At 69.0% G+C, this 115,343-nt stretch carries 90 protein-coding genes, 1 tRNA gene and 1 pseudogene (1 of these 92 only partly in view); 39 read left to right on the forward strand and 53 right to left on the reverse strand.

What is annotated here, in order from left to right:
- Positions 1–464: 464 nt before the first annotated feature.
- From GGR71_RS02875 to GGR71_RS02945, 15 genes are all read right to left on the reverse strand, one after another.
- Positions 465–540, reverse strand: a tRNA-Lys gene (locus tag GGR71_RS02875).
- 64 nt (positions 541–604) lie between these two features.
- Complete coding sequence (gene queC / locus GGR71_RS02880; RefSeq protein ID WP_026143259.1) at positions 605–1,270, reverse strand: 7-cyano-7-deazaguanine synthase QueC; 666 nt, start codon at positions 1,268–1,270, stop codon at positions 605–607.
- Positions 1,271–1,456: 186 nt separating this feature from the next.
- A complete protein-coding gene (gene queE, locus GGR71_RS02885; RefSeq protein ID WP_043091803.1) occupies positions 1,457–2,134 on the reverse strand; it encodes a 7-carboxy-7-deazaguanine synthase QueE in 678 nt (225 codons plus the stop codon).
- Between the two features lie 46 nt (positions 2,135–2,180).
- A complete protein-coding gene (gene ybgF, locus GGR71_RS02890; protein WP_184451617.1) occupies positions 2,181–3,005 on the reverse strand; it encodes a tol-pal system protein YbgF in 825 nt (274 codons plus the stop codon).
- A 6-nt stretch (positions 3,006–3,011) separates the two neighbouring features.
- Positions 3,012–3,530 carry a peptidoglycan-associated lipoprotein Pal gene (pal, locus tag GGR71_RS02895; protein ID WP_048491898.1) on the reverse strand — a complete coding sequence of 173 codons (519 nt, stop codon included), beginning with the start codon at positions 3,528–3,530 and terminating at the stop codon, positions 3,012–3,014.
- Between the two features lie 68 nt (positions 3,531–3,598).
- The gene (gene tolB / locus GGR71_RS02900; RefSeq protein ID WP_148828954.1) at positions 3,599–4,918 is read right to left on the reverse strand and encodes a Tol-Pal system beta propeller repeat protein TolB; all 1,320 of its coding nucleotides are present in this window, start codon (positions 4,916–4,918) and stop codon (positions 3,599–3,601) included.
- A gap of 171 nt (positions 4,919–5,089) precedes the next feature.
- A complete protein-coding gene (gene tolA, locus GGR71_RS02905; RefSeq protein ID WP_160957361.1) occupies positions 5,090–6,091 on the reverse strand; it encodes a cell envelope integrity protein TolA in 1,002 nt (333 codons plus the stop codon).
- Positions 6,081–6,518 (reverse strand): protein TolR, encoded by a 438-nt coding sequence (gene tolR, locus GGR71_RS02910; RefSeq protein WP_160957360.1) that lies wholly within the window; start codon positions 6,516–6,518, stop codon positions 6,081–6,083. The genes tolA and tolR overlap by 11 nt, the downstream gene beginning before the upstream one ends.
- 37 nt (positions 6,519–6,555) lie before the next feature.
- On the reverse strand, positions 6,556–7,332 hold the full coding sequence (gene tolQ / locus GGR71_RS02915; protein ID WP_017907448.1) for a protein TolQ: 777 nt from the start codon (positions 7,330–7,332) through the stop codon (positions 6,556–6,558).
- Positions 7,329–7,832, reverse strand: coding sequence for a tol-pal system-associated acyl-CoA thioesterase (ybgC, locus tag GGR71_RS02920; RefSeq protein WP_456362570.1), 504 nt, complete (start codon positions 7,830–7,832; stop codon positions 7,329–7,331). The genes tolQ and ybgC overlap by 4 nt, the downstream gene beginning before the upstream one ends.
- Positions 7,829–8,863 carry a Holliday junction branch migration DNA helicase RuvB gene (ruvB, locus tag GGR71_RS02925; RefSeq protein ID WP_160957359.1) on the reverse strand — a complete coding sequence of 345 codons (1,035 nt, stop codon included), beginning with the start codon at positions 8,861–8,863 and terminating at the stop codon, positions 7,829–7,831. The genes ybgC and ruvB overlap by 4 nt, the downstream gene beginning before the upstream one ends.
- Before the next feature lie 131 nt (positions 8,864–8,994).
- The gene (locus GGR71_RS02930) at positions 8,995–10,908 is read right to left on the reverse strand and encodes a potassium transporter Kup (RefSeq protein WP_017907445.1); all 1,914 of its coding nucleotides are present in this window, start codon (positions 10,906–10,908) and stop codon (positions 8,995–8,997) included.
- A 57-nt stretch (positions 10,909–10,965) separates the two neighbouring features.
- Positions 10,966–11,550, reverse strand: coding sequence for a Holliday junction branch migration protein RuvA (gene ruvA / locus GGR71_RS02935; RefSeq protein WP_010344317.1), 585 nt, complete (start codon positions 11,548–11,550; stop codon positions 10,966–10,968).
- Positions 11,551–11,674: 124 nt separating this feature from the next.
- The gene (gene ruvC, locus GGR71_RS02940; RefSeq protein WP_160969122.1) at positions 11,675–12,187 is read right to left on the reverse strand and encodes a crossover junction endodeoxyribonuclease RuvC; all 513 of its coding nucleotides are present in this window, start codon (positions 12,185–12,187) and stop codon (positions 11,675–11,677) included.
- A 166-nt stretch (positions 12,188–12,353) separates the two neighbouring features.
- Positions 12,354–13,088: a YebC/PmpR family DNA-binding transcriptional regulator gene (locus tag GGR71_RS02945; protein ID WP_160957358.1), complete on the reverse strand. Its 735-nt coding sequence runs from the start codon at positions 13,086–13,088 to the stop codon at positions 12,354–12,356.
- 281 nt (positions 13,089–13,369) lie between these two features.
- On the opposite strand from GGR71_RS02945, the gene GGR71_RS02950 reads away from it, so the two are divergent.
- Positions 13,370–14,272, forward strand: a complete 903-nt coding sequence (locus GGR71_RS02950) for a hypothetical protein (protein WP_160957357.1) — start codon at positions 13,370–13,372, stop codon at positions 14,270–14,272.
- A 94-nt stretch (positions 14,273–14,366) separates the two neighbouring features.
- Here the strand turns inward: GGR71_RS02950 and GGR71_RS02955 are convergent, their stop codons facing one another.
- From GGR71_RS02955 to aspS, 5 genes are all read right to left on the reverse strand, one after another.
- Positions 14,367–15,038 carry an esterase/lipase family protein gene (locus GGR71_RS02955; protein WP_160957356.1) on the reverse strand — a complete coding sequence of 224 codons (672 nt, stop codon included), beginning with the start codon at positions 15,036–15,038 and terminating at the stop codon, positions 14,367–14,369.
- Positions 15,001–15,312 carry an I78 family peptidase inhibitor gene (locus GGR71_RS02960; protein ID WP_237474223.1) on the reverse strand — a complete coding sequence of 104 codons (312 nt, stop codon included), beginning with the start codon at positions 15,310–15,312 and terminating at the stop codon, positions 15,001–15,003. The genes GGR71_RS02955 and GGR71_RS02960 overlap by 38 nt, the downstream gene beginning before the upstream one ends.
- Positions 15,313–15,412: 100 nt before the next feature.
- Positions 15,413–15,931, reverse strand: a complete 519-nt coding sequence (locus GGR71_RS02965; RefSeq protein ID WP_048491889.1) for a GNAT family N-acetyltransferase — start codon at positions 15,929–15,931, stop codon at positions 15,413–15,415.
- A gap of 3 nt (positions 15,932–15,934) precedes the next feature.
- Positions 15,935–16,237, reverse strand: a complete 303-nt coding sequence (locus GGR71_RS02970; protein WP_048491888.1) for a hypothetical protein — start codon at positions 16,235–16,237, stop codon at positions 15,935–15,937.
- 35 nt (positions 16,238–16,272) lie between these two features.
- Positions 16,273–18,024 (reverse strand): aspartate--tRNA ligase, encoded by a 1,752-nt coding sequence (gene aspS / locus GGR71_RS02975; RefSeq protein WP_160957355.1) that lies wholly within the window; start codon positions 18,022–18,024, stop codon positions 16,273–16,275.
- A gap of 157 nt (positions 18,025–18,181) precedes the next feature.
- On the opposite strand from aspS, the gene GGR71_RS02980 reads away from it, so the two are divergent.
- Complete coding sequence (locus GGR71_RS02980; protein WP_160957354.1) at positions 18,182–19,138, forward strand: DUF3011 domain-containing protein; 957 nt, start codon at positions 18,182–18,184, stop codon at positions 19,136–19,138.
- 145 nt (positions 19,139–19,283) lie between these two features.
- On the opposite strand, the gene GGR71_RS02985 is transcribed toward GGR71_RS02980, so the two are convergent.
- Both GGR71_RS02985 and GGR71_RS02990 read right to left on the reverse strand, forming a co-directional pair.
- The gene (locus tag GGR71_RS02985) at positions 19,284–19,622 is read right to left on the reverse strand and encodes an FmdB family zinc ribbon protein (protein ID WP_160957353.1); all 339 of its coding nucleotides are present in this window, start codon (positions 19,620–19,622) and stop codon (positions 19,284–19,286) included.
- A 71-nt stretch (positions 19,623–19,693) separates the two neighbouring features.
- Positions 19,694–20,968: a cation:proton antiporter gene (locus tag GGR71_RS02990; RefSeq protein ID WP_160957352.1), complete on the reverse strand. Its 1,275-nt coding sequence runs from the start codon at positions 20,966–20,968 to the stop codon at positions 19,694–19,696.
- Positions 20,969–21,438: 470 nt separating this feature from the next.
- On the opposite strand from GGR71_RS02990, the gene GGR71_RS02995 reads away from it, so the two are divergent.
- Complete coding sequence (locus tag GGR71_RS02995) at positions 21,439–23,835, forward strand: TonB-dependent receptor domain-containing protein (RefSeq protein WP_160957350.1); 2,397 nt, start codon at positions 21,439–21,441, stop codon at positions 23,833–23,835.
- Positions 23,836–23,905: 70 nt separating this feature from the next.
- Positions 23,906–26,057 (forward strand): annotated as a pseudogene (locus GGR71_RS03000) (phosphocholine-specific phospholipase C); the annotation flags it as partial.
- A gap of 144 nt (positions 26,058–26,201) precedes the next feature.
- On the opposite strand, the gene GGR71_RS03005 reads toward GGR71_RS03000, so the two are convergent.
- On the reverse strand, positions 26,202–27,149 hold the full coding sequence (locus GGR71_RS03005; protein WP_456362583.1) for an alpha/beta hydrolase: 948 nt from the start codon (positions 27,147–27,149) through the stop codon (positions 26,202–26,204).
- A 290-nt stretch (positions 27,150–27,439) separates the two neighbouring features.
- Positions 27,440–28,348 (reverse strand): class A beta-lactamase, encoded by a 909-nt coding sequence (bla, locus tag GGR71_RS03010; protein WP_160957348.1) that lies wholly within the window; start codon positions 28,346–28,348, stop codon positions 27,440–27,442.
- Between the two features lie 98 nt (positions 28,349–28,446).
- Between bla and GGR71_RS03015 the strand changes: the two genes are divergently transcribed.
- Both GGR71_RS03015 and GGR71_RS03020 read left to right on the forward strand, forming a co-directional pair.
- Positions 28,447–29,325: a LysR substrate-binding domain-containing protein gene (locus tag GGR71_RS03015; protein WP_160957347.1), complete on the forward strand. Its 879-nt coding sequence runs from the start codon at positions 28,447–28,449 to the stop codon at positions 29,323–29,325.
- A gap of 218 nt (positions 29,326–29,543) precedes the next feature.
- The gene (locus GGR71_RS03020; protein WP_048491904.1) at positions 29,544–29,834 is read left to right on the forward strand and encodes a hypothetical protein; all 291 of its coding nucleotides are present in this window, start codon (positions 29,544–29,546) and stop codon (positions 29,832–29,834) included.
- A 743-nt stretch (positions 29,835–30,577) separates the two neighbouring features.
- Here GGR71_RS03020 and GGR71_RS03025 read toward each other — a convergent pair.
- Both GGR71_RS03025 and GGR71_RS03030 read right to left on the reverse strand, forming a co-directional pair.
- Positions 30,578–31,093, reverse strand: coding sequence for a YcxB family protein (locus GGR71_RS03025; RefSeq protein ID WP_160957346.1), 516 nt, complete (start codon positions 31,091–31,093; stop codon positions 30,578–30,580).
- Positions 31,094–31,295: 202 nt separating this feature from the next.
- Positions 31,296–33,155 (reverse strand): ABC-F family ATP-binding cassette domain-containing protein, encoded by a 1,860-nt coding sequence (locus GGR71_RS03030; RefSeq protein ID WP_184451619.1) that lies wholly within the window; start codon positions 33,153–33,155, stop codon positions 31,296–31,298.
- Positions 33,156–33,409: 254 nt separating this feature from the next.
- Between GGR71_RS03030 and GGR71_RS03035 the strand changes: the two genes are divergently transcribed.
- The 3 genes from GGR71_RS03035 (at position 33,410) to GGR71_RS03045 (ending at position 41,582) form a co-directional block, all read left to right on the forward strand.
- Positions 33,410–35,800, forward strand: coding sequence for a TonB-dependent receptor plug domain-containing protein (locus GGR71_RS03035; RefSeq protein ID WP_160957344.1), 2,391 nt, complete (start codon positions 33,410–33,412; stop codon positions 35,798–35,800).
- A gap of 313 nt (positions 35,801–36,113) precedes the next feature.
- Positions 36,114–38,504: a TonB-dependent receptor plug domain-containing protein gene (locus GGR71_RS03040; RefSeq protein WP_160957343.1), complete on the forward strand. Its 2,391-nt coding sequence runs from the start codon at positions 36,114–36,116 to the stop codon at positions 38,502–38,504.
- A gap of 693 nt (positions 38,505–39,197) precedes the next feature.
- On the forward strand, positions 39,198–41,582 hold the full coding sequence (locus GGR71_RS03045) for a TonB-dependent receptor plug domain-containing protein (protein ID WP_160957342.1): 2,385 nt from the start codon (positions 39,198–39,200) through the stop codon (positions 41,580–41,582).
- Here GGR71_RS03045 and GGR71_RS03050 read toward each other — a convergent pair.
- Positions 41,566–41,880, reverse strand: a complete 315-nt coding sequence (locus GGR71_RS03050; protein WP_160957341.1) for a hypothetical protein — start codon at positions 41,878–41,880, stop codon at positions 41,566–41,568. The two genes, GGR71_RS03045 and GGR71_RS03050, sit on opposite strands and share 17 nt — an antisense overlap.
- Before the next feature lie 480 nt (positions 41,881–42,360).
- Here GGR71_RS03050 and GGR71_RS03055 point away from each other — a divergent pair, with 480 nt between their 5' ends.
- Positions 42,361–42,792, forward strand: a complete 432-nt coding sequence (locus GGR71_RS03055) for a hypothetical protein (RefSeq protein ID WP_184451682.1) — start codon at positions 42,361–42,363, stop codon at positions 42,790–42,792.
- Here the strand turns inward: GGR71_RS03055 and GGR71_RS03060 are convergent.
- Positions 42,782–44,293, reverse strand: a complete 1,512-nt coding sequence (locus GGR71_RS03060; protein WP_160957388.1) for an MASE1 domain-containing protein — start codon at positions 44,291–44,293, stop codon at positions 42,782–42,784. The two genes, GGR71_RS03055 and GGR71_RS03060, sit on opposite strands and share 11 nt — an antisense overlap.
- A gap of 511 nt (positions 44,294–44,804) precedes the next feature.
- Between GGR71_RS03060 and ybaL the strand changes: the two genes are divergently transcribed.
- From ybaL to GGR71_RS03105, 9 genes are all read left to right on the forward strand, one after another.
- Positions 44,805–46,484 (forward strand): YbaL family putative K(+) efflux transporter, encoded by a 1,680-nt coding sequence (ybaL, locus tag GGR71_RS03065; RefSeq protein WP_184451621.1) that lies wholly within the window; start codon positions 44,805–44,807, stop codon positions 46,482–46,484.
- Between the two features lie 209 nt (positions 46,485–46,693).
- Positions 46,694–47,425 (forward strand): HpcH/HpaI aldolase family protein, encoded by a 732-nt coding sequence (locus GGR71_RS03070; protein WP_160957340.1) that lies wholly within the window; start codon positions 46,694–46,696, stop codon positions 47,423–47,425.
- Between the two features lie 28 nt (positions 47,426–47,453).
- The gene (locus GGR71_RS03075) at positions 47,454–49,583 is read left to right on the forward strand and encodes a TonB-dependent receptor family protein (RefSeq protein ID WP_160957339.1); all 2,130 of its coding nucleotides are present in this window, start codon (positions 47,454–47,456) and stop codon (positions 49,581–49,583) included.
- Positions 49,584–49,834: 251 nt separating this feature from the next.
- A complete protein-coding gene (locus tag GGR71_RS03080; protein ID WP_160957338.1) occupies positions 49,835–51,061 on the forward strand; it encodes an ATP-grasp domain-containing protein in 1,227 nt (408 codons plus the stop codon).
- Positions 51,058–52,860, forward strand: a complete 1,803-nt coding sequence (locus tag GGR71_RS03085; protein ID WP_160957337.1) for an IucA/IucC family protein — start codon at positions 51,058–51,060, stop codon at positions 52,858–52,860. Before GGR71_RS03080 ends, GGR71_RS03085 begins: the two co-directional genes overlap by 4 nt.
- Positions 52,857–54,029 carry an MFS transporter gene (locus GGR71_RS03090; RefSeq protein ID WP_160957336.1) on the forward strand — a complete coding sequence of 391 codons (1,173 nt, stop codon included), beginning with the start codon at positions 52,857–52,859 and terminating at the stop codon, positions 54,027–54,029. Before GGR71_RS03085 ends, GGR71_RS03090 begins: the two co-directional genes overlap by 4 nt.
- Positions 54,007–55,764 carry an IucA/IucC family protein gene (locus GGR71_RS03095; protein ID WP_160957335.1) on the forward strand — a complete coding sequence of 586 codons (1,758 nt, stop codon included), beginning with the start codon at positions 54,007–54,009 and terminating at the stop codon, positions 55,762–55,764. Before GGR71_RS03090 ends, GGR71_RS03095 begins: the two co-directional genes overlap by 23 nt.
- Positions 55,761–57,014 carry a type III PLP-dependent enzyme gene (locus tag GGR71_RS03100; RefSeq protein WP_160957334.1) on the forward strand — a complete coding sequence of 418 codons (1,254 nt, stop codon included), beginning with the start codon at positions 55,761–55,763 and terminating at the stop codon, positions 57,012–57,014. Before GGR71_RS03095 ends, GGR71_RS03100 begins: the two co-directional genes overlap by 4 nt.
- A 56-nt stretch (positions 57,015–57,070) precedes the next feature.
- Complete coding sequence (locus GGR71_RS03105) at positions 57,071–57,385, forward strand: PsiF family protein (protein ID WP_160957333.1); 315 nt, start codon at positions 57,071–57,073, stop codon at positions 57,383–57,385.
- A 233-nt stretch (positions 57,386–57,618) separates the two neighbouring features.
- Here GGR71_RS03105 and GGR71_RS03110 read toward each other — a convergent pair whose 3' ends face one another.
- Both GGR71_RS03110 and GGR71_RS03115 read right to left on the reverse strand, forming a co-directional pair.
- Positions 57,619–58,728 (reverse strand): sterol desaturase family protein, encoded by a 1,110-nt coding sequence (locus GGR71_RS03110; protein ID WP_160957332.1) that lies wholly within the window; start codon positions 58,726–58,728, stop codon positions 57,619–57,621.
- 97 nt (positions 58,729–58,825) lie between these two features.
- Positions 58,826–60,064: an MFS transporter gene (locus GGR71_RS03115; RefSeq protein WP_184451623.1), complete on the reverse strand. Its 1,239-nt coding sequence runs from the start codon at positions 60,062–60,064 to the stop codon at positions 58,826–58,828.
- 30 nt (positions 60,065–60,094) lie between these two features.
- Between GGR71_RS03115 and GGR71_RS03120 the strand changes: the two genes are divergently transcribed.
- Positions 60,095–60,925: an AraC family transcriptional regulator gene (locus GGR71_RS03120; RefSeq protein ID WP_237474221.1), complete on the forward strand. Its 831-nt coding sequence runs from the start codon at positions 60,095–60,097 to the stop codon at positions 60,923–60,925.
- A 156-nt stretch (positions 60,926–61,081) separates the two neighbouring features.
- Here the strand turns inward: GGR71_RS03120 and GGR71_RS03125 are convergent, their stop codons facing one another.
- On the reverse strand, positions 61,082–61,480 hold the full coding sequence (locus GGR71_RS03125; RefSeq protein WP_160957330.1) for a winged helix-turn-helix transcriptional regulator: 399 nt from the start codon (positions 61,478–61,480) through the stop codon (positions 61,082–61,084).
- Positions 61,481–61,579: 99 nt separating this feature from the next.
- Between GGR71_RS03125 and GGR71_RS03130 the strand changes: the two genes are divergently transcribed.
- Entirely contained in the window at positions 61,580–62,329 is a 750-nt protein-coding gene (locus GGR71_RS03130; protein WP_160957329.1) for an SDR family NAD(P)-dependent oxidoreductase, read from the forward strand.
- A 70-nt stretch (positions 62,330–62,399) separates the two neighbouring features.
- Here GGR71_RS03130 and GGR71_RS03135 read toward each other — a convergent pair whose 3' ends face one another.
- Positions 62,400–63,686 (reverse strand): O-acetylhomoserine aminocarboxypropyltransferase/cysteine synthase family protein, encoded by a 1,287-nt coding sequence (locus GGR71_RS03135; RefSeq protein ID WP_160957328.1) that lies wholly within the window; start codon positions 63,684–63,686, stop codon positions 62,400–62,402.
- A gap of 353 nt (positions 63,687–64,039) precedes the next feature.
- Entirely contained in the window at positions 64,040–66,625 is a 2,586-nt protein-coding gene (clpB, locus tag GGR71_RS03140; protein ID WP_160957327.1) for an ATP-dependent chaperone ClpB, read from the reverse strand.
- Between the two features lie 205 nt (positions 66,626–66,830).
- On the opposite strand from clpB, the gene GGR71_RS03145 reads away from it, so the two are divergent.
- Positions 66,831–67,535 carry a glutathione S-transferase gene (locus tag GGR71_RS03145; protein ID WP_160957326.1) on the forward strand — a complete coding sequence of 235 codons (705 nt, stop codon included), beginning with the start codon at positions 66,831–66,833 and terminating at the stop codon, positions 67,533–67,535.
- A gap of 155 nt (positions 67,536–67,690) precedes the next feature.
- Here the strand turns inward: GGR71_RS03145 and GGR71_RS03150 are convergent, their stop codons facing one another.
- The 4 genes from GGR71_RS03150 to GGR71_RS03165 form a co-directional block, all read right to left on the reverse strand.
- The gene (locus GGR71_RS03150) at positions 67,691–68,521 is read right to left on the reverse strand and encodes a DUF3014 domain-containing protein (protein WP_160957325.1); all 831 of its coding nucleotides are present in this window, start codon (positions 68,519–68,521) and stop codon (positions 67,691–67,693) included.
- Between the two features lie 337 nt (positions 68,522–68,858).
- Positions 68,859–70,457: a hypothetical protein gene (locus tag GGR71_RS03155; RefSeq protein ID WP_160957324.1), complete on the reverse strand. Its 1,599-nt coding sequence runs from the start codon at positions 70,455–70,457 to the stop codon at positions 68,859–68,861.
- A gap of 100 nt (positions 70,458–70,557) precedes the next feature.
- Positions 70,558–70,983, reverse strand: coding sequence for a GNAT family N-acetyltransferase (locus GGR71_RS03160; protein ID WP_160957323.1), 426 nt, complete (start codon positions 70,981–70,983; stop codon positions 70,558–70,560).
- Between the two features lie 103 nt (positions 70,984–71,086).
- A complete protein-coding gene (locus GGR71_RS03165) occupies positions 71,087–71,566 on the reverse strand; it encodes a DUF3574 domain-containing protein (RefSeq protein ID WP_160957322.1) in 480 nt (159 codons plus the stop codon).
- Positions 71,567–71,810: 244 nt separating this feature from the next.
- Between GGR71_RS03165 and GGR71_RS03170 the strand changes: the two genes are divergently transcribed.
- The 6 genes from GGR71_RS03170 to GGR71_RS03195 all read left to right on the forward strand — a co-directional run bounded on the left by GGR71_RS03170 (position 71,811) and on the right by GGR71_RS03195 (position 83,495).
- A complete protein-coding gene (locus GGR71_RS03170) occupies positions 71,811–74,249 on the forward strand; it encodes a TonB-dependent receptor plug domain-containing protein (RefSeq protein ID WP_160957321.1) in 2,439 nt (812 codons plus the stop codon).
- Between the two features lie 314 nt (positions 74,250–74,563).
- Positions 74,564–75,316 carry a trehalose-phosphatase gene (gene otsB, locus GGR71_RS03175; RefSeq protein ID WP_160957320.1) on the forward strand — a complete coding sequence of 251 codons (753 nt, stop codon included), beginning with the start codon at positions 74,564–74,566 and terminating at the stop codon, positions 75,314–75,316.
- Between the two features lie 76 nt (positions 75,317–75,392).
- Positions 75,393–77,174: a glycoside hydrolase family 15 protein gene (locus GGR71_RS03180; RefSeq protein ID WP_160957319.1), complete on the forward strand. Its 1,782-nt coding sequence runs from the start codon at positions 75,393–75,395 to the stop codon at positions 77,172–77,174.
- Positions 77,171–78,541 (forward strand): alpha,alpha-trehalose-phosphate synthase (UDP-forming), encoded by a 1,371-nt coding sequence (otsA, locus tag GGR71_RS03185; protein WP_160957318.1) that lies wholly within the window; start codon positions 77,171–77,173, stop codon positions 78,539–78,541. Before GGR71_RS03180 ends, otsA begins: the two co-directional genes overlap by 4 nt.
- A 312-nt stretch (positions 78,542–78,853) precedes the next feature.
- Positions 78,854–81,325, forward strand: a complete 2,472-nt coding sequence (locus GGR71_RS03190; protein ID WP_160957317.1) for a membrane-bound PQQ-dependent dehydrogenase, glucose/quinate/shikimate family — start codon at positions 78,854–78,856, stop codon at positions 81,323–81,325.
- A gap of 316 nt (positions 81,326–81,641) precedes the next feature.
- Entirely contained in the window at positions 81,642–83,495 is a 1,854-nt protein-coding gene (locus tag GGR71_RS03195; protein WP_160957316.1) for a methyl-accepting chemotaxis protein, read from the forward strand.
- Between the two features lie 201 nt (positions 83,496–83,696).
- Here the strand turns inward: GGR71_RS03195 and GGR71_RS03200 are convergent, their stop codons facing one another.
- The 5 genes from GGR71_RS03200 to rluD all read right to left on the reverse strand — a co-directional run bounded on the left by GGR71_RS03200 (position 83,697) and on the right by rluD (position 87,676).
- Positions 83,697–84,779 (reverse strand): hypothetical protein, encoded by a 1,083-nt coding sequence (locus GGR71_RS03200; RefSeq protein ID WP_184451625.1) that lies wholly within the window; start codon positions 84,777–84,779, stop codon positions 83,697–83,699.
- Positions 84,780–84,813: 34 nt separating this feature from the next.
- Positions 84,814–85,257 (reverse strand): thiol-disulfide oxidoreductase DCC family protein, encoded by a 444-nt coding sequence (locus tag GGR71_RS03205; protein WP_160957314.1) that lies wholly within the window; start codon positions 85,255–85,257, stop codon positions 84,814–84,816.
- Entirely contained in the window at positions 85,244–85,786 is a 543-nt protein-coding gene (locus GGR71_RS03210) for a DUF4166 domain-containing protein (protein WP_160957313.1), read from the reverse strand. Before GGR71_RS03210 ends, GGR71_RS03205 begins: the two co-directional genes overlap by 14 nt.
- Entirely contained in the window at positions 85,771–86,544 is a 774-nt protein-coding gene (gene pgeF / locus GGR71_RS03215) for a peptidoglycan editing factor PgeF (protein ID WP_160957312.1), read from the reverse strand. Before pgeF ends, GGR71_RS03210 begins: the two co-directional genes overlap by 16 nt.
- Positions 86,545–86,668: 124 nt before the next feature.
- Positions 86,669–87,676, reverse strand: coding sequence for a 23S rRNA pseudouridine(1911/1915/1917) synthase RluD (gene rluD, locus GGR71_RS03220; protein ID WP_160957311.1), 1,008 nt, complete (start codon positions 87,674–87,676; stop codon positions 86,669–86,671).
- Positions 87,677–87,792: 116 nt separating this feature from the next.
- Here rluD and GGR71_RS03225 point away from each other — a divergent pair, with 116 nt between their 5' ends.
- The 4 genes from GGR71_RS03225 (at position 87,793) to GGR71_RS03240 (ending at position 92,239) form a co-directional block, all read left to right on the forward strand.
- On the forward strand, positions 87,793–88,668 hold the full coding sequence (locus GGR71_RS03225; RefSeq protein ID WP_048490317.1) for an outer membrane protein assembly factor BamD: 876 nt from the start codon (positions 87,793–87,795) through the stop codon (positions 88,666–88,668).
- A gap of 328 nt (positions 88,669–88,996) precedes the next feature.
- Positions 88,997–89,947: a glycoside hydrolase family protein gene (locus tag GGR71_RS03230; protein WP_160957310.1), complete on the forward strand. Its 951-nt coding sequence runs from the start codon at positions 88,997–88,999 to the stop codon at positions 89,945–89,947.
- 55 nt (positions 89,948–90,002) lie between these two features.
- A complete protein-coding gene (locus GGR71_RS03235) occupies positions 90,003–90,740 on the forward strand; it encodes an ATP-binding cassette domain-containing protein (protein ID WP_160957309.1) in 738 nt (245 codons plus the stop codon).
- Positions 90,737–92,239: a glycine betaine ABC transporter substrate-binding protein gene (locus GGR71_RS03240; protein WP_160957308.1), complete on the forward strand. Its 1,503-nt coding sequence runs from the start codon at positions 90,737–90,739 to the stop codon at positions 92,237–92,239. Before GGR71_RS03235 ends, GGR71_RS03240 begins: the two co-directional genes overlap by 4 nt.
- Positions 92,240–92,485: 246 nt before the next feature.
- Here the strand turns inward: GGR71_RS03240 and GGR71_RS03245 are convergent, their stop codons facing one another.
- Positions 92,486–93,694 carry an aminotransferase class V-fold PLP-dependent enzyme gene (locus GGR71_RS03245; protein ID WP_160957307.1) on the reverse strand — a complete coding sequence of 403 codons (1,209 nt, stop codon included), beginning with the start codon at positions 93,692–93,694 and terminating at the stop codon, positions 92,486–92,488.
- Between the two features lie 70 nt (positions 93,695–93,764).
- Here GGR71_RS03245 and egtB point away from each other — a divergent pair, with 70 nt between their 5' ends.
- Together egtB and egtD are read left to right on the forward strand one after the other, a co-directional pair.
- Positions 93,765–95,054 carry an ergothioneine biosynthesis protein EgtB gene (gene egtB / locus GGR71_RS03250; protein WP_160957306.1) on the forward strand — a complete coding sequence of 430 codons (1,290 nt, stop codon included), beginning with the start codon at positions 93,765–93,767 and terminating at the stop codon, positions 95,052–95,054.
- Complete coding sequence (gene egtD / locus GGR71_RS03255; protein ID WP_160957305.1) at positions 95,051–96,070, forward strand: L-histidine N(alpha)-methyltransferase; 1,020 nt, start codon at positions 95,051–95,053, stop codon at positions 96,068–96,070. The genes egtB and egtD overlap by 4 nt, the downstream gene beginning before the upstream one ends.
- A gap of 204 nt (positions 96,071–96,274) precedes the next feature.
- Here egtD and GGR71_RS03260 read toward each other — a convergent pair whose 3' ends face one another.
- The 4 genes from GGR71_RS03260 to sucC all read right to left on the reverse strand — a co-directional run bounded on the left by GGR71_RS03260 (position 96,275) and on the right by sucC (position 103,185).
- Positions 96,275–97,912, reverse strand: a complete 1,638-nt coding sequence (locus GGR71_RS03260; RefSeq protein ID WP_160957304.1) for an NAD+ synthase — start codon at positions 97,910–97,912, stop codon at positions 96,275–96,277.
- 769 nt (positions 97,913–98,681) lie between these two features.
- A complete protein-coding gene (locus tag GGR71_RS03265) occupies positions 98,682–100,778 on the reverse strand; it encodes a pyrroloquinoline quinone-dependent dehydrogenase (RefSeq protein WP_456362571.1) in 2,097 nt (698 codons plus the stop codon).
- 337 nt (positions 100,779–101,115) lie between these two features.
- Entirely contained in the window at positions 101,116–101,991 is an 876-nt protein-coding gene (sucD, locus tag GGR71_RS03270) for a succinate--CoA ligase subunit alpha (RefSeq protein ID WP_026144653.1), read from the reverse strand.
- Between the two features lie 24 nt (positions 101,992–102,015).
- Positions 102,016–103,185: an ADP-forming succinate--CoA ligase subunit beta gene (gene sucC, locus GGR71_RS03275; RefSeq protein WP_010342227.1), complete on the reverse strand. Its 1,170-nt coding sequence runs from the start codon at positions 103,183–103,185 to the stop codon at positions 102,016–102,018.
- A 389-nt stretch (positions 103,186–103,574) separates the two neighbouring features.
- On the opposite strand from sucC, the gene GGR71_RS03280 reads away from it, so the two are divergent.
- Together GGR71_RS03280 and GGR71_RS03285 are read left to right on the forward strand one after the other, a co-directional pair.
- On the forward strand, positions 103,575–105,188 hold the full coding sequence (locus GGR71_RS03280; RefSeq protein ID WP_048490324.1) for a sensor histidine kinase: 1,614 nt from the start codon (positions 103,575–103,577) through the stop codon (positions 105,186–105,188).
- An 82-nt stretch (positions 105,189–105,270) separates the two neighbouring features.
- A complete protein-coding gene (locus GGR71_RS03285) occupies positions 105,271–106,659 on the forward strand; it encodes a sigma-54-dependent transcriptional regulator (RefSeq protein ID WP_160957302.1) in 1,389 nt (462 codons plus the stop codon).
- A 158-nt stretch (positions 106,660–106,817) separates the two neighbouring features.
- Here the strand turns inward: GGR71_RS03285 and pilB are convergent, their stop codons facing one another.
- Complete coding sequence (gene pilB, locus GGR71_RS03290) at positions 106,818–108,551, reverse strand: type IV-A pilus assembly ATPase PilB (RefSeq protein ID WP_160957301.1); 1,734 nt, start codon at positions 108,549–108,551, stop codon at positions 106,818–106,820.
- 95 nt (positions 108,552–108,646) lie between these two features.
- Positions 108,647–109,057, reverse strand: a complete 411-nt coding sequence (locus GGR71_RS03295) for a pilin (RefSeq protein WP_160957300.1) — start codon at positions 109,055–109,057, stop codon at positions 108,647–108,649.
- Between the two features lie 361 nt (positions 109,058–109,418).
- On the opposite strand from GGR71_RS03295, the gene GGR71_RS03300 reads away from it, so the two are divergent.
- From GGR71_RS03300 to coaE, 3 genes are read left to right on the forward strand one after another with little or no spacing between them, the layout of a single operon-like run.
- Positions 109,419–110,678: a type II secretion system F family protein gene (locus GGR71_RS03300; RefSeq protein ID WP_048490328.1), complete on the forward strand. Its 1,260-nt coding sequence runs from the start codon at positions 109,419–109,421 to the stop codon at positions 110,676–110,678.
- A 6-nt stretch (positions 110,679–110,684) separates the two neighbouring features.
- Positions 110,685–111,548, forward strand: coding sequence for a prepilin peptidase (locus GGR71_RS03305; RefSeq protein ID WP_010342233.1), 864 nt, complete (start codon positions 110,685–110,687; stop codon positions 111,546–111,548).
- A 13-nt stretch (positions 111,549–111,561) separates the two neighbouring features.
- The gene (gene coaE / locus GGR71_RS03310; protein WP_160957299.1) at positions 111,562–112,185 is read left to right on the forward strand and encodes a dephospho-CoA kinase; all 624 of its coding nucleotides are present in this window, start codon (positions 111,562–111,564) and stop codon (positions 112,183–112,185) included.
- A gap of 89 nt (positions 112,186–112,274) precedes the next feature.
- Here the strand turns inward: coaE and GGR71_RS03315 are convergent, their stop codons facing one another.
- From GGR71_RS03315 to rimK, 4 genes are all read right to left on the reverse strand, one after another.
- Entirely contained in the window at positions 112,275–113,609 is a 1,335-nt protein-coding gene (locus GGR71_RS03315; RefSeq protein WP_160957298.1) for a sensor histidine kinase, read from the reverse strand.
- Positions 113,602–114,279, reverse strand: a complete 678-nt coding sequence (locus tag GGR71_RS03320) for a response regulator transcription factor (protein WP_010340533.1) — start codon at positions 114,277–114,279, stop codon at positions 113,602–113,604. The genes GGR71_RS03315 and GGR71_RS03320 overlap by 8 nt, the downstream gene beginning before the upstream one ends.
- Positions 114,280–114,293: 14 nt before the next feature.
- Positions 114,294–114,740, reverse strand: coding sequence for a hypothetical protein (locus GGR71_RS03325; protein ID WP_456362572.1), 447 nt, complete (start codon positions 114,738–114,740; stop codon positions 114,294–114,296).
- 261 nt (positions 114,741–115,001) lie between these two features.
- Positions 115,002–115,343 carry the 3' portion of a 30S ribosomal protein S6--L-glutamate ligase gene (gene rimK, locus GGR71_RS03330; protein WP_160957297.1) on the reverse strand. Its footprint extends 552 nt past the window's final position, so only the last 342 of its 894 coding nucleotides appear in the window; the start codon falls outside the window, past its right edge; it ends in the stop codon at positions 115,002–115,004.

The raw sequence follows: 115,343 nt of genomic DNA on the forward strand, positions 1-115,343 counted from the left end.
CATAGCAATTCAACAGCGCGTTCAGATGCCCGATGCGCCCGGCTTCGGTTGGCTGCTCCGGGCATCTGCAGCTGACGTGGCCGGCGATCCGACACTGACAGACGCATGCAGCGGCGTCGCGATCGGTGCAGCCAGAAGATCGCACACGTGTTGCAAACGAAAGCCGCGACAGGCGTCCGAACCGCAGCTTCGAAAGCGAACGGCAGCACTCGACGAAGCGCACGATCGGAGAGCGTGATCGCCGCGGGCGACCGCGTTGCGCTGCACGGCACTGCATGAAGCACCTGGGCAGCTCACATGTGGATGAGAGAACCCGGGCTGCTCAAAGACAGAGGCGAGGTGGCAAGGCGACGACTGCGGTGCCAACCGACCGTGTGACCAGCGAAACTGCCGGAGTTTTCAGGAGGATTTTCAGGAGGTGGTGAAAAAACCACCAGAGGCGACGCCTAACTCATTGGGAAGATTGGTGGGCCGTGATGGATTCGAACCATCGACCAAAAGATTAAAAGTCTTCTGCTCTACCGACTGAGCTAACGGCCCAAAACAAGACCCCGGCGTTGCACCGGGGCGCGTAGTCTACCCCAGCACGGGGCGTTTCGCGAAATCAGGCGTAGCGGGTCGGGTCGGCGACGCCGGCATCGGCGAAGCCGGCCGCGCGCAGGCGGCAGGCGTCGCAGTGGCCGCAGGCGCGACCGGCGTCGTCGGCGCGGTAACAGGACACGGTCAGGCCGAAATCCACGCCAAGGCGCACGCCCTCGCGCACGATGTCGGCCTTGCTCATGTGCTGCAGCGGCGCGTGCACGCGCAGCCCGGCGCCCTCCACTCCGGCCTTGGTCGCCAGGTTGGCCAGGGTCTGGAACGCGTCGATGAACTCGGGGCGGCAATCGGGATAGCCCGAGTAGTCCACCGCGTTGACGCCGCAGAAGATGTCGGCCGCGCCCAGCACCTCGGCCCAGCCCAGCGCCACCGACAGCATGATGGTGTTGCGCGCCGGCACGTAGGTGACCGGGATGCCGTCGCCGCCGGCGTCCGGCACCTCGATGTCGTCGGTCAGCGCGGAGCCGCCGATGCTGCGCAGGTCGACGTTGACGGTCTTGTGCGCCACCGCGCCCAACGCCGAGGCAACGCGCGCGGCCGCATCCAGTTCGGAGGTGTGGCGCTGGCCGTAGCGCACGCTCAAGGCATGCACCGCGAAGCCCTGCGCACGGGCGATGGCGACGACGACGGCGGAGTCCATGCCACCGGAGAGAAGGACGACGGCGTTTTTCATGAGGGCGGGGAGTCGGGAGTGGGGATTGGGGATTGGCAAAAGCGGCGACACGTGGGCGGATGGGATCCACATAGTCCATTTGACCATGCAGCAGCGGCTTCAGCCGCGATGAAAGTTCGGACAATATCCGTCGCGGCTGAAGCCGCTCCTACGAATCCCCAATCCCGACTCCCCAATCCCGGCCGCTCAGCGGCCAGGCTCGTCGTTCCACAGCAGCTTGTGCAACTGCATCTGGAACCGCACCGGCAGGCGGTCGGCGACGATCCAGTCGGCCAGGTCGCGCGCGGTCAGTTCGCTCTTGCTCGGCGAGAACCAGACGGTGCAGCGCGTGTCCAGCCGGTGTTCGGCGACCACGGCGCGCGCCCACTCATAGTCGGCGCGGCCGCACAGCACGAACTTGATCTGGTCGCGCGCGGTCAGCAACGGCAGGTTCTCCCAGCGGTTGCGGTGCGCTTCCTGCGACGCCGGGGTCTTGATGTCGAGTACCCGCGACACGCGCGGGTCGACCTCGGCGATGTCCAGTGCGCCCGAAGTCTCCAGCGACACGTCGTAGCCGGCGTCGCACAGGCGTTGCAACAGCTGCAGGCAGCGCTTCTGCGCCAGCGGCTCGCCGCCGGTGACGCAGACATGGCGCACGCCGTGGCGCGCCACCTCTTCGAGGATCGCGTCGATGTCCCACCATTGCCCGCCATGGAAGGCATAGGCGGTGTCGCAGTAGCTGCAGCGCAGCGGGCAGCCGGTGAGGCGCACGAACACGGTGGGCCAGCCGGCGCTCTCGGCCTCGCCCTGCAGCGACAGGAAGATCTCCGTCAGCTTCAGGCGGGGCAGCGGGCTTTGGACGATATCGCTGGGAACGGCGGCCATGGCGGGAGAGGAATGCTCCCGCGACGGCGGCGGCAGCGTAAGGGGCTCAGCGCAACTGCTGGCCGAGACGGATCGACTGCAGGCGGTCCTGCGCGGTGCGCGCGGCATCGGACCCAGGATACTTCGCACCGACCTGTTGCAGGGTCTGTTCGGCGTCCTGGACACGACCTTCGCCGTACTGGGACAAGCCCAGCTTGAGCAGCGCGCCCGGCGCCTTGTCGTGGGTCGGGTAGCGGCCGATCAGGTCCTGGAACTGCGCCTCGGCCAACTGGAAGTTCTTGGTGGCGTAGTAGCTCTCACCCAGCCAGTACAGCGCGTTCGGCGCGTACACGCCGTTCGGGTAGGCCTGCAGGAAGTTCTGGAACAGGTTCGCCGAATCAGCGTACTTGCCCGCCTTCAGGGCATCGAAGGCGACGTTGTAGGCGGCGCGCTCATCGCCGGCGGCCGCGAGCGTGCCGGCATCGCCGTGCACCGACGGTGGCGGCTCGGCGACGGCGGACGGCTTGCCTGCGGGTGCGGCCGGCGCGGCAGCCGGTGCGGCACCATTGGCCGGCGGCAGCGGCGTTGCCCCTGCCCCTGCACCACTCTCGAGCCGGCCCACGCGGCCATCCAGGTCCAGGTACTGGTCCTTGATCTGCTGCTTGAGCTGGTCGTTGCTGTGCTGCAATTGTTCGATCGTGGCCTCCATCGACTGCATCTGAGTGCGCAGCTGGTTGAGCTGGTTCAGGATGTCGGTGTTGGCCTGGGAATTCATGGCCTGCTGCTCGAGCGCGGAAACGCGATCGGCCAGGCTTGCGCGCTGCGCATGAGCCGGCGCGGCGGCCACGAGGGCCGCCGCGACGATCATCGATGTAAGGACACCGATACGCATCTTTTCTTACTGCGCCGTGTAGACGATCTCGACGCGACGGTTCTGCGACCAGCAGGACTCGTTCGACTCGGTGCAGACCGGACGCTCTTCGCCGTAGCTGACCACGGTCAGCTGCGCAGCCGAACCACCGTTGGCCTGCAGCGCCGAGGACACGGCGTTGGCACGACGCTCGCCCAGGCCCATGTTGTACTCGCGCGAACCGCGCTCGTCGGTGTTGCCCTGCAGGGTGATGCGCGAGGACGGACGGTCACGCAGGTACTTGGCGTGGCAGGCCATGATCGCCTGGAACTCCGGCTTCACCGCGTCCTTGTCCAGGTCGAAGTAGACCACACGCTGACGCAGGCAGGAATCGGTTTCCAGGTCGCCCGGGCCATACAGACCGGAGGTCGACGGGCCGGTCGGCGCGGTGGTGCCGGTGGTGCCGGTGGTGTCGGTCTGGGGCTGTTCCTTGACCTTCTTGGCGCAGCCGGCCAGAGCTGCAACGGACAACAGCGAAACAAGCAGAACGCGGGTGGTCTTGTTCATGGGGATACCTTGTGGCTCCTGGGCCGATGAGGGGTTCAACAGCGAAATATTAACACCAAACTTACATGTCAACGTGCAGTGCGATACGGCGACCAGGACGGTTCGCGCACGTCGCCATCGGCGAGCACCAGACGCTGGCGCACGCGCGCATCGGCCGAGACCGCGTACAGCACGCCACGGCCACCTTCACGCGCCGCATACAGCACCATGCTGGCGTTGGGGGCGAAGCTCGGCGACTCGTCCAGCGAGCCGGTCGACAGCGTGCTCCAGCGCGGCGAACCCAGGCTGCGGTCCATCATCGCGATCTTGTAGGTGTTGCCGCTGCCCTGGGCCACGACCAGCTTGTTGCCGTCGAAGGACACGCTCGGGGTCGCGTTGTAGTTGCCCTGGAAGGTGATGCGGGTGGCGCTGCCGCCGGTCGCCGGCACCTGGTAGATCTGCGGGCGGCCGCCGCGGTCGGAGGTGAAATAGATGCTGTTGCCGTCCGGCGCCCAGGTCGGCTCGGTATCGATGCCGAAGTGGTTGGTCAGCTGGGTCAGCTGCTTGCTGCCCAGATCCATCACGTAGATCTCCGGGTTGCCGCTGCGCGACAGCGCCAGGGCCAGCTTCTTGCCGTCCGGCGAGAACGACGGGGCGCCGTTGATGCCACGGAAGCTGGACACCAGCTGGCGCGCACCGGTGGCGATGTCCTGGATGTAGATCGACGAGTTGCCGCGCTCAAAGCTCACGTAGGCCAGCTTCTTGCCGTCCGGGCTCCAGTTCGGCGACAGCAGCGGCTCGGCCGAGCGGACGATGGTCTGGGGGTTGTAGCCGTCGGAGTCGGCGACCATCAGCGCATAGCGCATCGCCCCGCCCTTGCCGCTGGCGGTGACGTAGGCGATGCGGGTCCAGAATGCGCCGCGCACGCCGGTGATCTTCTCGTAGATGGCGTCGGCCATCTGGTGGGCGACGTCGCGCATGGCGTTGGCGCGGGCGGTCATCGCCAGGCCAAGCATGCGCTCGCCCTTGCCCACGTCGAACAGCTCGTACTCGACGCGGTAGGCGCCTTCACCAGCGTCCATCACCCGGCCAACCACCAGGTAGCTCTGCTTGAGCGCGCGCCAGGTGGCGAACTGCACTTCGCTGCCTCGGGTCGGGCGTTCGACGATCTGCGACTCGGGCAGATTGCGGAACTGGCCGGAGCGATCCAGGTCGGCGCGGACCACCGCGGCGACGTCGGTGCTCGGCGGGGTCGCCGATCCCTGGTACGGCATCGGCACGACCGTGATCGGGGTCGCCGAGGCATTGCCGCCGACGATGTCGATTTCCAGGCCCTTGTCCTGCGCGGACGCGGCGAGAGGCAACAACAGGGCGGTGAGAACGGCAAGCCAGCGCGGCAGTTTCTTCATGGGTCGCTCAGCAGGATCGGAAAGGCGCAAGAGATAGCAATGCGCGGGTGAACGTATTCGCAATCATGAACCATCGCCATGTGAAGCCGATGGCAGGACGCGCTCCATTATCGCCCATCGCATGTCGGGTGGATGGCCCGCCGCGCGCAAACGCAGCGGCAGCGGCCGGATTCACTGGTCCTGTGCGGTGAAGTTGAAGGTCAGATTGCGCGCGAACACGGTCTCGAAGCCGCGATAGGGCAACGGCTGGGCACGCAGCACCGCGGCCTCGATCGAGCGGCGGCCGGCCTCGTCGTAGGGGCAGTCGGGGCTGACCTTGGCCTGCATGACCTGCCCACCGGGGATCTGCGTGATCGAGATCTTGCACTTCTGCCCCAGCGGCACCGAATCCGGACGCACCCACTGGCTCAGTACCGCCTGCTGGATCGCCGCGGCGTACTTGGCCTGCAGGTCGGTGTTGGTGCCGTTCTGGCCCGGCGCCTGCTGTGACGTGGTGGCCGCGGCCGCGGACGCCTTCTTGGCGTTCAAGTCGGCGATCTGCTGCAGCTTCTGCTGCGCCAGTTGGGCCTCGCGCTCCAGCTTCTCGCGCTGCTTGCGGATGTCGGCGATCTTCTTCTGCCGCTCTTCCTCCTGCTGCGCGGCCAGGCGCTGCTTCTGCTCGGCCTCCTGCTGGCGCTTCTGCTCGGTCAGGTCGATCTGTTCCTGGCGGCGCTTGGCCTCCTGCTCCTGCTTCTCCTTTTCCTGGGAGATCGCGGTGCGGGTCGCGCGGTCCTGGTCGACCTTGTCGGGCACCGGGACGAAGTCCTGCGCCTTCTGCTGCTGCGGGGTCGGCGCCTGCTGCGGCTTGGGCGTGGGCAGCGGCTGCGGTGGTGGCACCGTATCTTCCTCGGCGACGTCCTTGACCGGCTCCGGCAGCGGCTCGGGCAAGGGCTTGGGCGCGTCCTTCACCGCCTTCTGCGCCGAGCGCACGTCGGCGGCCGAGACCACCAGCGAGGCCTCGACCATCGGCGAACCGGCAGCCGGTTCGACCTGGCGCACCGGCGACCACCACCAGGCCAGGAAGAACAGCAGTGCGATCAGCACGTGCACGCCCACCGCCAGCGCGATGCCGTACATCAGGCCGTCGTTGTCGCCCCTGGCCAGCGGCGGTCGGTTTTCGGCGTCAGCGTGCATTGTTTCCGGGCTGACTCATCAGGCCGACCTTGGGCACGCCGGCCTGCTGCAGCAGGACCATGGTGTCCATGACCAGTTGATAGTTCGAGGTACCTGGCGCGGCGACGAACACCGGCACGTCCTTGTTCTGGCCGACGAAGGCTCGGATCTTTGCGTCAAGTTCTCCCTTCCCGATCTTCTCCGGCTTGCCGTCCTGCAGGGTCAGCGTGTAGCGGCCCTCGGCATCGACGGTGACGATCACCGGGTCCTTCTTGCTCTCCACCGAGCGCGCGGTGGAATCGGGCAGGTCCACGTCCACGCTCAGGCTGAGCAAGGGCGCGGTGACCATGAAGATGATCAGCAGCACCAGCATCACGTCGATGTACGGCACGACGTTGATCTCGGACTTGAGCTTGCGGCGCTTGCGGCGGGAAATGGCGGCAGTCATGCGGGAATCCTGGGAGTCGTGGGCAGGCGGGCGACGCTCAGTCGCCGCTGGCCTGGCGCTGCAGGATGGAACTGAACTCTTCGGAGAAGGTCTCGAAGCGCACCGCCAGCCGCTCGACGCGGGTGGTGAAGCGGTTGTAGGCCCACACCGCCGGGATCGCCACGAACAGGCCGATGGCGGTGGCGAACAGCGCCTCGGAGATGCCCGGCGCGACCGCGGCGATGCCCGCCTGCTGGCCGCTGTTGATCATGTCGTGCATGGTCACCATGATGCCGAACACGGTGCCGACCAGGCCCACGTAGGGTGCGGTCGAGCCGATGTTGGCGAGCAGTTCCAGGTTGCGTTCCAGGCGGTCCACTTCGCGCGCATAGGTGGCACGCATCGCCCGCTGCGCGCCTTCCAGCTGGATGCGCGCATCGAGCCGGCGCTTGTCGCGCAGGCGGGTGAATTCGCGGAACCCGGCCTCGAAGATCGCCTCCAGTCCGCCGACCACGCGGTTGCGGTCGGTGGCGCCGGCGTAGAGCTTGCTCAGGTCGGTGCCGGACCAGAAGCGGTTCTCGAAGTCGTCGGCCTCGCGGTTGGCGTCCTTGAACACCTTGCCCTTGCGGAAGATGATGACCCAACTGATCAGCGAGCCGAGCAGCAGCAGCAGCACGATCACCTTGACCGGCAGGCTGGCCTTGACCATCAGGTCCAGGTAATTGATGCCGCCATGGGCGGCGGTGCTGGCGACGGCCTGGGTGGCGGTCTGGGTCACGTCCTGCGGCAGCGCCTCCACCACCGTGTCCTGCAGGGCCAGGAGCAATGCGATCATCCGTCGTTCCTCAGTAATTCGGCTTCAGTGATTTCAAGAACTTTCAATGCGTCGTGCAGCGCGTCGTCCATGCCGCGCGGGCGGAAACTGCCGGCGCTGAGCGCCGCCACCCGCACCTGCGCGCGCAACAACAGCTCTCCGTCGTCGCGGCGGATCGACTGCGCGAACACCAGGCTGGCGCGCTTGCAGTGCGACAGCGCGACGCCGACCTGCAGGGAATCGTCCAGGAGTGCCGGGCGCAGGAAATCGAGCTGCATCGCACGCACCGCGAACACCAGATCGTGTTGCAGGCGCAGACGCTCCTGACCATACCCCAGCGCCCGCAACCACTCCGTGCGCGCCCGTTCCAGGAAGGCCACGTAGCGCGCGTGGTAGACCACGCCACCGGCGTCGGTATCTTCCCAGTAGACGCGTGTCGGCCAACTGAATAGACGCGGGGATTGGGGATTCGGGAGTGGGGATTCGCCGGGCAGAGGCGCCTCCTGGCGGTCAATAGTCAAAACAGGTCTCCCGAATTTCCAATCCCCATTCCCGAATCCCGCTTGGGCTGCAAGCCCAAGTGCAGATAGGCCTTGTTGGTGGCCATGCGGCCGCGGGCGGTGCGGATCAGGTAGCCCTGCTGGATCAGGTAGGGCTCGATCACGTCCTCCAGGGTCCCGCGCTCCTCCGACAGCGAGGCGGCCAGCGACTCGACGCCGACCGGGCCGCCGTCGAAGTACTCGATGATGGTGCGCAGCATGCGCCGGTCCAGTTCGTCGAAGCCCTCGGCGTCGACCTTGAGCATCTGCGTGGCGGCCTGCGCCACCGCCAGGTCGATCTGCCCGCCGGCGCGCACCTGGGCGAAGTCGCGGACCCGACGCAGCAGGCGGTTGGCGATACGCGGGGTGCCGCGCGCGCGCCGCGCGATCTCGGCGCAGCCGTCGGCGTTGCAGGCGATGCCGAGGATGCTGGCCGAACGACGCACGATCTGCGCCAGCTCGTCCGGGGTGTAGAAGGCCAGGCGCTGGACGATGCCGAAGCGGTCGCGCAAGGGCGCGGTCAGCAGGCCGGCGCGGGTGGTGGCGCCGATCAGGGTGAACGGCGGCAGGTCGATCTTGATCGAGCGCGCGGCCGGGCCCTCGCCGATCATGATGTCGATCTGGAAGTCTTCCATCGCCGGGTACAGCACTTCCTCGACCACCGGCGACAGCCGGTGGATCTCGTCGATGAACAGCACGTCGTGCGGCTGCAGGTTGGTCAGCAGCGCGGCCAGGTCGCCGGCCTTCTCGATCACTGGGCCGGAGGTGACCCGCAGGTTGACCCCGAGCTCGTTGGCGATGACGTGGCTGAGCGTGGTCTTGCCCAGGCCCGGCGGCCCGAAGATCAGCACATGGTCCATCGCCTCCCCGCGCGCCTTGGCCGCCTCGATGTAGATCGACAGCTGCTCGCGCACCGGCTGCTGGCCGAGGTAGTCGTCCAGCCGCTTGGGGCGGATGCTGGCCTCGGCGACCTCATCCTCGCGGGTGGCGCTACTGGCGATGATGCGGTCCATTTAGAGCCGGGATTGGGGAGTGGGGATTCGGGATTGGTAGCGCAATAGTATCGGCTGTGGGACGGTCTCGGCGCCATGGCCTTGACCAATCCCGAATCCCGACTCCCCAATCCCGGCCGCCGCAGGCGGCCTCAGATCTCCACCTGCGCGCCCAGTTCCACCAGACGGTTGCCGGGGATGCGGAAGAAGCCGGTGGCGGGGGCGGCGTTGCGGTGCATGACCGCGAACAGCTTGTCGCGCCAGATCGGCATGCCGCGGTTGGCGCTGGCCACGATGGTCTCGCGGCTGGCGAAATAGGTGGTGTCCATCGGGTCGAAGTAGATCCCGCCCTGGTCGCAGGAGCGCATGAGCGCCAGCGGCACGTCCGGGGTCTCCATGAAGCCGAAGCGCACGTAGACCCGGTAGAACTCGTCGCCGATGGCGTCGATCTTCAGCCGCTGCCCGGCCGCCGCGTACGGCACCTGCAGGGTCTCCACGGTCAGGAACACGTTGCGTTCGTGCAGCACCTTGTTGTGCTTGAGGTTGTGCATCAGCGCATGCGGCACCACCATCGGGTCGGCGGTGAGGAACACGGCGGTGCCGGGCACGCGCACCGGCGGCGCCAGCATCAGCCCGGGCAGGAAGGTGTCGAGCTTGATGCCGTCCTTGCGGATCTCGTCGTGCAGCAGCTTGCGGCCGCGGCGCCAGGTACGCATCAGGGTGAACAGGATCAGGCCCAACAGCAGCGGGAACCAGGCGCCGTCCAGGAACTTGATGATGTTGGCGTAGAAGAACGCGCAGTCCACGGCCAGGAACACCAGCGCGAACAGCCACAGCAGCGGCGCCGGCACGCGCGGGTTGGCGCGCGCATAGATGACCATCAGGACCGTGGTGATCAGCATGGTGCCGGTCACCGAGACGCCGTACGCGGTGGCCAGCGAGGTCGAGTCGCCGAAGCCGATCACCGCCACCACCACCAGCGCCAGCAGGCACCAGTTCACCGCCGGCACGTAGATCTGGCCGATGGTGGAGTGCGAGGTGTGGCGGATGTGCATGCGCGGGATGTAGCCCAGCTGCATGGCCTGGCTGGCCACCGAATAGGCGCCGGTGATCAGTGCCTGCGAGGCGATCACCGTGGCCGCGGTGGCCAGCACGATCATCGGGTACAGCGCCCACTCCGGCACCGCTTCGTAGAACGGGTTGCTGACCGCGGCCGGGTCGCGCAGCACCAGCGCACCCTGCCCCAGGTAGGTCAGGGTCAGCATCGGCAGCACCACGCACTGCCAGGAGCGGCGGATCGCCTTGGCGCCGAAGTGGCCCATGTCCGCATACAGCGCCTCGCCGCCGGTCACCGCCAGCACCACCGCACCGAGCACGAACACCGCGTGCCAGTTGTGTTCGGCGAAGAAGCGCACGCCCCACCAGGGGTTCAGCGCATGCAGCACTTCCGGCGCGCGCGTCATGTTGTAGACGCCGATCGCACCCAGCGCCACGAACCAGACCAGGGTGATCGGCCCGAACGCCTTGCCCACCCGCTCGGTGCCGTAGCGCTGGGCCATGAACAGCATCCCCAGCACCACCAGGGTGATCGGCACCACGAACGGCTCCAGCTTGGGTGCGGCCACCTCCAGGCCTTCCACCGCCGACAGCACCGAGATGGCCGGGGTGATCACGCCGTCGCCGAAGAACAGCGAGGCGCCGAAGATGCCGAGGATGCCGACCACGTACATCGAGCGCGAGCCGCCCGGCAGGGTGCGCTGGGCCAGCGCGGTCAGCGCCATGATGCCGCCCTCGCCATCGTTGTCGGCGCGCATGATCACGGTGACGTACTTGACCGTGACCACCAGCATCAGCGCCCAGAACACCAGCGACAGGATGCCCAGCACGGTGTCGTGGTCCGGGGTCAGCCCGTAGTGCGGCGAGAACGCCTCCTTGAGCGTGTACAGCGGACTGGTGCCGATGTCGCCGAAGACCACGCCGATGGCGGTCAGCATCACCCCAAAGCCCGTCTTGGCGTGCGGATCGTGGCTGCCCGGGCGGGCGGCGGAACTGGAGGAGCTGGACATGGTGGGAAGAGTAGCGCCAGAACGTGAAGAAGGAGGGGGAGCCGAGCCGACCCGAGGTCAGCGCAGCGCCGCCTGCAGGGCCTTGCGGATCACCGTGGCGACCTCGTCGCCGTCGGCGGCGGCGTCGCGCGCCATCTTCGCCGCCTCGGCCGGCTTGTAGCCGAGTTGCTGCAGCGCCACCGTGGCCTCGGACACCGCGTCGGTGCCCAGTTGCCCAGTCACAGGTGCGCCGCCACTGAAGTCGGCCGCGCGATCGCGCAGTTCCACCACCATGCGCTCGGCGGTCTTCTTGCCGATACCGGGGATGCGGGTCAGCGCGGTGACGTCGGCGGCGGTGATCAGCCGCGCGAACTCGTCGACGCTGACCCCGGACAGCACCGCCAGCGCGATCTTCGCGCCGATCCCGCTGACCCGCTGCACGTCGCGGAACAGCCGCCGCTCGCCCTCGCGCAGGAAGCCGTACAGCGACACGCTGTCCTCCTTCTGCGCATAGTGAGTGAACAGGATCACGTCGCGACCGACGTCGGGCAGGTCATAGAAGGTGCTCATCGGCGCCTCCAGCTCATACCCCACCCCGCCCACGTCGATCACCAGCCACGGCGGCTGCTTGTAGGCCAGGATCCCGCGCAGACGGCCGATCATGGGGCGCCTCCTTGGAGGCGCCGGGATTGGGGATTGGGGATTGGGGATTGGCAACAGCCGCGCGCGCAGGCGCCGGTCCCGCTTTGGCGAATCCCCAATCCCCAATCCCCAATCCCGGCTCCACTCATTTTCTGCTCCACGCCTGCTGCGTGCTGACGCCCAGGCGCTGCGCGGTGGCGCGCACGTGGGCATGGGTGATGGCGACGGCCAGCGCATCGGCGGCGTCGGCCTGAAGTTTGCCGGTCAGGCTCAGCATGAGACCGACCATGTGTTGCACCTGCTGCTTCTCCGCCGCGCCCTTGCCGACCACGGCGAGCTTGATTTCCTTGGCGGCGTACTCGTGCACCGGCAGTTCGCGCAGCACCGCCGCGCAGATCGCCGCGCCGCGGGCATGGCCGAGCTTCAGCGCCGCATCGGCGCTCTTGCCCATGAACACCCGCTCGATCGCCACTTCCTGCGGCCGGTACTCCTCGATCAGCGCATCCAGCCCGTACAGCAGGCGCTTGAGCCGCAGCGCGAAATCGCCCTCGCCCAACAGCAGCAGCGGGGCGTGGTGCACATGACGGGTGCGGCCGGCCGCGTCCACGTCGATGATGCCGACGCCAGTGCGCTGCGAGCCGGGGTCGATGCCGAGGATACGCGTCGTGCCGGGACCCGGGACCCGGGACCCGGGACCCGGGGAAGCGCCGGTCGCCCGAGCGGCACTACTCCGTGCAGCCACCGACGCCAGCAATGGCTCCGGTGCCGGCGAAGCGCTCTTACGGGTCCCGGGTCCCGGGCCCCGGGCCCCGGGTTTCATGGCTTCAGCCCCCGTCACTCAGCGCGGCCTGGTCGACGTTGGAATAGACGTTCTGTACGTCGTCCAGGTCTTCCAGCATGTCCAGCAGCTTGCGCACCTGCACCGCGGTGTCGCCGTCCACGGCGATGTCGTTGTCGGCGCGGAAGGTGATTTCGGCATGGTCGGCGGACAGGCCGGCCGCGTCCATGGCGTCCTTGACCGCCTGGAACGCCTCCGGCGCGGTCAGCACGTCGATCGCGCCGTCCTCGGGGTAGACCACGATATCGTCGGCACCGGCCTCGATCGCGACCTCGGTGATCTTTTCCTCGTCGGCGCCGGCGGCGAAGGTGAGCACGCCCAGGCGCTTGAACATGAAGGCCACCGAGCCATCGGTGCCCATGTTGCCGCCGCACTTGCTGAAGGCATGGCGCACGTCGGCCACGGTGCGCACGCGGTTGTCGGTCAGGCAGTCGACGATCACCGCCACCCCGCCCGGGGCGTAGCCCTCGTAGCGAACTTCCTCGTACTCCACGCCTTCCAGCTCGCCGGTGGCCTTCTTGATCGCGCGCTCGATGACGTCCTTGGACATGTTCGAGGCCAGCCCCTTGTCCATCGCCACGCGCAGCCGCGGGTTGTTGGACGGATCGCCGCCGCCGGCGCGCGCGGCGACGCCGATCTCGCGGATGATCTTGGTGAAAATCTTGCCGCGCTTCGCATCGGATGCGTTCTTGCGGGCTTCGATCGAGGGGCCTCTACCCATGGGGCGTTCCGGACAGTTGTAAGGACAAGGCGCGGATTTTACCTGATGCCGCGCACATCCCGCGGCCCGGCCGCGCCGACGACCGAACGCGCATGCGACCGGCGCATGCAGCCCGTTCCCCGGGCGGCGCCCGCTCCAGCGCGCGCCGGCCCGTGCTGCCGGTCAAACCTTGGCGGACTGTCTACCCATGCGCGCCACATCGCTGCCAGAACTGTCATGCCCCACCTGGAGGCTGAACGCGCAAGTCGCGCCCGCTTTCCATCGCACTAAAAGGAGATCCTATGTCACGCACCACCCCCGCCCCCGCCTCCTTCCTGTCGCTGGCCCTGCGCTGCCTGGGCCTGCTCGCCCTCGCCGTCCCGGGCCTGGCCAGCGCCCAGACCGATGCCTTCCGGGGCAGCTACCGGGCCGGCTTCACCACCTATTCGATCAGCGGCCAGGAACCCCGCGCAGCGGGCAAGTACCCGGTCTACGTGCATATCGGTGGGACCGGCGAGAACTACCAGAGCAATTGGGCGATGGCCGCAGTGAATGCCGCGGCGGCCAAGGGTTTCGTGGCGGCCTCGGTGGAGTACGACAACGCCAGTTTCGGCAGCTGCGGCGTCATCGGCAACCGCGCCAAGGCCATCTTCGACGCGCAGAATCTCAACAGCGCCATCGCCCAGATATGCGCCCGCGACAAGGCCGACTGCTCCAAGGGCGTGGTGACCGGCGGCCTCAGCCAGGGCTCGATCATCTCGGTGCTGGCGCACGATTACGATCCCCGGGTCGCCGCCTCGTTCGGCCAGGGCACCGGCACGACCTACACTGCCTACTACAACCTGGCATCCTGCGTCGCCGACGGCAACCACAGCCTGCCGTCCGATCGCCTGCGCATCATCAACGGTGAACGCGACATGTTCGTCGGCGGCACCGAGAACATCGCCCGCACGCAGGCGCAACTGGTCACCGGCCTGCGCTGCGACGGGCAGCAGTCGTGCTTCCGCAGCAACGGCAGCGGCTGGTACGTCGTCAAGGACCGGGAAGTGCAGGACCTCTACGCCGACCACTGCTTCATGGGCTTCGGCGGCTATCCCGGCACCCAGTGCACGGGCATTCTGGTCGACGGCAACTACCGCAGCGGCACCGCCGCCTGGGCGCTCAACCCCACGCTGGACTGGCTGAAGACCTTCGTGACGCCCTGAGCGACGGCATCGCACCGTACCGGCGCAGGGCCGTCGCGGCAGACACCGCGACGCGGCGCCGGCCGCCGCTGGACGCTCGATGTTGGCGACCGGCTCAGGCGGCGAAGCGGCCGTCGCGCAGGAAGGCGGCGGTCTGCCGCGCGGCCTCCGCCGAAAACAGCAGGCCGCTGTGGCTGGCGCGCACCCGGCAGTGATCGCCCAGGCCGGGCACCCGGGTCTCGGTCAGGGCCACGCTGCCGTCGGACTCGGGCCCCAGCGCGGCGAAGCGTGCGCCCAGCCCGCGCGCCACGGTGCCGGCGACCACGCCGACCTCGGCCGGGCCGTCCCAACGCGCCACGCCCTGTTGCAACAGCGCTGCGCTGCGGCCCAGCGCCACGCCCAGCCGTTGTTGCGCCAGGGCGCGCGCCGCCGCACTGCCCGTCAACGGGCTGCCCAGGCACACCACCCGGGCCACCGGCAGCGAGGGCGCCTGCTGCAAGGCCTGCAACGCGATCAGGCCGCCGAGGCTATGCCCGACCAGGGCCACCGGACCGGCAGCGGCCAGCCGCTCGATGCGCGCCTGCAGCCGCGGAAGCGCGGCCTCGGCGCCGCCGAAGGCGGTCGAGTAACCGAAGCTGGCGACACGCCAGCCTCCACGGCGCAGGCGCAACGCCAGCGGCAGCAGCCACGGCCGCGCATTCCAGATGCCGTGCAGCACCAGCACCCGCGGCGCAGCAGCCACAGGCGGCTCAGCCGCAGGTGGTGCGGACGATGTGATTGCTGCCATCCAGGAACACGTTGAGTCGGTCCAGACGCAGGTCGCGGGTCACCGCCTGGCCCGGCGCGATCGGCCGCACCACGCCGGCTCCGCTCTCCTTCCAGATCCGGCTCATGGTCGCCTGGGTGGCTTCCTGGCCGACAGCCCAGGCCACCGCGTCGACATTGCAGCGGCCGTCGCCTTGCACGGTCGGGCCGGCACTGGCCGGCTGCAACGATGCCGGCGGCGCGCACGCGGCCAGCAGCGGCAGCACGGCGGCGATTCCCATCCACGGTCGGAACATGACGCGTTCTCCTGCAGGCTGGACAGGCTTGCACTCTAACGCGCCGGCGTTGCCGCGATGTCGACGCAGCGGCGCCCGGGCCGTGCCCGGCCGCAGGGCGTCAGGCCGCGCGCGGCGGCCGGCGCAGGATGAATTCGAGATCGCGCACCTGCCCCACCGGGAACTCGTAGGTGCCGACCTTCTCGAAGCCGTAGCGCGCATAGAAACGCTGCGCACCGAGGTTCTCCGACCACACGCCGACCCACAGCGTGCGCGGGCCGTCGCGTTCCAGCCAGGCCAGGGCGGTGTCGAACAGGCGGGCGCCCCACCCGCCGTTCTGATGCGCGCGCAGCAGGTACAGGCGCTTCAGTTCGCCGTCGCCGGGTTGCACCTCGGCGTGCGGCAGACCGCAGGGGCCGGCCGCGGCGTGCCCGACCACGGCACCATCGTGCTCGACCAGCCAGATCGCGTAGTCCGGATGCGCCAGCACGACCTGGGCGCGCTCCAGCGAGTAGGCCTCGTCGAGGAAGGCCTGCAGATCCTGCGCCGGATACAGATGGCCGAAGGTTTCGCAGAAAGTGGCCGTGGCGATGCGGGTCACCGCCGCGGCATCGTCCGGCGTGGCGCGGCGAATCAACACGACTCAGCGCGCCGGGTGCGTGGCGTCGGCGTCGGCCTCTTCGCCGTCGTCCTCGTCCTCGTCGTCGCCTTCTTCCTCGTCCTCTTCTTCCTCGTCGTCTTCCTCGTACTCGTAATCGTCCTCGCCGAAGTCCTCGCCGTCCCAACGGCCCTCCGGATCCGGCACGAACGCCAGCGGTGCGTTGGCGCCGCTGCCGGCACGCACCAGCCAGCCGCCGAACACGCGCGCGCGCTGGGTGACGATGGCCTCCACTGCGCCCTCGTTGCCGAGGGTTTCCCACTCCAGATTGAATGCGGTCTCGCTCATATGTCGGCCTGCGCTACGGTTGGAAGAAAAAGGGATCACTGCGCCTGCGGGCGCACCTGCACGTGCACTTCGGCCAGCTGCGCGTCGGCGATCGGCGACGGCGCGTCGGTCATCAGGTCCTGCGCGCCGGTGGTCTTGGGGAACGGGATCACGTCGCGGATCGACTCGGTGCCGGCCATCAGCGCAGCGATGCGGTCGATGCCGAAGGCGATGCCGCCGTGCGGCGGCGCGCCGTAGTTCAGCGCATCCAGCAGGAAGCCGAACTTGGCGCGCGCTTCCTCGGCGCCGATGCCGAGCAACTCGAACACCGCGCTCTGCATGTCCGGGCGATGGATACGGATCGAACCGCCGCCGATCTCGTTGCCGTTGAGCACCATGTCGTAGCCGCGCGACACCGCGGTCTTGGCGTGCGTGCGCAGCTCGGCGATGTCGTCCACCGCCGGCGCGGTGAACGGGTGATGCAGGGCCACGTAGCGCTGCGCCTCCTCGTCCCACTCGAACATCGGGAAATCGGTGACCCACAGCGGCCGCCAGCCGTCGGCGACCAGGTTGAAGTCCTTGCCGGCCTTCAGACGCAGCGCGCCCATGAAGTCGGAGACCTTGCCGTAGGCGCCGGCACCGAAGAACACGATGTCGCCGTTGCCGGCGCCGACGTGGGCGAGCAGCGCGGCGAACGCGGCCTCGCCGAAGAACTTCTGGATCGGCGAGCTGATCTCGCCGCTGTCGGCGATCTTGATGTAGGCCAGGCCCTTGGCGCCGTACTTGGCGGCGTGCGCGGCGTATTCGTCGATCTGCTTGCGCGAGAGGCTGGCGCCGCCGGGAATGCGCAGCGCGGCGACGCGGCCGTCGGGATCGGCGGCCGCGGCGCTGAACACCGCGAAGTCGCTGTCCTTGACCAGCTCGGCCACGTCGGTCAGTTCCAGCGCGATGCGCAGGTCCGGCTTGTCCGAACCGTAGCGGCGCATGGCCTCGGCCCAGGTCATGCGCGGGAATTCGGCGGCCAGCTCGACGTCGACCACCTCCTTGAAGATGGCGCGCACCATCGCTTCGACGAAGTCCTGCACGTCGCGCTCGCGCACGAAGGCGAACTCCATGTCGAGCTGGGTGAACTCGAGCTGGCGGTCGGCGCGCAGTGCTTCGTCGCGGAAGCAGCGCGCGATCTGGTAGTAGCGGTCGAAGCCGGCCACCATCAGGATCTGCTTGAACAGCTGCGGCGACTGCGGCAGCGCGTAGAACTCGCCCGGGTGCATGCGCGCCGGCACCAGGAAGTCGCGCGCGCCTTCCGGGGTGGCCTTGGTCAGGATCGGAGTCTCGATGTCCTGGAAGCCGCGCTCGTCCAGGTAGCGGCGCAGCGCTTGCACCAGCTTGATGCGGGTGCGCTGCATGCGCTGCATCTCCGGACGGCGCAGATCCAGGTAGCGGTACTTCAGGCGGGTTTCCTCGCCCGGGTTCTCGTGCGCGTGGAACGGTAGCGGCGCGGCCTTGTTGAGTACGGTGATGGCCGTGGCGATCACTTCGACCTTGCCGCTGCGCAGCTTGTCGTTGACCGCATGCCGCGCGCGCACCACGCCCTCGACCTGCAGCACGTCCTCGTAGCCGAGGCTGGCGGCGACCTTGAACACCTCCGCGTTCTCGGGCTCCACCATCACCTGCACGATGCCTTCGTGGTCGCGCAGGTCGATGAAGCACACGCCGCCGAGGTTGCGGGCCACGTCGGTCCAGCCGGCCAGGGTGACGGTTTGGCCGATCAGGGTCTCGTCGACCAGGCCGCAGAAGTGGGTACGCATCGCTAGCTCCAAACAGGGGGCGCCCGGCGCAGAAGGCGCCGGCAAGCCCGGTATTCTGCGGCGGCGCGTCGGCCCGGGCAAATCGCGTGTGACTCATCCTGGCTTAAGTTGGCCTGCGGCTATAGTCCGCGCACCATTCACGGGGAGGAGAGAACCCATGTTGAAGCACCTTGTTGGCTGGCTGGTGATCGCCGCGCTGGCCCTGTCCAGCGCCCCGGCCGCGGCCCAGAGCGCCCGCGCCTACGCCCCGCAGGACCTGCGGCAACTGTCGATCCCCGGCCGGGTCCGGGTGATCGAGCGCGAATACGCCGACCAGTCGCGCGGCCGGCAGATCCCCGACGACCAGCTCGAGTTCTACCTGGACCAGATCGACCGCGGCTGGGGCTTCGGCAACATCCAGCAGGACATCGCCACCTCGCTGCGCGGCAGCGGCGGCGGCTGGCGGCAGGAGCCGGGCTTCGACGGCCGCACCGTCGCCTGCTCCAGCAACGACCGCCGCCGCCAGCAGTGCGCAACGCCATTCCGCGGGCCGGCCCGGCTGGTCGGCACCCTGTCCGATTCGCCCTGCATCGAAGGCCGCACCTGGGGCTCGGCGCCCGGCGTGGTGTGGGTGGACCAGGGCTGTCGCGGCCGCTTCGTCGAAGGGCGCGGCGGACCGGGCGGCAACTGGGGTGGCGGCGGCGGTGGCGGTGGCGGCGTGGCCGGCACCGTACGCTGCGAAAGCCAGGACCAGCGCCAGCGCGTGTGCCCGACCGGCTGGCGCAACGCCATGCTGGTGCGGCAGCTGTCGGACACCCGCTGCATCGAGGGCCGCACCTGGGGGGCACGCGATGGCGCGGTGTGGGTCGACGACGGTTGCCGCGGCGAGTTCGCGGAGGGCCGCGGCGGCGGTGGCTGGGGGCCGGGCCGGCCGCCGCTGGACAACGGCTACACAGTGACCTGCAGCAGCGACGACAAGCGCCTGCGCACCTGTGCCTGGGACCGCCGCCAGGGCCGCCCGGTGCTGATCGAACAGCTGTCCGGCACCACCTGCGCGGAAGGCCGCACCTGGGGCTACGAAGGCAATACGGTGTGGGTCAACGGCGGCTGCCGGGCACGCTTCGGGGCGCGCTGAGGCAGGGCGAAGGCCGGGCCGCGGGGCCCGGTCTTCCAGGTTTCTAGTGTGGATGCCTGCGTAGGAGCGGCTTCAGCCGCGACCGGGCGTTACCGAGAATGCCCGGTCGCGGCTGAAGCCGCTCCTACGTGGAGCAGCGCGGGGTTCAGGTCGCCGCAGGCTTGGCGGCGGCAGGCGCCGGTGCCGGGGTGGCGGCGGCTGCCGGCTTGGCCGGTGCGTCGGCCGCTGGCGCGGCGGCGGGTTTGCTGTCCCCACTGCCGCCGGTGCTGCCGGATTCGGCGAGGTTGCGCTTCTTGTCGCCGTCCTTCTTGAAGTCGGTCTCGTACCAGCCGCTGCCGGACAGGCGGAACGCCGGCGCGGTGAGCTGGCGCTTGACCGCGGGGGCGGCGCAGGACGGGCAGGTCTCCGGATCGGGATCGGACAGTTTCTGCAGGCGGTCGAAGCTGTGACCGCATGCGGCACATTGGAAAGCGTAGATCGGCATGGCGGCAAAAACGCGAGAGCAACGGAGGCGGCCAGTATGGGGGCCGCACGCCGGCTTTCAAGCATTCACGCTCATGCCGGCCCGGGCTGCGGGCGCGGCGGCGTCTCCGGCGCGCCCGCGGGCGGCGTCGGCGCATGCGTGTCCGGGACCTCAGCGACTGGCTCGGCAGGCGCCTGCGCAGACGCGGCATCCGCCGGCGCGGCCGGCGCCGCCTCCAACGGGCTGACGTCAAACGGCATGCGCAGCAGCAGCGCCGGCAGCAGCGTGGTCAGGGCCGCGTACAGCAGCAAGGCACCGAACAGCGCGTCGGCGATGGCGAAGCGGTCGCGCAGGATCCCGGCCAGGACCAAGGTGAAGATCAGCGTCGGCGACAGCGCCAGCGACACCCGCAGGCTGCTGCGCGCGCCCTCGCCGAACAGCACCCGCCGCTGCAGCCAGAGGATGCCGATGCGCAGCGGCAGCACGCAGGCGGTCAGGGCCAGGCCCAGGCCGAGCGCCTGCAGGCTCAGCGCCCCGCTCGGCACCTTGGTGCCGGCGTTGAAGAAGTAGAACGGCACGAAGAACGAGGCGAACAGGCGCACCGCCTGCAGGTTCTCGTCGGAGGCCAGCAGCGGCATGCGCTGGCGCAGCAGCCGCGCCACCAACCCGGCGATGAACGCGCCGACCAGGTAGTACACGCCCAGCGAATAGGTGATGTAGGCGGCGATCAGGCCGACCATCACCAGCAGCGAGAACTCCGAGCCCGGCGCCTGCGGCGCCACCCAGCGCCCCAGAGCCACGAACAGCAGCGGCAGGCCGACCAGCATCGCCAGCAGCGCCAGGCTGGACAGGCCCATCTGCCAGGGATCGCCGGCCTGCAGGATCACGAACAGCGCCGCCAGCGCCAGCAGTTCACCGGCGATGGCCTTGCTGGTGACCCAGAAGCGCTCTTCCTCGTCCAGCCCCAGCCGCCCCAGCGACTCGATGATGAAACCGGTGGAAGGCGTCAGCAGCGCCAGCGCCAGCAATCCGGCCGCCTGCCACGACAACCCGGCGTAGCGCCAGGCCAGCCAGCCGACGCCGAACAGGGTGGCGCTGCGCACCACCAGGTGCAGCAGCAGCGGCCACAGCCCGCGACGCAACGCCTTCGGATCCACTTCCAGGCCGGCGAACAGGAACAGCGAGGAGATGCCGAGCGTGGCCAGCAGGGTCACCACCGGGTCGTGCGCACGCGGCCCCATCGCCAGCATCGCGATGATGCCGAACAGCAGGCAGGTCAGCGGCGCCGGCATCTTGAAGCGCTGCAACGCGCGCGGGATCACCAGCAGGGCGAAGATCAGCAGCAGGTAGATCAGTTCGTGGCTCATCGGGCAGGAGATTCCGGTGGGGACCCGCCAGCGGCGGCAGCGGCGATGATGCCGGTTCGCCCGTGTGGTGCGCCATCACGGCGGGGCGCGTGCGGCGCCAGAGCGCAGCGACACGTCTATGCGAGGACCACCTGCCTCGCTACAAAGGAACCGTCGCGCATGGCGGCGGACATGGCTGACAAGGACACCCACGGCGGCGCACACGCCGCGATCTCGCTGGAGGACAGTTCCGGCGGCCAGCCGTCCAATCCCTGGGTGGCGCACGCCAACGCCCCCTCCCGGAACGCGGCTGAGACCGCCACGGCCACCTCAGCCGCCCGCCGCCACTGCCGCTGCGCGTGCCGCCGCATCGCGCCGGGCGCGTCTTTCATGCCGATTTGCGCATGATGCATGAATTCGCAAGATCGCGGTCACACGCACGAAATCGCTCGATCGGACCATAAGCGCCCCTCACGCAAGCCGCGCACCCGATGACCGTTTCGGCGTATTTCCGCACCCCTTCTCCAACCCTGCTGGCCCTGGCGCTGGCCACCAGCATCGCCTGCGCCCACGCCGCCGAAACTACCGACGGCGCCGACGGCACCGCCCCGGCCGACGGCAGCGACCGCGTCTCGACCCTGGACCAGGTGCAGGTGCTCGGCCAGGCCACCACCTACGCCAAGATCAACGTCAGCAAGGAGGCGCTGGACCGCCAGTTCGCGATGAGCAGCGTCAACGACGCGCTCAACGAGCTGCCCGGCGTGATCGCCACCGAGGCCGATGCGTTCGGCTCCTCCGACTGGGGCACGCAGATCAGCATGCGCGGCTTCGTCACCAACCGCGACGACCAGCAGATCGGCACCACCATCGACGGCGTGCCCAACGGCGGCTCGGCCTACGGCGGCGGCGCCAAGGCCAACCGCTTCATCGACACGCTGGACCTGGAGACGGTGGAAGTCAGCCAGGGCACCGCCGACATCGCCTCGCGCTCCAACGAAGCGCTGGGCGGCACCCTCAACTTCCTCACCAGTGATCCGCTGGAGCAGCAGCGCGTGCGCATGGCCTTCGGCATCGGCGACAACCAGGCGCGCAAGTACTACGCGCGCTACGACAGCGGCGACCTCGGCGGCACCCGCGCCTGGGTCAGCGGCTCGCACGCCAGCAACGACGACTGGATCGACGGCAGCGGCCACACCACCCGCGACCACCTGGCCGGCAAGTTCGTCAGCGACCTCGGCGCGTGGACGCTCAGCGGCTACCTGTCCTACGACGACGCCAACGAGTCGGAATACAGCAGCGTCACCCCGGCGCAGTTCGCCACCGATCCGGACCACGACCTGCTCACCGGCAAGCTCACCGGCATCCCCTACTACGACCAGAACTACCGCTCCGGCTCGCGCGCGCTGCGCAAGAACACCTTCGGCTACCTGCGCGGACAGTTCGACGGCGGCAACGGCTTCAAGGCCACCCTGACCGGCTACGGGCACCGCATGCAGGGCCGTGGCGACTGGATCCCGCCCTACCTGGTGGACGTCACCAACGACGGCGCCGGGCGTCCCGAGTCCGAATACACCGGCGGCCACACCGTGTACGGCGGCAGCGCCCTGGGCAAGCTCTACTTCGTCACCCCCAGCGGCGCGGCCGCGAGCATGCTGCCGGGCTGCGCCGACACCGCGACCCTGCCGGCCGAGTCCAACCCGGCCTGCTACCCGGCCGGCTCGCTGCCGGTGCAGTCCTACCGCCACAGCCACTACGACAACCAGCGCGGCGGCGTCACCGCCGACGTGGAGTGGGCGCAGGATTTCGGCGGGCTGCACAACACCGTGCGCGGCGGCCTGTGGCTGGAACGCTACGACCGCAGCGTCACCCGCGATTGGCACCGCCTGCTCAACGTCGGCACCAACATCGCCTTCGACCACGTGCCGTACTGGGTGCAGTTCAAGGACGACTACCGCACCGACGAGCAGATGTACTACGCCGAGGACGTGATGCGCTACGGCGACTTCGCCTGGCGCGTGGGCGTCAAGCAGTTCTTCGTCGACCAGACCCGCGACCGCCGCATCGGCGATGCCGCGCACATCGAGTCGGATTCGCACTCCGATCCGCTGTTCTCCGCCGGCCTGACCTGGACCACGCCGCTCAAGGGCGTGGAAGCCTTCGCCGGCTTCTCGCAGAACTTCGCCGCGATTCCCTCCGGCGTGCTCGGCGAGACCGATCCGCTGGTGCTGAGCAAGGTCAAGCCGGAAACCGCCGACAACGTCGAGGTGGGCCTGCGCATGAGCCGCTGGCCGCTGACTGGCAGCATCACCCTGTACGACATCCGCTTCGACAACCGCATCGTCTACGTGCCGGCCAACTTCGTCACCGGCATCGACTACCTGGGCGAGACCGATGGCGTCTACGAGAACTTCGGCGGCGTGCACGCACGCGGCGTGGAACTGGCGTTGGGCTACGCCTGGGACAACGGCTGGCGGCTCAACGGCGCCTACACCTACAACAAGGCGACCTATCTGGGCAGCGGCAACGCCGCGCGCGACCAGGCGTTGGAGATCGCACCGGGCTCGCAGGTGATCGGCCAGCCGCGGCAGACCCTGGTGCTGTCGGCCGACTGGCAGGGCCAGCGCTGGCACGGCGGCCTGTCCGGCCGCTACCTCGGCCGGCGCTACCTGGACGCGGCCAACAGCGCGGCGCTGGATGCGGTGACCACCTTCGACGCCAATCTCGGCATCGCCCTGGGCGCGCTGAGCCCGCAATTGCAGCAGGCCAAGCTGGACCTGGTGATCAGCAACCTCACCGACAAGCGCTACCTCAATGGCGTGGACGGCAGCGACAGCGCCTTCATCGCGCCGCCGCGCACCGTCGGCCTGACCTTCATGGTCGACCTGTAACCGGCGCCATGGCAGTCTCGCGGCGGCGGCCGATCCCGGCCGCCGCCGTATTGCACCTCCCCGGACCGCCATGACCGACCAGACCCGCCGCCGGCTGCTCCGCGCCGGCCTCACCGCCAGCGCCGCCGGATTGCTGCCGCCGAGCATCGCCCGCGCCGCGGCGATCGCCCCGGACGTGCGCAGCGGTACCCTCGACGATCTGCAGCACGTGGTGATCCTGATGCAGGAGAACCGCGCCTTCGACCATTACTTCGGCAGCCTGGCCGGCGTGCGCGGCTTCGGCGACCGCTTCCCGATCCCGGCGCCGACGCTGCCCGGCATCGCCCCGCGCACGGTGTGGCTGCAGCCCAGCGCCGACGGCAGCCGTCCACTCGCGCCGTTTCCGCTGCGCACCGCGCACAACTTCGCCACCATGCGCGTGCAAGGCACCCCGCATACCTGGCCGAACGCACAGCAAGCCTGGGACCACGGTCGCATGGGCCAGTGGCCGGCAGCCAAGCGCGACCACGCGCTGGCCCACTACGAACGCGACGACCTGCCGTTCCAGTTCGCCCTGGCCGAGACCTTCACCGTCTGCGACGCCTACCACTGCGCGATCCAGGCCGGCACCAATCCGAACCGCGTGTTCCTGTGGACCGGGCAGAACGATCCGCACGCGCGCGCCGGCGGCCCGGCGATCGCCAACTCGCACGACAACTTCCCGGAACTGGGCGGCGACCCGGACGACTACCGCTGGCCCAGCTACGTCGAGGCGCTGCAGCAGGCCGGCGTGTCGTGGCAGATCTACCAGGACATGGCCGACAACTTCACCGACAACCCGCTGGCCGGCTTCGCGCCGTTCCGCGCGGCCTGGCGCGGCGCGCCCGGGCACGATCCGCAGTTGCGCGCACGCGGCATCTCCAGCCGCAGCCTGGCGCAGTTGCGCGAGGACGTGCTGGCCGCGCGGCTGCCGTCGGTGAGCTTCATCATCGCCGACGCCGCCGGCAGCGAGCATCCGGATCCTTCCAGCCCGGCGCAGGGCGCGGCCTACACCGCGCGCGTACTCGACGCGCTGACCGCCGATCCGAAGGTGTGGGCGCGCACCGCGCTGCTGCTGATGTTCGACGAGAACGACGGCTTCTTCGACCACGTGCCACCGCCGGCACCGCCCTCGCCCGACCCGGCCGCCGCTGGCGGCTGGGCCGGCGCCTCCAGCGTCGCGACCGACGGCGAATACCACCTGCATCCGGCGCCGGGCGATGCCAAGGCAGACCCGCCGGAACTGCGCGGGCGTCCCTACGGCCTCGGCCCACGGGTGCCGCTGTACGTGATCTCGCCGTGGAGCAGCGGCGGCTGGGTCGATTCGCAGGTCTACGACCACACCTCGGTGCTGCGGCTGCTGGAGCGCCGCTTCGGTGTCGCCGCCAGCGGCCTGACCCCGTGGCGCCGCGCGGTCTGCGGCGACCTGCTCGATGCCTTCGATTTCCGCCAGGCCGACACGCGCCCGTTCATCGCCGACCTGCCGGATGTGCGCGAGGCGGCGGCGCGGGCCGCGGCGCTGCGCGAGCATGCGCTGCCGACGCTGCCGACGCAGTTGCAGGCGCCGCGGCAAGCGTTCGGCGTGCGCCGTTCGCGCGCGCTGCCGTATCGGCCGACGGTGCAGTTGCACTACGTCCTCGAGCGTGGCGAGGTGCAATTGCGCATGACCAACACCGGGTCCGCGGCGGTCCTGCACGTCTACGACCGCCACCTCCTCGACGCGATCCCGCGCCGCTACACGGTGGGCGCCGGTGCGTCGCTGGACGGCACCTGGACCACCTACGACGGCGACTACGACCTGTGGCTGCTCGGCCCCAACGGCTTCCACCGCCACTACCGCGGCGACCTGAGCGCACCGCTGCTGCAGGCCGAGATCGCCCAGGACCCGGACGATGCGCAGGCGCTGTGCCTGGTCTTGCGCAACGCCGGCACCGCCCCGCTCGACGTGTCCCTGGAACCGGCCGCCTACGCCCAGGCGCAACCGCACCAACGGCTGACGCTGGCGCCCGGCGCCGAGCAGCGCATGCGCTGGAGCGCCAAGCCGAGCGGCGGCTGGTACGACCTGTGGCTGGTCCAGGACAACGCGCGCCAGCGCCTGGCCGGCCGCGTGGAAACCGGCAAGCCCGGCATCAGCGACCCGGCGATGGGCGGACCGGCGCGGTTGTATCAGGAGCCCGCCGGAGGCGGGCGGGATTGGGGAGTCGGGAATGGGGATTCGTAACAACGTCCGGGATTTGGGATTTGGGGTTTGGGATTTGGGATTCGCGAAAGCGCAACCGCGCGCCGACACGCTTTTGCCAATCCCGAATCCCCAATCCCGGCTGTTACGAATCCCCAATTCCAAATTCCTAATCCCGGCTCTCAAGCACCCCGAGCGTCCGCAGCCAGGTTTCCACCAGCTGCGGCCACTGCGCGACTGGCAGGTTCTTCGCGCGCAAACCGAAAGCGTGGCCGCCATGGGCGTAGATGTGCATTTCCGTCGGCACGTCGGCATGGTTGAGCGCGACGTAGTACGCCAGTACCTGCGAGATGCCGTCCACATAGTCGTCCTGCGCCTGCAGCAGGAAGGTCGGCGGTGTGTCGGCGACGACGCGGATGTCCGGACGCAGCCCCAGATCGGTGAAATCGCGGGTGTCGGCGTCCTCGTCCTCGTGCACCCACAGATGGCCCGGATACACGGCGATGGCGAAGTCCGGGCGGCAGCTCACGCGATCGGCAGCGTCCACCAACGGATAGGTGCGCTGGGCGAAGTGCGTGCTGGTCGCGGCCACCAGGTGCCCACCGGCGGAAAAGCCCATCACACCGATCTTGTGCGGATCCACGCCCCAGGTCGCGGCCTGTTGCCGCACCAGGCCCAGCGTGCGCTGCGCGTCCTGCAGCGCAGTCTGCACCTTGGGGTAGTAACGACGGTCATCGACCCAGGTCGGCCCCGAGTTCGGCACGCGGTACTTCAGCAGCACGCAGGTGATGCCGCGCGAGACCAGCCAGTCGCAGATCTCCGTGCCCTCCAGGTCCATCGCCAGCATCTGGTAGCCGCCGCCGGGAAACACCACCACCGCCGCGCCGGTGTTGTGGCCCTGCGCCGGGTACACGGTCATGGTCGGCCGGCTGACGTTGTCGATCCGGGCCCCGGGACCGCCCGTTTCCGGCTTCGGATGCGGCAAGGCATCCGGCACCGCGCCGGGCCAGATCGGCACCTGCACGTGGCCGGGCGAGGGTTCCCAGACCCGCGCCTGCGCGGCGTGGGCAAACAGACCGATGGCGATGGCCAACGAACAGCATACGAATCGACGCATGGGATGCTCCGAACAGGATTGGGAATGGAAGAAACCGCACGAGGGCGCACGGCCGCGGCAGCTGTGGCCGTTGGGTGCAACGCAGGCGATCGCACGCGCATCGGCACGAGGGCACAGCCGATGATCACGAACAGCGTCTCGCAGGAACGGCTCTTGCCCCCTGTTGTGCGATCAACCGCGACGGACTTTCCCGGTAAAGCCCGTCGCGGCTGAAGCCGTTCCTATGAAAGAGCGACCTGCATCCGGCGCGATGCGGCGAACGCAGGCGATCAAACGCGCAAAGCTGCCGCCTAGCCGGCGCGCGTTGCCTGCGCAGGCAACGACGCGGCCACCGCCTGCGCCACCGCCTTCAGCGTCGCATCGCGCGCGGCGCTGTCGACGCTTGCGCCGTTGAGGTAGGCGGTGAGCAGCAGCGGCGTGGCTCGCCCCGGCGCCCAGATGATGGCAATGTCGTTGCGGGTGTCGGTGCCGTTGCTGCCGGTCTTGTCGCCGATCTGCCAGCCCGCCGGCAGGCCGGCGCGCAGGCAGTCCTTGCCGGTGCGGTTGTCGCGCATCCAGCCGATCAGGCGCTGCCGCGAGACGGGTTGCAGCGCCTCGCCGAGCAACAGGGTGCGCATCGTCGCGGCCATCGCCGCGGGCGTGGTGGTGTCGCGCGGATTGCCGGCGACGAAGTCGTTCATGCCTGGCTCGTTGCGGTCCAGCTGGGTCTGCGTATCGCCCAGCGCCCGCAGGAAGCGGGTCACCCCGGGCGGGTCGCCGACCAGCGGCAGCAGCAGGTTGGCCGCGGTGTTGTCGCTGTAGATCATCGCCGCACGGCACAGCTCGGCCACGCTGAGCGTGCCGCCGACATGGCGCTCGGACACCGGTGCATTCCCCAGCAGATCCGCCTTGCGCACCGGCACGCGCCGTTCCAGGGACAGTTCGCCGCGGTCGACCCGCTGCAGCACCGCTCCCGCCAATAGAAATTTGAAGGTACTGCACAGCGGGAAGCGCTCGTCCTGGTGCTGTCCGCCCAGCCTCGCGCCGCTGCCGTCGAGCAGGCTCACGCCCAACCGGCCACCACTGCGACGCTCGATGTCGGCCAAGCGCTGTTGCAGCGTGGGCGCAGGATGTTGCGCGGTTTTTGCCTGTACTGCAGCCACCGCCAGCAGGCTCGCGCCCATGCCCACGCCCTGCAGGAACCGTCGTCTCGTCAGCATCGTCCACCTCCGTCGGGAGCCAGGATGATGGCCGCATTGACCTGCCCCCACCAGCGAGGTTATTCAATCGCACCAATGAGAAAAATTGATATCTGGCGATGATCCGTCCGCACCTGCCGTTGAACGCCCTGCGTGCCTTCGAGGCCGCGGCGCGACACCAGAACCTGACCCGCGCCGCCGCCGAGCTGTGCGTGACCCAGGCCGCGCTGAGCCACCAGATCAAGCAGTTGGAGGTGCGCCTGGGCGTGGTGCTGTTCCAGCGCCTGCCGCGCGGCGTGGCCCTGACCGACGAGGGCCTGCGTCTGCATCCGGTGCTGACCGAGGCGTTCGACCGCATCGCCTCCACCCTGCAGCGCTTCGCCGGCGGCCGCTACCGCGAGACGCTGAGCGTGGGCGTGGTCGGCACGTTCGCAGTGGGCTGGCTGCTGCCGCGGCTGGATGCGTTCCACGCCGCGCATCCGGACATCGAACTGCGCGTGTACACCCACAACAACCGCGTCGACCTCGCCGGTGAAGGCCTGGACCTGGCGATCCGCTTCGGCGACGGCGACTGGCAGGGCGAGTACGCCACGCCGATCCTGGACGCCCCCTTCGCACCGGTGTGCGCGCCGGTGCTGGCGCCGCTGCTGCGCACGCCCGCAGACCTCGCCAGGACCACCCTGCTGCGCTCCTACCGGCTGGACGAATGGCCGCGCTGGCTGCAGGCCGCCGGCGCACCCGAGGTGCTGGCCGGCGGCCCGATCTGCGATGCCTCGCTGACCCTGGCCAGCATTGCCGCGGCCGGCCACGGCGTCGCCCTGCTGCCGCTGCGCCTGTTCGCCCAGGACCTGGATACCGGGCGCCTGCTGTGCCCGTTCCCGACCCGCATCGACCTGGGCCGCTACTGGCTGACCCGGCTGCGTTCGCGCGCGGAAAGCGACGCCGGCCGGCGCCTGCACCAATGGTTGCTGGCCGAGCAGGCGCTACGCCCGGATTGAGCGGTAGGTCGCGCTGCGGGCCCTTCTCCAGGTCACCTGGACCACGCACCTGGACGCATCCGGCACGCGCATTGCTTGGTCTATTAGCAGGGACTGACAGCAATGTGAAGAATTTGTGCACTGCCGCTTGGCGGCATGTCAGGCCCGAACTATGATCCTGGTCGCAGTCGGAATGTGCGCCTAGGGAAGGCGCCACCGCTTTCGGGGGAAACATGCTGATGAACCGTGTTGTCCTGACCGCCCGTCCGGGCCTGGTCTCGCGTGACGTCGTGCTGGCAGCCGTATTGGGATGCCTGTGTGTGCTGCATCTGGCCTACTTCCTGCGCGGCGGCGCCAGCGAATGGCATTGGGCGCTCAGCGCCACCGGCTTGGCGCTGATGGCGCTCAAGGCCAGCCTGCGACCGACGCCGACCGCCCGCCCCTCGCTGCAGAGCCTGCGCTCGCGCACGCCGCTGGACTGGGCGGCGATCGCCGGCGGCCTGCTGGTCGTGGCCAGCGCTGCCGCCTGAGCGGCGCGGGCCGGCGCGGCGCGCTGGCCGATTCGATCGTCCTTATCTGCCCCGCACGTCCGGCGCGACCGATCACGCCGGGCACGGCGTGCCACTGCCGCCAGCAGCGTCCTCGTGGGCCAGGCGCGCGCTCAGCCCTGGGCGCTGGCGCATGCAATGCAGGCGGGACTTGCCGTTGGCTGAGGCGATGCGGCGTCGGGGCTTAAGCCCCTCCCACACCGGGTGCGCCGGCTCGCGCTCCGGCCTCGCTTGGAGCGGCGTCAAGACGTGATTGAAGCCCCTCTCCCACCGGGAGAGGGGTTGGGGCGAGGGTACGCCAGCACGTGGGCCAGGCGCGCGCTCAGCCCTGGGCGCTGGCGCATGCAATGCAGGCGGGACTTGCCGTTGACTGAGGCGATGCGACGTCGGGGCTGAAGCCCCTCCCACACGGGGTGCGCCGGTTCGCGCTCCGGCCTCGCTTGGAGCGGCGTCAAGACGTGATTGAAGCCCCTCTCCCACCGGGAGAGGGGTTGGGGTGAGGGTAGGCCAGCACACACGGCCGGCTGCTCCGACTCCCCAGGCACACGCCCCCTCATCCGCCCCTTCGGGGCACCTTCTCCCGCAGGGAGACGGAACCGTTAGCTCGGCGGGAATCATCCATGCTCGGCGGCGACACCATCGCCGCGCCGCATCCGCGGGAACAGACCCGGCCCGGACATCCACATCTCACGTCTCTCCGGCGCACGCCCTGCCGGCGGCGCCCGCTACACGGCGCGCTTGCCGCCGTCGGTGCCTACCTGCGCCGCCGCCAGTTGCCGGAACGCATCGCGCTGCGCGGCATCGGCGAACCAGGACGTCGGCACCAGGTCGAACAGGACGTCATTCTGGTACAGCATCAGCACCTGCGCATTCTCGCGATAGCGCACGTCGTCGCGCCAGGAGCGTTGCACGCGCCCGTCCGCCCAGGTGATCTCCAGGCCGGCCGCGTCCCAGCGATAGGTGAGGCGATGCCGCAATGCCGCCTGTTGCGCGTGCAGGCGCCGCACCTTTCTTGGCATCGTCCATGCCGACTGGATGGTCTGGCCGATCAGGCCACCGCCACCGGCGACGGCCAGCATGACGCCGATGATGGCCATGCCGGAACCGTGCCTGGCGAACGCGAACACCGCCAGTCCGAGCAGCAGCGCCGCCATCACCAGCAGCACGCGTCGATGCCCACGCCGTTGATGCAGGCGTTGTGCGGCCAGGTAATCCTGCACCGTGATGCTGCCGCTGATCATCGTGCTCCTCCTCGCACTGTCGCCCAGGGCCGGGCACGGAGCGTGCCGCGCACCGCAGGATCGGTGCAAAGCGGCCAGTGCCGCACCCGCCGCCGGCGATGCCGAATGCCACGACGGCCCGCGTGGTGTTCCAGGATTGGCCGACGCAGGCGTGAGAGCCGCCCTCGCGGCCATGCACCGACGAGGGGACTTACGGCACGCCTCAGGCGCCGTCGATCAGTTCCATCCACGCCTGCTCGGCCTGCGCCAGGTCGCGCGCGGCCGTCTCGCGCTCGCGACCCAGCACCGCCATCTTCTCCGCATCGGCGTAGTGCTTCGGATCGGCCAGTTGGCGGTCGAGCTCGGCCAGGGTCGCTTCCAGTTCGCCCACGCGCTTCTCGGCGGCGGCCAGCTTGTGCGGGTTCGGCGGCTTCTTCGCCGGCAGCGGCTTGACCGGCGGCGGCGGGGTCGGCGCGGCCTCGGCCAGTTTCTGCTTGGTGCCCTGCGCGGCCGGTCGCGTACGCAGCCACGCGGCATAGGCGTCGAGGTCGCCGTCGAACGGCTCCACCACACCGTCGGCCACACGCCAGAAGGTGTCGCAGACCAGGCCGATCAGGTGGCGGTCGTGCGAGACCATCACGATCGCGCCTTCGAAATCGCTCAAGGCCTCAGCCAGCGCCTCGCGCATTTCCAGGTCGAGGTGGTTGGTCGGTTCGTCGAGCAGCAGCACGTTGGGCTGCTGCCAGGCGATCAGCGCCAGCGCCAGGCGCGCGCGCTCGCCGCCGGAGAACCCGTCGACCGGTTCGAACGCGCGGTCACCGGGGAAATTCCACTTGCCGAGGAAATCGCGGAACGCCTGGTTGCTGGCCTCCTTGTCGATCTCGCGCATGTGGTCCATCGGCGACTGGCCCTCGTGCAGCGACTCCACCGTGTGCTGGGCGAAGTAGCCGATGCGCAGGTCCGGGTGCGCCATGCGCTCGCCGGCGATGGGCGGCAGTTCGCCGACCAGGGTCTTGACCAGGGTGGTCTTGCCGGCGCCGTTGGGACCGAGCAGGCCGATGCGCTGGCCGGCCTCCAGGCCGAAGCCGACGTTGTGCAGGATCACCGCGTCCGCGCCGTAACCGGCCTCGGCGTGGTTGAGGCGGATCAGCGAGAACGGCAGCTTGGCCGGCGGCGCCAGCTCGATGCGGAACTCGCGCTCGGCGCGCACCGCCTCGGTGCCGGCCAGCTTCTCCAGGCGCTTCATCCGGCTCTGCGCCTGCGCCGCCTTGGAGGCCTTGGCCTTGAAGCGGTCGATGAAGCTCTGCAGGTGGGCGCGCTCGGCCTGTTCCTTCTCGTGCGCGATCTGCTGCTGGCGCAGCTGCTCGGCGCGCTGCCGCTCGAAATCGGTGTAGCCGCCGGTGTACAGCTTGGCGCCGCCGTTGTGCAGGTGCAGGGTGTGGGTGGCGACGTTGTCGAGGAACTCGCGATCGTGCGAGATCAGCAGCAGCGTGCCCGGGTACTTCAGCAGCCACTGTTCCAGCCAGTACACCGCGTCCAGGTCGAGGTGGTTGGTCGGTTCGTCGAGCAGCAGCAGGTCGCTGGGCATCATCAGCGCGCGCGCCAGGTTCAGGCGCACGCGCCAGCCGCCGGAGAACGAGGACACCGCGCGGTGATGGGTCTCGGCCGGGAAGCCCAGGCCGTGCAGCAGCTTGCCGGCACGCGCATCGGCGTCGTAGGCGCCCATCTCGGCCATCTTGGTGTGCGCGGCGGCGACCGCCTCCCAGTCCTCGCGCGCGGTCGCCTGGGCCTCTTCGGCCAGCACCGCGGCCACCGCGGTGTCGCCGCCGAGCACGAAGCTCAGCGCCGGGTCCGGCAGCGACGGGGTTTCCTGGGCGACGCTGGCGATGCGCACCTTGCCGGGCAGGTCGACGTCGCCCTTGTCGGCCTCCAGTTCGCCCTTCACCGCCGCGAACAGGCTGGACTTGCCGGCCCCGTTGCGGCCGACCACGCCCACCCGGTAGCCGGCGTGCAGGGTGAGGTCGACATTGGACAGCAACAGCCGCTCGCCGCGGCGCAAGGCGAAATTACGTAGGGAAATCAAGGCAGGGCACTCGGCTAGCGAGGCGGAAGTGTAGCCGCTTCGCCCGCCCCGGCCCACCCGGGGCGGCGACGCGGCGCGGTTCGGGCCGACGCGCGGGCTCCCGCGAAAACCCGACCCAGTGCCGTTTTTGTATACACGCCCGCGTGAAAAACGGATTTCAATCCGATGGCACACGCTGCATCGCACCATTTGCCCCCTCTAAACCGGAAATCGCCAGACCCACGCCAAGTCCCCCAGCCAGGAGTCTCCGCCCGATGACGCAACGCCGCCTCCCCCTCGTCAGTGCCGTCCTGCTCGCGCTCGCCTCCGGCAACAGCCTCGCCCAGTCCCAGCAGGCCCCGACCACGCTGGACAACATCATCGTCACCGGTACCCGCATCGCCGACCGCACCGTGGCCGAATCGCAATCGCCGATCGACATCATCGCGCCCGAAGCGCTGCAGGCCACCGGCGCCAGCGACCTCGCCAGCGCACTGGGCAAGCTGTTGCCGTCGCTGAACTTCCCGCGCCCGGCGATCAACGACGGCAACGACGCGCTGCGCCCGGCGACCCTGCGCGGCCTGTCGCCGGACGCGGTGCTGGTGTTGCTGGACGGCAAGCGCTACCACACCACCTCGCTGGTCAACTACAACCCGTCGGTCGGGCGCGGCTCGGCGCCGGCCGACCTCAACTCGATCCCGATGTCGGCAATCGCGCGCATCGAGGTGCTGCGCGACGGCGCCTCCGCGCAGTACGGCTCCGACGCCATCGCCGGCGTCATCAACATCGTGCTCAAGCACGGCGCCAAGGCCGGCAGCAACAGCGTGTCCGTCAGCGGCGGCATCATGGACAAGGGCGACGGCGCGCAGAACGGCATCGACGGCTCATACGGCCTGGCCTTCGGCGGCGCGCCGGGCGGCGAGGCGCCGGGCTGGGTGCGGGTGTCGTGGAACTACCTCAACGCGATGAACACCAACCGCGCCGAGAACACCGACAAGGCCACCACCCTGGCCGGGGCCGCCAACCCAAGCGGCGTTCCCTACGAGCGCTACGGCGACCCGGCGCTCAAGACCTATCAGGGGCTGGTCAATTTCGGCTACGCGCTCACCCCGCACGTCGACCTGTACGGCTACGCCAACGTCAGCCGCCGCGAGGTGCTGTCCAACGGCTACTACCGCGCCTGGGACAACAGCGACCGCAACGTGCAGGCGGTCTATCCCAACGGCTTCCTGCCGCAGATCTACAACCCGTCCAACGACCGCGCCGCGGTGCTCGGGGTCAAGGGCAGCACCGACAACGGCTGGACCTGGGACGTCTCCGCCGACTACGGCAAGAACGACGTCACCTTCGACCTGCGCAACACCATCAACACCAACCTGTACTGGAGTACCGGCGCCTCGCCGACCCGCTTCAACGCCGGCGGCTTCCGCAACGAGCAGAACGCGCTCAACGCCGATTTCAGCAAGTCGCTGGACTGGGGTCTGGCCTACCCGGTGAACCTCGCCTTCGGCGCCGAGTACCGGCAGGACAAGTACGCCGTGGTGGCCGGCTCGCCCACCTCGATCTACTTCGATCCGAACGCCATCAACCCCGAGACCGGCGCGCCCTACCCCGGTGGTTCGCAGGTGTTTCCCGGCCTGGCGCCCTCGGTGGCCGGGCAGTTCCAGCGCCACAGCAAGGCGGTGTACGCCGACCTGGAAGCGGACCTGAGCGAGCGCCTGTCCGGCGGGATCGCCGCACGCTACGAGGACTACAGCGATGCCGGCGCCACCCGCTCGGGCAAGCTGTCGGCGCGCTACCAGCTCAACGACGCCTTCGCCGTCCGCGGCACGCTCTCCAACGGCTTCCGCGCGCCCTCGCTGGCGCAACAGAACTACGCCTCGGTGGTGACCCTGCCAGTGGACGGCGTCCTCAGCCAGATTGGCACCTACCGCACCTCCGATCCGGTGGCCATCGCGCTCGGCGCCAAGCCACTGTCGCCGGAGAAATCCACCAACTACAGCGTCGGCGCCGTCTGGCAACCCGGCGGCGGCTTCAATGCCACCCTGGACCTGTACCAGATCCGCATCTGGGACCAGATCCTGTATTCGGACCAGATCTCGCTGGCCGTGCCGATCGGCCAGGTCAGCGCCGCGCAGTTCTTCGTCAACGGCGCCACCACCCGCACCCGCGGCGTGGACTGGGTAAGCAACTACCTGCTCGACCTCGACCGCGCCGGCACGCTCAACCTCAGCTTCAGCGCCAACTACAACAAGATCGAGATCCTGGAGATCTCCGACCCGAACTTCGGCCGCGCCAGCCAGGGCCTGCTGACCGACGCCACGCCACGCACCAAGTACGTGCTCAGCGGCGACTGGAGCCTGGCCGGCTGGACCCTGCACGGCGACGCCACCCGCTACGGCGCCATCACCCGCCGCGGCGACGAGGCCGACGGCAGCCAGGACCAGGGCTTCGCCGCACGCTGGCTGCTCAACCTGTCCACCAGCTACGCCTGGCACGACCTCACCTTTACCGTCGGCGCCGACAACGTCACCAACCAGTACCCGACCCGGACCGCGCTCAACAACATCTACGACGACCGCCCCAACGGCCTGCAGTACTCGCCGTTGTCGCCGTTCGGCTTCAACGGACGGTACTGGTACGGGCGGGTGAGCTACCGCTTCTGAGCGAACCTTGCGGGCGTCGCCGCGACAGGCGACGACGTCTCGCCACGCGTGACTCGCGCGGCCAATAGGCCTATGCCGCAATTGTCCCGGTGGACGCGGACGCTACCGGGACGTTGTTCGCGCCTTGCCATAGCGGACGGCGGCGCGGCGTTCTGCCGCCCCTTAGAACGTAATGGAATAAGAACATGCGCTTGCATCCTGCGACGCAGCACGCATGTTAAAAAATAATTAGACGTCCCTGAGGACGTGGCCTGTCGGCCTTGCCGGCCGCCGCGTGCCCCGCCTGCCGTTTTCGGCACCTGTTGGAGTTTCCATGAACCGTCCGTTGTCGCTGCTGGCGAGCGCCGTGCTCGCCGCCCTCGCCGCCCCCTCCTTCGCCCAGACCGCGTCCGACGCACCGAGCACGCCCAGCACGCTGGACACGGTGATCGTCACCGGTACCCGCGTCAGCGACCGCACCGTCGCCGAGTCGCAATCGCCGATCGACATCATCACCCCCGAGGCGCTGCAGGCCACCGGCACCTCGGAACTGGCGACCGCGCTGTCGCGCGCGCTGCCCTCGCTGAACTTCCCGCGCCCGGCGCTGACCGACGGCACCAGCGGCATCCGCCCGGCGCAGTTGCGCGGGCTCTCGCCCGACCAGGTGCTGGTGCTGGTCAACGGCAAGCGCCGCCACACCTCGGCGATGATCAACGTCAACGGCACCATCGGCCGCGGCGCCTCGGCGGTGGATCTCAACGCGATCCCGATCGCCGCGATCGAGCGGGTGGAAGTGCTGCGCGACGGCGCCTCGGCGCAGTACGGCTCCGACGCCATCGCCGGCGTGGTCAACATCGTGCTCAAGGGCGCCAGCGAAGGCGGCAGCCTGGCCGTGGAGCACGGGCAGTACTCGGCCGGCGACGGCGCCAAGTCGCAGCTCTCCGGCGATACCGGGGTCGGCTTCGGCGACGGCCGCGGCAGCCTGCACGTGGCCGGGCAGATCAGTCAGCAGGACGCCACCAACCGCGCCGGCCCCTACCAGGGCACCGCGCCGAACACCGGCAACTATCCCGGCATCGGCCAGACCACCTTCGTCTACGGCGATCCCAAGGTCGACGCCACCGCGGTCTCGGCCAACGGCGAGTTCCGCTTCGGCGACCACCTCACCGGCTACGCCACCGCGATCGCCAGCAACCGCGACATCACCTCGTTCGCGTTCTACCGCTCGCCCAACCACAACGGCCAGACCGCGCTGCTGGCGCAGGTCTACCCCGACGGCTACGTGCCGCAGATCGAGCAGTACTCCAAGGATCGCTCGCTGGTCGCCGGACTGAAGGGCAGCACCGCCGGCGGCTTCACCTGGGACGTCAGCTACAACTACGGCTACAACAAGGTCGACTTCCACACCGCCAACAGCATCAACTACAGCCTCGGCGCCGACAGCCCGAGTCGCTTCTACGACGGCGCGCTGGAGTACACCCAGAACGCGGTCAACGCCGACTTCACCCAGCCGCTGGAGTGGGGCCTGGCGTATCCGGTGACGCTGTCCTTCGGTGCCGAATACCGCCAGGAGAAGTGGAACCAGTCGCCGGGCGAGCCGGCCTCGTACACCGGCACCACCGGCGGCGCGCAGGGCTTCGCCGGCTTCGCGCCGCTCAACGCGGTGCATTCGGACCGCCACAACTACGCGGTGTACGCTGGCCTGGAAGCCGACCTCACCGACAAGTTCTCCGCCGGCCTCACCGGCCGCTACGAGGACTACTCCGATTTCGGCAGCAAGACCTCCGGCAAGCTGTCGGCGCGCTACGCGTTCACCGACAAGGTAGCGCTGCGCGGCACCGTCGCCAGCGGCTTCCGCGCGCCGTCGCTGGCGCAGCAGCAGTATCAGGCGGTGACCAGCAGCTACATCAACGGCAGCTTCTTCGAATCCGGCACTTTCCCGGTGAATAGCGCCGTGGCCCAGGCACTGGGCGCCGCGCCGCTGAAGGCCGAGACCTCGCTGTCCTACAGCCTGGGCCTGGTGCTGCAGCCGGTCGAGCGCCTGTACCTGACCGTGGACGCGTACCAGATCGAGATCGACGACCGCATTCTGCTGTCGTCCAACCTCAACGACGCGGCGGTGCTGGCCAAGCTGCGCCAGCTCGGCTACAGCAACGTCACCAGCGTGCGCTACTTCAGCAACGCCGCCGACACCCGAACCCGCGGCGTCGACGTGGTCGGCACCTACAGCATTCCGCTCGCGGCCAGCACGCTGGACCTCACCGCCAGCTACGGCTACAGCAAGACCGACATCACCCATGCGGTGACCCAGCCGCAGGCGCTGGCCGCCATCGGCTCGACCCAGACCACCCTGGGCCGCGACGAGATCGGCCGCCTGGAGGACAGCTACCCGAAGGACAAGCTGATCCTCAGCGGCACCTGGAAACTGCCGAAGTGGGACCTGAGCCTGGCCGCCACCCGCTACGGCGAATTCACCGTGCGCAATTCGGCCACCGCCGCACGCGACCAGACCTACGGCGCGGACTGGGTGGTCGACGCCTCGGCCAACTTCAAGCCGAGCACGAACTGGACGCTGACGCTGGGCGCGGACAACGTGTTCGACCAGTACCCGGACAAGACCGCCAACCTGATCAACTCCACCTACGGCATGCTGCCGTACAGCAACTACTCGCCGTACGGCTTCAACGGCGCCTATGTGTACGGGCGGATCAACTACCGCTGGTGATTGCAGGGCCGGGCGCTGATTGCTCCCGCGCAGAGCGACAGGATGACGGCCCGGGTTTCCGGGCCGTTGTTGTTGGGGCCGCGGATTTGGGATTTGGGATTGGAGATTCACCAGCCTGCGACGTTTTCGCCGACCTGAACTTCTTTGTAGGGGCGGCTTCAGCCGCGACCCGATGCTGTCTATGGGTCGCGGCTGAAGCCGCTCCTAAGGCGCATGGATCGGGCGTCCTTGTGGGAGGAACTTCAGTCCCGACGCATGAAGGTGCCAGGTGGCGTTGGGCTTCACTCGTCGCGGCTGAAGCGGCTCCCACATGCGCCATACACATTGCTCGCGAGATGCTGTGCTCGTGCCCCACGACGCGCCCGACACCGTGCTCTGCCCCGTGTCACGCAGCCAGCATCCTGCACATCGCGCTGCGAAAACGCCACGGCGGCCGCGCGCGGGCACGGCCGCGGGCACCGCGTGCGCGTGCTTCTCTGGCATTTTGTCTACGAGGCCGGAAAATCCGGGAATTCGCACTGCCGCAACGCCTGCAGCGGTGGTTGCAATTGCAACCTCGGCGCTCCCCCTTAACGGAACGTTGACTCCACTGACATCACCCGGTAATCCCTAGCGGGCGTCGCCGCATCCGCCAGGGGACAGGGGAGTGCGCATGCAGCGGCGCCTACCCCCACTTCTGGAGCCGCCTCCCCCATGACGCGCACGCTCACTCCGCTCGCCCACGCCGTCGCCCTGTGCCTGGCGACATCCGCCGTGTCGGTTCACGCGCAGAACACCGGCAACGCGCAGACGCTGGACACGGTCATCGTCACCGGTACCCGCGTGGCCGACCGCACCGTGGCCGAATCCGCCTCGCCGATCGACATCATCTCGCCGGAAACGCTGCAGTCCACCGGTACCACCGAACTGGCCACTGCGCTGTCGCGCGCGGTGCCCTCGCTGAACTTCCCGCGCCCGGCGATCACCGACGGTTCCGACGCGGTGCGTCCGGCGCAGCTGCGTGGGCTCTCGCCGGACCAGGTGCTGGTGCTGGTCAACGGCAAGCGCTACCACACCACCGCCCTGGTCAACCTCAACGGTGCGCAGGGCCGCGGCTCCTCGCCGGCCGATCTCAACACCATTCCCATCGCCGCGGTCGAGCGCATCGAAGTGCTCCGCGACGGCGCGTCCGCGCAATACGGCTCCGATGCCATCGCCGGTGTCATCAACATCGTGCTCAAGGGCAGCGGCACGGGCGGCAGCCTGGCCGGGCGCTACGGCAAGTACAGCGCCGGCGACGGCGAGCAGTACCAGCTCTCCGGCGATGCCGGCCTCACCTTCGCCGAGACCGGTAGCGTGCACTTCGCGGCGCAGGCCGGGCACCAGGACCAGACCGACCGCGCCACGCCTTACCAGGGCCAGGTGCAGCAGCGCTACGGCGATCCGGACGTGGACCAGGGCGCGGTTTCCTACAACGGCCAGTACAGCCCGGCCGACTACATCACCTTCTATTCCTACGCGATGCTCAGCCGCCGCGAAGTGCTGTCCAACGGCTACTTCCGCTGGTCCGGCGACAACCGCAACCGCCCGGAGATCTACCCCGACGGCTTCCTGCCGCAGATCTACAACGTCAGCAAGGACGTGTCCTGGGTCGGCGGGGTCAAGTCCAGCACCGCCGGCGGGCTGGCCATCGACCTCAGCTACAACTACGGCCGCAACGATCTGAGCTTCGACGTGCGCCACAGCCTCAACAACAGCCTGGGCCTGGCCAGTCCCACCGCGTTCTATGCCGGCGCGCTGCAGGTCACCCAGAACGTGCTCAATGCCGACTTCAGCAAGTCGCTGGAGGTCGGCCTGGCCTACCCGGTCACCCTGGCGTTCGGCGCCGAGTGGCGCGGCGAGAAGTTCAACGAATCGCCGGGCGCGCCGGCGTCCTACGTCAACGGTGGCATTCCCTCGGCCAATGGCACCCTGCTGCCGGGCGCGCAGGTGTTCGCCGGCTTCAAGCCCAGCGACTCCGGCCACTACGACCGCAACAGCTATTCGGCCTATCTCGACCTGGAAGGCGACATCACCGACAAGTTCTCCGCCGGCCTGGCCGGGCGCTACGAGAACTACAGCGACTTCGGCGACACCGCCACCGGCAAGCTGTCGCTGCGCTATGCCTTCAGCCCGAAGGTCGCGCTGCGCGCCACCGCGTCCACCGGCTTCCGCGCGCCCTCGCTGCAGCAGCAGTATTTCCAGTCGGTGGCCACCAACTTCATCAACGTCGCCCAGCCCGACGGCAGCATCGCCGCCACGCCGTTCGAGATCGGCACCTTCCGCACCGACAACCCGGCGGCGATCGCGCTCGGCGCCGAGCCACTGAAGGCCGAGAAGTCCAGGAACTACGGCCTGGGCCTGGTGTTGCAGCCGGTGGATGCGCTGTACATCACCCTCGACGCCTACCGCATCGACATCGACGACCGCATCGTGCTTTCGGAGAACCTCACCTCCACCGCCGTGCGCAACTACCTGCAGGGCAACGGCTACGCCGGTATCGGCGGCGGCCGCTACTTCACCAACGCCATCGACACCAAGACCCAGGGCGTGGACGCGATCGGCACCTACAAGCTCGCGCTGGCCGCCAGCAGCCTCGACCTCACCGCCGGCTACAACTACAACAAGACCGACATCGAGAAGATCGCCGGCAACCCGGCCGTGCTGGAAGCGATCGACCCGACCGCGGTGCGCATCGGCCGCGCCGAGATCGGCCGCATCACCCGCGGCTCGCCGCGCGACAAGTTCTTCCTGAGCAGCGTGTGGTCGCCCGGCGCCTGGGCCTTTACCGCCACCGCCACGCGCTGGGGCGAGTTCAACGACTTCGGCACCACGCCGGCCGCCGACCAGACCTACGCGGCCAAATGGACCCTGGACCTGTCGGCGGCGTACACGCTGGGTCGGTGGCGTGTGACCGTCGGCGGCGACAACGTGCTCAACGAATACCCCGACCGCTCGCGCGCCGGGGCCGGCACCCGCACCTATCTGCCGTACAGCACCTCCTCGCCGTTCGGCTTCAATGGCGCGTTCGCCTACGCCAACGTCAACTACAGTTGGTAACGCGCATGCGGCGGCGATGTCCCGGCATCGCTGCCGCTTTCGCCACCGGCGACGTCGCGACCGCATAGGCGCGACGGCTGGCATCCGGCACCACGGCGATGTCGCAGGTATCGGGCTGCGCACGAACGCCGTGGCGATAAGGATTCGGCGCGTCGCTTGCGCACCAGCCCGGCAGGCACCTTCGGCAGCGCATCACACCACCGTGGCCGTCGCGATTCCCATCCCGCTGCAGCGCCGCCTCGACCTGATCGCGGCGGCGACGCACTGCGTCAAGCATTCGTCGCGCGATGGAATGCATCGGGTTACTGCGTGGCAGCCATCTCGCCACAGCCCATGATCGCGATGCCCGACATAGGAACGCCATGCCGCGCTCGCCTCGTCTGCTTTACCGACGCGCACACGATCGGAAGCGGGACGGTGTACAGCCCATCGCCAATAGACTCGTACCTGTACATGTTCGCGGCGCCGCGACCGGCACCGCTGCGCCGCGTGGTATGGGCGTTGGCGTTGACTGTGTGGCATGGAAACTGCAATGAGCACGGCGCCCGACGCACCGGCGATGCCGGACCGGTTCACGCCATGGCGCGTGGCCTAGGGCCATACCTGAGCAAATCGATGCGAGCACTTTTCGGGAATCATCCCCGAATATATAAAAGTGATACGCATCACAAGTATGAATCGCTTGATTATTTGTCAACAGTGGCCTGTTGCGATTCGCGTAATGTGGAATCGCCTGAACGGCAGGCAAAAGAGACCCCAACAGGGGAAGGATCGTGTCATGTGGAAAACATCAAAAATCGCGGTGCTATCAGGCATCGTGGCGTGCTCGGCGCTTGCGTCGAGCGCCTATGCGCAAAGCTGTTGCCCGAGCGGCGGCAACGGCAGCCCGATCTCCATCCGCGGTCTGGGTGAAAGCGCGCCAGCGGCGACCAATCTGTCCACCAATGCGTCGGCACGTATCTACCAGTTCGAGCGCAACGGCGTGACCTACCTGCAAATCAATGATTCCACCGGCCAGGTGCGTGGCGCGGTCGGCCGTGTCGGCGACACCGCATGGGTGACGCCAATGGGCAAGGACGTGGATCGGGTGAGTACTGTCGACACCTTCGACAGCAGCCGTGGCGCCGTGGTCTACGACGCGCGTTACTTCACCGTGCAGTTGGCCAGCAGCGCCAACGGCGACGTCTGGACCGTGACCATCAAGAAGTAACGGTCCTTTCCAGCGGCTCGGAGATCAGGAAACTGATCTTTCGCTCATGACGGCGCCGACAGGTGCCGTCATGAGCCTTCAACCGACTAGCCAGTTCCCAGTCCATTTCGTCGGAGCTGTGCTGCTTGCGGCCGCCGCCCGGCATCGCCGCATCAGCTTCCACGGTCACCACCACGCCGCGCTTGCCACGGGCAGACCAGACCCGCGCCGTGATCGTGTGCCGGCCCGCATTGGGCAGGATTTCCATGGCATTGAGCACGCAGCGATACGCCGCCAGCTGCAGCCCGATCGACAGCCGCCGCGAATCCCCATGCAGGCGTGCCTCGACCTCGGTATCGCAGGCATTGGCGAAGGCAATGGAGTTCAGCGCGCCGTACAGGCCGTGCGTTTCGATATCCAGCGGATACAGCGCGGCGACATAATCGTCCAGCAACTGCGCCTGGATCACTCCGGTGCGGTTCATTTCCATCGCCGCCGCGTAGTGCCCGTGTTGCTTCAGCGTGGTGGCGATATCGCGGCGCAGCTTGTTGATGTGCACGTGGATATCGGTGTACTCGATCACCCGGTTGCGCAGGGTTCGTTCGGCCGACATGTAGCTGGCCTGCGCCACCTGCAGCGCCTCCTGTTCGGCGAAGCCCAGGCGCCGCGCCTGATCCATCACCCCGGCGATGCGAGTGCCGAGCACGAACAACGTGGTGGCAGCGAACGACACCAACATCTGTACGTAGAAGGTTTCCAGGTCGAATGCACCGGCGTGATGCGACTTGGCCAGAGCCATCGCCACCGCGATGTCGGCCATGACGATGCCGACGGCGGCACCCCGCCACTCGTGGCCAAGGGTCAGCCAAAAACCCGGCACGATCATCATCACCAGCAGGAACTGCCGTGCGACCCCGTCCGGCACGTTCATCGCGGCCGCGAACAGGGCACCCACCATCAGCGCAGCGCGCAGGCTGTCGTGCATCAGGCCACGCGACATCAACGCCGTGCCTTCGCGACGCACCCACAGCAAGGCCGGCAACACGAACACCAGGATGCCGAGATAGTTACCGACCCAGAACTTCAGCGCGTTCTCGACGTTGATGTCGGTCACCGGCCCATCCAGCAACCAGTTCAGGGCCTTGTTGATCAGCACGCCCCACAGCGCCATGCCCAGCACCACCGGCAGCAGACGCTGCTGCCAGACCATCACGTCGGGCACGCGACGGCGGAACCACAGCGGCACCAACGCCGACAACGGCATCAGCAGCAACGGACTCAGATACGCCCACGCCGCACTCTGGCCCTCGTCGATCAACGGCACACGCAACGCCAGCAGCGCCGCAGCATCGCCGAGCAACAGATAAGGCCACAGCCGTAACGGCATGAACAGCAACACGGCCGCACGCAGGCCGGCTGGCAGGAACCACTGGTCCAAGGACAACCGCCACGCCAACAGATAGCCGGCACAGTAAACGGTGCTGAGGAGCAGTCCCTTCGCGAAAGTATTCAGTCTAGCCATGCCACCCTGTCCTGGCAGGACACCAATGGCGCAAACATACACCAGGGAATGGGCCGAAACAGTAGACAGTTAACGTCCATCATGCCGTGTAATGTCTTTCCTGACAGGGAGTTGCGTGCGTCCCCCGATCGCTGCGACCTCCATCCCATTCAAGGTGTCGGGGAGCGCCCTTCACGACCCCGCTGCGGGTCCGCCGACGGGGCCGACTGCGCAACGACGGACGCTCGCCGCCCCGTCTCGACTCCTGATCGGACCGACCGGCCCGATGCGTGACGGTTCCAGTTCCGTCAGCCAGCCTCACCTGATCGATCAGGCAGTCGCAGGCTGAGATGGCTGGATGCAAGCCGCTGGCCGGCCCCTTCCTGCCGCATCACGCCGTCCTGCGCAGCGGCCGAGACACGCGAGCACCCAGCGTGCGCCGTCATTGTCGCCGCTCCACCCGCGCCACGCCGATTTGCCGACAAAAGCCCCGATCGGCGACACTCGGGGCTTCCTTGTTCTGCGATCCTGAATGCATCACGACACCAGTCTCATCGACATCATCGCGGTCGGGCTCGCGCTCGCCTTCCTCCTCGGCACGCTCGCCCACCGCCTCAAACTCTCGCCGCTGGTCGGCTACCTGGTGGCGGGCATCTGCGTGGGCCCGTTCACGCCCGGCTTCGTCGCCGACCAGGCCCTGGCCACCCAGTTGTCGGAACTGGGGGTGATGCTGCTGATGTTCGGGGTGGAGCTGCACTTCTCGCTCGAAGACCTGATGGAAGTGAAGTGGATCGCGATCCCCGGCGCGCTGGCGCAGATCGCGGTCGCCACCCTGCTCGGCTGGGGGCTGGCCTGGAGCATGGGCTGGCCGACCCTGCACGGCCTGGTGTTCGGCCTGGCGCTGTCGGTGGCCAGTACGGTGGTGCTGCTGCGGGCGATGGAGGAACGGCGCCTGCTGGAGACCCTGCGCGGGCGCATCGCGGTGGGCTGGCTGATCGTGGAGGACCTGGTGATGGTGCTGGCGCTGGTGCTGCTGCCGGCGCTGGCCGACGCGCTCGGCGGCAAGGGCGCCGACACCGGCGCGATCCTCGGCGCGCTCGGCATCACCCTCCTGAAGATGGCGGCGTTCGTGGCGGTGATCCTGGTGGTCGGCCGTCGCGCCATCCCGTGGGCGCTGGAGAAGGTGGCCGCGACCGGTTCGCGCGAGCTGTTCACGCTGTCGGTGCTGGCGATCGCGCTGGGCGTGGCGTTCGGCTCGGCCACCCTGTTCGGCGTGTCGTTCGCGCTGGGCGCGTTCTTCGCCGGCATGCTGCTGAAGGAGTCGGAGCTCAGCCACAAGGCCGCCAACGACTCGCTGCCGCTGCGCGACGCCTTCGCGGTGCTGTTCTTCGTCTCGGTGGGCATGCTGTTCGATCCGCACATCCTGCTCGAGCATCCCTGGCAGGTGCTGGCCACGTTCCTGACCATCACCGTCGGCAAGTCGCTGGCCGCCTTCGTGATCGTGCGCGCGTTCGGTCATCCCACCGGCATCGCCCTGACCATCTCCACCAGCCTGGCGCAGATCGGCGAGTTCTCCTTCATTCTCGCCGGCCTCGGCGTGAGCCTGGCGATCCTGCCCGAGACCGGCCGCGACCTGATCCTGGCCGGCGCGCTGCTGTCGATCATCGCCAACCCGCTGCTGTTCTCCTGGCTGGACCGCTGGCAGGCGCGGCAGGCGGTGGAGGCGCCGGTGACGGTGGAACCGGAATTGCCGCCGGGGCCGTCGCTGGACCTGGTCGACCACGCCATCGTGATCGGCTACGGCCGGGTCGGCAGCGCGCTGGCGGCGGTGCTGCGCGAGCGCGGCGTGCCGGTGCTGGTGATCGACGACAACCGCGACCACGTCGAACGCGCCCATGCCGACGGCATCCCCGGCATCCGCGGCAGCGCCGCCGCCGACCGTGTGCTGGCCGAGGCGCATCCGGAGAAGGCCAAGATCGCGATCCTGGCGATCCCGCAGCCGCTGGAAGCCGGCGAAGCCCTGGCCAAGCTGCGTGCGCTGAATCCGGCGCTGACCCTGCTGGCGCGCGCGCACAGCGATGCCGAGGTCAAGCATCTGCTCGACCACGGCGCCGACGGCACGGTGATGGCCGAGCGTGAGCTGGCCTACTCGCTGGCGGAAATGGTGATGGCGACGCCACCGTACCGGGGAATGCGCGCCGCCGCGCGCTGAGCGCCCGGCGGCAGGGATTGGGGAGTGGGGAGTAGGGATTCGCAAAGGCGACTCCTCCCTTTCTGAGGCAGAGTCGCCGCCGGGAAAGGCGCGGTAACGCACAGAAACCGTCTACAGCAACCGTGACGGTCTGCGGCGAATCTTCTTGATAAGCATTCTCGTTTACGGCAGGATTGCGCTCCCTTCCCCAGTTCCGCTCGCCCTCCCCCATGGCCTGCAAGATCGGGTTGCTCAACTCCGTGCCCAGTGCCCTGCTATGCGAGATGTTCGGGCATGTCGGCTACGACTTCGCGGTGCTCGACCTGGAACACGTGCTGCGCTCGCCGGCCGAGCTGGAACACGCCATCCGTGCCTGCGAACTGGGCGGCTGCGAACCCTGGGTGCGCGTGCCCGAGGTCGATGCCAAGCTGATCGGCCGGGTGCTCGACGCCGGCGCCCGCGGCGTGGTCCTGGCCGGACTGGACAGCGCCGAGCAGGCCGAGCGCGCGGTCGCCGCCGCGCACTTCCCGCCGCACGGCCGCCGCGGCATCACCGGCGGCCGGGTCACCGGCTTCGGCAGCGTGGGCCTGGCCGACTACATCGCCCGCAGCCACGAGCGCCTGCGGGTGATCCCGATGATCGAAAGCGCCGCCGGCGTGCGTGCCCTGCCGCAGATCCTGCAGGTGCCCGGCGTCTCGCTGGTGATGGAGGGCGCGCTGGACCTGGCGCTGGACCTGGGTCTCGGCCCGCAGCCCACCCATCCGCAGGTCTGGGACCAATTGCTGGCGATCGATGCGGCCTGCCGTGCCGCCGGCATTCCCTTCTGCCCCAATCCGCGCGACGCCGCGCAACGCGCGCACTGGCTGGCACGGCCGGACCTGCAGTGGCTGTTCGCCGGCGAAGACCGCGCGCTGCTGCAGGCCGCGTTGCGCCAGCGCGCGGCCGACCTGCGCAGCCACTGACCGTTTTCCTTCCTTTGGAGTCGTCGTCTTGATCGCTTCGCTTTCCCCTTCGCTGCTGGCCGTCGCCCTCGCCGCCGCCCTGCTCGCTCCCTCCAGCGCGCGCGCCGAGGACGCCCCGCCCGACGCCGATGCGCAGGCGCGGATCCGCCAGCTCGACGCGGTGCAGGTGCAGGGCAGCCTGCTCGGCCGCTCCACCGTCGAGGACGTGCAGCACTACGCCGGCAGCCGCCAGGTGATCGACAACGCGCAGCTGCGCACCGGCGCCAACCGCTCGCTGGACGACGCGCTGCAGAAAGTCCCGGGGATCAAGGTGTTCGACGAGACCGGCACCGGCGCGCTGCCGCAGATCATGCTGCGCGGCCTGTACGAGAGCCGCAGCGGCCGCGTGCAGGTGCTGGAGGACGGCATTCCGCTGGCGCTGGCGCCGTATGGGCAGACCAGCCTGTCGCTGTTCCCGGTCGGCCTGAACCAGGTCGACCGCATCGACATCGTGCGCGGCGGCGCGGCGGTGCAGTACGGCCCCAACAACGTGGGCGGCGTGATCAACCTGATCAGCCCGGACATTCCCACCACCTGGACCACCACGCTGGGCCAGAAGGTCACAGCCGGCGGTGCCGGACATTACCTGGGCGACACCGCGATCAGCACCGGCGGCTACGCCAGCGACACCTTCGGCGTGCAACTGGACGCCAACTGGACCAAGGGCGACTACTGGCGCGAGCACAGCGCCACCGACATCAAGAACCTGCGCCTGCGCGCGGAATGGTGGCTGGCGCCGGACAAGCTGCTCAAGGCCAGCGTGCAGCGCTATGTCGCCGACATGGACATGGCCGGCGCCTTGTCCACCGCCGACTACCTGCGCGATCCGCGCCAGTCGACGCGGCCGCTGGACGAATTCAACGGCCGCACCACCCGCGCCTCGCTGGTCTACCAGCAGGACTTCGGCGATGTGGGGCCGTTCCAGGACCTGCGCTTGGACTGGAGCAACTTCAGCGCGCGCAGCAGCCGCAACTTCATCGTCGGCATGCGCTCGGCCGCCAGCGAAACCTGGCGCCCCGACCTGCCGCCGCAACTGCGGCAGAGCGCGCCGCGCGACTTCCGCGTCTACGGCAGCGAGCCGCGGCTGAGCTGGACGATGGGCGACGGTGCGGTGCGCCAGCAATGGACGCTCGGCGCGCGCGCGATCAACGAGGACATCGACTTTTTGGTCGGCAACACCCGCCTCAGCGACGGCCTCTACACCCTGGTGCGCGACTGGCGCTTCAAGGACCGCGGCGCCGCCGCCTACGTCAGCAACGCGATCGCCTTCGCCGGCGGCCGCGTCACCGTCACCCCCGGCCTGCGCTACGAGCAGGTCGATTCGCGTTACTACAACCTGGCCAGCGGCGTGCGCACGCGCAACAAGACCGACGACGTGCTGCCCGGGCTGACCCTGGGCTTCCAGGCCAGCCCGACGTGGTATCTGTACGCCGACGGGCAGCGCTCGCTGCGCGCGCCGCAGGTCACCCAGATCATCTTCGGCGACAACCTCGACGCCGAACTGGCCTGGAACTACGAGGCCGGCGCGCGCTACCAGCCCAACGAGCGCACCCGCGTGCAGTTCGGCGGCTACCTGATCGACTTCGACCAGCAGATCCAGCTCGACAACACCACCCGCACCTACCGCAACCTCGGCAAGACCCGCCACCAGGGCGGCGAAGTGGAACTGCAGTGGAGCCCTGCGCAACTGCGCGCGCTGACCCTCAACGCCGGTTACGCCTATCTGGACGCACGGCAGAAATCGGGCGTGTACGACGGCCTGCGCGTGCCCTACACCTCGCGCAACCAGCTCACCCTCGGCGCGTCGTACCGGCCCGAATCCGGTCATACCACCGTCGCCGTTTCCAGCTATTACTTCAGCCACGCCTTCAGCGATGCGGCCAACACCGTGCAGGAGAACGCGATCGGCTCGGTCGGCGAACTGCCGGCCTACTGGGTGTGGAACGCGCAGCTGAGCCAGGTGCTCAGCGAAGGCGCCAGCGGCAAGCTCAGCGCGTCGCTGGCGGTCAACAACCTGTTCGATCGCAAGTATTGGTACCGCGGCATCGACACCAGCCCCTGGGGCCGGCAGCCGGCGCCGGGCCGCAGCGTCACCGTCGGCCTCGAGTACACGTTCTGATCCACGCCGGCGTCGGACGACGACGCCGGTCGCCGCACCACCGCGCGCCCTGACGGCGCGCCGCCGCCCGCGGGAGACGCGGGCCAGTGCAACGGACGCAGCCGCGTCCTTCCCCCCACCCAGCGCGCGCCCGATGCGATGCGCCAGGCAACCACGCGACCCTGCCGCAGCCGCGGCGCATGCCTCCCGTGTCCGCCGCCGCGCGGCCGCGCCGGCGGCGTGCGTGCGCCTGCGCCCGACGAGACCCGCACATGACCTCGCACGACGCTCCCCTGCTGATCCTCAGCCACGTCTGCCACCCGGCGGTGACCGATGGTTTCCTTCCCGCCGCGCAGCGCCTGGGCGTGCCGGTGTTGCTGCTGACCGACCACCGCCACGCCCACCTCGACCACTTCCGCCGCCATCCGCCGGCCGCACCGGTGCAGGTGCTGGAGTGCGACGTGTTCAATCCGCTAGGCGTACTCGACCTGCTCGGCAGCCTGCCGCAGCCGCCGCGCGCGGTGTTCAGCAACAGCGACCACCTGCAGACCAGCGCCGCCGTGGTCGCCGCCGCGCTCGGCGTGCCGGGCAAGGACTGGCAGGTCTGCTACGCGGCCAAGAACAAGGCGGCGATGCGCCAGCGCCTGCGCGCGCTCGGCCTGCCGGCGCCGTGGTTCTGCAGCCTGGCGCCTGGCGCACAGCCGCCGGCGCAGACGCCCTGGCCGCTGATCGCCAAGCCGCGCGAAGGCGTGGCCAGCCTGGACGTGCGCCACTGCGCCGACGCGGCGGCGCTGCAGGCCTACCTCGATGATTTCTGGCAGCGCCACCCGCAGCGCAGCGTGCTGCTGGAGAGCGTCCTCGACGGCCCGCTGTTCACCCTGGAAACGCTCGGCGACGGGCGCAGCCTGCAGCCGATCGGCGGCTTCGACGTGCAACTGTCATCGCCACCGCACTTCGTCGAGTGCGAGGCGCGCTGGCGCGGTGCCACCGATACGCCGGTGCTGCAACAGGCATTGGCGCAGCTGCAGGCGTTCGGCATCGGCTTCGGCGTGTGCCACAGCGAGTTCATCCTCACCGCCGACGGCCCGGTGCTGGTGGAGATCAACTACCGCAGCATCGGCGACGGCCGCGAGTTCCTGCTCGATCGCCTGTTCGGCGGGCACTGGTTCGACAGCGTGCTCGGCCTGCACCTGGGCCGGCCGCTGCCCACGCTGCAGGCGCGCCGCGCGCAGGCCTTGGTCCGCTACTACGTCGCCGAGCACGACGGCACGCTGGCGGTGGCCAGCGCCGACCATGGCAGCAGCGACGCGCATTGGGAGGCGCGCTACCGGCGCCTGCGGCAACCTGGCGACGCGATCCGCCTGAGCCACTCCAACAAGGATTACCTGGGCGTGCTGGACGTGCTCGCCGACACCGAGGCGGACCTGCAGCAGGCGCTGGCCAGCACCGAGGCGTCGCTGCACTGGCGCATCGACACCACCACCGGGGTGGCGGCATGAGCCAGGACGCAGACCGCCGTTACATCGATCTGCGCGTGATCGACGCCTGCCTGCGCGAAGACCTGCGCGGCATCGTCAGCCGCGGCGCCGCCGCCACGCCGCCGCCGGCAGTGCTCGCCGCCTGGGCGCAGGCGCCGCTGCCCGCGGACGCCACCTGGTGGCGCATCGCGCACCTGCCCGATGGCGAACTGTGGCTGCCGCTGCGCCGCGCCGGTTACCTGCAGACCGTGAGCGCCTGCAGCGAAGGCTGGGTCCTGCACACCGCGCAGCACAGCGCCTACGAATCCGGCACCGCGCAGTGGCTTGCGCGGCTGGGCGCCGGGCTCGACGCGGAAACCCAGGCGCTGCACCGCGCCTATGTCGAGGAAGCCGACTGTGCAGTTCGCCAGCGCGCGCTGGCGCGGCAGGCCTACGCCCAGCAACGGCCGCTGCTGGCCACCGCGCTGGACGCCGCCGACGCGCACGAACGCGCCTACCGCTGCGAACAGCTGGCAAGCCACCGCGACCATCCGTTCTATCCCAGCGCACGCGCCAAGCTCGGTCTGGACGACGCCGACCTGCCGCGCTACGCGCCGGAGTTCGGCCCCAGCTTCGCGTTGCGCTGGCTGGCGCTACCGGCCGCGCAGGTCACCCAGACCACGCCGCCGCCGGCGTTCTGGCCGCGCCCGAGCATGCTCGGCCTGGACCCGGCGCTGGACGCCGACCACGTCGCCTGGCCGCTGCACCCGCTGATCTTCGCGCGGCTGGGCGAGTACGGCTTCGCCCTGCCGGAGGGCGCCATCGCCGCGCCGCAGCCGTGGCTGCAGGTGCGCCCGTCGCTGTCGCTGCGCACGGTGATCCCGCTGGCGTTTCCCGATCATCATCTGAAGCTGCCGGTGCCGATGCGCACCCTCGGCGCGCTCAACCTGCGCCTGATCAAGCCGTCCACGCTGTACGACGGCCACTGGTTCGAACGCGTGCTGTGCGACCTCGCCGCGCACGATCCGGCGCTGGGCGAACGCTACCTGCACGTGGACGAGGCGCATGCCGGCCACGTCGGCGAGACACGGCACCTCTCCTACCTGCTGCGCCGCTATCCGGCGCTGCCGGACGCGACCCTGGTGCCGGTGGCCGGCCTGTGCGCGACGCTACCCGATGGCCGGCCACTAGCCGCGCACCTGGCCGAACGCTTCCATGGCGGCGACCTCACCGCCTGGTGGGACGGCTACCTGGCGCTGATGTGCGAGGTGCACCTGCGGCTGTGGCTGCGCTACGGCATCGCGCTGGAGGCCAACCAGCAGAACAGCGTGCTGATCTACGCCACCGGCCGCGCGCCGCGGCTGCTGCTCAAGGACAACGACGCGGCGCGCGTGCTGCTGTCGCGGCTGCACACGCAGCGGCCGGTGCTGGCCGCGTTGGGCACACCGCGCGACGCGCGCATCGTGGTGCAGGACGACGCCGCGCTGGCACGGATGTTCTGCACCATCATCCTGCAGCTGGACCTGCAGGCGGTGCTGGAAGGGCTGGCGGAATGGCAGCCAGGGCTGCGCACGCCGCTGTACGCACTGCTGCGCGCGCGCCTGCACGGCACCTTGCGCACGCTGCGCGACGAGGGCATCGACACCGCGCCGGCACAGGCGCTGCTGGACGCCCCCACGCTGCCGGTGAAGTACCTGCTCAGCGCCGGCAGCCTGCTCGGCAAGCAGATCACCGGCGCGGCGGACATCAACAAGTTCTACGGCGACAGCGCGCCCAACCTGCTGCGCGAGGATGCGCTGGCGGCGCGCGTGGCCGCGACCGCGGCCGGGGCCGCGCGATGAAGCGCCTGCTCGGCCCAGTGCTGGCCGCGCATTACCTGGCCGCCTTTACCGCGCTGGGCATGCCGCTGTTCCTGCCGCAGGTGCTGCAGCAACTCGCGCCGGGCGCGGCGATCGGCTGGAGCGGCGTGCTGTACGTGCTGCCGACCCTGTGCACCGCGCTCACCGCCAGCGCCTGGGGCCGGCTGGCCGACCGCTACGGACGCAAGCGCTCGCTGCTACGCGCGCAACTCGGCCTGGCGCTTGGATTCCTGATGGCCGGTTTCGCCCCGAACCTGGGCTGGCTGGTCGCCGGCCTGGTCGTGCAGGGCGCCTGCGGCGGTTCGCTGGCCGCGACCAACGCCTATCTCAGCAGCCAGGCCCAGAGCGGTTCGCTGGCGCGGGCGCTGGACTGGACCCAGTTCTCCGCGCGGCTGGCGATGGTCACCGCCCCGGCGCTGCTCGGCCTGGCCATCGCGCTGGGGCCGGCACAGTCGCTGTACCGCTATCTGGCGCTGCTGCCGCTACTCGCCTTCGCGCTGAGCTGGCGGTTGCCGGCCGATCCGCCGCGCGCGTCGGCGACAGCCACGTCCACGTCCGCCATGCCGCACGCGGATGCGGCGCAGCGCCGCCAGCGCTGGGCGCTGTGGACCACGCAGTTCCTGTTCTGTTTCGCGATGGTGGTGACCTTTCCCTACTTCCTGCCGTATGCGCAGGCGCACGGCATCGGCAGCAGCGCGGTCGCCGGCCTGCTGTACAGCCTGCCGCACCTAGTCTACCTGGTGCTGATGCCGTGCTGGCGCGGTCGCGACCACCGCGTGTCGCCGCTGCCGGCGGGGCTCGCGCTGTTCGCACTGGCCTGCCTGCTGCAGATGGCGCCGCCGGCGCCCGGTTGGTTGATCGCCGCGCGGCTGCTGTTCGGCCTGGGCATGTGGATGGCGCTACGCGGCCTCAACCGCAGCCTGGCCGAGGTTGCCGGCGGGCGCGGTGCGGGCCAGCTGTTCGGCCGCTTCGATGCCGCCGGCAAGTACGCCGGCGTCGCCGGCGGCGCCCTCGCCGGTGCCCTGGTGCAAGGCCATGGTCTGGCCGTGCCGTTCCTCGCCGCCGCCGCGGCCGCCCTGCTGGCGCTGCTGCCGGCCCTGATGCTCACGTCCGTTCGGAGAACCGTCCATGTCCCCGTTGCCGATGCATGACCCGTGGTACGACAGCCTGGCGCAAACCCAGGCGATCACCTGCTGGCTCAACTGCTACCTGCGCGAAGTCGCGCTCGGTCGCGGCCTGGCCGACTTCGGCTACCGCGGCCTGGACCGGCCCGGGGTGGCCGCCGCGGGCGAGCGCTGGCTGCGCCTGCGCCTGCCCTCCGGCGCCACGCTGTGCGTGCGCCTGGCGCATGCCGACCGTCTGGGTCGCTGCCGCTTCGCCTCGGCGCCCTACCTCAAGGCCGACGGCCGTCCCTGGCACTGCCTGGACGCAGAGGCGCTGGTGCGCCTGCTGCTGCAGGAACTCGGCGAAGGCGAGCAGGCGCCCAACCTGGAACTGCTGGCGCAGAGCGCCAACAGCGTCGCCATCACCGCGCAACTGCTGCGCCAGGCCGACGCCGCGCAGCCCACCGGCGAGGCGCTGATCGATGCCGAGCAATCGATGCTGTGGGGCCACGCCTTCCATCCCACGCCCAAGAGCCGCGAGGGCGTGCCGCTGGAACAGGTGCTGGCATGCGCGCCCGAGGCGCGCAGCGCGTTCCCGCTGTTCTGGTTCCGCATCGACCCGCGCCTGTACCGCGCGCAGGGCCACGACGTGCGTGCCACGCTGGCGCAGGCCGGCGGCGGCGCCGATCTGTACCCCTGCCATCCGTGGGAGGCCGAGCGTGTGCTGGCGCATCCGCTGCTGCGCCAGGCGCAGGCGCGCGGCTGGATCGAACCGCTGGGAGAACGCGGTCTGGCGTTGCGCCCGACCTCGTCGGTACGCACGCTGTACCACGCCGATCTCGATTACTTTCTCAAGCTGTCGGTGCACGTGCGCCTGACCAACTGCGTGCGCAAGAACGCCTGGTACGAACTGGAGAGCGCAGTGGCGCTGACCCGCCTGCTGGCGCCGGACTGGCAGGCCCTGGCGCAGCGCGTGCCGGGCTTCCACGTGCTGCTGGAGCCGGCCGCCACCGACCTGGACTTCTCCGCGCTGGACGCCGATGCGCAGGCCTGCCGCGAGTTGGGCGAGAGCTTCGGCGTGCTGTATCGGCAGGCGATCCCGGCCGCGCAGCGCGCGCGCTATCGCCCGCAGGTGGCCGGCGCGCTGTTCACCAACGATGCGCACGGCCAGCCGGCTTGCGCCGCTGCGCTGCAAACGCTGGCGCGGCGCAGCGGCAGCAGCCTGGAGGCGGCCACGACGGCCTGGTTCCGCGCCTATGCGCAGTTGCTGCTGGACGGGGTGTGGAGCGCCTGGTTCGGCCACGGCATCGTGCTGGAGCCGCACCTGCAGAACACCGTGATCGGTTGCGAGGACGGCCTGCCGACGCAGGTGTGGATCCGCGACCTGGAAGGCACCAAGCTGCTGCCGGCGCGCTGGCCGGCCGCACGCCTGCCCGGCATGTCCGAGACCGCGCGGCAGTCGCTGTACTACAGCGCCGAACGCGGCTGGAACCGCATCGCCTACTGCGCGCTGGTCAACAACCTGGCCGAAGCGATCTTCCACCTCGCCGACGGTCACGACCGCCGCGAACGGCAGTTGTGGCAGATCGTCGGCGACATCGCCCGCAGTTGGCAGCAACGCCACGGCGCGCAGCCGGCGCTGCAGGCCCTGCTCGACGGCGCGCCGCTGCCGGCCAAGAACAATCTGCGCCTGCGTCTGCTGCAGCGCGCCGACCGCCATGCCGACTACAGCTTCCTGCCCAATCCGATCGGCAGCGCCGCGCTGCGGCAGGCGGCGGCATGAGCCTGCGCATCGACCCCGCGCCGCTGCACGCGGCACTGGCGCAGTTGCGCGCGCAAGCCGACGGCCCGGTCTGCGCCTACGTCTACGACCTGGCGGCACTGCAGGCGCACGCGGCGATGCTGCGCGCGCAGCTGCCGGCCGGGTGCGAACTGTTCTATGCGGCCAAGGCCAACGCCGAGCCGCCGGTGCTGCGCACGCTGGCGCCGTGGGTGGACGGCTTCGAGGCGGCCTCCGGCGGCGAACTGCAGTGGCTGCACACGCACCAGCCGGGCCGCCGGCTGCTGTTCGGCGGCCCCGGCAAGCTCGACACCGAACTGCAACTGGCCGCCAGCCTGCCCGATTGCAGCGTGCATGTGGAAAGCCTGGGCGAGCTGCAGCGGCTGGCCCGCATCGCCGCGTCGCACACACGGCCGCTGTCGGTGTTCCTGCGCCTGAACATCGTGGTGCCGGGCATGCAGGACACACGCCTGGTGATGGGCGGGCGGCCCTCGCCGTTCGGCCTGGACGTGGACGACCTGGACGCGGCCATGCAACTGCTGCGCGGCGCGACCGGGTTGCGCCTGGACGGCTTCCACTTCCACCTGCTGTCGCACCAGCGCGATGCGCAGCTGCAACTGCGCCTGATCGCCCACTACCTGCAGACCGTGCAGGGCTGGCGCCAGGCGTATGCGCTGGGACCGCTGACGGTGAACGCCGGCGGCGGATTCGGCGTGGACTACGCCGATCCAGCGGCCTCGTTCGACTGGGCCGCGTTCTGCGCCGGCCTGCCGGCGCTGCTGCGCACGCACGGCGAAGGCCTGCGCCTGCGCCTGGAACCGGGCCGCTACGTCAGCGCCGCCTGCGGCTGGTATCTCATGGAGGTGCTCGACATCAAGCGCAGCCATGGCGCGCAGTTCGCCATCGGCCGCGGCGGCACCCATCATTTCCGCACGCCTGCCGCACAGGGCCACGATCATCCGTTCCTGGTCCTGCGCGGCACGCAGCCGCCGGTGCTGCGCGATGCGCGGGTGACCCTGGTCGGGCAGCTGTGCACGCCCAAGGACGTGCTGGCCCGCGACCAGCCGGTGGCCGCGCTGGCGCCGGGCGACTGCCTGGCGTTCCCGCTGGCTGGCGCCTACGCCTGGAACATCTCGCACCAGCAGTTCCTGATGCACCCGCCGCCGCAGATGCTGTTCCTCGATGGCCCGGCGCATGCCGCAGACGCCATGCCGCAGGGCCGCATTGCCGAGCCCGCCAGCACCGCGTCATGATCCGGCCACCGGCGGCGGCCTACGCTGCCGTCCACTATCCAACCGGAGCCGCCGCCATGACCCGTTCCGCCCGTCTTGCCGTCACCTGCCTGTTGCTGAGCTTCACCGCCGCCCCGCTGCTGGCCACCGCCGCGGCCAAGCCGCAGACCGCACAACAGACCCTGATGGCCAAGTGCTCGGCCCAGAACAAGGGCAAGAAAGGCGACGAGTACAAGAGCGCGCAGAAGGCCTGCCTCAGCGGCGGCACCGCCCCGGCGGCGGGCAACGCCTCCCAGCAACGGATGAAGGACTGCAACGCCCAGGCGGCCACCCAGAAGCTGCAGGGCGACGCGCGCAAGACCTTCATGAGCGGCTGCCTGAAGAAGCAGTGAACTCACTAGCCCCTCTCCCATCGGGAGAGGGGTTGGGGTGAGGGTACGGCGCGAAGCATCTGGCGATGTTTGGGTGCACGAGGCTGCGCCCGTACCCTCATCCGCCCCTGCGGGGCACCTTCTCCCGAAGGGAGAAGGAAAAGCTGAGCCCCTCTCCCCCCGGGAGATGGGCTGGGGTGAGGTACGACAGCCTGCGAGGCCGGCAAAAACCGCATTGCCAACCGCCACCGCTCCTATGACTCCCGGCCTTCCACAGCCGAATGGCTGGTCATCCCCACTCCCGAATCCCCACCGCTCACCGGCATCCCCGCGTGATCCACCGGAATCGGTGCATAGTCCTCGCCGAACGCCACCTCGCCCGGCGTCCATCCCGAGCGCCGCCGCACCGCACCCCAGAAGCGCTTGAGTCCTTCCCACTGCAGCGCGACCAGGCCCAGCTCGTTGTCGCGGTCCACCATCGGATCGCCCACCCCGGTCGGCCGCACCGGCTCGCCGTACAGCGCGGTGCCGAACAGCACGTCCCAGAACGCGAACACCTGGCCGAAGTTGCAGTTGTGCAGACCCGGCCGCTCCGGGTCCACGCGCATGTGGTGAAGGCGATGGAACGGCGGATCGACCAGGAGCTTGTTCAGCACCGGGCCGAAGCCGAAACGGGTGTTGGCGTGCGACAGGTTCTGCACCAGTTCGCCGAGCAGCATCAGCCAGGCGAACTCGTCTGCCTCGATGCCGAAGGCGATGCCCACCCCGGCCAGCACGAACGACTGCAGCATGCCGTCCAGGTAGTTGCTGCGGTCGTTGGCCCAGCAGCTGAGCTGGCGCTGGCTGTGGTGCATGCTGTGCATGGCCCACCACCACGGCATCCAGTGCTGCACCCGGTGCATCCAGTAGTAGGTGAAGTCGTAGGCCAGGTAGTACAGCGCGAACAGCGCCAGCGGATGCTGGCCCAGCCACGGCCAGGCATGGCGCAGGCCGGTCTCCGGCGCCGCCGCGGCGTTGGGGTCGGCGCCGCCCAGCGCGTTGACCAGCGGGGTCAGGATCAGGAACGAGAACAGCGGGAACACCCCGATCAACATCAGCCAGGTGTAGTGGAAGTCGATGCGCGCCAGCCGCCGGTGTTCCCAGCGCTCTGCCGGCCACAGGCTCTCCAGCGGCCGGAACAGCACGCCGATGATGGACAGCTGCAGCGCGGCCACCAGCAGCGAGGCGGCGATGTCGTGCGGATCGTCGCTGAGCCCGGTCAGGTGCAGCGCCGCCAGCAGCGGCGCCACGGCGTGGCTGGCGACCAGGTCGACCAGCGTGGACCAGGCGTGGGCAATGGACGAGACCATGGCAATGACAGGCATGCGAAACGGCAAAAGGGCGCGACGGCCGGCGCGACAGCATCCCGCCGCTGGCTTTCGCCAAGCTGTCCGTGCCAGCCGGCGGCCGCGGCCGGCCGCGCTAGTGTGCCGCCGCGGCGCCCGGCCGCCGGCTCGGCAGCAGCGCCGCGACGATGCCCAGCAGCGGCAGGAACGACATCACCTGGTACACGAAGACGATGCCGCGGTGGTCGGCGAGCAGGCCCAGCACCGCCGCGCCCAGCCCGCCCATGCCGAAGGCGAAGCCGAAGAACAGCCCGGAGATGGTGCCGATGCGCCCGGGCATCATTTCCTGCGCGTACACCAGGATCGCCGAGAACGCCGAGGACAGCACGAAGCCGATCAGCACGGTCAGCACGGTGGCCGCATGCAGGCCCACGTGCGGCAGCGCCAGCGCGAACGGCGCCACGCCCAGGATCGACACCCAGATCACCGGCTTGCGGCCGATGCGGTCGCCGACCGGGCCGCCGATCAGCGTGCCCAGCGCCGAGGCCAGCAGGAACGCGAACAGATGCAGCTGCGCGCTCTGCACCGAGATGCCGAAGCGCTGGATCAGGTAGAACGTGTAGTAGCTGCTCAGCCCGGCGATGTAGAAATACTTGGAGAAGATCAGCAGCAGCAGGATGCCGACGATCCGCACCACCATGGCGCGCGGCAGCGCCGGCACTGCGGTGACCGGCCGCGGCGCCGCCCGCGCGGCCTGCAGGTGCAGCGCGTACCAGCGCCCGACGTAGGACAGCAGGGCGATGCCGAGCAGCGCCGCGCCGCCGAACCAGGCCACGCTGTGGCGGCCGTTGGGCACGATCACCGCCGCGGCGATCAGCGGCCCCAGCGCGGTGCCGGTATTGCCGCCGACCTGGAACACCGACTGGGCCAGGCCATGGCGCCCACCCGAGGCCAGCCGCGCGATGCGCGAGGATTCGGGATGGAAGATCGCCGAGCCGATCCCGACCAGGGCCGCCGCCAGCAGCACCATGCCGAAGCTCGGCGCATAGGCCAGCAGCAACAGTCCGCACAGCGTTGAACTCATGCCCAGCGGCAGCGAATACGGCGCCGGCCGGCGGTCGGTGCGCAGCCCGATCAGCGGCTGGAACAGCGAAGCGGTGATCTGGTACGTCAGGGTGATCAGGCCGACCTGGGCGAAGCTGAGCTGGAACTGGCCCTTGAGCACCGGGTACAGCGCCAGGATCAGCGACTGCATCATGTCGTTGATCAGGTGCGAGGAGGTGATCGCGGCCAGGACGCCGGACGCGACCTTGCGCGGGGCGGCGGTGCCGGTGGAGGCAGAAACGACAGGTGCGGCAGGACGCAGCGTGGACATGGCGGGACGGGCATTGCCGGGAGTGCGTGCATGGTAGGCTTCCCTGTCCCGACCTTCCTGCGCGACATGCCCAGCAACCATCGCAAAAAGGGCACCGTGGTGCCGCGCTCCGCCCGCAATGCGGACGACGCGCCGGCCGACGTGGTGTGCAAGGCCGTCGACTACGCACCCGACAGCGCCATCGCCCCGCACCGGCATGCGCGCCATCAGTTGATCTACGCGGCGTCCGGACTGATGGTAGTGCGTTCTGGCCAGGGCCACTGGGTGGTGCCGAGCACGCGCGCGCTATGGATCCCCGCCGGTACCGAGCACAGCGTGCGCTGGATCGGCAGCCTGCACATGCGCAGCCTCTACATCCGCCCCACCGCCATCGCCGGCATGCCCGACACGCCGGCGGTGATGGCGGTGGAACCGCTGCTGGAAGCGCTGATCCGCAGCGCTGCCGAGATCCCCTGGGACCATGCCGCCGACTCCCGCGACGGGCGGCTGATGCGACTGATCCTGGACGAACTGCATGCGCTGCCGGCGCTGCCGCTGTATCTGCCGCAACCGCGCGATCCGCGCCTGCTGCGCATCGCCGCCGCGCTCGACGCCGACCCTGCCGACCCCACCACCCTGCACGCCTGGGCCGACGAGCTGGGCGTGGACGTCAAGACCATCCAGCGCCTGTGCCAGCGCGAACTGCAGATGCGCTTCGGCCAGTGGCGGCAGCAACTGCGCCTGCTGCGCGGACTGGAGCGGCTGGCCGCCGGCGACCGCATCATCGACGTGGCGGTGGAACTGGGCTACGACAGCCCCAGCGCGTTCACCGCCATGTTCAAGCGCCAGTTCGGGCAGCCGCCGAGCCAGTTCTTTCGCTAGCGGCGCCGCGATCGACGTGCCGCCGCCCATTCGCGGTCGTGGTTGCGGCAGCAACGAAGGTGTCGCAGGGCGCACGCGCTATGCGTGCGACGCTGCGTACCGGGGTGCGTACGGCCTGGCAGGCATGGACCGTCTTGCGCCTGCGGTGCGCGCCCGCTAGCCGCGGCCGACCTCGCTGGCACGACGCGCGGCGCTGGCACTGGCGGCGGGCGCCGCGCGACGCGCACTGATGCGCTCGACCGCCTGCATGTGTTGCGTGCCCCACTCGCACAACCCTGCCAAAGCCGCCGCCAGCGATTGCCCGAACGGCGTCAGTGAGTATTCGACCCTGGGCGGGATCTCCTGGAAGTCGAGGCGCGCAACGACCTGGTCGCGCTCCAGTTCCTTCAGCTGCTGGATCAGCACCTTGTCGGTGACCCCGCCGATCGCGCGCCGCAACGCGCCGTAGCGGTGCACGTCCTTGGCCAGGTGGTAGATCACCAACGGCTTCCACTTGCCGCCGACCAAAGCGAGCGCGGCTTCGAGCCCGCAACCGAATGTGCCGTTGTGTGCCATGAGGGTCTGCCACTCCGAAGGTACTTACCAGAAGGTAAATACTATTCAAAGAAATAGCGCAGTTCTACAGTGGCGCCTCCTCATTCTCTGGAGCGCATCATGGGCAGGCTCGACGGCAAGATTGCAGTGGTGACCGGCGGCAACAGCGGCATCGGTCTGGCAAGCGCGATGCGCTTCGCCGCCGAAGGCGCACAGGTGGTCATCGTCGGACGCAGGCAGGAGGAACTGGACAAGGCGCTGCGCCTGATCGGTGCCGACGCCATCGCCATTCAGGGCGACATTTCGAAGCTGGATGATCTGGACCGCGTCTTCGCCCAGGTCGAAGCCAGCAAGGGCCGCATCGATGTGCTGTTCGCCAACGCGGGACTCGGCGATTTCCAGCCGCTGGGATCGATCACCGAGGAGTCCTTCGACCGCACCTTCGGCGTCAACGTCAAAGGCACGCTGTTCACCGTGCAGAAGGCCCTGCCGCTGATGCACGCCGGCGGCTCGGTGATCCTGACCGGCTCCACCACCGGCACCATGGGCACCGCAGCGTTCAGCGTCTACAGCGCCACCAAGGCGGCGCTGCGCAACCTCGCGCGCAGTTGGGCGCTGGATCTGAAGGGCACCGGCATTCGCGTCAATGTGCTCTCGCCCGGGCCGATCGCCACACCCGGATTGGACCTGGTGCTGTCCGGCACCGGCCAGCAGGACGCAATCCTCGAAGGCATGACCGCGCAGGTCCCGCTGGGCCGCATCGGACGCGCCGAGGAAGTCGCGGCGACGGCGCTGTTCCTGGCCTCGAACGAAAGCAGCTTCATGACCGGCAGCGAAGTGTTCGCGGACGGCGGGTTCGCGCAGGTCTGACTGCTGCGGCCGCCCCGGCGCCGCGACTGCGCGGTGCAGGGGCGCTGGTACGCCGCCGACGGCGAACCGCTCAGGCCTGCGCCAGCGCCTGCCGCAGGTCGACGAGCAGGTCGTCGATGTGCTCGATGCCCACCGACAGCCGCACCGTGTCCTCGCTGACCCCGCTGCGCTGCAATTCCTCGGGCGAGAGCTGGCGATGCGTGGTGGACGCCGGATGCGTGGCCAGCGACTTGGCGTCGCCGATGTTGACCAGGCGGGTGAACAACTGCAGCGCGTCGAGGAAGCGCGCGCCGGCGGCGCGGCCGCCGCGCAGGCCGAAGGTGAGCACGCCGGAGCCGTGCCCGCGCAGATACTTCTGCGCGAGCGCGTGTTCGGGATGGTCGGACAGGCCGACGTAGTTGACCCACTCCACCTTGGCTTCGCCCTGCAGGTGCCGCGCCAGCGCCAGCGTGTTCTGGTTGATCCGGTCCATGCGCAGCGGCAGCGTCTCGATGCCCTGCAGGATCTGAAACGCATTGAACGGCGACAGCGCCGCACCGGTGTTGCGCAACGGCACCACCCGCGCGCGGCCGATGTAGGCGGCCTCGCCCAGCGCCTCGGTGTAGACCACGCCGTGGTAGCTCACGTCCGGCTCGTTGAGGCGGCGGAAGCGCTGTGCGTGCGTCGCCCACGGGAAGCGCCCGGAATCGACGATCGCCCCACCCAGGCTGGTGCCGTGGCCGCCCAGGTACTTGGTCAGCGAATGCACCACGATGTCGGCACCGAAGTCGAACGGCCGCAGCAGGTACGGCGTGGGCACGGTGTTGTCGACGATCAGCGGCACGCCGTGGGCGTGGGCAATGGCGACCACCGCTTCCAGGTCGGTGACATTGCCGCGCGGGTTGCCGATCGACTCGACGAAGATGGCCTTGGTGCGTTCGTCGATCAGCCCGGCGAAGGCGCCGGGATCGCGGTAGTCGGCAAAGCGCGTCTCGATGCCCGACAGCGGCAGCGTATGCGCGAACAGGTTGTAGGTGCCGCCGTACAGCGCGCTGGAGGACACGATGTTGTCGCCGGCCTCGGCAATGGTCTGGATAGCGTAGGTCACCGCCGCCTGCCCAGACGCCACCGCCAGCGCGCCGATGCCGCCTTCCAGCGCGGCGATGCGCTGTTCCAGCACGTCGGTGGTGGGGTTCATGATGCGGCTGTAGATGTTGCCCTGCACCTTCAGGTCGAACAGGTCGGCGCCGTGCTGGGTGTCGTCGAAGGCATAGGCCACGGTCTGGTAGATCGGCACTGCTACCGCGCGGGTGGTCGGATCGGGGCGATAGCCGCCGTGCACGGCAATGGTTTCCAGCTTCCAGTTCGGGTCGGACATGGGCAGGTCTCGGCAACGGGAGCGCAGACGATAGCGCCGCGCGCGGCGCCGAATGCAAACCTGCGGTTATGAGGCCATGCCCGGCGATTGTCAGCGTGGACGCTGCGGCGCGAGGCGGCGGCGCGAGGCAGCCGCCATTGGCTGGACCGTCCAACCTGGCGACATGCCGGCACCGATGAACACGCCCGCGCCGCGACCGGCGGCGCGCCGTGGGCGCATGCGTGGCCATGTGCCGCACCCGGATACCGCATCGTCGGCGCTCACCGCTGGTTCGATACTGCGGCGCGCCGCCGGCTCGTCAGCGACGCCCGCGGCATGCGCGGGTGTCGCGCATCCCCGGCTTCCGGGACGGCTCAGGCCTTCTCGAACACCAGCTTGCCGCCCTCGGCCTCGACCTTGATGGTGTCGCCACTGAGGAACTGGCCGGACAGGATCTGCTGCGCCAGCGGGTTCTCCAGTTGCGCCTGGATCGCGCGCTTGAGCGGGCGCGCGCCGTACACCGGATCGAAGCCGACGTTGCCCAGCAGCTCCAGCGCACGGTCGCCCAATTCGATCTTCAGCCCACGCTCGGCCAGGCGCTTCTCCAGGCCATGCAACTGGATGCGCGCGATCGACTTGATCTGCGCCTTGTCCAGCGGATGGAACACCACGATGTCGTCCAGGCGGTTGATGAATTCCGGGCGAAAATGCGCCTGCACCACGCCCATCACCGCCGCCTTCATCTGCGTGTAGGCCTCGGCGCTGCCGTCGCCGCTCAGCTCCTGGATCTGGTGCGAGCCCAGATTGGACGTCATCACGATGACGGTATTGCGGAAGTCCACGGTGCGGCCCTGGCCGTCGGTGAGGCGGCCATCGTCGAGCACCTGCAGCAGGATGTTGAACACGTCGCTGTGCGCCTTCTCGACCTCGTCGAGCAGGATCAGCGAATACGGCCGGCGACGTACCGCCTCGGTGAGGTAACCGCCTTCTTCGTAACCGACGTAGCCCGGAGGCGCGCCGATCAGCCGCGCCACCGAGTGCTTCTCCATGAACTCGCTCATGTCGATGCGGATCATCGCGTCGCTGCTGTCGAACAGGAACTCGGCCAGCGCCTTGCACAGCTCGGTCTTGCCGACGCCGGTGGGGCCCAGGAACAGGAACGAGCCGCTGGGCCGGTTCGGATCGGACAGGCCGGCGCGCGAGCGGCGCACCGCGTCGGACACCACCTTGATCGCCTCCTCCTGGCCGACCACGCGCTGGTGCAGTTCGTCCTCCATGCGCAGCAGCTTGTCGCGCTCGCCCTCGAGCATCTTGTTGACCGGGATGCCGGTCCAGCGCGACACCACCTCGGCGATCTCCTCGGCGGTGACGCGGTCCTGCACCAGCTTGAAGTCGTGCTGCTCGGCTTCGTTGGCCGCGGCCAGCTGCTTCTCCAGGTTCGGCAGCAGGCCGTACTGGATCTCGCTCATCTTGGCGTAGTCCTGGCGCCGCTGCGCCGCTTCCAGCTCGACCCGCGCCTGCTCGATCTGCTCCTTGATCTTGGTCGCGCCCTGCAGCGCTGCCTTCTCCGACTTCCACACCTCGTCGAGATCGGAGAACTCGCGCTCGAGGGTGTCGATATCGCGTTCCAGGTCGGCCAGGCGCTGCCGCGAGGCCTCGTCCTTTTCCTTCTTCAGCATCTCGCGCTGGATCTTGAGCTGGATCAGGCGCCGTTCCAGGCGGTCCAGTTCCTCCGGCTTGGAGTCGATCTCCATGCGGATGCGACTGGCCGCCTCGTCCATCAGGTCGATGGCCTTGTCCGGCAGTTGGCGGTCGGTGATGTAGCGGTTGGACAACGTGGCCGCGGCGACGATCGCCGGGTCGGTGATCTCCACGCCGTGGTGCACCGCGTAGCGCTCCTTGAGCCCGCGCAGGATCGCGATGGTGTCCTCCACCGACGGCTCGCCGACGAACACCTTCTGGAAGCGCCGCTCCAGCGCCGCGTCCTTCTCGATGTACTTGCGGTACTCGTCAAGGGTGGTGGCGCCGATGCAGTGCAGCTCGCCGCGCGCCAGCGCCGGCTTGAGCATGTTGCCCGCGTCCATGGCGCCATCGGCCTTGCCGGCGCCGACCATGGTGTGCAGTTCGTCGATGAACAGGATGATCTGACCTTCGTTCTTGGACAGGTCGTTGAGCACGCCCTTGAGCCGCTCCTCGAACTCGCCGCGGAACTTGGCGCCAGCGATCAGCGCGCCCATGTCCAGCGACAGCACGCGCTTGCCGCGCAGGCCTTCCGGCACCTCGCCGTTGACGATGCGCTGGGCCAGGCCTTCGACGATCGCGGTCTTGCCGACGCCGGGCTCGCCGATCAGCACCGGGTTGTTCTTGGTGCGCCGCTGCAGCACCTGCACGGTGCGGCGGATCTCCTCGTCCCGGCCGATCACCGGGTCGAGCTTGCCGCTCTCGGCGCGCGCGGTGAGATCGATGGTGTACTTCTCCAGCGCCTGACGCTGCTCCTCGGCGTTCTCCGACTGCACGGTCTCGCCGCCGCGCAGCTTGTCGATGGCGGCCTCGAGCTTCTTCTTGTCGGCGCCGGCGGCGCGCAGCGCCAGGCCCAGCGCACCGCTGTCATCGGCGGCGGCCAGCACGAACCACTCGCTGGCGATGAACTGGTCGTTGTGCTGCTGCGCCAGCTTGTCGGTCTGGTTGAGCAGACGGCTAAGGTCGTTGCCCATCGACAGGTTGCCGGGCTGGCCGCTGACCTTGGGCAGCTTGTCCAGCGCCTCGCCGAGGCGCTCGCGCAGCACCGGCACGTTGACGCCGGCCTGCGCCAGCAACGGCCGGGTGCTGCCGCCGGCCTGGTCGAGCAGCGCGACGAACACGTGCACAGGCTCGATGATGGTGTGGTCGCGGCCCACGGCCAGCGACTGCGCGTCGGCCAGGGCCTGCTGGAAGCGCGAGGTGAGCTTGTCCATCCGCATCGGGGGAAGTCCTCTGAATGAAAGGGCCGGCCATGCCGGCATGCCAGCAAAATGCGGCTGCCCGCCCCTGTTTCAAGGCCGGCCGCGCTGCCTGTATACGGCGCGGCCGGTGGTCGCCGCGTGGTGCGCCGCGCGGCGGTCACACGCCGCTACCGGGATGGCGGCTACCCTCGGCGCTTCCGTCGCCACGCGCAGGACCCGCCCCATGCATTACGAGCTCTACTACTGGACCGGCATCCAGGGCCGCGGCGAGTTCGTACGGCTGGCGCTGGAGGATGCCGGCGCCGGTTATCGCGACGTGGCCCGCGAGCAGGGCGACGCGGCGATGCAACCCTTCCTCGACGGCACCCACGCCGGCGCGCGCCCGTTCGCGCCGCCGTTCCTCAAGGCCGGCCGGCTGGTGATCGCGCAGGCCGCCAACATCCTGCACTACCTCGGCCCGCCGCTGGGCCTGGTGCCGGACAGCGAATCGCGGCGGCTGCAGGCGCTGCAATTGCAACTGACCATCGCCGACCTGGTCGCCGAGGTCCACGACAGCCACCACCCCATCGCCAGCGGGCTGTACTACGAGGACCAGAAAGCCGAAGCGCTACGGCGCGCCGAAGACGTGCGCAAGCAGCGGCTGCCGAAGTTCCTGGGCTATTTCGAACAGGTGCTGGACCAAGGCGGCGGCCGCCACGCGCTGCGCGAGCATTCCTACGTGGACCTGTCGCTGTTCCAGTTGATGAGTGGGCTGGACTATGCGTTTCCGCAGGCGATGAAGAAACTGTCGCCGAAGCTGCCGCGGCTGCGCGCGCTGCAGCAGCGCGTGTGCGAGCGCCCCGGCATCGCCGCCTACCTGGCCTCGGCGCGGCGTTTGCCCTTCAACGAGAACGGCATCTTCCGGCATTACCCGGAGCTGGATGGCTGAGCGGGATCACAGTTCACCGCGGCGTCGCGGCTGTAGGAGTGGCTTCAGCCGCGACAGGCATCACCGGTAACGCCAATCGCGGCTGAAGCCGCTCCTACAAAAACAAAGAGCCCGCAGATGCGGCCGCATGATGCGGCACGCGCCTCGCGTGTGGCTCAGGTCCGCGTCAGTTCCACACGCACCGCACGCAATTGCGCCTTCACCGCCGCGGCCTGGGTCGGGCCCATGCGCAGCAGCGCCTTCTGCCCGATCGACAGCGATTCCAGCGCCGGATCGACGAAGCGGTACTTGCCGCGCACCGGATCCATCTCCACTGCGAGCGGCGCGGTCGGCGTCGGGGTCTGCAGCAGGTGGTCGATCACTTGCACCAGGCGGTCGTTGAAGTAGCCCTGCGGATAGCCGAGTTCCACATACGCCTGTTGGAACAGCGGATAGAAGCGCCGGTAGGCCGCCACCGCCGTCGCCGGATCGGCGCGGGTGAACGCCTCCACGTAGGGTGCATAGCGCTGCGCGTTGGCGTCGGCGATGACGCTGGCGCCGCTGGCGTCGGTGCTCACCTGCAGTTCGCCCGGCACCTGCTTGAGCGCCAGCGCACGCGACGTGACGCGGCGCTGGGTCAGGTTGTCGACCATGGTCACCAGGCGCTGGATCAGGTGATCGCGCACCAGCAGCGCCAGCGGCGTATCGCCGCCAGCCAGCGTGCTCAGCGCCGCCCAGGCCGCGTCGTCGCTGGCGGCCAGCGCCGGAATCGCGGCATCGGCGGCTTCCGCGGCATCGATGGGATGCTGGATGGGTGGTGGCGTTGCGGTCGCGGCCGGCGCGTCAGGCGCTGCAGGTGGGGCGGCGGGTGCTGGCGCGATCTTGGCAGGCGCCGGCGTGGCGCTTGGCCACAGCGCCGCGATGTTGTCGCGGAACAACCATGCCGCGGCGGCGGCCACCAGCACGGCGACCAGGATCCACGGCCAGAACGAGTGACGCGGCTGCATGGGATGCACATCTCCATCGGACAATGGGAGTGTGACAGCGTCGGTGCCTACCGGTTCCAGCACGGGACGGCCAGCGTTCAGCCTCGGCGCACGGTCCGCGCGGAGCGCCGACAACGCCCTCGCGTTTCCCTGCGCCTTCTGCGTCGCGGATCGTCGGACCTCACGTCCTCCCGCCTGCAACGCACATGTTGCGAGGCAGTCCGCGAGCAGGCGCGGCGACGAGGCCAGGTACAGCGTGGTGTGGCAGTCCGTGCTGGCAACCAGGCCACTGCGGCCGCCGCTCGTGCGGTGGCCGCACCACCAGCTCACGCGGGCGACACGCGTACCGCAGCGCCGCTCACTCCACCAGCACCGCGCGCGGCTTCTGCAACGACAGCAGGCCGAGTAGCGTGGCCAGCACCAGATAGCCGCCGACGAACTGCCAGGCGATCAGCTTCGGCACGCCGCTCAGCGTCCACGGCAGGTACAGGCCGCCGCGCGGGTCCACCGAGTGGATCAGCCCGAACAGGGTCAGCCCAGCCGCCACCAGCAGGAACACGGCGGCACGGCGCAGGCGGCCGTCGACCATCGCCGCCACCGCGGCGATCCACAGCATCGCAGTGATAATGAAGCCGTTGCCCAGGGTCAGGATCACCGCCAGTTCGGGCAGGCCGTGGCCGTCCAGGGTGGTGGTGAGTTTCGCCAGTTGCTCCGGGGCGATCCAGCCCGGCGCCTTGATCGCCAGCAGGTAGGCCACCGACGGCAGGAACCCCAGCACCATCGCCCCGGCGTGGCGCTTGGGCGTGGCCTGGAAGGCCTGGGTGGTGATGTCGATGGCGACGTAGACGATGATCGGCGCCAGCACCGCCATCGGCAGCCACTGCACCAGGCCGGCGACCAGCCCGAACATGCCGCCCAGGCCGATGAACAGGCCGGTCAGCAGCGTATAGCCGCTGCGCGCGCCCATGTGCTTGTAGGCCGGCTGGCCGATGTACGGCGTGGTCTGGGCGACGCCGCCGCAGACGCCGGCGACCAGGGTCGCGCCGGCCTCGACCAGCAGGATGTCGCGGGTGCGGTAGTCGTCGCCGGCGGCGCGCGCGCTTTCGCTGACATTGATGCCGCCGACCACCATCAGCAGGCCGAACGGCAGCAGCAACGGCAGCAATGGCACCGTGTCGGCCAGGCCGGCGACGAACCCCAGGCTCGGCCACGGCAGCACCAGTTGCGGCGCGATCCACTGCGGTGCCTGATGGCCGGGAATGCCGACGCCGGCCGCATTGGCCCAGTAGTACAGGCCGGTACCCAGGGCCAGTGCCAGCGGCACGCCGGGCAGGCGCCACGGCAGCCGTCCCTTGGCGATCAGCACGTACAGCAGCAGGCCCAGCACCACCAGCCCGACCAGCGGGGTGCGCAGCGCCTCCAGCAGCGGCAGGAACCCCATCAGTACGATCGCGATGCCGGCGATGGAGCCGAGCAGCGCCGCGCGCGGCAGCGCGCGGGTCACCGCATCGCCGAAGAACGACAGCACCGTCTTCAGCACGCCCATCACCACCAGCGACGCCATGCCCAGGTGCCAGGTGGCCAGCGCCGCGGCCTGCGGGTCCAGGCCCTGCTGCTTGTAGCGCACGAACGCCGGGCCCAGCACCAGCAGGGCCATGCCGATACTGGTCGGTGCGTCCAGGCCCAGCGGCATCGCGGTCACGTCGCTGCGCCCGCTGCGCGCGGCCAGCCGCCGCGCCATCCACGTGTACAGCAGATTGCCGACCAGCACGCCGAAGGCGGTGCCGGGAATCATCCGGGTGTAGATGACCTCGGCGGGAAACTGGAACAGGCCGACCAGCGCCAGGGTGATGAAGCCGAGGATCGACAGGTTATCGACCACCAGACCGAAGAAGCCGTTGAGGTCGCCGGCGACGAACCAACGCGGACGCGGCGAGACAGGAGCGGGAGTGGACATGCGGGCAGTGGCGGCGTTGGGGGTCGAGGGATGGTAAGGGGAAGCGGTGCCGACGGATCGGTGCACGTGCAGGATGCCGTTTTCCGGCGACGGCGCGCCGCTACGGCGACAGCGGCAGATGCAGGAACTGGTTGAACGCACTCGGCACGTAGTCGCCGAACGCCGGCCCATTGCGGAAGCCGCGCCGCCGGTACAACGCCAGCGCCGGCTCGAACGCCGCGCCGCTGCCGGTTTCCAGGCTCAGCCGCGGCAGGCCTTCGGCACGAGCGACCGCGATGAGGTGTTCGAGCAGGGCCGCGGCTGCACCCTGGCGCAGGAATGCCGGGTGCGTGCGCATCGACTTCAGTTCGCCACCGCCCTCATCCAGCACGCGCAGCGCACCGACCGCGGCCAGCGCGTCGTCGCGCCACACGCTCCACACCCGCACCTGCGGCTGCCGCAGACCCGACAGATCCAGCGCATACACGCTCCCCGGCGGCGACTGCGCATGCATCTGCTGCACGTGGTACTCCAGCAACCCCCGCACCACCGTATCGTCAAGATCACCGGGCCGAATCACGAACGACCCCACCGTCACCGCAGCACCCCGCTCTTGCGAATCCCCACTCCCCACTCCCGAATCCCGGCGGTCAAAACGACACGTCCACCGCCTGCCGTGCCCACAGCACCGACTGGTGCCCGGTGGCCTGCTTCCACGCCAGCCGGATCGCCTCGATGTCGGCGCGACGCTGCGGAGTGTCCTCGTGCAGGATCACCAACACCTTGGTGTTGAGCCGGTTCGGCTCCTTGGCACCGCGGAACAGCCACTGGCCGTAGGCATCGAACACGGTCAGGCCATCGGGGAAGCGCGGCGTGACCTCCTTGTCCAGGAACGCGCGCCAGCGCGCCTCGCTGATCGGCTCGGCCTGCGGGCGGTCGGCCGGGCCGCTCTCTTCGCCCACGCCGAAGTACAGCTCGCTGCGCACCCAGCCGCTGGCCTGCGCCGGCCGCGCGGTATCGCCCTGCAGCGTCGCGCTGACCTTGCCCGGCGCGGGGGACGCGGACGGCGCGACGCTGGCGCAGGCGCTCAGGGCCAGGAGGACGGCGATCAACGGGGCACGCAGCAGCATCGGCAGGGTCTCGGTCGGAACAGGAAGGGAACAGGTGATCGTAGGCCAAGCGCGGTACGGCGCCGGATAACCGCCGGGCATGAGCTCATGCCCGACGGCACCGAACACGCGGCTCGCACATCGCCTTAACGTCGGGCTAATATATCGCTTCATCCGGATGGATGCAGCAACCTTTGCCGACCCCAGTCGCCGCCATGGCCGGCGCGGCCGGTCTTGATGGTCATCGTTTCAGGAGAGAACCCCCATGTCGTCCCCGTTCGTCAGGCCGCTGAGCCTGGCCATCGCCCTGGCCCTGGCCGCCCCCGCCTTCGCCCAGGACGCCGCCCCGGCCACCACGACCAATCTGGACACGGTGATCGTCACCGGCACCCGCGCCAGCGGCCGCACCGTGCTCGAATCCACCGCGCCGGTGGATGTGCTCAGCGCCGAGGACATCCGCAAGGCCGGCGTGGTCAACGGCGAACTCGGCAGCGCGCTGCAGGCGCTGCTGCCCTCCTTCAACTTCCCGCGCCAGTCCAACTCCGGCGGCGCCGACCACGTGCGCGCCGCGCAGCTGCGCGGGCTCTCGCCCGACCAGGTGCTGGTGCTGGTCAACGGCAAGCGCCGCCACACCTCGGCGCTGGTCAATACCGACAGCAAGATCGGCAAGGGCACCACGCCGGTGGATTTCAACGCCATCCCGATCAGCGCGATCAAGCGCATCGAAGTGCTGCGCGACGGCGCCGGCGCGCAGTACGGCTCCGACGCGGTGGCCGGGGTGATCAACGTGATCCTCGACGACGACCCGGACAGCGGCGCGCTGGAGGCCAGCTACGGCGCCAACCACACCGACGTGAAGCCGATCCACCGCACCCTCACCGACGGCCAGACCGGCTACGCCAGCGGCAAGGTCGGCACGCGCCTGGGCGAGGACGGCGGCTTCTTCAAGGTCGGCCTGGAGCTGAAGAACCACGAGGCCACCAACCGCGCCGGCTTCGACCAGATCCCGCCGTTCGAGGAACAGACCCCGGCCAACCTGGCGCTGGCCGGCAAGCGCAACTATGAACTCGGCGACGGCGCCAGCAAGGATCTCAACGCCTGGCTCAACGGCAAGCTGCCGTTCGGCCAAAGCGGCGAGGTCTATGCCTTCGGCACCTACAACCAGCGCGACACCCAGGGCGCCACCTACTTCCGCTACCCCGACGGCGCCGCCAACTGGACCCAGGTGTATCCGCAGGGCTACCGCCCGGTGTCGCTGGGCGAGAACCGCGACCTGCAGGCGGTGCTCGGCGCGCGCGGGCAATGGGGCGAATGGGCCTACGACGCCAGTCTCGACTACGGCCGCAACGACTTCACCTACCGGCTCAAGCACTCGCTCAACGCCTCGCTGGGCCCGGGCAGCCCGACCCGCTTCAAGACCGGCGACTACGCCTTCGAACAAGGCGTGGCCAACCTCGACCTGAGCCGCAGCTTCGACGCGGCCGGCGCCACCCAGACCGTGGGCACCGGCGTGGAACTGCGCCGCGAGCACTACCGCACCCGCCCGGGCGACCCGGCCAGCTACGCCGCCGGTCCCTACACCGACCGCCCCACCGGCGCCCAGGCCGGCGGCGGCCTGACCCCGCAGGATGCGGCCGACCTGTCGCGCAACGTCGCCAGCGTCTACGCCAGCGTGTCCAGCCAGTTCGGCGACAAGCTCTCCACCGACCTAGCCGCGCGCTACGAGCATTACCAGGACTTCGGCGGCGAACTGACCGGCAAGCTGGCCGCGCGCTACGAGTTCGTCCCGGCGTTCGCCCTGCGCGGCGCGATCTCCAACAACTTCCGCGCGCCGTCGCTGAGCCAGATCGGCTACGAGGCCAGCTCCACCGGCTACAACGCCAACGGGCAGTTGCTGCAGGGCCGCCTGCTCTCGGTCGACAACCCGATCGCGCAGGCGCTGGGCGCCCGTTCGCTGCAACCGGAGAAGTCGCGCAACTACAGCCTGGGCTTCACCAGCCGCGTCGGCAGCCATTTCGACCTGTCGCTGGACCTGTTCCAGATCGACATCGACAAGCGCATCGCGCTGTCGGAAAGCATCGACGGCGACGCCCTGACCGACTTCGTCGCGCAGCGCTTCGGCATCGCCGGCCTGCAGAGCGCCAGCTTCTTCGTCAACGCCGCCGACACCCGCACCCGCGGCGCCGAACTAGTCAGCAACTGGCGGCAGGCGCTGGGCCAGGGCCAACTGCAGTTGACCGGCACCTGGAGCTACGCCAAGACCGAGCTGGAGAACGTGGTGGCCACGCCGGCGCAGTTGCTGGCGCTGAATCCGGACTACGTGCTGTTCGGCGTGGAAGAGCGCAACACCCTGACCGAGGCGACCCCGCGCACCCGCTCGCAGCTGGCGGCGAACTGGAGCGACGCGCGCTGGTCGCTGCAGACCCGCGTCACCCGCTACGGCAGCGCCACCCGCGTGTCCGACTTCGGCGGCGGCTTCGCCCCGGAGCAGACCTACCGCGCCAAGTGGCAACTCGACGCCGAGGTCGAATACCACCTCACCCCGCAGTGGAGCGTGGCGGTGGGCGGACAGAACCTCACCGACGCCTATGCCGACCGCTCCAAGCCGGACATCGCCTACTTCGGCAACCTGCCATACGACGTGCTGTCGCCGATCGGCAGCAATGGCGCTTACTACTATGGGCGGGTGCGGTACACCTTCTGACTGAGGTGCCGGGATTGGGGAGTCGGGATTGGGGATTCGTAAAAGCGGTGCGTCGGCACTCGTGGAGCGCTACCCAATCCCGAATCTCCACTCCCCAATCCCGGCATCTGCAGACAGCCGGGATTGGGGATTCGCAAAAGCGGTGCGTCGGCGCCCGTCGAGCGCTACCAATCCCGAATCTCCACTCCCCAATCTCCGCATCTGTAGACAGCCGCAGCCACTGGGCGCCCGCTGTTGCGAATCCCCAATCCCCACTCCCGAATCCCCGCCCCCAATCCACCTGACGCTAACGCCCGCTACCCCATCATGGCGCGATGGCAGACGCGCTCCCCCTCCGACCGCCGCCGCCGCGTCTGGACGATGCCTGCGCATTGTTCCTGGACGTGGACGGCACCCTCATTGCCTTTGCCGAACGCCCCGACCAGGTGCAGTTGCTCCCAGAGGTGCGTGAGGCGATCGGCCGCCTGCACCAGCGCCTCGGTGGCGCGGTGGCGCTGGTCAGCGGACGTCCGCTGACGCAGCTCGACGCCTTGTTCGCACCGCTGCGGCTGCCCGCCGCCGGCCTGCACGGCCACGAGTTGCGTAGCGACGCCGACGCGCAGGCGGCGATGCCCGCCGACACCTCGGAATTTCTCCATGCGCTGCATGCGCGCGCCGCACATCTTCACCAGACGCATCCGGGCGTCTTGGTCGAGGACAAGGGCGCCAGCGTGGCGCTGCACTGGCGTGCGGCACCTAGCGCCGCCGACGCGGTACTGGCGTTCGCCCACGCACAGATCGCCGAGCTGCCGGGCTACCGCCTGCAGCCCGGCGACCACGTGGTCGAGTTCGTGCCCGAGGGCAGCGACAAGGGCGTGGCACTGGCCACGCTGCTGCAGCAGCCGCCGTTCCGCGGCCGCCGCCCGGTGTTCGTCGGCGACGATCTGACCGACGAATTCGGCTTCGCCGCGGCCAACCAGGCCGGCGGCTGGAGCGTGCTGGTCGGTACCCGCGCCGACAGCGTTGCCACCTATGCGCTGCCCGATCCACGCGGCGTACACGCCTGGCTGCGCGATAACGCCGGATGAGGGCGCCGCCGCGCCCACCCGCCTGCGCCCCGAGGCCGTTTCCCCCACTGCTTCCGTACAAGGACCCGTCCGCTCCATGAGTTCCCCCAATCTCGACCTCGGCGTCATCGGCAACGGCAGCTTCGGCGCCCTGATCGACAAACGGGCCAGCGTGGTGTGGAGCTGCCTGCCGGCCTTCGACGGCGATCCGGCGTTCTGCGCGCTGCTGTCGCCGCGCGCGCATCCCGGCGGCGATTTCAGCATCGAGCTGGAGGATTTCGTCGACAGCGACCAGCACTACCTGGCCAACACCGCGATCCTGCGCACCGTGCTGCGCGACGCCCATGGCGGCGCGGTGGAGGTGATCGACTTCGCGCCGCGCTGGCGCAACCACGGCCGCTTCTACCGCCCGGTCAGCATCATCCGCCAGGTGCGGCCGCTGGCCGGCAACCCGCGCATCCGCGTGCGTGCTCGGCCGCTGGCCGACTGGGGCGCGCGCCAGCCGGAGAGCACCTGGGGCAGCAACCACGTGCGCTGGCTGCTGCCGGACTTCACCCTGCGCCTGACCACCGACGTGCCGGTGCGCTTCATCCGCGACGAACTGCCGTTCGTGCTCAACCATCCGGTCAACCTGATGCTGGGCGTGGACGAATCGCTGACCCGCTCGCTCACCGGCTACATCCAGGAAGCGCAGGAACGCACCGAGGAATACTGGCGCGAATGGGTGCGCTACCTGTCGGTGCCGCTGGACTGGCAGGACGCGGTGATCCGCAGCGCGATCACCCTGAAGCTGTGCCAGTACGAGGACAGCGGCGCGATCATCGCGGCGATGACCACCTCCATTCCGGAAGCGCCGGACACCCCGCGCAACTGGGACTACCGCTACTGCTGGCTGCGCGACGCCGCCTTCGTGGTGCGCGCGCTGAACCGGCTCGGCGCCACCCGCACCATGGAGCAGTTCCTCGGCTACATCTTCAACATCGCCACCACCGACGGCAGCCTGCAGCCGCTGTACGGCATCGGCTTCGAGGCGGCGCTGGAGGAACACGAGGTCGAGTCGCTGGCCGGCTACCGCGGCATGGGCCCGGTGCGGCGCGGCAACCTCGCCTGGATCCAGAAGCAGCACGACGTGTACGGCAGCGTGGTGCTGGCCTCCACCCAGCTGTTCTTCGATCTGCGCCTGAAGGATCCCGGCGACACCCACACCTTCCTGCGCCTGGAGCCGCTGGGCGAGCGCGCGTTCGAACTGCACGACGTGCCCGACGCCGGCCTGTGGGAATTCCGCGGCCGCGCCGAGGTGCACACCTACACCAGCGCGATGTGCTGGGCCGCCTGCGACCGCCTGGCCAAGATCGCCGCACGGCTGGGCCTGGACGAGCGCGTGGCGCACTGGCGCGAACGCGCCGACCGCATCCACGCGCGCGTGCTGGCCGAGGCCTGGAGCGCGGAGCTGGGACACTTCACCGACACCTTCAACGGCCACCGGCTGGATGCCTCGCTGCTGTTGCTGGCCGACATCGGCTTCATCGCCCCGGACGATCCGCGCTTCATCGCCACGGTCGAGGCGATCGGCCGCGACCTCAAGCATGGCGATGCGCTGTACCGCTACGTGGCACCGGACGATTTCGGCGAACCGGAAACCAGCTTCACCATCTGCACGTTCTGGTACATCGACGCCCTGGCCGCGATCGGCCGCAAGGAGGAGGCGCGCGAGCTGTTCGAGCGCATCCTCGCGCGGCGCAATCATCTGGGCCTGCTGTCGGAGGATCTGGCCTTCGACAACGGCGAGGCCTGGGGCAATTTCCCGCAGACCTATTCGCATGTCGGCCTGATCATCGCCGCCATGCGTTTGTCGCGCAGTTGGCAGGAGGCATCATGAGCAGATTGGTCGTGGTATCCAACCGTGTGGCCTTGCCCGGCGAGAACCGTGCCGGCGGCCTGGCGGTGGGCTTGCTGGCGGCGCTGAAGGAGCGCGGCGGCGTATGGTTCGGCTGGAGCGGCAAGACCGTGCGCGGCGACAGCGGCGCGCTGCACGAACAGACCCAGGGCGACATCCGCTTCGTCACCATGGACCTGAATCGCGCCGACCTTGATGCCTACTACAACGGGTTCGCCAACCGTACGCTGTGGCCGCTGCTGCACTTCCGCCTGGACCTGGTCGACTACGACCGCGCCACGCGCGAGGGCTACCGCCGGGTCAACGCCATGTTCGCCGACAAGCTCGCGCCGATGCTGCGCGAGGACGACACGGTGTGGATCCACGACTATCACCTGATTCCGTTGGCCTCGCTGCTGCGCGAGCGCGGCATCGGCTGCCGCATCGGCTTCTTCCTGCACGTGCCGTTCCCCTCGGCCGACCTGATCCAGGCGCTGCCGGATCACGCGCGGCTGTTCTCCGGCTTCTACGCCTACGACCTGATCGGCTTCCAGACCCGCCGCGACGTCGACCGCTTCCAGGCCTACGTGCGCCTGTTCGGCGGCGGCAAGGTGATCAAGGACGGGCTGCTGGAAGCGCCGGGCGGGCGCCGGTTCCGCGCAGCCATGTTCCCGATCGGCATCGATACCGAATTGATCGCGCAGCAGGCGCGCGCGGCGATGTCCAAGCCGGCGGTGCGCGACCTGCGCAGCAGCCTGCGCGATCGCCAGCTGGCGATCGGCGTGGACCGGCTGGACTACTCCAAGGGCCTGCCGGAACGCTTCCTCGGCTTCGAGCGCTACCTGGAACGGCACGCGGACCAGCGCGGCAGCCTCACCTACCTGCAGATCGCCCCGGTCTCGCGCGGCGACGTCACCGAGTACAAGCAACTGCGCAACCAGCTCGAACAGATCGCCGGGCACATCAACGGCGGCCATGCCGAGCCGGACTGGACGCCGCTGCGCTACGTCAACCGCAACTTCACCCACGCCACCCTGACCGGCTTCTACCGTGCCGCACAGGTCGGCCTGGTGACGCCGTTGCGCGACGGCATGAATCTGGTGGCCAAGGAGTACGTGGCCGCGCAGGATCCGGAGAATCCCGGCGTGCTGGTGCTGTCGCTGCTGGCCGGTGCCGCCGACGAGCTGAAGGAAGCGCTGCTGGTCAATCCGCACGACCTGGACGGCGTCGCCGACGCCATCGCCACCGGCGCCTCGCTGCCCAAGGCCAAGCGCATCGAGCGCTGGCGGGCGATGATGGATCATCTGCGCAAGCACGACATCAATGCCTGGCGCCAGCGCTATCTGCAGGCGCTGGAAAGCCTGCGCTAGCCGTGCTCCTCGCACGCTGCGGCGCGCACAACCCGCGCGCGGTGCGGCGCCGCCATGCGGCGAGCGCCACCGCGCCGCACGCGCGCCGCACGACGCAGTGTTCCGCATGCCGTCACGGCTCGACCACCTGCACCGCCTAAAATAGGCACACGCACTGCGTCCGTTCCGCGCTCAACCGAAAACGCGGCAGCGCGATGATTGTCTTGCGCTATGGCCGCGCTTGCGGCCCTGACCTCGCCTCTCCCCCCACGATCCGCCTGCACCGCCGCTATTCGCGCCACGCGCCAGGGATCCTCGTCGGATGTTTCGCTCATGACCATTTCTTCACCACCGAATGCAGCCGGACGCTGGCTGTTCGCCGGCTACGCGCTCCTCATCGCCGTGATCGGCGTCGCCCTCGCCGTCATGGGCGGGCAACTCGTCGCCGTCGGCGGCTCCTGGTACTACCTGATCGCCGGCGTGGCACTGGCCGTGTCCGGGGTACTGCTGGTGCTCGGCCGCCGCGTCGGCCTGTGGCTGTTCGGCGTGACCCTGGCCGCGACCATCGCCTGGGCCCTGGCCGAGGTCGGCCTGGATGGCTGGGCACTGATCCCGCGCTTGGCGATGGTCTCGGTGCTCGGCCTGCTGCTGTTGCCGTTCTGGAAGGTCGCGCGCTGGCGCCTGGCGCCCGTCTCCGGCATCGGCTACCTGCTGGTGGCCGGCGTACTGCCGGTCCTTGGCGCGGCATTGGTGTTCGTGCCGTTGCTGTTCCCGCGCACGGTGGAACTGGCTGATCCCAGCCTGGCCGCGCAACGCCCGCAGGCGGCTTTCAGCCGCGCAACGGTGAACAGCCCCGATGGCAACGTCGCCGGCAACCACGACGCCGGCAACTGGACCGCCTATGCCGGGTCCAACCTGTCCAACCACTACAGTCCCGGCGCGCAGATCACCCCGGACAACGTCAAGGACCTGAAGATCGCCTGGGAGTTCCATACCGGCGACCTCAAGCCGGCCGGCTCCAAGCTCGGCTACGCGTTCCAGAACACCCCGCTGAAGGTCGGCGACCTGGTCTACATCTGCACGCCCACGCAGAAGGTGATCGCGGTCGAGGCCACCACCGGCAAGGAGCGCTGGCGCTTCGATCCGCAGACCAATCCGAAGGCCATGGCCGGCGTCGCCGCCACCACCTGCCGCGGCGTGTCCTATTTCGAGGCGCCCACACCGGTCGCCGAATGCGCCAAGCGCATCTTCTGGCCGATGGTGGATGGCCGCCTGGGCGCGCTCGACGCGCTGACCGGCAAGCTGTGCGAGAGCTTCGGCACGCACGGCTATGTCGACCTGAACAAGGACACCGGCAACACCAAGCCCGGCTTCGTCGGCCCCACCTCGCCGCCGGTGGTGATGCGCGGCGTGGTGATCCAGCCCACCGGACAGATCCGCGACGGCCAGGAACGCGACGCGCCGTCCGGCGTGGTGCGCGCCTTCGACGCCATCAGCGGGCAGCTGCGCTGGGCCTGGGACCTCGGCAATCCGGCGATCGACGCGGCGCCGCCGGCCGGCCAGACCTACACCCGCTCGACCCCGAACGTGTGGTCGCTGATGGCCGCCGACGACCAGTTGGGCCTGGTCTACCTGCCCACCGGCAACGCCTCCGGCGATTTCTTCGGCAAGCAGCGCACCCCGCAGGAAGAGGAATACACCGCCTCGCTGGTGGCACTGGATGCGGCCACCGGCAAGGAGCGCTGGCATTTCCGCACCATCAACCACGACCTGTGGGACTACGACATCGGCCCGCAGCCGAACCTGGTGGATTTCCCGGTCCCCGGCGGCGGCACCCGCCCGGCAGTGATCCAGGCCACCAAGTCCGGCCAGGTGTTCGTGCTCGACCGCGAGACCGGCGCGCCGATCATGCCGGTGCAGCAGATCCCGGTGCCGCAGGGCACCGACCACGGCGACTGGACCGCCAAGACCCAGCCGGTGTCGCCGGGCATGCCCAATACCGTCGGCGCGCCGAGCAAGGACTACGAGACCCTCGTCGAATCCGATGCCTGGGGCATCACCCCGTTCGACCAGTTGGCCTGTCGCATCCAGTTCAAGCGGCTGCGCTACGAGGGCATGTTCACCCCGCCCAGCCTGGGCGGTTCGCTGGCCTTCACCGGCAACCACGGCGGCATCAACTGGGGCGGCGTGTCGGTGGACCTGCAGCGCGGCATCATGGTGATGAACAGCAATCGCCTGCCCTACACCGAACACGTGTACCCGCCGCAGGAAATGCAGGCGCTGGGCGTGGTGTCGGTATTCAACGGCAAGAGCAGGACGCCCGGCTATATGGCTCAGGAAGGCCTGCCGTACGGCGCACGCAAGGAGCCGTGGATGTCGCCGCTCAACACCCCATGCGTGGCGCCGCCGTGGGGCTACATCTCCGGCGTGGACCTGCGCACCCAGCAGGTGATCTGGCGGCGTCCGCTGGGCACCGGCTACGACCAGGGCCCGATGGGCATTCCGTCGAAGATGAAGTTCGAACTGGGCACGCCCAACAACAGCGGCTCGCTGGCCACCGCAGGCGGCGTGACCTTCATCGGTGCGGCGCTGGACAACTTCCTGCGCGGCTACGACACCCAGACCGGCAAGCTGCTGTGGGAAGTGCGCGTGCCGGCCGGTCCGCAGGCCGCGCCGCTCAGCTACACCGTCGATGGCAAGCAGTACATCGTCGCCGCGATCGGCGGCCACGACCGCATGGAGACCAAGGCCGGCGACAGCGTGATCGCCTGGACCCTGCCCGACGCGACGACACCGGCGAAGTAAGCAGCCGTCCCGCACCATCCCGCCACCGGCCGCGCATGCGGCCGGTGGCGATGACGGCCCGTCGAGCCAAGGCCGGGCCGACACGCCCGTCTGGCCGACCGCGCGCCCGCTTCACGGCGCCCATGTCGCTGCGCAGCACGCCATCACGCCTCGCCCAACCCGCGCTTGGCGTTGGCGTCCAGGCCATTCGAAGTTTCCGACGAACGGCAGGCGCCTGCGATCAAGCACGCCTGGCGATGCGCCGATACTGGGTGTACCCCCGCGAGATCGCGTCGCCCCCGCGGCGTTGCCCGTTGTTTCCCAACCGGTGCACACCATGCCCTCGCCATCCGCCGCTCCCCGCCCGACTTCCCCTTCCTGGCTGCGCCCGCGTTCGGCGCTGCTCGCCCTCGCCCATGTGCTGGTCCTGCTGGCGCTGGCCGGCTACGCCGTGCATGTCGGCCGCACGATCGGGCCAAGCGGATCGGCGCTGCCGCGCTTGCTGCCGGCGCTGCTGGCCGCCGTGGCCATGGCCGCGGCGCTGGTCTGGATCGGCAGACGCAGTGCGCCGCACTCGCTGGACCGAGCCACCCAGGCGCTGCAGGCGCTCGGCGAAGGCCGCTTCGAGCAGCGCGTGGACCTGGCCGGCGACGCGTCCGAGGTGGCGCTGTTGCGTGCGGTGCAGAACACACAGCAGGCCCTGGCCGCACGCCAGGCGCAGGCCGAGGCGGAACTGCGCCATGGCCGCTTCGTGATCCAGGCACTGGACGATCTCGACACCATGGTGCGCATCGCCGACGACGATGGCCGCGTGCATTTCGCCAACCGCAAGCTGCTGCAGATGTTGAAGACCATCGAACCGGACGTGCAGCGCTTCCGCCCGGAATTCCGCGCCGAACAGTTCGTCGGCGGCAGCATCGGCGACATCTACCCGGACAGCCAGGCAGCGATCGACCGCATGCGCGCGCTGACCGGCTCCAAGCGCGTGCGTGCGCCGTTCTTCGGCCGCCAGATCGATTTCGTGTACAGCCCGATCGACGCCGCCGACGGCCGCCGCCTGGGCACCATCGCGCAATGGGAGGAAGTGACCGCGCAGGTCGCTGCCGAACAGGCGCTGGCCACGGTGATCGAGGCCGCCGCGCGCGGCGATTTCAGCCAGCGTATCGACACCGCGGCGATGGACGGGGTGCTCAAGTCGCTGGCCGAGGGCGTCAACCGCATCGCCGATGCGGTGGAGAGCAACCTGGCGGAACTGGCCGGGGCGCTGACGGCGCTGGCCGAAGGCGACCTCACGCATCGCGTCGATGGCCAGGCCCAGGGCGTGTTCGCGCGCTTGCGCGAGGACACCAACCGCACCGTCGCCAAGCTCACCGAGATCATCGTCGGCATTCAGGACTCTGCCGAAACGATCCGCCGCGCCGCCTCGGAAATCGCCGCGGGCAACACCGATCTGTCCGACCGCACCGAGCAGCAGGCGGCGAGCCTGGAAGAGACCGCCAGTTCGATGGAGGAACTGACCTCGGCAGTGAAGCAGAACGCCGACAACGCGCAGCAGGCCAACGGCCTGGTGCAGAACACCGGCGATGTCGCCCGGTCCGGCGGCCAGGTGATGGACGAGGTGGTGGCGACGATGCGCGCGATCAGCGCGTCCTCGCAGCGCATCGGCGAGATCATCGGCGTGATCGACGGCATCGCCTTCCAGACCAACATCCTGGCGCTCAATGCCGCGGTGGAGGCGGCGCGCGCCGGCGAACAGGGCCGCGGTTTCGCCGTGGTCGCCTCGGAGGTGCGCTCGCTGGCGCAGCGCTCGGCCGATGCGGCCAAGGAGATCAAGGACCTGATCGATGCCTCCACGCGTACCGTCGGCGAAGGCGCCGCGCTGGTCAACCGCGCCGGCGCCACCATGCACGAGATCGTCGGCTCGGTGCAGCGCGTGACCGGCCTGATCGGCGAGATCAGCGCTGCCAGCGGCGAGCAATCCAGCGGCATCGAACAGGTCAACCGCACCGTGACGCAACTGGACGAAGTCACCCAGCGCAACGCCGCCCTGGTCGAGGAAGCCACCGCCGCGGCGCGCAGCATGGAGGAGCAGGCCGGCGAGCTGGCTGCGGCGGTCGGCGTGTTCCGGCTCGCGCAGGGCCGGGGGCAAGCGGCGGGTGGCAAGGTCACGCCACTGCGCAGTACCCGCTGAGCTGACGCACCGTGCAATCGGCAATCGAACGCTGGTAGTTGGCGGACCGGCGACGATCGAGCACATGCGCGAGCAACACGTCAGCGTTCGCTATAACGCGACCTGCAGGCGCTGGCGGGCTGAAGGCGGCGGCAAGAAGAAGTCGCCAGGCATTTGCCGCCATGGTGGCCTGCGTCCCGCGGCCATGCGCACCGGCCCGGCTCAGACGAAACTCATGTACAGGCTGCGCAGGAATGCGAGCTGTTCGTCGCGGTCTTCAAACATCGACTGGGCGAAGTACTCGAGATCGCTGCGCACCACCATTGAGTGCGCACGTCCCTTGGGCGCCAGATCGATGGTGAAGGACTGTCGCGACTGCCCCAGAAGCCAAAGATGCTCCAGTACCCCTGGGTGTTGGCTATCGTAGAAAAGACGCGCCCCCTCGCGCGCGATAAACGAATGCCCGGTATGCGCGTGCCTGGAATCCGGATCCACGGCGTCCACCACGTCCATTGGAACGAACATGTTTCTCGTCCTGGCTACGTCACCGCCCCAGACCGTCCCGGCGAGCGGACCATCCCCGACCATGCACACGACTCTGTCGAGCCGGTTCGCATTCGGCGCGTTGTTATGGTTCAGGATGTCCTGAAATGACTGGGGATTGGCCTGCAGAGCCGCGATCCTGGCCGCGATTTGCTGCGCCGTCGTCCCCAGAGGATAGCCAAGGACATCGTTGTTGTACGCCAAATTTTGGCTGAAGCTCTCCCTATCGTTCCACTCGCCCGTATATAGCGCGACTGCGCAGGAAGAGTCTTTGAAAATGCCGAATCCCGACTTGTGCAGCGGCCGCAGGCGAATGAACGCGCCGTTCTCGTCCATGTAATAGGTGCTCGGGAACTGCCTAGGCGAAAACACGTTGTTCTGCTCGTCTATATCGATACTGGAGAACAGCCAGTTCGCCGGCTTGATCAGCGGCAAGGGCGTGGCGGTGGGCATGTCGGTGTTCCTCTGCGATGGTGGTGGGCCAAGCGGCACCTGTGCGGCGCCAGCCACTACGTGCGGTCGGCGTAGCTGCGCGAGCAACAGCAGTAGAAGATGAAGATGCATTGGCGCCGCGTTCCTGCGCACTGCGCGCGCTATGGAGAACGCGACGTGCGCCAAAGTGTGAACACGCACGCGCGGGCGGCCTCGTGCCAGCGCGTCAAGAAGCGGCGCGATAACGTTCGGTGCTTGCGCTCCGACACAGGCCCAAGCCGGGCCGTCGGCGCCCACAGTGCGGACGAGGTCAGCAGCCTTCGCTGCCATGGCCGCCTCGCCCGCGCAAGGCGCCGCGCCACCCTCACTCCAGAAAGCGCGAGCGCTGCTGCGGCTCGGGCAGGAAACATTGCGTAGTGGTACCGAACCAGCGATGGCGGTTGCGCGCCAGCACGCGGTAGCCGGCATCGCGCCAGCGCCGCGGCAGCACGCGCAGCAGCGCGATGCTGCGCCACACTCCGCCGAGCCCGGCGACCACCGTGATCGCCGCGTCCGAATCGGTCAATGCACCGTGTCGTGTCAGCAGCAGGAACGACAGCGGATCGGCCGGATCCAGCCCGTGCTCGCGCAACAGCGCGCTCCCGCGCGGCGATTGCATCGCCGCGAAGCGGTAGTGGCCGCGATGGTCGTGGCGCAGCAGGAACCGCACCCAACGGCTGCACAGCGCGCACACCCCGTCGAACACGACGATGGCCGCACCCTCCGGCGCCGTCGGTGACGCGACCGGCGACGGCTCAGGCCGGCGCAAGCCAGCCCTCGTAGCGGATAAACGGGCCGATCCACGGCAGGGTCACTGCGATCACGAACGCGTAGCGGCCGTCGCGCTGGTCTTCGCGGCAATGCACGCCGGCCAGCCAGCGCCGTGGCAGCGGCAGCACGCCGAAGGCCCAGGCGCGCGCCGCGCGCCATTCGATGCCGGCGCCATCGATCCGCAGGGCGAATTCGAACACCACCGCACCCAGGCGCTCGCGCAGGCGGCCACGATGCAGCCACAGCCGCGAGGGCATGGCATGCGTGCCGAAGCGGCGCTCCCAGCGCTCGCCGTGCGCATTGGCGCGGAACACCACCTCCACCGGCGTCGCCGGCCCGGTGCGCGGCAGCCGTACCAGCCACGCGCACAGCGGCAACAGCGGATGCCGGCCGCGCTGCACCACGGCCTGGCCGACATAGCGCGACCGCGACGACGGCGTGTGCAGCGCGCGCAGCACCGGTGGCAAGTGCGCGAACGCCGGGCCGAGCACCTGCGCGAACAGCGGCGGGGTCAGGGGCCGATCCACGCCAGGGTCGCCATGCGCCCGCTGTGGCGGTCGCGCCGATAGGAATAGAAGCGCTGCGCATCGGCGATGGTGCACAGGCCGCCGCCGTGGATCTGCTCCGGCGCGATGCCGGCCGCGACCAGACGTTGCCGCGCCAGTGCGTACAGGTCCACCCGCCAGTGTCCGGGCCGGGTGTCCACGAACGCCGCGGCGGCCGCCGGATCGTGGCGCAGGAACGCCTCGCGCACCTCGACGCCGATCTCGTAGTGCTGCGGTCCGGCCGCCGGCCCCAGCCAGGCCTGCAGCTGTGCCGGCGGCGTGCGCAGGGCGGCCACGGTGGCTTCCAGCACGCCGCCGGCCAGCCCCTGCCAGCCGGCGTGCGCGGCACCGACCTCGCTGCCGTCGCGCGCAGCGAACACCACCGGCAGGCAGTCGGCGGTCAGGATCGCCAGCACCACGCCCGGTTCGGCGGTGACCGCGGCATCGGCGGTCGGCTCGGCGTCGATGCCGGTACCGTGCGGCGGCCCGTCGAAGCGCAGCACCTGCACGCCGTGCACCTGCCGCAGCCAATGCGGCGGTGTCGGCAGCGCCAGCCGCTCTGCCAGCTCGTCGCGGTTGCGCTGCACCGTGGCCGGGTCGTCGCCGTCGGCGGCGCTGCGGTTGCCCAGATTGAAATGGTCGAACGGCGGCAGCGAGGCGCCGGCGCCGTGGCGCAGCGTGGTCAGGGCACGCACGCGCCGCGGGGCCGGCCAGTCGGCGTGCAGGGCGAAGTCGGTCATCGGCGGCACGCTCGGCCGGCAGCGGCACCGACACCGGCTGCCGCGTCGCCGCGGACCGGGCGGCCATGTGTCAGGGCCGGACCGCAGACCAGCAGGGCACGGGAGACGGGCGACCCGGCCATGCTCAGCGCCGCGTCCGCTCGGCGGCCGCCTGCGCATCCGCACGCAGCGTGGCCATCAGCTGCTGCAGATCGGCCGGCACCGCCGCGGTGGCGCGCACCGGCTCGCCGCTCGACGGGTGCTTGAACTCCAGGGTCTCGGCGTGCAGCGCCTGGCGCTTGAAGCCGCGCAGTTCGCCGATCAGCTCCTCGCTGGCGCCCTTGGGCAGCTTCAGCGGGCCGCCGTACAGCGGGTCGCCGACGATGGGGTGCTTCAGGTGCGCCATGTGCACGCGGATCTGGTGGGTACGGCCAGTCTCCAGGCGGCATTCCAGGGCCGTGTGGGCGCGGAAGCGTTCGCGCAGCCGATAGTGGGTGACCGCGTCGCGGCCGTCCTCGCGCACCGCCATGCGCAGGCGGTCGCGCGGATGGCGGTCGATCGGCGCGTTGGCGGTGCCGCCGGAGACCAGCGCCCCGACCACCACCGCCAGGTATTGCCGGTGCACGTCGCGCGCGGACAGCTGCGCCACCAGCGAGGTATGCGCCTGCAGGGTCCGCGCCACCACCATGGCGCCGCTGGTGTCCTTGTCCAGGCGGTGCACGATGCCGGCACGCGGCAGCGCCGACAGGCCCGGATCGCGATACAGCAAGGCGTTGACCAGGGTGCCGCTGGGGTTGCCGGCGCCCGGATGCACCACCAGTCCGGCGGGCTTGTTCAGCACGATGACCTGGTCGTCCTCGTACAGCACCTCCAGCGGGATGTCCTCGGGCAGGGCGTGGGTCTGGGTGTCCAGCACCGCGTGCAGGCTGGCGATCTCGCCGCCGCGCAGCGGATCGCGCGGCCGCGCCGGGGCGCCGTCGAGCAGGGCGTCGCCGGATTTGATCCATTCGGCCAGGCGCGAACGCGAGTATTCGGGGAACAGTTCGGCCAGCACCGCGTCGAAGCGGCGGCCGGCGGCATGATCGGGGACGCGCGCCTGGCGCGGGCCGTCGCTGACGGCGTCCTCGGGCAGATCCGGGGGGGTATGGGGCATGGCAGGGGCACGGCTTGGGTCGGAAAAAGGGGGTCGCGGCGGCCATAGTCAGTCGCAGGACAGGCCACTAGGCTATCATCGCCCCTTCGTATTCCTGCCCTGCCGCGCCCGAACCCATGATCCGACGCTCCGTCCCGCTGTCCGCGCACGTCCGTTTCATCGCCTTGCTGCTGGTCACGCTGGTCGTGGCGACGGGTTGCCACCGTTCGAAGAAGAACCCCGAAGAAGGCATGCCGGTGGAGCAGCTCTACCAGAAGGCGCACGGGCAGATGGAGACCGGCAACTGGGCCGGCGCCGAGAGCAGCTTCAAGCGGCTGATCGCACAGTACCCGTACGGCAACTACACCGAGCAGGCGATGATCGAAAGCGCCTACGCCCAGTACAAGGCCGGCAAGCACGACGACGCGGTGTCCACCATCGACCGCTTCATCCGCACCTACCCCACCCAGCGCAACATCGCCTACATGTACTACCTGCGCGGGTTGTCCAACTCCAACCGCGACACGGTGTTCCTGCGCCGGGTGTGGTCGCTGGATCCCAGCCGCCGCGACCTGTCCACCCCACAGCAGGCCTACGCCGATTTCAACACCGTTGCCGAGCGCTACCCGAACAGCCGCTACGCCGCCGACGCGCGCGAGCGCATGATCGCCCTGCGCAACGTGTTCGCCCAGCACGAGCTGGACAACGCGCTGTACTACCTGCGCCGCGACGCCTGGGTGTCGGCTGCCTCGCGCGCCACCTACCTGCTGGAGACCTACCCGCAGAGCGCGTACCAGTACGACGCGGTGGCAGTGCTGGCCGACGCCTACACCCACCTGGGCAACAAGACCCTGGCCGCCGACGCACGCCGCGTGCTCGAGCTCAACGATCCGCAGCATCCGTGGCTGACCGGCAACTGGCCGAAGTACCCGTGGATGATCCGCAAGCTCAATCCGTTCGCCGGCGAGAAGTCCGCCGCCACCGGGCAGTCCAATTCGCAGATGCAGCGCTGATCCAGCGCGCCGGCAGGATGCACACCGACAGGGGCCGCGAGGCCCCTGTCGCGTTTCCGGGCACCGCCGATCGGTTCCTGTCGACCAGTAGGCGGCAGGCGTACGGTCTCCGCGGGTCGCCAGGGCGGCGACATCCAGAGGCACACAAGGCAGCCAGGGCAACGCCGGGCAGCCCAGGCGTCAGGGCGCGCAGCATGGCGGGCGCTTCCAGACCAATCCCGGCGGAGTGCGACCCGCACCGCAGTCCCGGGCATTGGCGCCAACGCCGGTAGCGGGGCTTGTTAGGCTGGTCCCGTGCCCGCCCCGGGCCGCTTCCGCCGGGAACGCCATGCCCCTGCCCTCGCTGCGCCCGCTGTTGCGCCTGTTCGCTGCCCTGCTCGTCATCGCTGCCGCACCCGCCAGCGCCGCGCCGGCCATCGTGTACGGGGTCAACGGCCACGACGGCCGCCCGGCCTATCCGCTCGACCAGAGCGAGGCGGTGTTCCGCCTGCTCGATCAGCGCAACCTGCGCAGTTACCGGTTCGACGTGGACCCGCGCAACTTCACCGTGCTCGACCGGCTGGTGCAGCTCTCGCGCCAGTACAACATCGCGCTGCGGCCGATGGTGTATCCGATGTCGCGGGAGATCGGCGACGCGCTGGCGCGCCGCTATGCCAACGACATCAAGGTGTGGGAAATCGGCAACGAGCAGGACCTGGACCGTGCCGCCGCGCCGGCGCGGATCGCGGCGATGACCACCATGTACCGCGGCATGAAACAGGCCTCCGACGAGATGGGTGCCGGCCTGCAGTTCACCATCAACATCACCGCCTGCAACAGCGACGATCACTCGGCCAACGCGCGCTGCCCCGGCGACCGCAACGGCTCGCTCTGGTTCCTGGACCAAGCGAAGGCCGCCGGTTTCGACTTCGACCGCATCAGCTTCCACTACTACGCCTTCCACGGGGAACGCGGCTACTGGATGGATCTGTATCTCGGACAACTGCGCGCCGCCGCGCAGAAGTACGGCACCAAGGTCTACGTCAACGAGCTCAACTGCGCCGAGGTGTACACCGGCAACACCGATGGCGGCCATCCCGGCGACGGTGCCTGCTACGACAGCGTGGCGGAGCTGCTGCAGACGCTGCGCAGCGACTACGCCGACGTGGTCGCCGAGATCAATCTCTACGAACTGCTCGACCAGCCCGACCAACAGGGCGCGGAGGCGCACTTCGGCCTGATGTACGACCTGAGCCGGCCGAAACCGACATTGGACCTGCTGACCGACGCCGCCCGCTGAGGCCGCGGCGGCGTCTTCGCATGGCGTGGTCGCGGCCTGCGGCTATGCTGCGGCGATGTTCGAACTGCATCGGGTCACCCGCCGCTACGGCGACACGCTGGCGCTGGACCAGGTCGATCTTTGCATCGCCCCGGGCCGCACCACCGCCCTGATCGGCCCCAGCGGCGCCGGCAAGTCCAGCGTGCTGAGGCTGCTGCTGGGGCTGGAGTGGCCGGACGCCGGCGAAGTGCGCTTCCAGGGCGAACCGCTGCGCCGCGCCACCCTGCTGGCGCAGCGCCGACGCATCGGCTACGTGATCCAGGAAGGCGGCCTGTTCCCGCACCTGAGCGCGCGCGACAACGCCGCCTTGCTGGCCCGCACGCTGGGCTGGGCACGGCCGCGCATCGAGGCGCGCCTGCACGAACTGGCCGAATTGTGCCGCCTGCCGGAAGCGCTGCTGGCGCGTTACCCGGCCGAGTTGTCCGGCGGCCAGCGTCAGCGCGTGGGGCTGATCCGCGCGCTGTTGCTGGACCCGCCGGTGCTGCTGCTGGACGAACCGCTGGGCGCGCTCGACCCGATCGTGCGCCACGAGCTTCAGACGCAGATGCGCGAGCTGTTCGCCCTGCTCGGCAAGACCGTGGTACTGGTGACCCACGACGTCGCCGAGGCCGCCTACCTGGGCGATACCCTGGTGCTGATGCGCGGCGGCCGCGTGTTGCAGGAAGGCAGCGCACGCACCTTGCTGGAGGCGCCGGCCGATCCGTTCGTCGGCCAGTTCCTGCAGGCGCAGCGCACCCTGGAGGATGCGCGGTGACGTCGCCGGGCGCGCGCTGGCGCGCGATCGCGCTGGTCGCCTTGGGCAGCCTGGTCAGCCTGCTGGGCCTGCCGGCCGCTGCCAAAGACGCCAAGGTGGTGGTCGGCTCGAAGAACTTCACCGAAGCGGTGGTGCTGGGCGAGATCGCCGCCGGCGCCGGGCGCCAGGCCGGAATCCAGGTCGAGCACCGGCGCCAGCTCGGCGGTACCCGCATCCTGTGGCGTGCGCTGGAGCAGGGCTCGATCGACGCCTATGCCGAGTACACCGGCACCCTGGCCGCCGAACTGCTGCAGATGCCCGGCGCCGACGACGCCGCGCTGCGGCGTGCGCTGGCGCAGCGCGGCCTGGCGATGAGCGCGCCGCTGGGTTTCGACAACACCTATGCGTTCGGCATGCGCCGGCAACGCGCGCAAGCGCTGGGCATCGCACGCCTGTCCGACCTGGCCGCGCATCCGACGCTCAAATTCGGGCTGAGCAACGAGTTCGTCTCGCGTGCCGACGGCTGGCCCGGCGTGCGCGACGCCTACGGCCTGCCGCAGACCCCGACCGGCCTGGACCACGATCTCGCCTACCGCGCGCTGGACAGCGGCGCGATCGACCTCACCGACCTGTACAGCACCGATGCCGAGATCCCCGCGCACGACCTGCTGGTGCTGCAGGACGACAAGCATTACTTCCCGCGCTACGCCGCGGTGTTCCTGTACCGCGCCGACCTGGCGCAGCGCGCGCCGCGCTTCGTGCAGGCGCTGCAGGGACTGGGCGGGCGGATCGACGCGGCGACCATGCAGCGCCTCAACGCCGAGGCCAAGCTCGACAAGCGCGCCGAAAGCACCATCGCCGCACATTGGCTGGGCATCGCCGCGCCGGCCCAGGACGGGCGCCTGCAGCGGCTGCTGCAGCGCACCCGCGAGCATCTGGCGCTGGTCGGGCTGTCGCTGGGCCTGGCCCTGCTGGTGGCGTTGCCGCTGGGCATCCTGGCGGCGCACCGGCCACGGCTCGGGCAGGCGGTGCTGGCGCTGACCGGCGTGCTGCAGACGCTGCCGTCGCTGGCGGTATTCGTGTTCATGATCCCGTTGTTCGGCATTGGCGCCAAACCGGCGATCGCGGCGCTGTTCCTGTACAGCCTGCTGCCGATCGTGCGCAACACGCATGCCGGCATTACCGGCATCCCGCGTGACCTGCGCGAGACCGCCGCCGCGCTCGGCCTGCCGCCGGGCACCCGGCTGTGGCGGATCGAACTGCCGCTGGCGCTGCGCACTATCCTCGCCGGCATCAAGACCGCGGCGGTGATCAACGTCGGCACCGCCACCCTTGGCGCATTGATCGGCGCCGGCGGTTACGGCCAGCCGATCCTCACCGGCATCCGCCTGGACGACCTCGGCCTGATCCTGGAAGGCGCAGTGCCGGCCGCGCTGCTGGCGCTGCTGGTGCAGGGCCTGTTCGAGCTGCTGGAGCGGGTGCTGACACCGCGCGGGTTGCGCCTGACGGCACGGCGGTGAAAAGGCGCCTCGTCGCGGGCATCAAAGGTGCGGCCGGCAATCGGCACCCGCACGAAACGCATCACAACCGCATGCGATCGCGGCTGAAGCCGCTCCTACGAGAAAGCGGCATGCCGCTTTCTCGTAGGAGCGGCTTCAGCCGCGACCAACGAAGCCATGCACCCGACAGGATCGACGATGCAGACCGGTAATCGACTGCCTTCCCCATAGAAACTGAAGACAGACAACGATCGCACACGCGTGCCTTCAATCACGCACCACCGCCACCATCTCTCGCGCCAGGCCGCGCATCGCCTCCGCCGTCAACTGCAGGTACGGCGCGATGCGCAGGGCACCATGGCGATGGGTGCAGATCACCTGCGCGTGCTGCAGCCATGGCAGCAAGGCCGGCATCGTCGACGCCGGCGGACGCAGCGCGTACAAATGCGGCGCATGCCCTGACGCGATCCAGTCGCCGGCGCCCAGTGCGTGCAGCTCCGCATCGAACGCCGCGCCAAGCGCGCCGAGCCGCTGCGCGATGCGTGCCGGCTGCCACTGCTGCAGCTGCTGCAGCGCCGCACTGGCCATCGCCAGCCGCAGCGGATCGGCGACGCCGCCGGCGTCGAAGCGGCGCGCGCCGCTGCGGTATGGCGGTGGTGCCTCGGCCGGGAACTGCCAGTCGCCGCCCGGATCGCGCGCCTGCCAGTGCTGCTCGAACGGCACGCCGTGCGCGCGCCAGTGCGGCGAGGCCCATAGCCACGCCAGGCCCATCGGCCCGAGCAGCCATTTGTGCCCGACCGAGACCACGAAATCCGGCCGCCAGACGTCCAGCCGCACCGGCAGCACGCCCAGGCTCTGGCTCAGGTCCAGCACCAGCATCGCGCCGGCCGCGTGCACGCGCGGTGCGATCCGGTCCAGATCCAGCAGAGTGCCGTCACGCCAGTAGGCGTTGGGCAGCGTCGCCACGCGCACACGCGGCTGCGCGTCCAGCGTCGCCAGCACCGCCGCGGTCCAATCCTGCCCAGGCGCACGCCGCACCACCGCCAGGGACGCACCGCTCTCGGCGCAGCGTTGCTGCCACGCCAGCAAATTCGATGGGAACTGGCCATCGAGCAGCAACACCGCATCGCCGGGCGCCAGCGGCACCTGCCGCGCCGCAATGGCCAGGCCGTAGGCGGCCGACGGCACCATCGCCACGCCCTCGCTGTCGCCCGAAAACAGCGTGGCCGCGGCCAGCGCGCGCAGGTCTTCGATCTGCGCACGCCAGGCATCGAAGGACAGCGTCCACGGCGCGATCGCATCGGCCAGCGCCGCATGCCCGGCGGCCAGCGCGCGGTGCAGCCGCGGCCCCTTGCTGGCGGTGTCCAGGTAGCGCACGCCGGTCGGCAGTGCGAACGCTTCCGCCGCGGCATCGAGGTCGACCAGTTCGCCGGCAGAAGCCGGATCAGCAGCGTAGCGCAAGGCGGTCGTAGACATGTGGCTAGGGTAACGCCGTGGTCCGCGACGCGTGACGGTCCGTTCACGCCGCTGCGCTAAGACTGCATCGATGCAAGCGATCTCTCCGGCGTCACCGCCCTCGCCCATCGCATCCGTCGCGACACTGGCGGACCGCCTGCGTCGCGTGCGTGCGCGCAGCCGTCAGCTCGCCGCGCCATTGAGCGAAGAAGACGCGATGGTGCAGAGCATGGACGACGCCAGCCCGGCCAAATGGCATCTGGCGCACACCACCTGGTTCTTCGAGCGTTTCGTGCTCGGTGCCGATCCGGCCTACCGCGCCCACGATCCGCAGTGGGACTATCTGTTCAACAGCTACTACCAGAGCATCGGCCCGGCGCATGCGCGGCCGCATCGCGGCCTGCTGTCGCGGCCATCGCTGGCGCAGGTGCTGGACTACCGCAGCGAGATCGACACGCGCGTGCTGGCGCAGTTGCAGGCCGGCACGCTGGCGCCGCAGACCCTGCAGATCCTGGAGCTGGGCCTGCAGCACGAACAGCAACACCAGGAGCTGCTGCTGACCGACATCAAGCACGCGTTCTGGCGCAATCCGCTGGGCCCGGCGTATCGCGCGGATCTGGCGACACAGCACGCACCGGCGTCCGCGCTGCGCTGGCTGCAGCGCGACGAACAGATCAGCGAGATCGGTGCCGCACCGTGGCCGGCGCATGCCGGCTTTGCCTACGACAACGAATCGCCGCGACATCGCGTGCTGGTGCCGGCGCATGCGCTGGCCAGCCGCCCGGTGAGCAATGCCGAATACGCCGAATTCATCGCCGACGGCGGCTATGGCACGGTCGGGCTATGGCTCAGCGACGGCTGGGCGCAGCGTTGCGCCGAGGACTGGCAGCGCCCGCTGTACTGGCATGCCGACGGCGTACGCGAATTCACCCTCGGCGGCTGGCGCGAACGCGACCCGCATGCGCCAGTGTGTCATCTCAGCCTGTTCGAGGCCGACGCCTATGCGCGGTGGGCCGGAGCGCGCCTGCCGACCGAGGCGGAGTGGGAACAGGCCGCCACCGGCGTCGCCATCGCCGGCAATTTCGTCGAGACCGATGCGCTGCACCCGCAACCGGCCGCGCCGGCCGATACCGGTCTGCAACAGTTGTTCGGCGATGTCTGGGAATGGACCGGCAGCGCCTATCTGCCCTATCCCGGCTTCCGCCCATGGTCGGGCACGCTGGGCGAATACAACGGCAAGTTCATGAATGCGCAGTGGGTGTTGCGCGGCGGCAGCTGCGCCACGCCGCACGATCACATCCGCGCCAGCTACCGCAACTTCTTCCCCTCCGATGCGCGGTGGCAGTTCGCCGGCGTGCGCCTGGCCAAGGATTCCGCATGAATGCCGCAACCGCCCGTGCCCTGACCGAAGCCGCCCTGACCGATCTGCATCCGCAGCCGGACGACATCACCGCCGATGCGATCGCCGGCCTGTCGTGCAGCCCCAAGCAACTGCCGTCCAAGTATTTCTACGACGCCGAGGGTTCGCGCCTGTTCGAGGCGATCACCCGCCAGCCCGAGTACTACCTGACCCGCACCGAGCTGGATCTGCTGGAAGCGCGCATGCCGTCGATCGCGCAGGCGGTGGGCACCGGCGCGCACGTGGTGGAACTGGGCAGCGGCAGCGGCCGCAAGACCCAGTTGCTACTGGACGGCCTGCGCATGCCGGTGGCCTACACGCCCATCGAGATTTCCCGCGACATGCTGATGTCCAGCACCGCGCGGCTGGCCGAGCGCTTCCCGCACATCCAGATGCTGCCGGTGTGCGCCGACTTCACCACGCCAGTGGCGCTGCCGGCGCCGCAGCGCGGCGCGCGCCGCACCTTGGTGTTCTTCCCCGGCTCGACCCTGGGCAACTTCACCCGCGAAGACGGCATCGCCCTGCTGCGCTCGATGCGCCAGACCATGGGTGCGGACGGCTGCGCGCTGATCGGCATCGATCTGGTCAAGGACACGGCGTTGCTGGAAGCGGCCTACAACGATGCCGCCGGCGTCACCGCCGCGTTCACCCTCAACCTGCTGCGCCGGCTCAACCGCGAGATCGGCAGCGACTTCGACCTGGCGCAGTTCCGCCATCGTGCGGTCTATTCGGAAACGCGCCAGCGCATCGAGACCTTCCTGGTCAGCCAGTGTGCGCAGCAGGTGACTGTGGCCGGGCGCCGCTTCGATTTCGCCGAAGGCGAAGCGATGCAGGTCGAATACAGCCACAAGTACACCGACCAGAGCTTCGCGGCGATGGCCGCCGAAGCCGGCCTGCGCGTCAGCCACGGCTGGAATGCGCAGGACGATGCGTTCGGGCTGCGGTTGCTTCAGAGCCGGGACCCGGGTCCTGGCACCGGGGACTCGGAAAATCCGTAATCCTGCGAAACGCGAAACGCCATGATGTCCGGAGCAAAATCGCGATCAAGCAACTCGCAGGAAACGTGGCGGCTTTTGTGGGAGGGACTTCAGTCCCGACGGGCTTTACCGGGAAAGCCTGTCGGGACTGAAGTCCCTCCCACAGTGCCATCGCAACCGCCTTGCACTCGCGAAAAATCCCGGGTCCCGGCTTTCCCGAGTTCCTCAGGCCTGATACCCATTGCTGATCGGATAACGCCGCTCGCGGCCGAACGCGCGGCGCGACACCTTCGGACCCGGCGCGGCTTGGTGCCGCTTCCACTCGCTGATGCGCACCAGCCGCACGACCCGGTCGACCACTTCGGCGGCGTAGCCGGCGGCGACGATCTCGTCGCGCGATTCCTCCTGGTCGACGTAGCGGTACAGGATGCCGTCGAGCACGTCGTACGGCGGCAGCGAGTCCTGGTCGGTCTGGTTGGCACGCAGTTCCGCCGAGGGCGGCCGCGCGATCACCGCCGGCGGGATCACCGGCGTGCCGCCGACCGTGTTGCGCCACTTCGCCAGGCCGAACACCTCGGTCTTGTAGAGGTCCTTCAGCGGCGCGTAGCCGCCGCACATGTCGCCGTAGATGGTGGCGTAACCCACCGCGTACTCGCTCTTGTTGCCGGTGGTCAGCAACAGGCCGCCGAACTTGTTGGCCAGCGCCATCAGGATCACGCCGCGGCTGCGCGACTGCAGGTTCTCTTCGGTGACGTCAGGTTCGGTACCGGCGAACAGTGGGCCGAGCGCGCTCAGCAGGCCTTCGAAGGCCGGCTCGATCGCCACGGTCTCCAGCTTGACCCCCAGCGTGCGGCACTGTTCGGCGGCCAGGTCGTTGGAGAGATCTGCGGTGTAGCGCGACGGCAAGCGTACCGCGGTGACGTTGTCCGCGCCCAGCGCGTCCACTGCCATCGCCAGCACCAGTGCCGAATCGATGCCGCCGGACAGGCCCAGCCACACCTTGGAAAAACGATTCTTGGCGCAATAGTCCTGCAGCCCGCGCACCACCGCGCGCCAGGCCAGCGCATCCATGCTCTCGTCGCCGTCGTCGGTCCAGCGCAGCGGCGCGAAACGGCGCGCGGCGGTGTCGTACTCCACCACCAGCCACTGATCGGTGAAGGCGGCCGCGGCCGGATGCACGGTGCCGTCGCCATCGGCCACCACCGAGGCGCCGTCGAACACCAGCGCATCCTGGCCGCCGACCACGTTGAGATAGGCCAGCGCCGCCCCGCTCTCGCGGCTGCGCTCGGCCAGCAAGGCATCGCGCTGCGCGTGCTTGCCGCGCTCGTAGGGCGAGGCGTTGGGCACCAGCACCAGCTCCGCGCCCGCCCGCACCGTCGCCGCCAGCGGCTCCGGGAACCACAGGTCCTCGCAGATCACCAGGCCGACCGGCGTGCCCTTGACCTCGAACACGCAATTCTCGCCGTCCGGATCCACGTCGAAATAACGGCGCTCGTCGAACACCGCGTAATTGGGCAGTTCGCGCTTGCGATAGGTCCGTTCGATGCGGCCGCCGCGCAGCACGCTGGCGGCGTTGTAGACCACGCTGCCGGCGCTCTGCGGCCAGCCGACCACCGCGACGATGCCGCGCACCTGCGCGGCGATGCGCTGCACCGCGCGCTCGCAATCGGCCAGGAAGCCCGGCCGCAGCAGCAGGTCTTCCGGCGGGTAGCCGCTGACCGCCAGTTCCGGGAACAGCACCACGTCGGCACCGTACGCGTCGCGCGCCTCCTCGATCAACGCGATGATCCGGTCGGTGTTCTGGGCGACGGCGCCCACCGGGAAATCGAACTGGGCCATGGCGAGGCGGAGGGAGGCGGACATAGGCAACCTTGCAGGAACGAGTGGGAGACACGCAGGCGCCACGCGAGCGCATCGCACCTGCCGCGGCGCCGCAGCTTCGCGTGCCGCCATGCGCAGTGTAGCGCTGTGCCGGGTTGCGGCCGATGATGCACATGCCGCCACGTTGGAATGCGGCATGTGGCCAGGGCAGGCGGCGTCTTGGGTGAGCGCATGGCGGCAGCAGCGGCGATGCCGCAGGACGCTCCCTCTGGCGCGCGCCCCAGAGAAAGCTGCTTAGCCAAACGCCCCGCGTCGCGACTGAAGTCGCTCCCACAAGGGGCGGCATGCCGAGTGCTGGCTGATGCACCGTCGAAGAACTTCAGGGCAGCTCGAACAACGTGCTTTTGCCGCGGCTCAGCGCGACATGTCGTGACACTCGCAGGAGCGGCTTCAGCCGCGACGGGCGTTCCCGGTAACGCCCATCGCGGCTGAAGCCGCTCCTGCGAAAGCGTGTGCCTGCTTGTCGAAGGCGATCGCAGTGGGTCGCCAGTCAGCGCTGGCCTGGATTTGCCTTCCATCCCCAGACTGCGCTGCCCGGGCTGCACCGAGAAGCAAGGATGCAGTGCAGCCACACCTACAGAAGCGGCTCCCGACGATGCGCCGCGGACTGCAGCATCCGTGTCGCGGCTGAAGCCGCTCCCACAGGAACACGACACAGCAACGGGTGACGGCATGCCGGCAGCCACTGTGGGAGGGACTTCAGTCCCGACTGCATCAACCCCGAAGCGCCGACCAGCCACGGCCCTGCGCTTCAGCGGGCACCACCGCCAGCCCGCGCACGGCGCCGCCGGCGCCAACGCCGCACCAGCAGCACCACTCCGGCGCACAGCCCCAGCGCAGCAACGCCCAGCACCGCCATGCGCACGCCGACGCCGTGCTGGAACACCACTTCCTTGCCCTCGCCGTCCAGCGTATAGGCGACCACGTAGTCGCCCATCGTGCCCATGCCCTCACGTCCACCCGCTGCGATCACCACGTACTGCTTGCCGCCTGCGGCATAGACCGAAGGCGTGGCCTGGCCACCGGCCGGCAGCTTGGCCTCCCACAGGGTCTTGCCGGTGGCGCTGTCGAGTGCACGCAAGCGCGCGTCGGCGGCCGCGGCGATGAAGGTCAGGCCGCTGGCAGTGGTCACCGCGCCGCCGAGCAACGGCGTGCCCACGTCCAGCGGCAGCCACGGCAGCTTCTCTTCCAGGGTGCCCAGCGGGCGTTCCCAGGCGATCTTGCGCGTGCGCAGATCCACCGCCACCAGTCGCCCCCACGGCGGCTTGACGCAGGGAATGCCGCCGGACGAGCTCAGCATGCCGCGGCGCATGTAGTACGGCGTGCCTTCCATGTCGTTGAACTGCTGGTCCGGATGGCGCGCGTGCTCGGCCTCGCTGAACTTATCGCGCGGGATCAACGCTACCTGCATCGGCAGGTCCGACACCGGCAGGATCGCCAACTGCCGTTGCGGATCCACCGCGATGCCGCCCCAGTTCACGCCGCCGGCCCAGCCCGGCAGCGCGATCGTGCCGCGCACGCTGGGCGGGGTGAACAAGCCTTCCGAGCGCAGCCCGGCGATCAGCGCTGCGCATTCGCGGCGCGCGCCCGGCGTCGCCCTCCAGGCATCTGCGGCGGTCAGCGGCGTATGCCGTGCCAGACGCAGACCCGGTTCGGGCATCGGCTGGGTCGGCGAGGCGCGTTCGCCCGGCACGTCGGAAGCCGGTACTGGCACCTCGCTGATCGGGAACAGCGGCGTGCCGTCGCGGCGATCGAAGGCGAACAGGAAGCCGGTCTTGGTCGCCTGCAGCACCGCCGCGCGCGGTCCCTGGGCGGTCTGCACCGTAGTCAGCACCGGCTGCGAGGCCTGGTCGTAGTCCCAGAGATCGTGGTGCACCAGTTGCTGCGCCCACACCCGGCGGCCGCTGCGCAGGTCCAGCGCCACCAGCGAATCCGCATCGCGGTTGTCGCCCAAGCGCTCGCCACCGTAGTAGTCGGGGCTGGCCGAGCCGGTCGGCACGTACACCAGACCCAGCGCCGGATCCACCGACAGCGGCGCCCAGGCATTGCCGCCGCCGACCGTGGCCGCCTGCTCCGGCTGCCAGCCGGCAGCGGCAGCCTTGGCCGGATCGCGCGGCACCGGATCCCAGCGCCACCGCTCGCGTCCGCTGCGCGCGTCGTAACCACGCACCACACCCTGCTCCAGCGCATGCCCGCGGTTGTCGCCAATCGAGCTGCCGACCACCAGCACGTCGCCGGCCACCACCGGCGGCGAGGTCACCGCATAGTTGGACCAGGCATCGCTGGCTGTATCGTGCACATCGACCCCGGCGTGCAGGTCGATCGTGCCATCCTTGCCGAACCCGGCGCAGGGCTTGCCGTCGGCGGCATCCAAGGCGATCAGCCGCGCATCCAGGGTGCCGTACACGATGCGCTCGCGGCACGGACCCGCCGCGGCCTGCGTGTCGCGCCAGAAACTCGCTCCACGCGACGCCGGGTCGCTGTAGTGCTTGTTGCGCGCCACCTTGGCATCGAACGACCACAGTTCGCGGCCGCTGGCCGCATCCAGGGCGAAGGCGATGCCGGTCCCGGTGGTGAGGTACATGCGCCCGCCCAGCACCAGCGGATTGGCTTCGAAGCGACGCCGCTCCGGATCGGGGAGGCCCGCGCCGAGTTCGCCGGTGCGGAACGACCAGGCGATGCGCAGCCGGCCGATGTTGTCGGGCGTGATCTGGGTCAGCGGCGAGTACTGTCCGCCACCAGGCGCGCCGGCGTAACTGGCCCAGTCGCCCGGCGCCGCCGCACAGAGGCCGCCGATGCCCATCGCCATGCCCGCCCCGCATACCACTGCCCGCCATCGCCTGATCACGCATCCACTCCTGTTGCTGCCGAAGAAAGTGCGCCAGTGTTGGGGCTTCGCCTCGCCCTGTCACCCACAAGTGACGGCACCGCCCCAACAGGGGACCAATGGCGGGCGGCAGGGACGAATGACGACTGCTGGGATGGCGCAAATGCTTGATTGCGCAGGAGGCTGGCCTGCGACATCGCACAGCAGTCCCGTCAGCAACGTTGCACCCGGGACGCCGCCGCGGTGCCGCGCACCGGATCCTCGAAACGAAAAAGGCCCCGCTTGCGCGAGGCCCTTGCGGACAGCGGCGGCGACAACGACGCACCCGAAGGCGGATCGCTGCCGCGGCGCTGACGGCTTACTTCACCAGCGAAGCGATCGCCGCACCCAGGTCGCCCGGCGAGCGGACGGTCTTGACCCCGGCCGCTTCCATTGCCGCGAACTTGCCCTCGGCCGTGCCCTTGCCGCCCGAGGCGATCGCACCGGCGTGGCCCATGCGCTTGCCGGCCGGCGCCGAAGCACCGGCGATGAAGCCGACCACCGGCTTCTTGACGTGCTTGGCGATGTACTCGGCACCGGCTTCCTCGGCGTCGCCGCCGATTTCGCCGACCATGATGATGCCTTCGGTCTGCGGATCCTCGTTGAACAGCTTGAGGCAGTCGACGAAGTTCAGGCCGTTGATCGGGTCGCCGCCGATGCCGATGCAGGTGGACTGGCCCAGGCCCACTTCCGTGGTCTGCTTGACGGCTTCATAGGTCAGCGTGCCCGAACGCGAGACGATGCCGATCTTGCCCGGCTTGTGGATGTGGCCCGGCATGATGCCGATCTTGCACTCGCCCGGGGTGATCACGCCGGGGCAGTTCGGCCCGATCAGCACGGTCTCCGGGAAGGAGCGGGTCAGCACGTTCTTGACGCGCAGCATGTCCAGCACCGGGATGCCCTCGGTGATGCAGACGATGACCTTGATGCCGGCCGCAGCCGCTTCCAGGATCGCGTCGGCCGCGAACGGCGGCGGCACGTAGATCACCGAGGCGTCGGCGCCCGTGCTCTGCACGGCATCGGCCACGGTGTTGAACACCGGCAGGTCGATGTGGGTGGTGCCGCCCTTGCCCGGCGTGACGCCGCCAACGACCTGGGTGCCGTACTCGATCATCTGGGTGGCGTGGAAGGTGCCCTGCTGGCCGGTGAAGCCCTGCACGATCACCTTGGTGTTCTTGTTAATCAAAACAGACATGGAAAGTTCCTTCGGTGTCGTGGATCAGGCGGCGTTCTTGACAGCTTCAACGACCTTCTTGGCGCCGTCGTTGATGTTGTCGGCCGGAATGATGGCCATGCCGCTGTCGCGCAGCAGCTGCTTGCCTTCTTCCACATTGGTGCCTTCCAGGCGCACCACGACCGGGACCTTGACGCCCACTTCCTTGACCGCCGCGATGATGCCCTCGGCGATCATGTCGCAGCGGACGATGCCACCGAAGATGTTGACGAAGATGCCTTCGACCTTGTCCGAGGACAGGATCAGCTTGAACGCCTCGATCACGCGCTGCTTGTTGGCACCGCCGCCCACGTCCAGGAAGTTTGCCGGCTCGCCGCCGTTGAGCTTGATCACGTCCATGGTCGCCATGGCCAGACCGGCGCCATTGACCATGCAGCCGATGTTGCCGTCCATGGTGACGTAGTTGATGTCCAGCTCCGAAGCGGTCACTTCGGTCTCGTCTTCCTGGGACTTGTCGCGCATGGCGACCAGTTCCTTGTGGCGGAAGTTGGCGTTGTCGTCGCTGTTGAACTTGCCGTCCAGCGCGTACAGGTTGCCGTCGTCCAGGATGGCCAGCGGATTGATCTCCACCAGCGCCAGGTCCTTCTCGTTGAAGATGCGGTACAGGTTGACCATGATGCTGGCGAACTGGCCGGCCTGCTTGGCGGTCAGGCCCATCTTGAAGCCGATGTCGCGGCCGTGGTAACCCTGCACGCCCTCCACGAAGTCGACGTTGAGCGTGTGGATCTTGTCCGGGGTCTCGGCGGCGACCTGTTCGATCTCCATGCCGCCTTCGCTCGATGCGATGTAGCTGATGGTGCGGGTGCCGCGGTCGACCAGCACCGACAGGTACAGCTCCTTGACGATCTCGCCGGCGGTGGTCACCAGCACCAGGTTGATCGGCAGCTCGACGCCGGCGGTCTGGTAGGTGGCCATCTTGGTGCCGAGCAGCTTCTCGGCAACGGCCTTCACATCGTCGGTGGTCTTGCAGAACTTGACGCCGCCGGCCTTGCCGCGGCCACCTGCGTGGATCTGCGCCTTGACCATCCAGGGGCCGGCGCCCAGCGACTTGGCGGCTTCAACCGCTTCTTCCGGAGTCGCCGCGACCTTGCCGGCCGGGACCGGGATGCCGTACTCGGCAAGCAGTTGTTTTGCCTGATATTCGTGGAAATTCATGCGTCACCGTGGGAAAAGGAACGGCCGTCCCGCAGCGATCCGGGCCCTGAGTGGCGGCCGGGAGCGGTACGGACGGGACGCCTATTGTCGCCGACCCAGGGCGGCGGCGCAAAAGCACCGACGGTCTACCCGGCCGCAGCCATCCGGGAAGGCCTCGGTTGCCCTCCCCCCGGGTGAAGCGGCACAGGGCCGCGCGCCCTGCCACCCTCGTCCCGCCGCCTTCGCCTTCGCGTGGACTGACCCGGCGCCAGACCGCCTTCGGTCGCAACCGCCACGTCGATGTCGTGGGTGGCGACCGGCCCCAGGCTGATCGCCGCCAACCCTGCGCCATCCGCGTAGACGGCGTCGCCCCTATACTCGCGCCGTCCGCTGCCCGCCCGGAGTCCGGCTTGCCCACCAGCGCCTCGCTCATCGACCGCATCGAGTCCATCCCGCGCCGCGAGCTGTATTTCTTCGCGCTGTACCGCGTGCTGGTGGCCGGGCTGATCGCCGCCCTGGTGTTCAGCCCGCTCAGCGTGCTGGTCGGCGAGCCGCGCTACCCGCAACTGGCCAACACGCTGGCCACCGCCTACCTGGCGGTGGCGCTGGCGCTGCTGGTGTGGGGGCGCAACGAGGCGCACCTGACGCCGATCGTCGGCTTCAGCGCGGTCGCCGACATCGTCGCCGCGACCCTGGCCGCGCACGCCCTGCCCGCCGCCAGCGCCGGCATCGCGATGATGCTGCTGTTCAACGTCGCCGCCGCGGCGATGCTGCTGCGCCTGCGCGGCGGCCTGGCCATCGCCCTGATCGCCTCGGTGGCGACACTGGCCGAATACGTCTGGAGCGTGCTGGACGGCGCCGACAACACCCGCAGTCTGGCCGAACTGGCGATGTTCGCCACCAGCTACTTGGCGGTAGCCTACATCTGCAACCGCCTCGGCCAGCGCGCGCGTGCCAGCCAGAGCCTGGCCGAACGCCGCGGCGCCGAGGTGGCCAATCTCTACGAAATCAACGAACTGATCATCCGCCGCATGCGCACCGGAGTGCTGGTGGTGGACGCGCAGAACCGGGTGACCCTGGCCAACGAGGCCGCGTCGGCCCTGCTCGGCGACACCGACGGCAACAGCGAAAGCGGCCGGCTCGACCTGCTCAGCGCCGCGCCGGAGCTGGCCCGGCGCCTGCAACGCTGGCGCAACGGCTGGAACCAGGACGAAAGCCCGCTGCAGCTGTCGCCGGACCAGCCGGAAGTGCAGCCGCGCTTCGCCCGGCTGCTGGCCGAGGGCGACCTGACCCTGGTGTTCCTGGACGACGCCACGGTGGTGTCGCGGCGCGCCGAATCGCTGACCCTGTCCGCGCTGGGGCGCTTCTCGGCCAGCCTGGCCCACGAGATCCGCAACCCGCTGGCCGCGATCAACTACGCCTCGCAGTTGCTCGAGGAATCGCCGGCGATCGGCGATGCCGACCGCCGCCTGCTGCAGATCATCCACCAGCAGTGCCAGCGCACCAACGGCATCGTCGAAAGCGTGCTCGGCCTGGCCCGGCGCGAGCGCTCCAACCCGGAGAACCTGGACCTGGGCGCATTCGTGCGCCGCTTCGTCCTGGAGCACCGGCAGACCCTGTCGATCGAGACCGACAGCCTCGAGGCGATCCTCGCCCCGCAGCCGGTGCATGCGCTCGTCGACCCCAAGCACCTGCACCAGATCCTCAGCGCGCTGGTGCACAACGCGCTCAAGTACGGGCGGGTGATGGAGGAGCCGGCGCGGGTGCGCCTGCGCGTGGCGCTGCAGGAACGCAACGCCATCGTCGACGTGATGGACCGCGGCCCGGGCATCCCCGAGGCGGTGGCGGCGCAGTTGTTCCGGCCGTTCTTCACCACCTCCGAGCACGGCACCGGACTGGGCCTGTACATCGCCCGCGAGCTGTGCCGGGCCAACCAGGCCCGGCTGGAATACGTGCCGGTACCGGCCGGCGGCGCCTGCTTCCGCGTCTCCCTGCCTGGTCCGCACGCCATGCTCAGCGGCTGACAGGTGAGAATCGCTCCGCCAGCGCGCAGCCGGCGCCGGTAAATTGGCGCATGCCCCGGTTCCTACGCTATCTTCCCTGCACATGAACGAAACCCGAAGCGCCCTTGTCGTCGACGACGAGCGCGACATCCGCGAGTTGCTGGTCCTGACCCTGGGCCGGATGGGGCTGCGCATCAGCACCGCCGCCAACCTCGCCGAAGCGCGCGAACTGCTGGCGAGCAACCCCTACGACCTGTGCATCACCGACATGCGCCTGCCCGACGGCAACGGCATCGAACTGGTCAGCGAGATCGCCAAGCACTACCCGCGCACGCCGGTGGCGATGATCACCGCCTTCGGCAGCATGGACCTGGCGGTGGAGGCGCTGAAGGCCGGCGCCTTCGACTTCGTCAGCAAGCCGGTGGACATCCAGGTGCTGCGCGGCCTGGTCAAGCATGCGCTGGAACTCAATAACGAAACCCGCGCCGCGCCGCCGCAGCCGCCGCCGGAACAGGCCAGCCGCCTGCTCGGCGCCTCGGCCGCGATGGACGCGCTGCGCAACACCATCGCCAAGGTCGCGCGCAACCAGGCACCGGTCTACATCCTCGGCGAATCCGGCGTAGGCAAGGAACTGGTCGCGCGCACCATCCACGAACAGGGCGCCCGCGCCGCCGGCCCCTTCGTGCCGGTGAACTGCGGCGCGATCCCCGCCGAACTGATGGAAAGCGAGTTCTTCGGCCACAAGAAGGGCAGCTTCACCGGCGCCCATGCCGACCAGGCCGGCCTGTTCCAGGCCGCGCACGGCGGCACCCTGTTCCTCGACGAGGTCGCCGAACTGCCGCTGCCGATGCAGGTCAAGCTGCTGCGCGCGATTCAGGAGAAGTCGGTGCGGCCGGTGGGCGCCGCCAGCGAAGTCCCGGTGGACGTGCGCATCCTCTCGGCCACGCACAAGGATCTGGCCGACCTGGTCGCCGAGGGCCGCTTCCGCCACGACCTGTACTACCGCATCAACGTCATCGAACTGCGCGTGCCGCCGCTGCGCGAGCGCGGCGGCGACCTGCCGCAACTGGCCGCGGCGATCCTGGCGCGGCTGGCCAAGAGCCACGGCCGACCCACCCCGCTGCTGTCGCCCTCCGCCCTAGACGCCCTGAGCAGCTACGCCTTCCCCGGCAACGTGCGCGAACTGGAGAACATCCTCGAACGCGCCCTGGCGATGGCCGAGGACGACCAGATCAGCGCCACCGACCTGCGCCTGCCGCAACCCGGCAACCATGCCCGCAGCGCCGCCGAAGCCGCCCCGGCACTGCCGCGCGGCGTGGTCGACATCGACCCGAGCTCCTCCGCCCTGCCGTCCTACATCGAACAGCTCGAACGTGCCGCCATCCAGAAGGCGCTGGAAGAGAACCGCTGGAACAAGACCCGCACCGCCGCGCAGTTGGGCATCACCTTCCGCGCCCTGCGCTACAAGCTGAAGAAGCTGGGGATGGAGTAGAGGAGCCGGGATTGGGGAATCGGGAGTGGGGATTCGCAAGAGCGAAGGGCGGATTCCCAGCCCTGATCATCAGGCGAAATGACTAGGCAACAGACGGCGGCGTAAGCCGCTGCGCCGCTGTTGCCAATCCCCAATCCCGACTCCCGAATCCCCGCCCCTCAGTCCTTCGTCACCCGATTGATCTCGGCCAGGCTGGTGATGCCGTTGCGGGCCTTGAGCAGGGCCGACTGGCGCAGGTCTTTGACCCCGACCCTCTGCGCAGCGCTGGCGATGTCCATGGCGTTGCCACCCTGCAGCACGATCGCGGCGATCTCGTCGTTCATCGGCATCACCTGGTAGATGCCGGTGCGGCCCTTGTAGCCCTCGGTGCACTCGTCGCAGCCGACCGCCTCGTACAGCTGGATGCCGGCGGCGATTTCCGCCTCGGTGAAACCCTCGGCCAGCAAGGCATTTTCCGGCAGCTGGGCCGGGCGCTTGCAGTTGTTGCACAGGCGACGGGCCAGGCGCTGGGCGATGACCAGGGTCACCGAACTGGTGATGTTGTAGGGCGCGATACCCATGTTCATCAGGCGCGCGATGGTCTGCGGCGCGTCGTTGGTGTGCAGGGTGGACAGCACCATGTGACCGGTCTGCGCGGCCTTGATCGCGATCTCGGCGGTTTCCAGGTCGCGGATTTCGCCGACCATGATGATGTCCGGATCCTGGCGCAGGAACGAGCGCAACGCCGCGGCGAAGGTCATGCCGCGCTTGTTGTTCTGCTGCACCTGGTTGACCCCGGGCAGGCGGATTTCGACCGGATCCTCGGCGGTGGAGATGTTGCGGGTGTCGTCGTTGAGGATGCCCAGCGCGGTGTACAGCGACACCGTCTTGCCCGAGCCGGTGGGACCGGTGACCAGGACCATGCCGTACGGCTTGTGGATCGCGTCCAGGAACAGCTTCTGCTGCTCCGGCTCGTAGCCGAGCTTGTCGATGCCCAGCTTGGCCGCGCTGCCGTCGAGGATACGCAGCACGATCTTCTCGCCGAACAGCGTCGGCAGCGTGCTGACGCGGAAATCGATCTGCTTGTTCTTGGACAGGTTGAGCTTGATGCGGCCGTCCTGCGGGACGCGCTTCTCGGCGATGTCCAGCTGCGCCATCACCTTCAGGCGCGCGGCGATGCGCTGGTTCAGCTTGACCGGCGCCTTGGCCACACTCTTGAGCAGGCCATCGATGCGCAGGCGCACCCGGTAGTCGTCCTCGTAGGGCTCGAAGTGGATGTCGGACGCGCCGCGGCGGATCGCATCGACCAGCACCTTGTTCACGAACTTGACGACCGGGGTGTCCTCGCCCTTGGCGTCGATGCCGGTGTCGCCACCGCTGCCCATGTCCTCGTCGCCGCCGCCGACATCGAGGTTGTCCATACCCTCGTCGTCGCCCAAGGCACTGCCGAGCGAGTCGTTGCTGGCCTGCCACTGCTCCAGGGTCCGACGGATCTGGTCCTCGTCGACGAGGATCGGCTCCACCGTCAGATTGGTATGGAACTTGATGTCGTCCAGCGCCCGGGTCTGGGTCGGGTTGCTGATGCCGATGAACAGGCGGCTGCCGCGCTTGAACAACGGCAGCACCTGGTACTTCTGCAGCAGTTCCTCGCTGACCAGCTTCATCGCGTTCTGGCTGGCGTCGAAGACCGAGACATCCATCAACGGCATGCCGAACTCCACCGCATTGGCGGCGGCCAGCTGCGCGGCGGTGACCAGTTTCTTCTCGGAGAACCACTGCGGCAGCGGGACCTTGGCCTCGCCCGCCTGGGCCATCGCGGTCCGCGCCGCGGCTTCGTCCAGTGCACCGTCCTGCACGAGGCGGCGGGCGATCCCGGTGATGCCTACAAGATTTGCTGCAATTCCTGCATTCATCAATTCACTCCAAGGAGCAATAGAGTTGCTATCACCAATTAAAGCACAAAGAAAAGGCCCCTTTCGGGGCCTTTTCTAGGTAAGCGATAGTATTATTAGGTGCAGTTGCTGGGCTTGTGCTTGGCAGCAACGTTGCCACCAGCGATCACGCACGCCCAAGCACCGGTTGCGGCGGTGCGATTCAGCGTCACCGTGGCTCCGGTCACAATGTCGTTACCCTTTACACCAGTGCACTGAATGCTGGAAGCGGTCACAGTAAAGGAGGTGCAGCGAGGGGTGGTCGTTTGCAGACCAAGCGCTGCGCCGTCGGCTGGCACATACGTGCTGTCTTCCTGAAGCTTGGATTCCAGCATGGTCCTGGCAGGAGTCACTTCAGCAAGCGCAGCAGCGAGCTGCGACTTGGCGACATAGTCACGGTACATCGGCAGCGCGATGGCGGCCAGGATGGCGATGATCGCGATCACGATCATCAGTTCGATCAGAGTAAAGCCCTGTTGCTTCTTCATAACAAACCCCTAGAGATGGAATGTGAGTGGTGGGCACTCGCCCGCGGATCCTACTCCCCGAGCGCCGCGGCTGAGCGCCACGTGGGGGTAAGCGAAGCAGACTGCGTGCCAACTTCGCGCGCATGCCCAATCCCCCTACCGAAGTGCATCATGCCTCAGCCACAGGACCAAGGCGCAGGCAAATCAGGAATTTGCGACAGGATGGACCATCCGCCCATGTGGGGCAAAAAGTGACGCCCTACGTCACCCCCAAGGGCGCGATCCGGCTGGATGATGGTCGCTACGGATGCCAGACGTCCAGGAAACCGATACCATGCTGGGTATGTCCGCCCGGGGATGGCCGGACGGGGGAGACGACCTGATGTCCGCAACGCGCAGCGCAGTCAAGAAAGAGCCGGTCGCACGCAGCACCAGTCAGCAGGTGCCCTTCGTCTGGGAGGGGACCGACAAGCGCGGCGTCAAGATGAAAGGCGAGCAGGTCGCCAAAAGCGCCAACTTGCTGCGCGCCGAGTTGCGTCGGCAGGGCATCACGCCTTCGGTTGTCAAGCCCAAGCCCAAGCCACTGTTCGGGGCGAGCGGCAGCAAGATCGGCACAAAAGACATCGCTTTCTTCAGCCGCCAGATGGCGACGATGATGAAATCGGGCGTTCCCATCGTGGGTTCGCTGGAGATCATCGCCAGCGGGCACAAGAACCCGCGCATGAAGAAGATGGTCGACCAGATCCGCACCGATATCGAAGGCGGTTCCTCGCTGTACGAGGCGATCAGCAAGCACCCGGTGCAGTTCGACGAGTTGTACCGCAATCTGGTCAAGGCCGGCGAAGGCGCGGGCGTACTTGAGACAGTCCTGGAAACGGTTGCCACCTACAAGGAAAACATCGAGGCGCTGAAAGGCAAGATCAAGAAAGCCTTGTTCTATCCGGCCATGGTGATGGCCGTTGCCCTGATCGTCAGCTCGATCCTGCTGGTGTTTGTGGTCCCCCAATTCGAGGACGTTTTCAAAGGTTTCGGCGCCGAACTTCCTGCATTCACCCAAATGATAGTGGCCGCCTCACGCTTCATGGTGGCCTATTGGTGGCTGCTGCTGTTTGTGCTAATCGGATCCATCGTCGGCTTTACCTTTGCTTATAAGCGGTCGCCAGCGATGCAACACGGCATGGACCGGCTGATTCTGAAGGTGCCGATCATCGGCCAGATCATGCACAACAGTTCAGTGGCGCGCTTCTCGCGCACCCTGGCGGTGACCTTCCGCGCTGGTGTACCGCTGGTAGAGGCACTGGACATTGTCGCCGGCGCCACCGGCAACAGCGTCTACGAGAAGTCCGTCCTGCGCATGCGCGACGACGTGGCGGTTGGCTATCCGGTCAACATGGCGATGAAGCAGACCAATCTGTTCCCACACATGGTGATCCAGATGACCGCGATCGGCGAGGAGGCCGGCGCACTGGATGCCATGCTGTTCAAGGTGGCCGAATATTTCGAGCAGGAAGTGAACAATGCGGTCGATGCATTGAGCAGCTTGCTGGAACCGTTGATCATGGTGTTCATCGGCACCATCGTCGGCGGCATGGTCATCGGCATGTACCTGCCGATCTTCAAGCTGGCCTCCGTCGTTGGATAAGCATTAATGGCATTTCTCGATCAACACCCCGGCCTCGGCTTCCCGGCCGCGGCCGGCCTCGGCTTGCTGGTGGGCAGCTTCCTCAATGTGGTCATTCTGCGCATGCCCAAGCGCATGGAATGGCAGTGGAAGCGCGATTCGCGCGAGATCCTGGAGCTGCCGGACATCTACGATCCGCCGCCGCCGGGCATCGTGGTGGAGCCGTCGCACTGCCCGCATTGCAAGCACAAGCTGGCCTGGTTCGAGAACATCCCGCTGTTCAGCTGGCTGGCGTTGCGCGGCAAGTGCCGTTACTGCCATGCGCCGATTTCACCGCAGTACCCGCTGGTGGAACTGCTCACCAGCCTGCTGGTGGTCGCCAGCGTGTGGCGCTTCGGCTTCGGCTGGCAGGGCTTCGGCGCGATCGTGTTCAGCTGTTTCCTGGTGGCACTGTCCGGCATCGACCTGCGTACCCGCCTGCTGCCGGACCAATTGACCCTGCCGCTGATGTGGCTCGGCCTGATCGGCAGCATGGACAACCTGTACATGCCGGCCAAACCCGCCCTGCTCGGCGCCGCCGTCGGCTATTTCTCGCTGTGGTCGGTGTGGTGGCTGTTCAAGCAGATCACCGGCAAGGAAGGCATGGGGCATGGCGACTTCAAGCTGCTGGCCGCGATCGGCGCCTGGTGCGGATTGAAAGGCATCCTGCCGACCATCCTGATCTCCTCGCTGGTCGGCGCGATCCTGGGTTCGCTGTGGCTGGCCGCCAAGGGCCGCGACCGCGCCACGCCGATCCCGTTCGGCCCCTATCTGGCGATCGCCGGCTGGATCACCTTCTTCTGGGGCACGGAGATCGTCGAGACCTACATGCGCTGGTCGGGACTGCGCTGACGGAGCCCACGGCTTGACTGATTTCGTCGTCGGCCTGACCGGAGGCGTGGCTTCCGGCAAGAGCGAACTGAGCCGCCGCTTCGAGGCCAAGGGCATCGTCGTCGCCGATGCCGACCTCGCCGCACGCGCAGTGGTCGCCCCCGGCCACCCGGCGCTGGCGCAGATCGTGGCGCGGTTCGGGCCGCAGATCCTGCAGGACGATGGGCAGCTCGATCGCGCGGCCTTGCGCCAGCGCATCTTCGAGGACGCGACAGCCCGCCACGACCTGGAGGCGATCACCCATCCCGCCATCCGCCAGTTGCTGCAGGAACGCTGCCGTGAGGCCGCAGGACCGTATGCGATCGCGGCCATTCCACTGTTGACCGAGGTCGGCGCACGCGCCGCCTATCCCTGGCTCGACCGGATCCTGGTGATCGACGCCCCCGAGGCGCTGCAACACGCTCGCCTGATGCAACGCGACGGCATCACCGCCGATCTGGCGCAGCGCATGCTGGCGGCGCAGGCCACCCGTGCCGCCCGCCTGGCCATTGCCGACGACGTGGTGGTCAACGACGGCGCCGCGGAGGAACTGCAGGAAGCAGTGGAGAGACTGGATCGGGAGTACCGTGCGTTGGCTGCGGCCAAGGCGTCTTCGTAGAGGAGCGGTTCAACCGCGACCGGGCTTTCCGATAAGGCTCGGTCGCGGCTGAAGCCGCTCCTACGGCGGTCGACGCGTCGTCGCCAGCCTCAGGCCGGCTTGAACCACAGCGTCGCCACCACGCCCTTGGTGGCACCCGGACGCACGTTGACCTGCCAGCCATAGAGATCGCAGAGCCGGCTGACGATCGACAGGCCGATGCCACCACCCTGCGAATGGCCGGCATGCGTGCCGCGGTAGCCGCGCTGGAACAGCTTGGCCGCGTCCTCCTCGCTCAGGCCCGGGCCGGAATCGATCACCTGCACCGCGTCGCTCAGCACCCGCACCACCACCTGCCCTTCCTGGGTGTACTTGACCGCATTGCCGATCAGATTGCCCAGCGCCACCGACAGCGCCGCTTCCGGCGCATCGATGGTGAGGTTGCGCTCGCCTTCCAGCAGCAACTGCAACGGCTTGCCGCCCAACTGCGCGCGATGCGACTCGATCAACTGCTCGGCCACCTTGGCGACGTTGCTGTGGCCCTGTCCACGCTCGTTGCGCGACAGCAGCAGCAGCGACCCGATCAGATCGCTGCACTGTTGTTCGGCGCGCTGGATGCGTTGCAGGCGCTGCAGCACCTTCTCGTCGAGGTTGGGCCGGGTCAGCAGCAGCTCGGTGGCGCCGCGGATCACCGCCAGCGGCGTGCGCAGTTCGTGGCTGACGTCGGCATTGAACTCGCGGTCGCGCTGCACCACTTCGGTCAGGCGCGCCGAGTAGTCGTCCAGCGCCTCGGCCAGCTGGCCGACCTCGTCGTCGGGAAAATGCGGCGCCAGCGGCTTGGGATCGCTGCTGCCGCGATAGGCGCGCAAGCGCGCCGCCAGGTCCGACACCGGCCGCATCACCCGCGACGCCGACCACCAGCCGATCACCAGCGACAACGCGCTGAACACCAGTACCGACAGGATCAAGGTGCGCTTGAGCTGCACCTCGCCCTGCATGGTCTGGGTCAGGTCGTAGGCCATGAAGAACCAGGCGTCCGGCGTCTTGCGCACGCCGACCTTGTAGGCGAACGGTTTGCCGTCCGCGTCGGTGCCCGACATCATGTGGATGCCGTCGCTGAGACGCTCCCACTCCGGGAAATCGCGACGCAGGCCATCGAGCTTGTCGGGACGATAGACAAAGCCCTTCATCTGCTGGACCGGAATCGCCAGGTTGCGCCCGCCGCTGGCCACGTAGCTGCGCCAGGACGCTTCCAGGTTGCGGTTCATCACGTCTTCGACCAGCTGGTTCTCCACGCGCGCGCGCGCCCAGTTGGTGGCGAACGCGAACAGCGCGGTCAGGCCGAAGCCCAACAGCACGAACGAGAGGATGATGCGGCTGCGGAGGCGACGGCGATAGCGCCCGCGCCGCCGCACGACCCGCGGCAACGCCGGCGTTTCAGGCATCGGGTGCGGCGATGCGGTAGCCGATGCCGTGGCGGGTCTGGATCATCGGTACGTCGAACGGCTTGTCCACCACCGCGCGCAGGCCATGGATATGCACGCGCAGGGAGTCGGAGTCGGGCAGCTCCTCGCCCCACACACGCGTTTCCAGCTCCTGCCGGGTCACCACCGCCGGCGCGGCCTCCATCAACGCCTGCAGGATCTTCAGCGCGGTGGGATTGAGCTGCAGCAGCTTGCCCTGGCGGCGCACTTCCAGCGTATCCAGGTTGTATTCCAGATCGCCGGTCTCCAGCACCCGGGTGTGCACGCCCTTGCCGCGGCGCGACAGCGCGTTGAGCCGCACTTCCACTTCCTGCAGCGCAAACGGCTTGATCAGATAGTCGTCGGCACCCGAATCGAAGCCGGCGAGCTTGTTGTCCAGCGAATCGCGCGCGGTGAGCATCAGCACCGGGGTCTGCTTGCGCGCTTCGTTGCGCAGCTTGCGGCAGACCTCGATGCCGTCCATGCCCGGCAGGTTGAGATCGAGCACGATCGCATCGAACTCGTGCACCACCGCCAGGTGCAGGCCAGTAACACCATCGGCGGCGAAATCGACGGTATGACCGCGATCCTCGAGGTAGTCGCCGAGATTGGCAGCGATGTCGCTGTTGTCTTCGATCACTAGAATTCGCACCAACATTTACCCCGTCAGTCGTACTTGCCAGTTGGATTGCGCCGCATCAGTTCCTGCGCATCCTCGTTGTCGCGGCGGCGTTCCGCCACGGTCCTGCATTGCGTGGTGGTGCGCAGCGAACCGGTGACGGCCTCGCGCCTGCATACCATCCGGCTGTCCGCCGCCGCCTTGGTCAGCAGCGTATTCACCGTTTCCTGGTCGTTGAACAGCGCGACCTTCTGTTCTTCCTTCAAGGTCTCCACGTCCTGATGGGCGTCGAGTATCGCAGCCATTCGCGCCAATGCGGCTTCGACCTTGCTCCGATCGTCAGCATTGATTTCGGAATAGGTCTTGCCGTCGTTCAATTGCTGCCGAATTGTACTGAGTTGCTGCGCGAACGCTTTCTTCACGTTCATGGGCGCCTCACCTTTGGGCGCCGCCACTGCCGCGCTCGCCAGAAGCATGCCCAGCACCAATGCCATCAACCGTTTCATCCCCTTCCCCTTGCAGACTGGACCCAGCCGGCAATGTAGCCCCCGCCCAAACACTGCGGCAAGCAGCACACCGCATGGGCCGGGTGAGCGATCGCCCACAAAAAGACCCAGGCAGCAGGGCTGCCTGGGCCGAAAGTTTTCTATCCCGATTACCGTTCCTGCTGAGGAGGGCAGAGCTGCGGTCCGGTGAAGCTTACGCAGGGTGGAATTAAACCCGCGTTAAGCCAGAACCAGTAGCCAAAGATGCCACTAAGCTACTGATTTCTTTCGCTTCAAGCAGGCTTCGAGGTGTTCGATGACCTTGCCTGCGATATCCAGCCCGCAGACCGTCTCGATGCCTTCCAGGCCCGGCGTGGAGTTGACCTCCAGCACCAGCGGCCCACGCTTGGAACGAATCAGGTCGACGCCGGCCACGCCCAGGCCCAGCGCCTTGGCCGAGCGCACCGCCACCTCCTGCTCGCCGCGGCTGGCCACGGTCCGCTCGGCGGTGCCGCCCAGATGCAGGTTGGAGCGGAAGTCGCCCTCCGGCGCGGTGCGGCGCATCGCCGCCACCACCTGGTTGCCGACCACGAAGCAGCGCAGGTCGGCACC

It is taken from the genome of Xanthomonas sp. F1, from assembly GCF_014199855.1.

What these genes read in the sequence shown, in the direction of transcription:
- GGR71_RS03165 (WP_160957322.1), bottom strand. Translation starts at nt 71,566, where the DNA reads ATGCTGCTGCGTGCCCCGTTGATCGCCGTCCTCCTGGCCCTGAGCGCC.
- ybgF (WP_184451617.1), bottom strand. Translation starts at nt 3,005, where the DNA reads ATGCGTATCGGTGTCCTTACATCGATGATCGTCGCGGCGGCCCTCGTG.
- GGR71_RS03025 (WP_160957346.1), bottom strand. Translation starts at nt 31,093, where the DNA reads ATGATCAGCGGCAGCATCACGGTGCAGGATTACCTGGCCGCACAACGC.
- queC (WP_026143259.1), bottom strand. Translation starts at nt 1,270, where the DNA reads ATGAAAAACGCCGTCGTCCTTCTCTCCGGTGGCATGGACTCCGCCGTC.
- GGR71_RS03225 (WP_048490317.1), top strand. Translation starts at nt 87,793, where the DNA reads ATGATCCGACGCTCCGTCCCGCTGTCCGCGCACGTCCGTTTCATCGCC.
- GGR71_RS03155 (WP_160957324.1), bottom strand. Translation starts at nt 70,457, where the DNA reads ATGTCCACTCCCGCTCCTGTCTCGCCGCGTCCGCGTTGGTTCGTCGCC.
- GGR71_RS03110 (WP_160957332.1), bottom strand. Translation starts at nt 58,728, where the DNA reads ATGCCTGTCATTGCCATGGTCTCGTCCATTGCCCACGCCTGGTCCACG.
- GGR71_RS02960 (WP_237474223.1), bottom strand. Translation starts at nt 15,312, where the DNA reads ATGTTCCGACCGTGGATGGGAATCGCCGCCGTGCTGCCGCTGCTGGCC.
- GGR71_RS03300 (WP_048490328.1), top strand. Translation starts at nt 109,419, where the DNA reads ATGTCCGCAACGCGCAGCGCAGTCAAGAAAGAGCCGGTCGCACGCAGC.
- GGR71_RS03090 (WP_160957336.1), top strand. Translation starts at nt 52,857, where the DNA reads ATGAAGCGCCTGCTCGGCCCAGTGCTGGCCGCGCATTACCTGGCCGCC.
- GGR71_RS03195 (WP_160957316.1), top strand. Translation starts at nt 81,642, where the DNA reads ATGCCCTCGCCATCCGCCGCTCCCCGCCCGACTTCCCCTTCCTGGCTG.
- GGR71_RS03260 (WP_160957304.1), bottom strand. Translation starts at nt 97,912, where the DNA reads ATGTCCGCCTCCCTCCGCCTCGCCATGGCCCAGTTCGATTTCCCGGTG.
- GGR71_RS03325 (WP_456362572.1), bottom strand. Translation starts at nt 114,740, where the DNA reads ATGGCATTGGTGCTGGGCATGCTTCTGGCGAGCGCGGCAGTGGCGGCG.
- ybaL (WP_184451621.1), top strand. Translation starts at nt 44,805, where the DNA reads ATGCATCACGACACCAGTCTCATCGACATCATCGCGGTCGGGCTCGCG.
- tolR (WP_160957360.1), bottom strand. Translation starts at nt 6,518, where the DNA reads ATGACTGCCGCCATTTCCCGCCGCAAGCGCCGCAAGCTCAAGTCCGAG.
- GGR71_RS03035 (WP_160957344.1), top strand. Translation starts at nt 33,410, where the DNA reads ATGACGCAACGCCGCCTCCCCCTCGTCAGTGCCGTCCTGCTCGCGCTC.
- GGR71_RS03080 (WP_160957338.1), top strand. Translation starts at nt 49,835, where the DNA reads ATGACCTCGCACGACGCTCCCCTGCTGATCCTCAGCCACGTCTGCCAC.
- GGR71_RS03200 (WP_184451625.1), bottom strand. Translation starts at nt 84,779, where the DNA reads ATGGCAGCGAAGGCTGCTGACCTCGTCCGCACTGTGGGCGCCGACGGC.
- GGR71_RS03305 (WP_010342233.1), top strand. Translation starts at nt 110,685, where the DNA reads ATGGCATTTCTCGATCAACACCCCGGCCTCGGCTTCCCGGCCGCGGCC.
- GGR71_RS03040 (WP_160957343.1), top strand. Translation starts at nt 36,114, where the DNA reads ATGAACCGTCCGTTGTCGCTGCTGGCGAGCGCCGTGCTCGCCGCCCTC.
- GGR71_RS03235 (WP_160957309.1), top strand. Translation starts at nt 90,003, where the DNA reads ATGTTCGAACTGCATCGGGTCACCCGCCGCTACGGCGACACGCTGGCG.
- GGR71_RS03100 (WP_160957334.1), top strand. Translation starts at nt 55,761, where the DNA reads ATGAGCCTGCGCATCGACCCCGCGCCGCTGCACGCGGCACTGGCGCAG.
- GGR71_RS02990 (WP_160957352.1), bottom strand. Translation starts at nt 20,968, where the DNA reads ATGAGCCACGAACTGATCTACCTGCTGCTGATCTTCGCCCTGCTGGTG.
- GGR71_RS03015 (WP_160957347.1), top strand. Translation starts at nt 28,447, where the DNA reads ATGATCCGTCCGCACCTGCCGTTGAACGCCCTGCGTGCCTTCGAGGCC.
- bla (WP_160957348.1), bottom strand. Translation starts at nt 28,348, where the DNA reads ATGCTGACGAGACGACGGTTCCTGCAGGGCGTGGGCATGGGCGCGAGC.
- sucD (WP_026144653.1), bottom strand. Translation starts at nt 101,991, where the DNA reads ATGTCTGTTTTGATTAACAAGAACACCAAGGTGATCGTGCAGGGCTTC.
- GGR71_RS02950 (WP_160957357.1), top strand. Translation starts at nt 13,370, where the DNA reads ATGTCACGCACCACCCCCGCCCCCGCCTCCTTCCTGTCGCTGGCCCTG.
- queE (WP_043091803.1), bottom strand. Translation starts at nt 2,134, where the DNA reads ATGGCCGCCGTTCCCAGCGATATCGTCCAAAGCCCGCTGCCCCGCCTG.
- otsA (WP_160957318.1), top strand. Translation starts at nt 77,171, where the DNA reads ATGAGCAGATTGGTCGTGGTATCCAACCGTGTGGCCTTGCCCGGCGAG.
- GGR71_RS03020 (WP_048491904.1), top strand. Translation starts at nt 29,544, where the DNA reads ATGAACCGTGTTGTCCTGACCGCCCGTCCGGGCCTGGTCTCGCGTGAC.
- GGR71_RS03045 (WP_160957342.1), top strand. Translation starts at nt 39,198, where the DNA reads ATGACGCGCACGCTCACTCCGCTCGCCCACGCCGTCGCCCTGTGCCTG.
- tolQ (WP_017907448.1), bottom strand. Translation starts at nt 7,332, where the DNA reads ATGATCGCATTGCTCCTGGCCCTGCAGGACACGGTGGTGGAGGCGCTG.
- GGR71_RS03285 (WP_160957302.1), top strand. Translation starts at nt 105,271, where the DNA reads ATGAACGAAACCCGAAGCGCCCTTGTCGTCGACGACGAGCGCGACATC.
- GGR71_RS02945 (WP_160957358.1), bottom strand. Translation starts at nt 13,088, where the DNA reads ATGGGTAGAGGCCCCTCGATCGAAGCCCGCAAGAACGCATCCGATGCG.
- ruvA (WP_010344317.1), bottom strand. Translation starts at nt 11,550, where the DNA reads ATGATCGGCCGTCTGCGCGGGATCCTGGCCTACAAGCAGCCGCCGTGG.
- GGR71_RS02995 (WP_160957350.1), top strand. Translation starts at nt 21,439, where the DNA reads ATGACCGTTTCGGCGTATTTCCGCACCCCTTCTCCAACCCTGCTGGCC.
- egtD (WP_160957305.1), top strand. Translation starts at nt 95,051, where the DNA reads ATGAATGCCGCAACCGCCCGTGCCCTGACCGAAGCCGCCCTGACCGAT.
- GGR71_RS03170 (WP_160957321.1), top strand. Translation starts at nt 71,811, where the DNA reads ATGTCGTCCCCGTTCGTCAGGCCGCTGAGCCTGGCCATCGCCCTGGCC.
- egtB (WP_160957306.1), top strand. Translation starts at nt 93,765, where the DNA reads ATGCAAGCGATCTCTCCGGCGTCACCGCCCTCGCCCATCGCATCCGTC.
- GGR71_RS03150 (WP_160957325.1), bottom strand. Translation starts at nt 68,521, where the DNA reads ATGCAGCCGCGTCACTCGTTCTGGCCGTGGATCCTGGTCGCCGTGCTG.
- GGR71_RS03180 (WP_160957319.1), top strand. Translation starts at nt 75,393, where the DNA reads ATGAGTTCCCCCAATCTCGACCTCGGCGTCATCGGCAACGGCAGCTTC.
- GGR71_RS03115 (WP_184451623.1), bottom strand. Translation starts at nt 60,064, where the DNA reads ATGTCCACGCTGCGTCCTGCCGCACCTGTCGTTTCTGCCTCCACCGGC.
- GGR71_RS03060 (WP_160957388.1), bottom strand. Translation starts at nt 44,293, where the DNA reads ATGGCTAGACTGAATACTTTCGCGAAGGGACTGCTCCTCAGCACCGTT.
- GGR71_RS03120 (WP_237474221.1), top strand. Translation starts at nt 60,095, where the DNA reads ATGGTAGGCTTCCCTGTCCCGACCTTCCTGCGCGACATGCCCAGCAAC.
- GGR71_RS02955 (WP_160957356.1), bottom strand. Translation starts at nt 15,038, where the DNA reads ATGGCAGCAATCACATCGTCCGCACCACCTGCGGCTGAGCCGCCTGTG.
- GGR71_RS03130 (WP_160957329.1), top strand. Translation starts at nt 61,580, where the DNA reads ATGGGCAGGCTCGACGGCAAGATTGCAGTGGTGACCGGCGGCAACAGC.
- otsB (WP_160957320.1), top strand. Translation starts at nt 74,564, where the DNA reads ATGGCAGACGCGCTCCCCCTCCGACCGCCGCCGCCGCGTCTGGACGAT.
- GGR71_RS03230 (WP_160957310.1), top strand. Translation starts at nt 88,997, where the DNA reads ATGCCCCTGCCCTCGCTGCGCCCGCTGTTGCGCCTGTTCGCTGCCCTG.
- GGR71_RS02980 (WP_160957354.1), top strand. Translation starts at nt 18,182, where the DNA reads ATGTTGAAGCACCTTGTTGGCTGGCTGGTGATCGCCGCGCTGGCCCTG.
- GGR71_RS03105 (WP_160957333.1), top strand. Translation starts at nt 57,071, where the DNA reads ATGACCCGTTCCGCCCGTCTTGCCGTCACCTGCCTGTTGCTGAGCTTC.
- GGR71_RS02930 (WP_017907445.1), bottom strand. Translation starts at nt 10,908, where the DNA reads ATGTCCAGCTCCTCCAGTTCCGCCGCCCGCCCGGGCAGCCACGATCCG.
- GGR71_RS03070 (WP_160957340.1), top strand. Translation starts at nt 46,694, where the DNA reads ATGGCCTGCAAGATCGGGTTGCTCAACTCCGTGCCCAGTGCCCTGCTA.
- GGR71_RS03055 (WP_184451682.1), top strand. Translation starts at nt 42,361, where the DNA reads ATGTGGAAAACATCAAAAATCGCGGTGCTATCAGGCATCGTGGCGTGC.
- GGR71_RS03095 (WP_160957335.1), top strand. Translation starts at nt 54,007, where the DNA reads ATGTCCCCGTTGCCGATGCATGACCCGTGGTACGACAGCCTGGCGCAA.
- GGR71_RS02970 (WP_048491888.1), bottom strand. Translation starts at nt 16,237, where the DNA reads ATGAGCGAGACCGCATTCAATCTGGAGTGGGAAACCCTCGGCAACGAG.
- GGR71_RS03135 (WP_160957328.1), bottom strand. Translation starts at nt 63,686, where the DNA reads ATGTCCGACCCGAACTGGAAGCTGGAAACCATTGCCGTGCACGGCGGC.
- GGR71_RS03295 (WP_160957300.1), bottom strand. Translation starts at nt 109,057, where the DNA reads ATGAAGAAGCAACAGGGCTTTACTCTGATCGAACTGATGATCGTGATC.
- tolB (WP_148828954.1), bottom strand. Translation starts at nt 4,918, where the DNA reads ATGAAGAAACTGCCGCGCTGGCTTGCCGTTCTCACCGCCCTGTTGTTG.
- GGR71_RS03085 (WP_160957337.1), top strand. Translation starts at nt 51,058, where the DNA reads ATGAGCCAGGACGCAGACCGCCGTTACATCGATCTGCGCGTGATCGAC.
- GGR71_RS03190 (WP_160957317.1), top strand. Translation starts at nt 78,854, where the DNA reads ATGACCATTTCTTCACCACCGAATGCAGCCGGACGCTGGCTGTTCGCC.
- pal (WP_048491898.1), bottom strand. Translation starts at nt 3,530, where the DNA reads ATGAACAAGACCACCCGCGTTCTGCTTGTTTCGCTGTTGTCCGTTGCA.
- GGR71_RS03245 (WP_160957307.1), bottom strand. Translation starts at nt 93,694, where the DNA reads ATGTCTACGACCGCCTTGCGCTACGCTGCTGATCCGGCTTCTGCCGGC.
- GGR71_RS03315 (WP_160957298.1), bottom strand. Translation starts at nt 113,609, where the DNA reads ATGCCTGAAACGCCGGCGTTGCCGCGGGTCGTGCGGCGGCGCGGGCGC.
- rluD (WP_160957311.1), bottom strand. Translation starts at nt 87,676, where the DNA reads ATGCCCCATACCCCCCCGGATCTGCCCGAGGACGCCGTCAGCGACGGC.
- pgeF (WP_160957312.1), bottom strand. Translation starts at nt 86,544, where the DNA reads ATGACCGACTTCGCCCTGCACGCCGACTGGCCGGCCCCGCGGCGCGTG.
- clpB (WP_160957327.1), bottom strand. Translation starts at nt 66,625, where the DNA reads ATGCGGATGGACAAGCTCACCTCGCGCTTCCAGCAGGCCCTGGCCGAC.
- GGR71_RS02985 (WP_160957353.1), bottom strand. Translation starts at nt 19,622, where the DNA reads ATGCCGATCTACGCTTTCCAATGTGCCGCATGCGGTCACAGCTTCGAC.
- GGR71_RS03145 (WP_160957326.1), top strand. Translation starts at nt 66,831, where the DNA reads ATGCATTACGAGCTCTACTACTGGACCGGCATCCAGGGCCGCGGCGAG.
- aspS (WP_160957355.1), bottom strand. Translation starts at nt 18,024, where the DNA reads ATGCGTACCCACTTCTGCGGCCTGGTCGACGAGACCCTGATCGGCCAA.
- pilB (WP_160957301.1), bottom strand. Translation starts at nt 108,551, where the DNA reads ATGAATGCAGGAATTGCAGCAAATCTTGTAGGCATCACCGGGATCGCC.
- tolA (WP_160957361.1), bottom strand. Translation starts at nt 6,091, where the DNA reads ATGCACGCTGACGCCGAAAACCGACCGCCGCTGGCCAGGGGCGACAAC.
- sucC (WP_010342227.1), bottom strand. Translation starts at nt 103,185, where the DNA reads ATGAATTTCCACGAATATCAGGCAAAACAACTGCTTGCCGAGTACGGC.
- ruvB (WP_160957359.1), bottom strand. Translation starts at nt 8,863, where the DNA reads ATGGACCGCATCATCGCCAGTAGCGCCACCCGCGAGGATGAGGTCGCC.
- GGR71_RS03005 (WP_456362583.1), bottom strand. Translation starts at nt 27,149, where the DNA reads ATGCGTCGATTCGTATGCTGTTCGTTGGCCATCGCCATCGGTCTGTTT.
- GGR71_RS03125 (WP_160957330.1), bottom strand. Translation starts at nt 61,480, where the DNA reads ATGGCACACAACGGCACATTCGGTTGCGGGCTCGAAGCCGCGCTCGCT.
- GGR71_RS03050 (WP_160957341.1), bottom strand. Translation starts at nt 41,880, where the DNA reads ATGCATTCCATCGCGCGACGAATGCTTGACGCAGTGCGTCGCCGCCGC.